General features: G+C 70.1%; 102 protein-coding genes and 1 riboswitch (2 of these 103 only partly in view). Of the genes, 56 read left to right on the top strand and 46 right to left on the bottom strand.

The features are described from left to right. The 7 genes from MPPM_RS09005 to MPPM_RS08975 all read left to right on the top strand — a co-directional run. Window positions 1-932 carry the 3' portion of a protein-glutamate methylesterase/protein-glutamine glutaminase gene (locus MPPM_RS09005; RefSeq protein ID WP_096484765.1) on the top strand. Its footprint begins 217 nt before the window's first position, so the window shows 932 of its 1149 coding nt (coding positions 218-1149); its start codon lies beyond the left edge, outside the window; it ends in the stop codon at window positions 930-932. Continuing rightward, entirely contained in the window at window positions 932-1789 is an 858-nt protein-coding gene (locus MPPM_RS09000) for a CheR family methyltransferase (protein WP_096484764.1), read from the top strand. The genes MPPM_RS09005 and MPPM_RS09000 overlap by 1 nt, the downstream gene beginning before the upstream one ends. 136 nt (window positions 1790-1925) lie before the next feature. Further along, a complete protein-coding gene (gene pxpB, locus MPPM_RS08995) occupies window positions 1926-2651 on the top strand; it encodes a 5-oxoprolinase subunit PxpB (protein WP_096484763.1) in 726 nt (241 codons plus the stop codon). Next, the gene (locus tag MPPM_RS08990) at window positions 2648-3667 is read left to right on the top strand and encodes a 5-oxoprolinase subunit C family protein (RefSeq protein ID WP_096484762.1); all 1020 of its coding nucleotides are present in this window, start codon (window positions 2648-2650) and stop codon (window positions 3665-3667) included. Before pxpB ends, MPPM_RS08990 begins: the two co-directional genes overlap by 4 nt. A 46-nt stretch (window positions 3668-3713) precedes the next feature. Next, window positions 3714-4793: an apurinic/apyrimidinic endonuclease family protein gene (locus tag MPPM_RS08985; RefSeq protein ID WP_096484761.1), complete on the top strand. Its 1080-nt coding sequence runs from the start codon at window positions 3714-3716 to the stop codon at window positions 4791-4793. Window positions 4794-4994: 201 nt separating this feature from the next. Further along, window positions 4995-7706 (top strand): TIGR02302 family protein, encoded by a 2712-nt coding sequence (locus MPPM_RS08980; protein WP_096484760.1) that lies wholly within the window; start codon window positions 4995-4997, stop codon window positions 7704-7706. 66 nt (window positions 7707-7772) lie between these two features. After that, window positions 7773-7958, top strand: a complete 186-nt coding sequence (locus MPPM_RS08975; RefSeq protein WP_017485169.1) for a twin transmembrane helix small protein — start codon at window positions 7773-7775, stop codon at window positions 7956-7958. Between the two features lie 14 nt (window positions 7959-7972). Here the strand turns inward: MPPM_RS08975 and MPPM_RS08970 are convergent, their stop codons facing one another. Next, the gene (locus MPPM_RS08970) at window positions 7973-8473 is read right to left on the bottom strand and encodes a lipocalin-like domain-containing protein (protein ID WP_173807898.1); all 501 of its coding nucleotides are present in this window, start codon (window positions 8471-8473) and stop codon (window positions 7973-7975) included. A 267-nt stretch (window positions 8474-8740) separates the two neighbouring features. On the opposite strand from MPPM_RS08970, the gene MPPM_RS08965 reads away from it, so the two are divergent. From MPPM_RS08965 to MPPM_RS08945, 5 genes are all read left to right on the top strand, one after another. Then, window positions 8741-9379: an acyloxyacyl hydrolase gene (locus MPPM_RS08965; RefSeq protein ID WP_096484759.1), complete on the top strand. Its 639-nt coding sequence runs from the start codon at window positions 8741-8743 to the stop codon at window positions 9377-9379. Between the two features lie 124 nt (window positions 9380-9503). Next, window positions 9504-10076 carry a cob(I)yrinic acid a,c-diamide adenosyltransferase gene (locus MPPM_RS08960; protein ID WP_096484758.1) on the top strand — a complete coding sequence of 191 codons (573 nt, stop codon included), beginning with the start codon at window positions 9504-9506 and terminating at the stop codon, window positions 10074-10076. A gap of 161 nt (window positions 10077-10237) precedes the next feature. After that, window positions 10238-10987: an electron transfer flavoprotein subunit beta/FixA family protein gene (locus MPPM_RS08955; protein WP_096484757.1), complete on the top strand. Its 750-nt coding sequence runs from the start codon at window positions 10238-10240 to the stop codon at window positions 10985-10987. Window positions 10988-11057: 70 nt separating this feature from the next. Then, window positions 11058-12011, top strand: coding sequence for an electron transfer flavoprotein subunit alpha/FixB family protein (locus tag MPPM_RS08950; protein ID WP_096484756.1), 954 nt, complete (start codon window positions 11058-11060; stop codon window positions 12009-12011). A gap of 141 nt (window positions 12012-12152) precedes the next feature. Then, entirely contained in the window at window positions 12153-13034 is an 882-nt protein-coding gene (locus tag MPPM_RS08945) for a 3-hydroxybutyryl-CoA dehydrogenase (protein ID WP_096484755.1), read from the top strand. Between the two features lie 84 nt (window positions 13035-13118). Here MPPM_RS08945 and MPPM_RS08940 read toward each other — a convergent pair whose 3' ends face one another. The 5 genes from MPPM_RS08940 to MPPM_RS08920 form a co-directional block, all read right to left on the bottom strand. Next, the gene (locus tag MPPM_RS08940) at window positions 13119-13397 is read right to left on the bottom strand and encodes a hypothetical protein (protein ID WP_096484754.1); all 279 of its coding nucleotides are present in this window, start codon (window positions 13395-13397) and stop codon (window positions 13119-13121) included. Between the two features lie 104 nt (window positions 13398-13501). Further along, window positions 13502-14512 carry an NAD(P)H-quinone oxidoreductase gene (locus MPPM_RS08935; RefSeq protein WP_096484753.1) on the bottom strand — a complete coding sequence of 337 codons (1011 nt, stop codon included), beginning with the start codon at window positions 14510-14512 and terminating at the stop codon, window positions 13502-13504. 156 nt (window positions 14513-14668) lie between these two features. Further along, window positions 14669-15319: a uracil phosphoribosyltransferase gene (gene upp / locus MPPM_RS08930; RefSeq protein ID WP_096484752.1), complete on the bottom strand. Its 651-nt coding sequence runs from the start codon at window positions 15317-15319 to the stop codon at window positions 14669-14671. Window positions 15320-15414: 95 nt separating this feature from the next. Then, the gene (glgX, locus tag MPPM_RS08925) at window positions 15415-17508 is read right to left on the bottom strand and encodes a glycogen debranching protein GlgX (RefSeq protein WP_096484751.1); all 2094 of its coding nucleotides are present in this window, start codon (window positions 17506-17508) and stop codon (window positions 15415-15417) included. 76 nt (window positions 17509-17584) lie between these two features. After that, entirely contained in the window at window positions 17585-19006 is a 1422-nt protein-coding gene (locus MPPM_RS08920) for an alpha,alpha-trehalose-phosphate synthase (UDP-forming) (RefSeq protein WP_096484750.1), read from the bottom strand. A gap of 527 nt (window positions 19007-19533) precedes the next feature. Here MPPM_RS08920 and MPPM_RS08915 point away from each other — a divergent pair. From MPPM_RS08915 to MPPM_RS08900, 4 genes are read left to right on the top strand one after another with little or no spacing between them, the layout of a single operon-like run. Further along, window positions 19534-20040: a hypothetical protein gene (locus MPPM_RS08915; RefSeq protein ID WP_096484749.1), complete on the top strand. Its 507-nt coding sequence runs from the start codon at window positions 19534-19536 to the stop codon at window positions 20038-20040. 12 nt (window positions 20041-20052) lie between these two features. Beyond that, a complete protein-coding gene (locus tag MPPM_RS08910) occupies window positions 20053-20466 on the top strand; it encodes a phage holin family protein (RefSeq protein WP_096484748.1) in 414 nt (137 codons plus the stop codon). Next, entirely contained in the window at window positions 20463-20846 is a 384-nt protein-coding gene (locus tag MPPM_RS08905; protein WP_096484747.1) for a DUF3618 domain-containing protein, read from the top strand. The genes MPPM_RS08910 and MPPM_RS08905 overlap by 4 nt, the downstream gene beginning before the upstream one ends. 58 nt (window positions 20847-20904) lie before the next feature. After that, window positions 20905-21690 (top strand): hypothetical protein, encoded by a 786-nt coding sequence (locus MPPM_RS08900; RefSeq protein WP_096484746.1) that lies wholly within the window; start codon window positions 20905-20907, stop codon window positions 21688-21690. A gap of 73 nt (window positions 21691-21763) precedes the next feature. Here MPPM_RS08900 and hisS read toward each other — a convergent pair whose 3' ends face one another. The 6 genes from hisS to secB form a co-directional block, all read right to left on the bottom strand. Next, window positions 21764-23275 carry a histidine--tRNA ligase gene (gene hisS / locus MPPM_RS08895; protein ID WP_096484745.1) on the bottom strand — a complete coding sequence of 504 codons (1512 nt, stop codon included), beginning with the start codon at window positions 23273-23275 and terminating at the stop codon, window positions 21764-21766. An 80-nt stretch (window positions 23276-23355) separates the two neighbouring features. Then, the gene (locus MPPM_RS08890; protein ID WP_096484744.1) at window positions 23356-23727 is read right to left on the bottom strand and encodes a tRNA-binding protein; all 372 of its coding nucleotides are present in this window, start codon (window positions 23725-23727) and stop codon (window positions 23356-23358) included. A 109-nt stretch (window positions 23728-23836) separates the two neighbouring features. Beyond that, window positions 23837-24340 carry a DUF3429 domain-containing protein gene (locus MPPM_RS08885; RefSeq protein ID WP_096484743.1) on the bottom strand — a complete coding sequence of 168 codons (504 nt, stop codon included), beginning with the start codon at window positions 24338-24340 and terminating at the stop codon, window positions 23837-23839. An 87-nt stretch (window positions 24341-24427) separates the two neighbouring features. Beyond that, on the bottom strand, window positions 24428-25681 hold the full coding sequence (locus MPPM_RS08880) for an MFS transporter (protein WP_096484742.1): 1254 nt from the start codon (window positions 25679-25681) through the stop codon (window positions 24428-24430). Between the two features lie 112 nt (window positions 25682-25793). Beyond that, window positions 25794-26432 carry a hypothetical protein gene (locus tag MPPM_RS08875; protein ID WP_096484741.1) on the bottom strand — a complete coding sequence of 213 codons (639 nt, stop codon included), beginning with the start codon at window positions 26430-26432 and terminating at the stop codon, window positions 25794-25796. Between the two features lie 206 nt (window positions 26433-26638). Continuing rightward, complete coding sequence (gene secB, locus MPPM_RS08870; RefSeq protein ID WP_096484740.1) at window positions 26639-27145, bottom strand: protein-export chaperone SecB; 507 nt, start codon at window positions 27143-27145, stop codon at window positions 26639-26641. A gap of 507 nt (window positions 27146-27652) precedes the next feature. Here secB and MPPM_RS08865 point away from each other — a divergent pair. The 7 genes from MPPM_RS08865 to fhuF all read left to right on the top strand — a co-directional run bounded on the left by MPPM_RS08865 (window position 27653) and on the right by fhuF (window position 37383). Then, the gene (locus MPPM_RS08865; protein ID WP_096484739.1) at window positions 27653-28372 is read left to right on the top strand and encodes a Tim44/TimA family putative adaptor protein; all 720 of its coding nucleotides are present in this window, start codon (window positions 27653-27655) and stop codon (window positions 28370-28372) included. A gap of 11 nt (window positions 28373-28383) precedes the next feature. Beyond that, the gene (mltA, locus tag MPPM_RS08860; RefSeq protein WP_173807897.1) at window positions 28384-29676 is read left to right on the top strand and encodes a murein transglycosylase A; all 1293 of its coding nucleotides are present in this window, start codon (window positions 28384-28386) and stop codon (window positions 29674-29676) included. Beyond that, complete coding sequence (locus MPPM_RS08855) at window positions 29673-30458, top strand: Smr/MutS family protein (protein WP_096484738.1); 786 nt, start codon at window positions 29673-29675, stop codon at window positions 30456-30458. Before mltA ends, MPPM_RS08855 begins: the two co-directional genes overlap by 4 nt. Before the next feature lie 272 nt (window positions 30459-30730). Continuing rightward, window positions 30731-32077: a transcription termination factor Rho gene (gene rho, locus MPPM_RS08850; protein ID WP_096484737.1), complete on the top strand. Its 1347-nt coding sequence runs from the start codon at window positions 30731-30733 to the stop codon at window positions 32075-32077. 240 nt (window positions 32078-32317) lie between these two features. Further along, window positions 32318-34051, top strand: a complete 1734-nt coding sequence (gene poxB / locus MPPM_RS08845; protein ID WP_096484736.1) for a ubiquinone-dependent pyruvate dehydrogenase — start codon at window positions 32318-32320, stop codon at window positions 34049-34051. Window positions 34052-34334: 283 nt separating this feature from the next. Then, the gene (locus tag MPPM_RS08840) at window positions 34335-36608 is read left to right on the top strand and encodes a TonB-dependent siderophore receptor (protein ID WP_244573524.1); all 2274 of its coding nucleotides are present in this window, start codon (window positions 34335-34337) and stop codon (window positions 36606-36608) included. Between the two features lie 199 nt (window positions 36609-36807). Continuing rightward, a complete protein-coding gene (gene fhuF, locus MPPM_RS08835) occupies window positions 36808-37383 on the top strand; it encodes a siderophore-iron reductase FhuF (RefSeq protein WP_157914147.1) in 576 nt (191 codons plus the stop codon). 86 nt (window positions 37384-37469) lie between these two features. Here fhuF and MPPM_RS08830 read toward each other — a convergent pair whose 3' ends face one another. From MPPM_RS08830 to MPPM_RS08820, 3 genes are all read right to left on the bottom strand, one after another. Further along, window positions 37470-38438 carry a hypothetical protein gene (locus tag MPPM_RS08830; RefSeq protein WP_096484733.1) on the bottom strand — a complete coding sequence of 323 codons (969 nt, stop codon included), beginning with the start codon at window positions 38436-38438 and terminating at the stop codon, window positions 37470-37472. A gap of 241 nt (window positions 38439-38679) precedes the next feature. After that, window positions 38680-39426, bottom strand: coding sequence for a TerC family protein (locus MPPM_RS08825; protein ID WP_096484732.1), 747 nt, complete (start codon window positions 39424-39426; stop codon window positions 38680-38682). 27 nt (window positions 39427-39453) lie between these two features. After that, the gene (locus MPPM_RS08820) at window positions 39454-40383 is read right to left on the bottom strand and encodes a lipid kinase (RefSeq protein ID WP_096484731.1); all 930 of its coding nucleotides are present in this window, start codon (window positions 40381-40383) and stop codon (window positions 39454-39456) included. 589 nt (window positions 40384-40972) lie between these two features. Here MPPM_RS08820 and MPPM_RS08815 point away from each other — a divergent pair. Both MPPM_RS08815 and MPPM_RS08810 read left to right on the top strand, forming a co-directional pair. Further along, entirely contained in the window at window positions 40973-41779 is an 807-nt protein-coding gene (locus MPPM_RS08815) for a hypothetical protein (protein ID WP_096484730.1), read from the top strand. A 115-nt stretch (window positions 41780-41894) separates the two neighbouring features. Continuing rightward, entirely contained in the window at window positions 41895-43214 is a 1320-nt protein-coding gene (locus MPPM_RS08810; protein ID WP_096484729.1) for a thermonuclease family protein, read from the top strand. A 121-nt stretch (window positions 43215-43335) separates the two neighbouring features. Here MPPM_RS08810 and MPPM_RS08805 read toward each other — a convergent pair whose 3' ends face one another. From MPPM_RS08805 to MPPM_RS08785, 5 genes are all read right to left on the bottom strand, one after another. Next, complete coding sequence (locus MPPM_RS08805; RefSeq protein ID WP_096484728.1) at window positions 43336-44214, bottom strand: acid phosphatase; 879 nt, start codon at window positions 44212-44214, stop codon at window positions 43336-43338. Between the two features lie 171 nt (window positions 44215-44385). Further along, complete coding sequence (locus tag MPPM_RS08800) at window positions 44386-45264, bottom strand: alpha/beta fold hydrolase (protein WP_096484727.1); 879 nt, start codon at window positions 45262-45264, stop codon at window positions 44386-44388. Beyond that, entirely contained in the window at window positions 45264-46106 is an 843-nt protein-coding gene (gene dapD, locus MPPM_RS08795; protein WP_096484726.1) for a 2,3,4,5-tetrahydropyridine-2,6-dicarboxylate N-succinyltransferase, read from the bottom strand. The genes MPPM_RS08800 and dapD overlap by 1 nt, the downstream gene beginning before the upstream one ends. Before the next feature lie 162 nt (window positions 46107-46268). Beyond that, the gene (locus MPPM_RS08790) at window positions 46269-46736 is read right to left on the bottom strand and encodes a Crp/Fnr family transcriptional regulator (RefSeq protein WP_096484725.1); all 468 of its coding nucleotides are present in this window, start codon (window positions 46734-46736) and stop codon (window positions 46269-46271) included. 221 nt (window positions 46737-46957) lie between these two features. Then, window positions 46958-47644 carry a response regulator transcription factor gene (locus MPPM_RS08785; protein ID WP_017485130.1) on the bottom strand — a complete coding sequence of 229 codons (687 nt, stop codon included), beginning with the start codon at window positions 47642-47644 and terminating at the stop codon, window positions 46958-46960. A gap of 300 nt (window positions 47645-47944) precedes the next feature. Here MPPM_RS08785 and MPPM_RS08780 point away from each other — a divergent pair, with 300 nt between their 5' ends. Continuing rightward, the gene (locus tag MPPM_RS08780) at window positions 47945-48532 is read left to right on the top strand and encodes a L,D-transpeptidase family protein (protein ID WP_096484724.1); all 588 of its coding nucleotides are present in this window, start codon (window positions 47945-47947) and stop codon (window positions 48530-48532) included. Between the two features lie 30 nt (window positions 48533-48562). Here the strand turns inward: MPPM_RS08780 and MPPM_RS08775 are convergent, their stop codons facing one another. Further along, the gene (locus MPPM_RS08775) at window positions 48563-49327 is read right to left on the bottom strand and encodes a YggS family pyridoxal phosphate-dependent enzyme (RefSeq protein ID WP_096484723.1); all 765 of its coding nucleotides are present in this window, start codon (window positions 49325-49327) and stop codon (window positions 48563-48565) included. 111 nt (window positions 49328-49438) lie between these two features. On the opposite strand from MPPM_RS08775, the gene MPPM_RS08770 reads away from it, so the two are divergent. From MPPM_RS08770 to mnmE, 3 genes are all read left to right on the top strand, one after another. Then, complete coding sequence (locus MPPM_RS08770) at window positions 49439-50506, top strand: DUF1963 domain-containing protein (protein WP_244573523.1); 1068 nt, start codon at window positions 49439-49441, stop codon at window positions 50504-50506. Between the two features lie 122 nt (window positions 50507-50628). Then, window positions 50629-53268: a leucine--tRNA ligase gene (gene leuS / locus MPPM_RS08765; RefSeq protein WP_096484721.1), complete on the top strand. Its 2640-nt coding sequence runs from the start codon at window positions 50629-50631 to the stop codon at window positions 53266-53268. A 76-nt stretch (window positions 53269-53344) separates the two neighbouring features. Beyond that, window positions 53345-54679 (top strand): tRNA uridine-5-carboxymethylaminomethyl(34) synthesis GTPase MnmE, encoded by a 1335-nt coding sequence (mnmE, locus tag MPPM_RS08760; protein WP_096484720.1) that lies wholly within the window; start codon window positions 53345-53347, stop codon window positions 54677-54679. A gap of 12 nt (window positions 54680-54691) precedes the next feature. Here the strand turns inward: mnmE and MPPM_RS08755 are convergent, their stop codons facing one another. Beyond that, window positions 54692-55714: a PAS domain-containing protein gene (locus MPPM_RS08755; protein WP_096484719.1), complete on the bottom strand. Its 1023-nt coding sequence runs from the start codon at window positions 55712-55714 to the stop codon at window positions 54692-54694. A 376-nt stretch (window positions 55715-56090) separates the two neighbouring features. On the opposite strand from MPPM_RS08755, the gene MPPM_RS08750 reads away from it, so the two are divergent. The 5 genes from MPPM_RS08750 to MPPM_RS08730 all read left to right on the top strand — a co-directional run bounded on the left by MPPM_RS08750 (window position 56091) and on the right by MPPM_RS08730 (window position 61108). Beyond that, window positions 56091-56357, top strand: coding sequence for a DUF6894 family protein (locus MPPM_RS08750; protein WP_096484718.1), 267 nt, complete (start codon window positions 56091-56093; stop codon window positions 56355-56357). Between the two features lie 218 nt (window positions 56358-56575). Further along, window positions 56576-58450, top strand: a complete 1875-nt coding sequence (mnmG, locus tag MPPM_RS08745; protein WP_096484717.1) for a tRNA uridine-5-carboxymethylaminomethyl(34) synthesis enzyme MnmG — start codon at window positions 56576-56578, stop codon at window positions 58448-58450. Window positions 58451-58601: 151 nt separating this feature from the next. Beyond that, window positions 58602-59237, top strand: coding sequence for a 16S rRNA (guanine(527)-N(7))-methyltransferase RsmG (gene rsmG, locus MPPM_RS08740; RefSeq protein ID WP_096484716.1), 636 nt, complete (start codon window positions 58602-58604; stop codon window positions 59235-59237). Next, entirely contained in the window at window positions 59234-60094 is an 861-nt protein-coding gene (locus MPPM_RS08735) for a ParA family protein (RefSeq protein ID WP_096484715.1), read from the top strand. The genes rsmG and MPPM_RS08735 overlap by 4 nt, the downstream gene beginning before the upstream one ends. Before the next feature lie 114 nt (window positions 60095-60208). Beyond that, window positions 60209-61108: a ParB/RepB/Spo0J family partition protein gene (locus MPPM_RS08730; RefSeq protein ID WP_096484714.1), complete on the top strand. Its 900-nt coding sequence runs from the start codon at window positions 60209-60211 to the stop codon at window positions 61106-61108. A 179-nt stretch (window positions 61109-61287) separates the two neighbouring features. On the opposite strand, the gene holA is transcribed toward MPPM_RS08730, so the two are convergent. Beyond that, on the bottom strand, window positions 61288-62319 hold the full coding sequence (holA, locus tag MPPM_RS08725) for a DNA polymerase III subunit delta (protein ID WP_096484713.1): 1032 nt from the start codon (window positions 62317-62319) through the stop codon (window positions 61288-61290). Window positions 62320-62329: 10 nt separating this feature from the next. Beyond that, on the bottom strand, window positions 62330-62884 hold the full coding sequence (lptE, locus tag MPPM_RS08720; RefSeq protein ID WP_096484712.1) for an LPS assembly lipoprotein LptE: 555 nt from the start codon (window positions 62882-62884) through the stop codon (window positions 62330-62332). A gap of 308 nt (window positions 62885-63192) precedes the next feature. Here lptE and MPPM_RS08715 point away from each other — a divergent pair, with 308 nt between their 5' ends. From MPPM_RS08715 to MPPM_RS08705, 3 genes are all read left to right on the top strand, one after another. Continuing rightward, on the top strand, window positions 63193-63633 hold the full coding sequence (locus MPPM_RS08715) for a hypothetical protein (protein ID WP_244573522.1): 441 nt from the start codon (window positions 63193-63195) through the stop codon (window positions 63631-63633). A 168-nt stretch (window positions 63634-63801) separates the two neighbouring features. Beyond that, a complete protein-coding gene (locus tag MPPM_RS08710; protein WP_096484711.1) occupies window positions 63802-64908 on the top strand; it encodes a DUF2125 domain-containing protein in 1107 nt (368 codons plus the stop codon). 529 nt (window positions 64909-65437) lie between these two features. After that, the gene (locus tag MPPM_RS08705) at window positions 65438-67378 is read left to right on the top strand and encodes a tetratricopeptide repeat protein (protein ID WP_162296261.1); all 1941 of its coding nucleotides are present in this window, start codon (window positions 65438-65440) and stop codon (window positions 67376-67378) included. 140 nt (window positions 67379-67518) lie between these two features. On the opposite strand, the gene MPPM_RS08700 is transcribed toward MPPM_RS08705, so the two are convergent. The 7 genes from MPPM_RS08700 to ispG all read right to left on the bottom strand — a co-directional run bounded on the left by MPPM_RS08700 (window position 67519) and on the right by ispG (window position 77575). Beyond that, window positions 67519-68463 carry a glycosyltransferase family 2 protein gene (locus MPPM_RS08700; RefSeq protein ID WP_096484709.1) on the bottom strand — a complete coding sequence of 315 codons (945 nt, stop codon included), beginning with the start codon at window positions 68461-68463 and terminating at the stop codon, window positions 67519-67521. Between the two features lie 17 nt (window positions 68464-68480). Next, complete coding sequence (locus MPPM_RS08695; RefSeq protein ID WP_096484708.1) at window positions 68481-69431, bottom strand: prephenate/arogenate dehydrogenase family protein; 951 nt, start codon at window positions 69429-69431, stop codon at window positions 68481-68483. Then, complete coding sequence (gene hisC, locus MPPM_RS08690; RefSeq protein WP_096484707.1) at window positions 69428-70558, bottom strand: histidinol-phosphate transaminase; 1131 nt, start codon at window positions 70556-70558, stop codon at window positions 69428-69430. Before hisC ends, MPPM_RS08695 begins: the two co-directional genes overlap by 4 nt. A 211-nt stretch (window positions 70559-70769) precedes the next feature. After that, entirely contained in the window at window positions 70770-71243 is a 474-nt protein-coding gene (locus tag MPPM_RS08685) for a hypothetical protein (protein ID WP_096484706.1), read from the bottom strand. 119 nt (window positions 71244-71362) lie between these two features. Next, the gene (locus MPPM_RS08680) at window positions 71363-73600 is read right to left on the bottom strand and encodes a TonB-dependent siderophore receptor (protein ID WP_096484705.1); all 2238 of its coding nucleotides are present in this window, start codon (window positions 73598-73600) and stop codon (window positions 71363-71365) included. A 329-nt stretch (window positions 73601-73929) separates the two neighbouring features. Then, complete coding sequence (locus MPPM_RS08675; protein ID WP_096484704.1) at window positions 73930-75957, bottom strand: potassium transporter Kup; 2028 nt, start codon at window positions 75955-75957, stop codon at window positions 73930-73932. A 289-nt stretch (window positions 75958-76246) separates the two neighbouring features. Next, window positions 76247-77575, bottom strand: coding sequence for a flavodoxin-dependent (E)-4-hydroxy-3-methylbut-2-enyl-diphosphate synthase (gene ispG, locus MPPM_RS08670; protein WP_096487787.1), 1329 nt, complete (start codon window positions 77573-77575; stop codon window positions 76247-76249). 349 nt (window positions 77576-77924) lie between these two features. Here ispG and MPPM_RS08665 point away from each other — a divergent pair, with 349 nt between their 5' ends. From MPPM_RS08665 to MPPM_RS08645, 5 genes are all read left to right on the top strand, one after another. Then, entirely contained in the window at window positions 77925-79130 is a 1206-nt protein-coding gene (locus MPPM_RS08665; protein ID WP_244573520.1) for a patatin-like phospholipase family protein, read from the top strand. A 105-nt stretch (window positions 79131-79235) separates the two neighbouring features. Continuing rightward, window positions 79236-80252 (top strand): ArsR/SmtB family transcription factor, encoded by a 1017-nt coding sequence (locus MPPM_RS08660; RefSeq protein WP_096484703.1) that lies wholly within the window; start codon window positions 79236-79238, stop codon window positions 80250-80252. Between the two features lie 45 nt (window positions 80253-80297). Beyond that, window positions 80298-81221 (top strand): methylenetetrahydrofolate reductase [NAD(P)H], encoded by a 924-nt coding sequence (gene metF, locus MPPM_RS08655; protein WP_096484702.1) that lies wholly within the window; start codon window positions 80298-80300, stop codon window positions 81219-81221. 222 nt (window positions 81222-81443) lie between these two features. After that, the gene (gene metH / locus MPPM_RS08650) at window positions 81444-85196 is read left to right on the top strand and encodes a methionine synthase (protein ID WP_096484701.1); all 3753 of its coding nucleotides are present in this window, start codon (window positions 81444-81446) and stop codon (window positions 85194-85196) included. 132 nt (window positions 85197-85328) lie between these two features. After that, the gene (locus MPPM_RS08645) at window positions 85329-85544 is read left to right on the top strand and encodes a hypothetical protein (protein ID WP_096484700.1); all 216 of its coding nucleotides are present in this window, start codon (window positions 85329-85331) and stop codon (window positions 85542-85544) included. A 12-nt stretch (window positions 85545-85556) separates the two neighbouring features. Here the strand turns inward: MPPM_RS08645 and MPPM_RS08640 are convergent, their stop codons facing one another. After that, window positions 85557-86759: a GNAT family N-acetyltransferase gene (locus tag MPPM_RS08640; RefSeq protein ID WP_096484699.1), complete on the bottom strand. Its 1203-nt coding sequence runs from the start codon at window positions 86757-86759 to the stop codon at window positions 85557-85559. A gap of 201 nt (window positions 86760-86960) precedes the next feature. On the opposite strand from MPPM_RS08640, the gene MPPM_RS08635 reads away from it, so the two are divergent. Further along, window positions 86961-88013, top strand: coding sequence for a polysaccharide deacetylase family protein (locus MPPM_RS08635; protein WP_096484698.1), 1053 nt, complete (start codon window positions 86961-86963; stop codon window positions 88011-88013). Window positions 88014-88174: 161 nt separating this feature from the next. Here the strand turns inward: MPPM_RS08635 and MPPM_RS08630 are convergent, their stop codons facing one another. Together MPPM_RS08630 and MPPM_RS08625 are read right to left on the bottom strand one after the other, a co-directional pair. After that, the gene (locus MPPM_RS08630) at window positions 88175-88621 is read right to left on the bottom strand and encodes a hypothetical protein (RefSeq protein ID WP_096484697.1); all 447 of its coding nucleotides are present in this window, start codon (window positions 88619-88621) and stop codon (window positions 88175-88177) included. A gap of 110 nt (window positions 88622-88731) precedes the next feature. Continuing rightward, the gene (locus MPPM_RS08625; protein ID WP_096484696.1) at window positions 88732-88938 is read right to left on the bottom strand and encodes a DUF2842 domain-containing protein; all 207 of its coding nucleotides are present in this window, start codon (window positions 88936-88938) and stop codon (window positions 88732-88734) included. A 183-nt stretch (window positions 88939-89121) separates the two neighbouring features. Between MPPM_RS08625 and MPPM_RS08620 the strand changes: the two genes are divergently transcribed. Further along, a complete protein-coding gene (locus tag MPPM_RS08620) occupies window positions 89122-90267 on the top strand; it encodes a COX15/CtaA family protein (RefSeq protein WP_096487785.1) in 1146 nt (381 codons plus the stop codon). A gap of 378 nt (window positions 90268-90645) precedes the next feature. Then, the gene (trhA, locus tag MPPM_RS08615; RefSeq protein WP_096484695.1) at window positions 90646-91323 is read left to right on the top strand and encodes a PAQR family membrane homeostasis protein TrhA; all 678 of its coding nucleotides are present in this window, start codon (window positions 90646-90648) and stop codon (window positions 91321-91323) included. Window positions 91324-91332: 9 nt separating this feature from the next. Here the strand turns inward: trhA and MPPM_RS08610 are convergent, their stop codons facing one another. After that, window positions 91333-91593 carry a hypothetical protein gene (locus tag MPPM_RS08610; protein WP_096487784.1) on the bottom strand — a complete coding sequence of 87 codons (261 nt, stop codon included), beginning with the start codon at window positions 91591-91593 and terminating at the stop codon, window positions 91333-91335. 268 nt (window positions 91594-91861) lie between these two features. Then, a riboswitch (TPP riboswitch) is annotated at window positions 91862-91967 on the top strand. A gap of 73 nt (window positions 91968-92040) precedes the next feature. Between MPPM_RS08610 and thiC the strand changes: the two genes are divergently transcribed. After that, window positions 92041-93933, top strand: coding sequence for a phosphomethylpyrimidine synthase ThiC (gene thiC, locus MPPM_RS08605; protein ID WP_096484694.1), 1893 nt, complete (start codon window positions 92041-92043; stop codon window positions 93931-93933). Window positions 93934-94164: 231 nt separating this feature from the next. Continuing rightward, entirely contained in the window at window positions 94165-94512 is a 348-nt protein-coding gene (locus MPPM_RS08600; protein ID WP_096484693.1) for a flagellar protein FlaG, read from the top strand. Between the two features lie 319 nt (window positions 94513-94831). On the opposite strand, the gene flaF is transcribed toward MPPM_RS08600, so the two are convergent. After that, a complete protein-coding gene (flaF, locus tag MPPM_RS08595) occupies window positions 94832-95206 on the bottom strand; it encodes a flagellar biosynthesis regulator FlaF (RefSeq protein WP_096484692.1) in 375 nt (124 codons plus the stop codon). A 176-nt stretch (window positions 95207-95382) separates the two neighbouring features. Between flaF and MPPM_RS08590 the strand changes: the two genes are divergently transcribed. Beyond that, window positions 95383-95625, top strand: coding sequence for a hypothetical protein (locus MPPM_RS08590; protein WP_096484691.1), 243 nt, complete (start codon window positions 95383-95385; stop codon window positions 95623-95625). 55 nt (window positions 95626-95680) lie between these two features. Here MPPM_RS08590 and MPPM_RS28520 read toward each other — a convergent pair whose 3' ends face one another. From MPPM_RS28520 to MPPM_RS08560, 7 genes are all read right to left on the bottom strand, one after another. Beyond that, window positions 95681-95821 (bottom strand): hypothetical protein, encoded by a 141-nt coding sequence (locus MPPM_RS28520; RefSeq protein ID WP_173807896.1) that lies wholly within the window; start codon window positions 95819-95821, stop codon window positions 95681-95683. Window positions 95822-96000: 179 nt separating this feature from the next. Beyond that, complete coding sequence (locus MPPM_RS08585; protein ID WP_096484690.1) at window positions 96001-96327, bottom strand: hypothetical protein; 327 nt, start codon at window positions 96325-96327, stop codon at window positions 96001-96003. Between the two features lie 130 nt (window positions 96328-96457). Beyond that, window positions 96458-97099, bottom strand: coding sequence for a metallophosphoesterase family protein (locus MPPM_RS08580; RefSeq protein ID WP_096484689.1), 642 nt, complete (start codon window positions 97097-97099; stop codon window positions 96458-96460). A 97-nt stretch (window positions 97100-97196) separates the two neighbouring features. Further along, window positions 97197-98282: an energy transducer TonB family protein gene (locus MPPM_RS08575; RefSeq protein ID WP_096484688.1), complete on the bottom strand. Its 1086-nt coding sequence runs from the start codon at window positions 98280-98282 to the stop codon at window positions 97197-97199. Between the two features lie 55 nt (window positions 98283-98337). Continuing rightward, entirely contained in the window at window positions 98338-98799 is a 462-nt protein-coding gene (gene tolR / locus MPPM_RS08570; protein WP_096484687.1) for a protein TolR, read from the bottom strand. Between the two features lie 85 nt (window positions 98800-98884). After that, window positions 98885-99586, bottom strand: a complete 702-nt coding sequence (locus MPPM_RS08565; protein ID WP_096484686.1) for a MotA/TolQ/ExbB proton channel family protein — start codon at window positions 99584-99586, stop codon at window positions 98885-98887. 70 nt (window positions 99587-99656) lie between these two features. Then, window positions 99657-100175 carry a Tat pathway signal protein gene (locus MPPM_RS08560; protein ID WP_096484685.1) on the bottom strand — a complete coding sequence of 173 codons (519 nt, stop codon included), beginning with the start codon at window positions 100173-100175 and terminating at the stop codon, window positions 99657-99659. Between the two features lie 589 nt (window positions 100176-100764). Here MPPM_RS08560 and MPPM_RS08555 point away from each other — a divergent pair. Both MPPM_RS08555 and MPPM_RS08550 read left to right on the top strand, forming a co-directional pair. Beyond that, window positions 100765-101196, top strand: a complete 432-nt coding sequence (locus MPPM_RS08555; RefSeq protein ID WP_096484684.1) for an Hsp20 family protein — start codon at window positions 100765-100767, stop codon at window positions 101194-101196. Window positions 101197-101390: 194 nt separating this feature from the next. Further along, window positions 101391-101675, top strand: a complete 285-nt coding sequence (locus MPPM_RS08550) for a BQ00720 family protein (RefSeq protein ID WP_017485085.1) — start codon at window positions 101391-101393, stop codon at window positions 101673-101675. A gap of 55 nt (window positions 101676-101730) precedes the next feature. On the opposite strand, the gene MPPM_RS08545 is transcribed toward MPPM_RS08550, so the two are convergent. Further along, window positions 101731-102522 carry an alpha/beta hydrolase gene (locus MPPM_RS08545; protein WP_096484683.1) on the bottom strand — a complete coding sequence of 264 codons (792 nt, stop codon included), beginning with the start codon at window positions 102520-102522 and terminating at the stop codon, window positions 101731-101733. A 125-nt stretch (window positions 102523-102647) separates the two neighbouring features. Here MPPM_RS08545 and MPPM_RS08540 point away from each other — a divergent pair, with 125 nt between their 5' ends. Together MPPM_RS08540 and infC are read left to right on the top strand one after the other, a co-directional pair. Further along, the gene (locus MPPM_RS08540; protein WP_096484682.1) at window positions 102648-103877 is read left to right on the top strand and encodes a glycosyltransferase family 4 protein; all 1230 of its coding nucleotides are present in this window, start codon (window positions 102648-102650) and stop codon (window positions 103875-103877) included. Between the two features lie 177 nt (window positions 103878-104054). After that, on the top strand, window positions 104055-104576 hold the full coding sequence (gene infC, locus MPPM_RS08535) for a translation initiation factor IF-3 (protein WP_231346348.1): 522 nt from the start codon (window positions 104055-104057) through the stop codon (window positions 104574-104576). Window positions 104577-104724: 148 nt separating this feature from the next. On the opposite strand, the gene MPPM_RS08530 is transcribed toward infC, so the two are convergent. Together MPPM_RS08530 and MPPM_RS08525 are read right to left on the bottom strand one after the other, a co-directional pair. After that, window positions 104725-107061 (bottom strand): amylo-alpha-1,6-glucosidase, encoded by a 2337-nt coding sequence (locus MPPM_RS08530; protein WP_096484680.1) that lies wholly within the window; start codon window positions 107059-107061, stop codon window positions 104725-104727. Between the two features lie 161 nt (window positions 107062-107222). After that, a complete protein-coding gene (locus tag MPPM_RS08525; RefSeq protein WP_096484679.1) occupies window positions 107223-108356 on the bottom strand; it encodes a glycosyltransferase family 4 protein in 1134 nt (377 codons plus the stop codon). A gap of 411 nt (window positions 108357-108767) precedes the next feature. Between MPPM_RS08525 and rpmI the strand changes: the two genes are divergently transcribed. From rpmI to pheT, 4 genes are all read left to right on the top strand, one after another. Then, complete coding sequence (gene rpmI / locus MPPM_RS08520) at window positions 108768-108971, top strand: 50S ribosomal protein L35 (protein ID WP_009863555.1); 204 nt, start codon at window positions 108768-108770, stop codon at window positions 108969-108971. Window positions 108972-109024: 53 nt separating this feature from the next. Beyond that, complete coding sequence (rplT, locus tag MPPM_RS08515) at window positions 109025-109390, top strand: 50S ribosomal protein L20 (protein ID WP_012453520.1); 366 nt, start codon at window positions 109025-109027, stop codon at window positions 109388-109390. Window positions 109391-109536: 146 nt separating this feature from the next. After that, window positions 109537-110619, top strand: a complete 1083-nt coding sequence (gene pheS, locus MPPM_RS08510) for a phenylalanine--tRNA ligase subunit alpha (RefSeq protein WP_096484678.1) — start codon at window positions 109537-109539, stop codon at window positions 110617-110619. A gap of 64 nt (window positions 110620-110683) precedes the next feature. Then, on the top strand, window positions 110684-112147 hold the 5' portion of the coding sequence (pheT, locus tag MPPM_RS08505) for a phenylalanine--tRNA ligase subunit beta (RefSeq protein ID WP_096484677.1). Its footprint extends 960 nt past the window's final position; only the first 1464 of its 2424 coding nucleotides appear in the window; it begins with the start codon at window positions 110684-110686; the stop codon falls past the right edge of the window.

The raw sequence follows: 112147 nt of genomic DNA, 5'->3' as shown, positions 1-112147 counted from the left end.
AACTCGACGGCATCCAGGCCCTGCCCCTGATGCTGGCCAAGCAGCCGGGCATCCAGGTCGTGATGATGTCGACGCTGACCCAGCGCAACGCCGACATCTCCCTGCGCTGCCTGTCCCTCGGCGCGGTCGATTACATTCCCAAGCCAGAGAGCAACCGCGGCGTCACCACCTCGGACGGCTTCCGCAACGATCTGCTCGAGCGCATCCGGGTGTTCGGTGCGGCCCGCGCCCGGCGCCGGCCGGCCCCGACCGCGGTCGAGGCGGCCACCTCCGCCGCGCCCGCCGCCCCGGCGGTCTCGCGCCTGTCCGGCACGGTGACGCTGCGCCCGAAGCCCCGCACCGTGGTCCCGCCCCGCGCCCTGCTGATCGGCTCCTCCACCGGCGGCCCGCGGGCGGTCGGCGAGGTGCTGGAAAAGATCGGCGCGGCCACGCTCCGGCGCCTGCCGGTGCTGATCGTGCAGCACATGCCGCCGGTCTTCACCGCCGTGTTCGCCGAGCATCTCGGTGCCCGGGTCGGCCTGCCGGCGGCCGAGGGCAAGGCCGACGAGCGGGTGCAGCCCGGCCGCATCTACGTCGCCCCCGGCGGGCGTCACATGCGGCTGTCCGGCTCGGCCACCGACACCGTGATCCGACTCGACGACGGGCCGCCGGTGAATTTCTGCCGCCCGGCCGTAGACGTGATGTTCCTCGACGCCGCCGCCCTCTACGGCGGAGCGACGCTCAGCGTCATCCTCACCGGCATGGGCTCGGACGGCACGGCGGGCGCCCGCGCGCTGGTGGAGGCCGGCGGCACCCTGCTCGCCCAGGACGAGGCGACGAGCACCGTCTGGGGCATGCCCGGCAGCGTCGCCAAGGCGGGCCTGTGCCACGCCGTCCTGCCGCTCCCCGAGATCGGGCCGGCCCTGCGCAGCGCGATTGCGGAGCGGGTCTGATGACCGAGGCGGATTTCGCATTCCTGCGCGACTATCTCAGGAAGCGCTCCGGGCTGAGCCTCGGCGCTGAGAAGCGTTATCTGGTGGAGAGCCGGCTCACCCCCGTCTGCCGCCGCTTCAACATCGCGACCCTGACCGACCTCGTCGGCACCCTGCGCCTTTCGCGGGAGGGGCCGCTGGAGAAGGCGGTGGTCGAGGCGATGACCACCAACGAGACGTTCTTCTTCCGCGACCGGGCTCCGTTCGACCTGTTCCGCGACGTGCTGCTGCCCAAGGCGATCGCCGCCCGAGCCCCCCAGCGCCGCCTGCGGATCTGGTCGGCGGCGGCCTCCACCGGGCAGGAGCCGTACTCGCTCGCGATGATGATCCATGAGGCCGGGGCGCAGCTCGCCGGCTGGCAGGTCGAGATCGTCGGCACCGATCTCTCGACGGAGGTGCTGGAGAAGGCCCGGCTCGGCCTCTACAGCCATTTCGAGGTGCAGCGCGGTCTGCCGGTGCAGCTTCTCGTGAAGCACTTCACCCAGGTCGGCGAGCAGTGGCGGATCAGCCCGGCGCTGGCCGGAATGGTGAGCTTCCGGCCGCTCAACCTGCTGAGCCCGTTCGAGCATCTCGGCCAGTTCGACATCATCTACTGCCGCAACGTGCTGATCTACTTCGACGCGCCGACCAAGACCGACGTCCTGGAGCGGATGGCCAAGGCCCTCGCCCCCGACGGCGCGCTGTTGCTGGGCGCAGCCGAGACCGTGATCGGCCTGACCGAGGCGCTGGTGCCCGATCCGCAGAACCGCGGCCTCTACCGCCAGGCCGCTGTCGCCGGGCGCGCGGCGACGCCCCACCGCCTCGCGGCGGGTTTCTAGGCATTCTCCGCCGAAAAGGTCGCCGGGTCGGCGATGCAAGCGATGCGACAGCGGGAGCCTCGGCAGAATCGCACCATGCCTTTCTGCCGAGAGCCTCATCTCGCAGCCGCCGACCGGATCGGCTAGCCTGCCGGCCATGACGTACGACGCGCCCCGGCTTCTCGCCTGCGGGGACACGGCCTTCACCATCGAGTTCGGCGAGCGGATCGACGCGGATTTCAGCGCCCGCGTGCTCGCCCTCGACGCGGCGCTCGCCGCGCGCGCGCCGCCCGGCCTGCGCGAGACGGTGCCGACCTACCGCTCGCTGACCGTCCATCTCGATCCGCTGCTCGCCGACCCGGCCGAACTCGGCCGCATCGTCCTAGCGCTCGCGGGCGAGCCGCTCGCGGAAGTCCCCGCCTCGCGCCTGTGGCGTATCCCCGTCGTCTATGGCGGCGCATTCGGGATCGATCTGGAGGCGGTCGCCGCGCATCACGGGATCGCGCCGGAGGCGGTGATCGAGCGCCACAGCGCCCCCGAATACCGGGTCGCGATGATCGGCTTCCTGCCGGGCTACGCCTATCTCGAAGGGCTCGACCCCGGCCTCGCGCTGTCGCGCCGGCCCGCCCCGCGCCCGGTCACGCCGGCCGGCACCATCTCCATCGGCGGCGCCCAGGCGCTGGTGGCGAGCATCGCCGCCCCGAGCGGCTGGCACCTTCTGGGGCGAACCCCCGAAAGGACCTTCGTGCCGGAGCGCGATCCCGTCTTCCTGCTTCACCCCGGCGACCGGGTACGGTTCGTCCCGACGCCCCCGGACCGGTGGGACGCGCTGGCCGCCGCGGCGGAGGCCGGCGAGCCGGTAGCCGAGCTGTGCCAGCGATGAGCGCTCGTCTCCACCTCATTCGCCTCGCCGGCGCGGCCTCGGTCCAGGATGGCGGCCGGCCCGGTTATCTCCGCTACGGCCTCTCGGCCTCCGGGCCGATGGACCCGCTCGCCTTCGCCGCCGCGAACCGCCTCGTTGGCAACCCGGCCGATGCGGCGGCGCTCGAACTCGGGCTCGCCGGGGCCCGCCTGCGGGCGGAGGGCGGGGCGGTGCGGCTCGCGCTGGCGGGCGCCCCGAGCGGCCTGCGCCTCGACGGCGAGCCGGTGGCCGCGCACCGCTCCCTCGTCCTGCCGGAAGGCGCCGAGCTGACGATCGAGCGGCCGCGCGAGGGGGTGTTCGCCTATCTCGCGGTGTCCGGCGGGTTTTCGGTCCCCCGCGTGATGGGCAGCCGCGCCCTGCATCAGCGCGCGGCGCTCGGGGGCCTCGACGGACGCGCCCTGCGCGAGGGCGACCGCCTGCCGCTGACCGCCTCGCCGTCGAGCGAGGCGGATGCCGGCCTCGACGCAATCCCGATGCAGCGGACCGCACCGATCCGCGTCGTCCTCGGCCCCCAGGACGATCTCTTTTCGGACGCCGGCCGCGCGACCTTCCTGCACGAAACCTTCACCGTCTCGAACCGGGCCGACCGGATGGGCTACCAGCTCGACGGCCCGGCGATCGCCCACGGCCCGGGCGGCTTCAACATCGTCTCCGACGCCACCGTGGCGGGCTCGGTGCAGGTGCCGGGCTCCGGGCGCCCCATCGTCCTGCTCGCCGACCGCCAGACGACCGGCGGCTACCCGAAGATCGCCACCGTGATCTCCGCCGACCTGCGGCTGATCGCCCAGCGGCGGCCCGGGGAACCGGTCCGGTTCGAGGCGGTCGGTCTCGCCACCGCGACCCGCCTCGCCCGCGAGGCGGCGGCGCGGATCGCGGAACTGGGCACGCGCCTCCGGCTCGTCGAGAGCGAGGCCGAGCGGCTGATGGGCGCCAACCTCGCGGGGGTGGCGGTGGACGCCCTGCGAACGGAGGATTGATGTTTTTCGCCGGGGGCCGAAGCCGGGCCTGACGCGTTATCGGGCCATGTCGCGCACACCGAACCCCTCCGAGCCGCCCCGCCTCGGCTTCTGCTGCACCTTCATCCCCGATCCCGATCCGGCCCACAAAACCCTGAAGGCCGCGAAGGACGCGGCCAAGCTGATGAATCTCGGTACGGTGACCATGGCGCATCTGGAGCGCCTCGGACCGGCCGCGCGATACGAGAAGCTGGAGGGCGTGGTGCGCCACAACCTCGCGGCCCTGGAGCGCCAGATCGCCTGGGTCTCGGACAGGCCGCCACTGGAGCGGCTCCTGCGCATGGCGAGCTCGGTCCTGCCGGGCTACACCCATCCGGTGGCCCGGCCGCTCTATGCCGAGCCGGCGATGCGCGCCCTGATCGAGGCCGGCCTCGCCCGGATCGGCGAGCGGGCGCGGGCGGGCGGCGTGCGCCTCAGCATGCATCCCGGCCCGTTCTGCATCATCGCCTCGCGCAACCCGAATGCGCAGGTCAACGGCATCGCCGAACTCGAGTACCACGCCGAGGTGATGGCGATGTTGGGCTACGGCAGCGGCTGGCACCCGTTCGGCGCCCACGTCAACATCCATATCGGCGGTCGCGAGCCCGGCATCGAAGGGTTTCGCGAGAACCTGTCCCTGATCTCGGAGACGGCGCGCAACCTGCTCACCGTCGAGAACGACGAGTCTCTGTTCGGCCTCGACGCGGTGCTGCGGCTCGGGGACCGGGTGCCGGTGGTGCTCGACCTCCATCATCACTGGGTCGAGAGCCGCGGCGAGTACATCGAGCCGGATGATCCCCGCATCCAGGCGGTGATCGCCTCCTGGCGCGGCGTGCGGCCGGTGAGCCACATCAGCGTTTCACGGGAAACACTGCTGCCCGAGCACGATCCGGTCGCCCTGCCGGATTTCGAAGCGCTCTCGAGCCAGGGCCATTCCTGGCGCGACCTCGCGGCCCATTCCGACCTGATGTGGAACGAGGCGGTCAATGCCCTGGTCGCCCGCCACCTCGTCTGGAGCGATTTCGAGATCGAGGCTAAGGGCAAGAACCAGGCGAGCGTGCCGCTCGCCGCAGGGATCGGGCGCAACCTCGCCCTCGCCGCCGCCTGACTCCCCGGCCGGATCCCACGGCGACTCTCCGTCACCGCTTCGACCCCGCCTCGCGACGGCGGCGAAAGGAGGAGCGGGATCGCGGCCGAAGCGCGGCTGGGCGGATTTGACCCGGCGGAGCGCGCCCGTCACCATGCTAGCTTGCGTGATCGTGCGCGGGGCTCGGGAGCCCGGCGCCCGTGGGAGCCGCGACCGGACACGATGAGCCAGGCCGAACGGACGATCTCCGCGAGCGAGGGCCGGCAAGGCGAGGCGCGCCATCGCCTCGATCGGCTGGTGGCGCGGGCGCGGGCGGCGGGCCTTTGGGAGCGGGCCTGGCCGGTGCTGTGGCGCGGCCTCGGTGTCGCCCTCGCCTTCCTCGCCGTGTCGTGGCTCGGCCTTTGGCTCGACCTCTCGCCGCTCGGGCGCATGGTCGGGCTCGGCCTCTTCGCACTCCTGTTCGTCGCGGCGCTGCTTCCCGCCCTTCGCCTGCGTCCCTTGAGCCGCCGCGAGGCGCTCGCCCGTATCGACCGGGAGGCGGCTCGCCAGGGGGACAGCGCCCACGATCCGGCCTCCTCCATCGAGGACACGCTGGCCGTCGGCCAGAGCGACCCGGTCACCCGCGCCCTCTGGGCCCTGCACCAGTCGCGGGCCGCTGCGGCGGTCGCACGGCTGAAGGCCGGCCGGCCGCGCCCGCACATGGCGGGCCACGATCCCCTGGCTCTGCGCGCCGGCGTCCTCGTCGCGGCGCTCGCCGCCCTGTTCGTCGCCGGCCCCGAATGGCGCGGGCGCGTTGCCGCCGCCTTCGACTGGCGTGAGGCGCAGGCCGCCGCGCCGAGCTTCCGCGTCGACGGCTGGATCGATCCGCCGATCTACACCCGCGTGCCGCCGCTGATCGTGACGATGTCGGGCGCCCAGAAGGATGCGGTGCAGCGCCTGCGCGCGCCGGTCAATTCGACCCTGATCGTGCGCATCGCCGGCCAGGGAGAGGCGGAGCTGACCCCGAACGCCGCCCTGGTGCCGATCCCCCGGGACGAGAAGGCCGCGCCGAACCGGCCCGCGCCGCAGGGTGCCGCGCAGAATGGCGGGAAGGGCGGCGAGGCCCGCACCAGCCTGCGGGAGGAGCGCTTCCGGCTCGCCGGCGGTACCGCCGAACTCGGCATCGCCACCTCGGGGTCTGAGTCGCAGCGCCTCGTGATCGAGACGATTCCGGACCGGCCGCCGGAAGTGACCCGGGTCGGCGACCTGGAGGTCAACGGCCGCGGCACGTTCAACATCACCTATCGCGCCAAGGACGATTACGGCATCGCCTCCGCCGAGGGCGTAGTCGAGCCGCTGAAGGTCGGCCGCTCGCTCGTGCCCGTCCCCAAAATCGCGCTCGCGCTTCCCACCGACGCCACCGGCGAGACCGAGACCAAGACGCTGGTCGATCTCACCGACAATCCCTGGTCCGGGGCGCGGGTGAAGCTCACTCTCGTGGTGCGCGACGAGGCCGGACAGGAGGGCCGCACCGAGACCGCCGAGATCGTGCTGCCGGCCAGGCCTTTCAGCCAGCCGCTCGCCCGGGCGCTGGCCGAAGAGCGCCGCCGCCTCGTGACCGCGCCGGATGCGGACCGCGCCCGCGTCCAGACGGCCCTCGACGCTCTGCGGATCGCCCCGGAGCGCTTCACGCCGCAGCCGGGGATCTTCCTCGGGCTCACCACCGCCGCCAACCGCCTGCGTGCGGCCAAGTCCGACGAGGATCTCACCAATGTCGCCGATCTCCTGTGGGAGATGGCCCTCAAGATCGAGGACGGCGACCTCTCGGATGCCGAGAAGGCCCTGCGCGCCGCCCAGGACCGCCTCAAGGAGGCGATCGACCGCAACGCGCCGGACGAGGAGATCAAGAAGCTCACCGAGGATCTGAAACAGGCCCTCGACAAGTTCATGAAGGAGTTCGCCCAGCGCGCAAAGCCGCAGCGCCAGCAGCAGGCGGAGCGCCGACAACAGCAGCAAGGCGGCCAGACCGTCACGCCCGGCGATCTGGAGAAGATGGTCAAGGACATGCAGGAGGCGATGCAGCGCGGCGACACGGCGGAAGCCCAGCGCCTGCTCGACCAGCTCCGCAACGTGCTGGAGAATCTCCAGAACGCCGAGGGCGGCCAGAAGTCCGACGGCGGCATGGCCGAGATGAACCGTCAGCTCGACGAGCTCGACAAGATGTCCCGCGACCAGCAGGATCTGCGCGACGAGACCTACAAGGAAGGGCAGCAGGGCCAGCAGCGCCCCGGTCAGCGCCAGCGGCCGCAGCCGGGCCAGCAGCAGGGCCAACGCGGGCAACAGCCCGGCCAGCAGGGCGAGGGCCAGGAGGGTCAGCAAGGCCAACAGGGCCGCGGTCAGCAGGGGCAGCGGGGCCAGGGTCAGCAGGGCCAGGGTGGCGGGCAGCAGGGCCAGAGCATGGGCCAGCGCCAGCAGGGCCTGCGCGAGCAGCTCGAGGATCTCAAGAACCGGATGAAGCAGCAGGGGCTTCAGGGCGAGGAGGGCTTGGCGGATGCCGAGGAGGCCATGCGCGAGGCCGAGGAGGCGCTGAGCCGCGGCCGCAACGGCGACGCGGTGGACGCCCAGGGCCGCGCGCTCGACGGGCTGAAGCGCGGCGCCGAGGGCATGCAGAAACAGATGCAGCAGATGGCCGAGGGCGAAGGCCAGGGCGAGGGCCAGCAGGACGGGCAGTCGCAGGGCCGGCAGGGCCGCTCCGGCTCCGCCGACGATGATCCGCTCGGGCGCCCGACCCGCGGGCGTGACCTCTCGAACGGCAATGTCCGGGTGCCCAACGCCGACGAATCCGCGGTGCAGCGCGCCCGCCGGATCATGGAGGAGCTGCGGCGCAAGCTCGGCGACCCCTCGCGCCCGCAGGAGGAACTCGATTATTTCGAGCGCCTGCTCCGGCGGAACTGACGCCCCGAACACCCACCGCCCGGGCCGCGCTCGCGTGAGCGCGGTCCTTCACGAGATCAACGACCCATGTCCGCCAACCAGCTCGTTCTCCTCGCCTGCCTCGCGGTCGCCGTGGTGCTGCTCCTCGGCCTCGTCAACATGATGCGCGGCGGCAGCGCCAACCTCTCGCAGAAGCTGATGCGCCTGCGCGTGCTCCTGCAATTCGTGGCCATCATCGTCATCATGGGTGTGGTCTGGTGGCGTGCGGCCTGAGGGGCCGCCTCTCCTCACTCCTTGCCGCGCTCGAAGGTCACGATGCTGCGGGTCTCGCCCCGGTCGGCCCAGTTCGGCATCACCCGCCAGGGCGTCAGCACCCGCAGCCGGTCGCCGTCGAGGGTGAACATCCGGGTCTGTTTCGTGCCGACCCATTTCGGATCCCAGGCGACGTCGAGATCGGCGGTCCAGCTGTCACCGTCGAGGCGGAATGTCCCGGAATAGGAGACGAGAGTGCCCATCAGGGCGGCGCGCTGCGCCTCGGTCTCGGCGGGCTTGCGGCCCTCCCCGGTCAGGACGAAGAAGACGCGCTTCTCCGGCGTGAAATAGGCGTAGCCGGTCGGGTGCGCCCCCATCACCGGCAGCTTCTCGCCGCTCTCGCGCACCTCGACCTCGTAGGAGACGAGCTTCCAAAGCCCGGTCAGACGGGCCTCGTCCGCCGCCCGGACCGGCTGCGGGCCGGCGGCCAGAACCGCCGCGCCGACCATCCCCATCGCCACCATCGTCGTCCGCATTGCTTCCCCCGGCTCCGGCGCGCCCCTCACCGGGATCGCCCAGTCCAACGCGAGAGGAGCGCAGCGGATGCATGATCGCGACTGACTCACCCTGTGCGGGCACCGCCCCCGACGGATGCGTCCGCGATCGGCGATGCCGGGTCCGACCGGAGTGTGGCGTCGGCGCCCCACCGGATGGGCAAAAGCGCCGAAGGCGGATGAATCCGCGGGCTGTGCTCAAGGCGTCGTGATATTCGAGGCGGGTTGAAACGGACGGATCGACCGCCGATGAAGTCACCTCTTGCCCGGATTTTCGTCGGCGTTCTTGCCGGCTCGGCCATCACGGCCACGCAGGCCGCCGATCTCGGCGCCGCCCGGGCCCCCGCCGCACCGCCCTACTTCGCCCCCGTCCAGCCCTACTCGATCGTCTCCGAGATCCGCATCGGCGGCTCGGTCCAGGATCCGGGCAGCGCCGAGGGCAAGCTTCCGGGCTTCAGCACCGCGAACGTCAACGGCGAAATCCTGTTCGCCAAGCCGCTCGTGACCACCGACCCGTTCTGGCAGGCCTTCGTGCCGCGGCCCACCGTGGGCGGCAGCTACAACACCGGCGGCCGCACCAGCTACGCCTATATCGGCGCCACCTGGACCGTGGATCTCTTCCCCGAGACCCTCGGCCGACGCGTCTTCCTCGAAGGCTTCTTCGGCGGCGCCGCGCATAACGGCTATACCGGCTTGAAGGCGAACGCCCCCTACGGCTTCAACGCCCTGGGCTGCAACCCGCTGTTCCGCGAGGCGGCGGCGCTCGGCTTCCGCATCGACGAGCACTGGAGCGTGATGGCCACCGTCGAGCACATGTCGAATGCCGGCCTGTGCGGCGATAACCGCGGCCTGACCAATTTCGGCGGCAAGCTCGGCTACACCTTCTGACGGCAGCACCGGCCGCGTTCGCGGCCTGCCAGACGTTTGCCGCTTGCAAAGACCCGCCCGGCGCGAGACATCGCCCGGCGGGTCTTTTCTCTTCGAAGAACATCAAGCCCGCGGGAGGGACGCCGTGGTCAAGCTCAACCGCATCTACACCCGCACCGGCGACAAGGGCACGACTGGGCTCGCTAACGGCGAGCGCCGCTCCAAGGCGGATCTGCGGGTAGAAGCCTACGGCACCGTCGACGAGACCAATGCCTGCATCGGTCTCGCCCGCCTCACCGCCGAGCCCGCCCTCGACGCGATGCTGGCGCGCATCCAGAACGACCTGTTCGATCTCGGCGCCGACCTCGCCACGCCGCCGAGCGATAAGCCGCTGGGCTACGAGCCGCTTCGGGTCGTCGCCGCCCAGGTCCAGCGGCTGGAAGCGGAGATCGACGCGCTCAACGCCAATATCCCGCCGCTGAAGTCCTTCGTCCTGCCCGGCGGCTCGGCGACCGCCGCCGCGCTCCACCTCGCCCGCACCGTCTGCCGCCGCGCCGAGCGGCTGGTGGTCTCCCTGTCGGGCATCGAGAGCGAGGCGATCTCGGCCGAAGCCCTGCAGTACCTCAACCGACTGTCGGACTTCCTGTTCGTGGCCTCCCGCGCGGCCAACCGCGACGGCGCCGACGACGTGCTCTGGGTGCCCGGGCAAAACCGTTGAGCTTCCGTAAGTCGCGCTCCGGTCAGGCGCGTTGACAATTGGGAAATCGCCTCGCTACGGTCCCGCCGCCCCGACAATCCCATCAAGCGCGGTCAAGCGGGTCCGAGAGCCGTCCGTCAAGTGACGCCGGGACCTCGCAGGAGCGGAGGAAAGCGACAGCCATGAAGGTTCTGGTGCCCGTCAAGCGGGTCGTCGATTACAACGTGAAGATCCGCGTCAAGGCCGATGGGTCGGGCGTGGAGCTCGCGAACGTCAAGATGTCGATGAACCCCTTCGACGAGATCGCCGTCGAGGAGGCGATCCGTCTGAAGGAGAAGGGCAAGGTCAGCGAGATCGTCGCCGTCTCGATCGGCCCGCAGCAGGCGCAGGAGACGCTTCGCACCGCGCTCGCCATGGGGGCCGACCGGGCGATCCTCGTGAAGACCGATGTGAATTGCGAGCCGCTCGCCGTCGCCAAGGTGCTGAAGGCCGTCGTGGAAAAGGAGAGCCCGAACCTCGTCATCCTCGGCAAGCAGGCGATCGACGACGATTCGAACCAGACCGGCCAGATGCTCGCGGCGCTGCTTGGCTGGCCGCAGGGCACCTTCGCCTTCAAGCTCGACTTCGGCGATGGAAGCATCGACGTGACCCGTGAGGTCGATGGCGGCCTCCAGACCGTCTCGCTGAAGCTGCCGGCGATCGTCACGACGGACCTGCGCCTCAATGAGCCGCGCTACGCATCGCTGCCCAACATCATGAAGGCGAAGAAGAAGCCGTTGGAGGAGCTGTCTCCGGAGAGCCTCGGGGTCGACGTCACGCCGAAGCTGACCGTGCTCAAGGTCGCCGAACCGCCGGGCCGGCAGGCGGGCGTCAAGGTCGGCTCCGCGGCCGAGCTGGTGCAGAAGCTCAAGGTCGAAGCCGGCGTGCTCTGACGTCTTTTAGGCCGCGCCGCTCCCGGTCCCGGTCGAGCGGCGCCCCCTCCCCTCTTCGAAAGTTTCGCCGATGACCACGCTCCTCTACGTCGAGCACGCCAACGGACAGATCAAGGATGGCAGCCTCAAGGCCCTGACCGCGGCCAAGGAACTGGGCGCGCCCATCCACGCCCTGGTGCTCGGTTCCGGCTCGCGGGCGGCGGCCGACGCCGCAGCCAAACTCGACGGCGTCGAGAAGGTGCTGAACACCGAGGACGCCGCCTACGACCACGACCTCGCCGAGCCGAGTGCCGCGCTGATCGCCGCGATCGCCGAGCCCTACGACGCGATCGTCGCCGCCGCCACGACCACGGGCAAGAACACCCTGCCGCGGGTGGCCGCCCTGCTCGACGTCGCGCAGATCTCCGACATCATCAAGGTCGTCGCGCCCGACACCTTCGAGCGGCCGATCTACGCCGGCAACGCGATCCAGACCGTGAAGGCGGGTGCCGGCAAGCGCGTCATCACCGTGCGCACGGCGGCCTTCAAGCCGGCGGAAGAGGGCGGCGCCGCCGCCCCGGTCGAGGCGCTCTCGACTGCTGCGCCCGACGCGCTCGGCGCCACCTACAAGTCGGAGGAGATCGCCAAGTCCGACCGGCCGGAGCTGGCCTCGGCCAAGTTCATCGTCTCCGGCGGCCGCTCGCTCGGCTCGGCGGAGAAGTTCAAGGAGCTGATCGAGCCGCTGGCCGACGCGCTCGGTGCCGCGGTCGGCGCCTCCCGCGCGGCGGTCGATGCCGGCTACGCCCCGAACGACTGGCAGGTCGGCCAGACCGGCAAGGTGGTGGCGCCCGACCTCTACGTGGCGGTCGGTATCTCCGGCGCGATCCAGCATCTCGCCGGCATGAAGGACTCGAAGGTGATCGTGGCGGTCAACAAGGACGAGGACGCCCCGATCTTCCAAGTCGCGGATTACGGCCTCGTCGGCGACCTGTTCCAAGTCGTTCCGGATCTGCAGGCCGAGATCGCCAAGGCCAAGGACCGGTAACGAGCCGACGACCAGCGACACCCTGTCGAATCGGTCCGGCGACCCTGCGGCTTGTGACCGGTTTGACGCATTTGTTGCAGTGCCGCATTCTAGGGGTGCGGATTGAGGACGATGCCGCAGCAGGCAGGACGCGATACGGGTATGGGCATCGAGATCAAGACGGTCGGCATCATCGGTGCCGGCCAGATGGGCAGCGGGATCGCGCATGTCTGCGCGGCATCGGGCCTGGACGTTCGGCTGAACGACCGCGATCCGGAGCGGATCAACGCCGCTCTCGGCCTGATCGACGCGAATCTGACGCGCCAGGTTCAGAAGGGTACGTTCAGCGACGAGCAGCGTCGCGGCGCCCTGGAGCGGATCGGCGTCGCGCCGACCTTCGACGATCTCGGCGCGTGCGACCTCGTCATCGAGGCGGCCACCGAGGACGAGGCGACCAAGCGCAAGATCTTCCAGACGCTCTGCCCCTCGCTCAAGCCCGACGCCCTGGTCGCGACCAACACCTCGTCGATCTCGATCACCCGGCTGGCGGCCTCGACCGACCGGCCCGACCGGTTCATCGGCATCCACTTCATGAACCCGGTGCCGGTGATGCAGCTCGTCGAGCTGATACGCGGCATCGCCACCGAGGATCCGACCTACGAATCGGCCAAGGTCTTCATCGCCCGGCTCGGCAAGACCTCGACCATGTCGGAGGACTTCCCGGCCTTCATCGTCAACCGCATCCTGCTGCCGATGATCAACGAGGCGATCTACACCCTCTACGAGGGCGTGGGCTCGGTGGAATCGATCGACACGGCGATGCGGCTCGGCGCGAACCATCCGATGGGGCCGCTGCAGCTCGCCGACTTCATCGGCCTGGATACCTGCCTGTCGGTGATGCAGGTGCTCTACGAGGGGCTGGCCGATTCGAAGTACCGGCCCTGCCCGCTCCTGGTGAAGTACGTCGAGGCGGGCTGGCTTGGCCGCAAGACCAAGCGCGGCTTCTACGATTATCGCGGCGAGACGCCGATCCCGACGCGCTGATGCGCCGGACGCCCACCTCCACAAACAAAAGGCCGCCCGGGACGCTGTCCCGGGCGGCCTTTTCGTGGGTCCGGGCGCCGGACCTTACTGGGCCGACTTCTGCGCCGGCTGCGGATAGGCCGGGTTCTCGGCCGGAACGTTGCCGCTGTTGGAGGACGGGGCCTTGTTGACGGAACCCGTCGTCATCTCGCGGGAGGATTCCTGGCTCTTGCCGGCGTAGTCGGAGGTGGTCTCCGCCCGGTTCCAGCTCAGGAGGCCGACGGTGGCCACCGCCAGCAGCACGAGGCTCGCCACCAGCACGTAGAGGACGGGCTTGCCCTTCGCGCCCTGGCGGGCATCGGTTTGGTTCTCGATCTGCGCCATGAAGTGTCTCTCCTTCGCCCTCGTGAGAGCGGCGTGGTTTCGCATCGGGATATGCGTCGCCAACGCCGGTCAGGCTTGGAGAGTTCCTAGCGGAACCTGTACCGTCAGCGCCCCGTGACGAGCAGGATCTTGCCCGTGTGGCTGCTCGTCTCCATCAGTTCGTGGGCCTTGCGCGCCTCCTCCAGGGGGAAGGTGGCATGGACGATCGGCCGGATCTTGCCCGCTTCAACCAGCGGCCAGACATCCCGCTTCAGCCCCTCGGCGATGGCGGCCTTGGCCTCCTTGGCCTGGGCCCGCAGGGTCGCGCCGGTGATCGTCAGGCGCTTGAGCATGATCGGGGTCAGCGTCAGGCTCTCGGCCTTGTAGCCCTGCATGAAGGCGATCTGGACGAGGCGCCCCTCCACCGCCAGAGAAGCGATGTTCTTCTGAAGATAGGCCGCGCCCACCATGTCGAGGATGACGTCGACGCCCTTCCCGTCGGTGAGGCGCTTCACCTCCTCGGCGAAATCAGCCTCGCGGTAGTTGATCGCCGCATCCGCACCCAGTTCCTCGCAGAAGCGGCACTTCTCGGCGGAGCCGGCGGTGGTGAGGACGCGGGCGCCGTGCTGCTTGGCGATCTGGATCGCGGTGGTGCCGATCCCGCTCGACCCGCCATGGACGAGGAAGGTTTCGCCCTTCTGCAGCCGCCCGCGCTGGATCACCGTGGAATAGACGGTGAAGACCGTCTCCGGCAGGCCGGCGGCTTCAACCAGCGAGAGCGATCCCGGCCGCTTCAGCACCTGCCCCGCCTCGGCCACCGCGAACTCGGCATAGCCGCCGCTGATGACGAGGGCGCAGACCTCGTCGCCTTCCGCAAACCCCGTCACGCCCTCGCCCAGCGCCGCGATCCGGCCGGCGATCTCGAGACCGGGGATCTCGGTGGCGCCCTTGGGGGGCGGGTAGCTGCCCTGGCGCTGCATGATGTCGGGCCGGTTGACCCCCGCCGCGACGACTTCGACCAGAACCTGCCCGGCCGCGGGCTTGGGCAGCGGCACGGTCTCGACCGCCATGACCTCCGGGCCGCCCGCGCCGGTGAAGCGGATCTGGCGCATGGTCTCGGGCAGATTTCTTGGCATGGGGTCTCCTCGGACTCACGCGGCGGGTTGGTCGCTCGCAGTTTGGGTCACATGGCGCATGGGACGGGGCACGTCGAGCCGGAACCGCCATCGTCACCGCGAGGTCAAGACGGCAGCCTCGCCACCAACAGAGTTCTGGATCGAAAAGCGAAAAGATCAGCGCGTGCCGTACATCCGGTCGCCGGCGTCACCCAGGCCCGGCACGATGTAGCCGTGGTCGTTGAGGTGGCTGTCGATCGCCGCGGTCCAGACCGGCACGTCGGGATGCGCCTCTTGGAAGCGGGCGATGCCCTCGGGCGCGGCGAGCAGGCAGACGAAGCGGAGATCCTTCGCGCCCCGGCTCTTGAGCCGCTCCACCGCTGCCACCGCGGAATTGGCGGTGGCGAGCATGGGATCGAGCACCAGAACCGTACGGTCGGCGAGATCCGACGGGCTCTTGAAGTAGTATTCCACCGCCTGGAGTGTGTCGGGATCGCGGTAGAGCCCGACATGGGCGACGCGGGCCGAGGGCATCAGCGACAGCATGCCGTCGAGGAAGCCGACGCCAGCCCGCAGGATCGGGGCGAGCACCAGCTTCTTGCCGGCGATCCGGCGCCCTTCCATGGGCTGGAGCGGCGTCTGGATGGTGACCGGTTCGAGCGGCAGGTCGCGGGTCACCTCGTAGGCGAGCAGCATGCCGATCTCGTTGAGGAGTTCGCGGAACCCCTTGGTCGAACGCTCGCCGTCGCGCATCATCGTGAGCTTGTGCTGGACGAGGGGGTGATCGACCACCGTCACCCGCGCCGCGCCGCCGCTCTCCACCTGCATCGAACCTGTCCTCATCCCTGTCGGAACCGCGGTGCACGATGCCACGGGGCGGTCGGGAAGCCGAGACGCACGCGTCGTTTCCCCGGTTGAGCGGCTCAATCGAGGATAGGGGGCGACTTCAGCACCAGCACCGCTCGCTCGGGCAGATCGACGGTGCCGCCGGTCCGGATCGGAGCGCGGGTTCCGTCGGGCACCGCGCCGGTGGCGAGGGTGGTGTCGAAAACCGGGCGCCAGGGACCGCCGAGGGCCGGCGGCAGGGCGAAGGGACAAGGTTCGGGCGCCGCATTCATGAGGATGAGGACGCGCTCCGAGCCCTCGATGTCGTTGCTCATCTGCATGCCGAAGGCGCGGCGCTCGCCGTCGCCCCAGGCGGCCTCGTCCATCTCGGTGCCGTCCGGGGAGAGCCAGTGGACGTCCTTGAGCTCGGTCTCGCCGACGCGGCTGCCGACGAGGAAGTGGCGCCGCCGCAGGGAGCGGCAGGCACGGCGCAGGGCGGCGAGGTTCGCCACGAATTCGGTGAGCGTCGGATCGGGATCGTTCGCCCAGTCCATCCAGCTCAGGGCGTTGTCCTGGCAATAGGCGTTGTTGTTGCCGCCTTGAGAGCGCGAGCGCTCGTCGCCCATCAGCAGCATCGGCACGCCCTGGGCGAAGAACACGCAGGCCAGCATGTTGCGCTTCTGGCGGGCGCGGACCGCCAGGATGCCGGGATCGTCGGTCGGGCCCTCGACGCCGTAATTGGCCGAGAGGTTGTGGCCGTGGCCGTCGCGGTTCGCCTCGCCGTTGGCCTCGTTGTGCTTCTCCTCGTAGGCGACCACGTCGGCGAGGGTGTAGCCGTCATGCGAGGCGACGAAGTTGATGCTGGCGAGCGGCGAGCGGCCGGAGGGCAGGAAGATCTCGCGGGAGCCCGAGAGGCCCTGCGTCAGCTTGGCGAGCGTGCCGGCGTCGCCGCGCCAGAACCCGCGCAGGTTGTCGCGGAACTGGTCGTTCCACTCGCTCCAGCCGTAGGGATAGCCGCCGAGCTGGTAGCCGCCCATGCCGATATCCCAGGGCTCGGCGATGAGCTTGACCCGTGAGAGGACGGGATCCTGCTGCACCGCCTGGAAGAAGGCGGCCTGGGGGGAGAAGTCGCTCGGAGCGCGGCCGAGGCTGGTGGCGAGATCGAAGCGGAAGCCCGCGACCCCGTAGGCGGTCACCCAGTGGCGCAGGCTGTCGAGCACCATCCGCATCACCCGCGGATGGGCGACGTTCAGGGTGTTGCCGCAGCCGGTGCAGTCGATGTTGCGGCGCGGGTTTTCCGGGTCGAGCTTGTAGTAGCTCGCATTGTCGATGCCGCGGAAGGCGAGCGTCGGCCCGAGATGGTCGCCCTCGGCGGTGTGGTTGTAGACCACGTCGATCAGGGTCTCGATGCCGGCCGAGGCGAGTTCGCGGATGGCGAAGCGCAGCCCGCTCGTCCCGCCCTCGCCGAGATAGCGCGGCTCGGGGGCGAAGTAGTTGTAGGGCTGGTAGCCCCAGAAATTGACGAGCCCCTTGTCGACGAGGAAGCGGTCGTCGGCGAAGGCCTGGATCGGCAGGAGTTCGAGGGCGGTGACGCCGAGCTTCAACAGGTGCTCGATGATCGCCGGATGGGCGAGCCCGAGATACGTGCCGCGCTCGGCCTCCGAGAGGGCCGGATGCGTCCGGGTCAGCGCCCGGACATGGGCCTCGTAGATCACCGTCTCGTGGAGCGGGCGCGGCGCCGGCGAGCCGACGGGGTCGGGCGTGTCGGGGCGGGTGACGACGCCGCGGGGCAGGAAGGGCGCGCTGTCGCGGCGGTCGATCTGATCCTCGCGGGCGCCGCCGTGGCGGTGGCTGTAGAGCGCGTCGTGCCAGCGGATGCGGCCGGCGATCTCGCGGGCATAGGGGTCGAGGACGAGCTTGGCCGGATTGAAGCGGTGGCCGGCGGCCGGATCCCAGGGGCCGAATACCCGGAAGGCGTAGAGCTGGCCCGGCAGCAGGCCGTGCAGGTAGCCGTGGAAGACGTCGTCGGTCCGGCAGGGCAGGCGGATCGTGCGCGATTCGTGCCGCGCGCCGGGCTCGAACAGGCAGAGATCGACCCGGGTCGCGTTCTGCGAGAAGAGGGCGAAGTTGACGCCGCGGCCGTCGAAATGCGCGCCGAGCGGTGTCGGCAGGCCCTCCTCGATGACGATCATTCCGGTCCTTCGTGAAGCGGAGCCTTGAAAACGAGGCCACGCTTCGACTTAGGCCGATTCGTCGCCCGGGCGAAGACTACTCCGCCGCCGCCGCCGCGGTCGGCGGCTCGCGCTCGACGGTGCGGAAGGTCTCCAGCTCCGCCATGAAGTTGCGCGCCCACCAATCCACGTCCTCGCGCAGCATGCGCTCGACCATCGGCTTCCAGCGCTCCAGGCGCTCGCCCCGGGGCATGTAGAGCGCCTGCCGGATCGCCTCGGCGACCTCGAAACGGTCGTAGGGGTTCACCAGCAGCGCCTCGGGCAATTGCCGCGCGGCACCGGCGAACTTCGAGAGCACGAGGACGCCGGGATCCTCCTCGCTCTGGGCGACGACGTATTCCTTGGCGACCAGATTCATGCCGTCGCGCATCGGCGTGACGAGGCCGACTCGGGCCGCCCGGTAGAGGCCGGCGAGGACCGGCCGCGGATAGGCCTTGGTGACGTACTGGATCGGCGTCCAGGCGGGCTCGCCGAGCATGCCGTTGATGTCGCCGACCTTCTCGTTCACCTCGCGGGCGAGCTGCTCGTATTCCGGCACCTCGCTGCGGGATTTCGGGGTGATCTGGATGTAGACGACGTTGCCGCGCTGGTCCGGGTTCGAGGCGAAGAAGCGGTCCACCGCCTCCATGCGCTCAGGGACACCCTTCGAGTAGTCGAGCCGGTCGACGCCGATCAGCAGCTTGCGGGTGCGCAGGCCCGCCATGGTCTCGCGCACCACCTTGTTGGAGCCGGCCTTGTCGGCGGCGTCCTTGAAGCTGGCGACATCGATGCCGATGGGGAAGGCGCGGATCCGGGTCCGGCGCCCGTCGACCATCATTGAGCCGCCGCCGAGGGGAATCGCCCGCATCGTGTCGATGAAGTTGCGCGACAGATTCTGCACGTCCGAATCGGTCTGCAGGCCGATCAGGTCGTAATCGGCCATGGCGCGCAGCAGCTCGCTGCTGGCGGGCAGGGTGTTGAACACGTCGGCCGCCGGCCACGGGATGTGGTGGAAGTAGCCGATCGGGTTGGCGATGCCCTGGCCACGCAGCTCGCTCGCCAGCGGCAGCAGGTGATAGTCGTGCACCCAGATCAGGTCGTCGGGCTCGACCAGCTTGGCGAGCGCCTGGGCGAAGGTCTGGTTGACGCGCTGGTAGCCGGCATAGTCCGAGCGGGAAAAGGTCCCCAGCCCGATCCGGTAGTGCATGATCGGCCAGAGCGCCCGGTTGGCGAAGCCGGCATAGTACTCGCGGTGATCCTGCGGCGAGAGGTCGAGGACGGCGTACTGGATCGGCCCGCGGTCGATCAGCTCCGGCTCAAGGCTCGGATTGTCGCAGATGTTTCCGCTCCAGCCGAACCACAACCCCTCGTAGGAGGAGAAGGCTTCCTTGACCGCGACGGCGAGCCCCCCTGCGGAGACCGCATCCTTGCCCTCGGCGGGCACGGCGACACGGTTGGAGACAATGATCAGACGTGCCACGAACCCGGCTCCGGTCCTCGCTGGGGCCGGCACGCGGGGCGCGCCGGCCTAAGGGTCTTGCGTCTGGGGGAAAACGCGCGGAAGCCTGGCGCGATCCGTCGGGCGGCAGCCAAGCGCATCGCCACCTGTGGGTCAAGCACGCGGCTCGACGATGTCACCGCTGTTCCACCCCGCATCCGCCCGCCCGGCCCCCACGCCCGCCCGCGTTCGTCCACGCGGTCGTCGCAGTGCAGCAGAGCCGTCGCCACCATGCAAGAGCCAAGCTGAACAGGCGCTGACATCCGGATCGAGAGCAGATCCCGTCCGGGGCGCGCGATCGCCGGGGCGTTCGACAGGCTCGACATGGGAGCGCCGGTGCTTCCTCGCGTTTTCTCGTTGCGCCCGAACCCTCTCCGTCCGGCGAAGGCCGCGCGGAAGGGGTTCTGAGAGCGGAACCCCACGAGGCGGCAAACGGTTCTCCGGCCGAGTTCATCGCAGATCGAAGCGCAATCCGCGCCGATCCGGCGAGCCTACCCGGAGACACGCCCATGACATCGTCCGCGTCCCCAGATCCCGTCGGCGGCCCCAAGCCGGCCAACACCAAGCCGGCCGACACCAAGGCCGACCTGGAGGATCTGCGCCACGACGTGGAGGACACCGCCAGCCTCGCGGCCGAGCGGAGCAAGGGGCTCGCCGCCGCCGCGCGCCAGCAGGCCCTCTCCTACGTCGACGACCGCAAGGGCGAGGCCGCCCGCTCCGTCTCGGACCTCGCCAAGTCCCTGCGCGATTCGGGAAAGACCTTCGACGACCGCCCCAATATCCGCGCCTTCTTCGACAGCGCGGCGGAGGGGCTCGACGACCTCGCCGGCTCGATCGAGCGCCGCAGCCTCGACGACTTCTACCGCGAGGCCGAGGCCTATGCGCGCCGCTCGCCGGTGACCGTCGCGGTGGGGGCCTTCGCGGCCGGGTTCCTGCTGTCGCGCTTCGTCAAGGCGTCGGGCGAGGCGGAGGCGGACCGCTCCTACGACCGCTCCCGCAGCGGTTATCGGGCCTGAGGGGACGCAACCATGGCAAGCCCCAACCCCTCCCCCCCTCCTCCCCCCTCCTCGATCCAATCCCTCGTGGCCGATGCCCTGCGCGAGGCGAGCGAGCTTGCCAGCAAGGAGATCGCTCTCTTCCGTACGGAGATGACGAACAACGTCCGCTCGTTGTTCGTCGGGCTGGCGATGATGGTGCTGGCCGCCGTCTTCGCGGTAACGGCGATGCTGGTGCTGATCGGCGCGCTGGTGAAGTTCGTCGCGACGCTCGTGGGCTCCGAATGGCTCGCAGCACTGCTCGTGGGCGGCGGCATGCTGCTCGTGGCGGTGGTGCTCGGCGTCATCGGCGCCCGGGCGATGTCGCTGTCGAATCTCGCGCCGACCCGGACCACGCGGCAGGTCCGGCAGGATGCCCGCGCGCTGACGGAGAGGGTTTCGGGATGAGCGAATCGATCTCGGACCTGGAGAAGGACATCGAGCAGAGCCGCGCCCGGCTCGACGAGACGATCGACCGGATCCAGGGGCGCCTCAACGCCTCGAGCCTGGTCGATGAGATGCTCGGCTCGGCCCGGCAGACGCCCTACAGCGGCTTCTACGACGACGCCCTGCTGGCCGTGCGGCGCAACCCCCTGCCGGTGCTGCTGATCGCGGCGGGCGTCGGCATGCTGCTCAACGGCATGCGGACCGCTCGGCGCCCGGCCAGCCGCGCCCTCGTGCCGGTGGATTCCAAGCCCGTCACCGTCACGGGCGCCGACCGAACCTACGACCCCGACGCCCCCGGCGGTCGACCCACCCACGACCTGCCGCCCGAGCGTCAGGTCTGATCCCTCACGGGCCGCGCGCGAATCCCCGCGCCGACGGCCGCAAGACGTGGAGCCCATCATGAGCCAAGGTCCCAACCATCAAGGCCCCACCACGCCGCCCGTCGGCGCACCCGTGGAGACTCTGCCGGAGAACATCGCCGGCCGGTCCGGCATGCCCCGCGAGAGCGGCGTCGATCACAATTTGCACGACATTTCCGACCGGGCGACCGCGCAGGGCCGGGACGCCAATGCCCGCCTCCAGGCGGGATTGGAGGACACCGCCGAGCAGGCCCGGGAAGGTGCGCGCAACCTGAGGGATCAGGCGGCGGATCAGGCCTCCCAGATCAAGAACCGGGTGGGCGAGGCCGCCGAATCGGCCCGCGCTCAGGCCGGCGACACGGTCCGCGCGGCCCGGGAGCGGGCGAGCGAGACCTACGAGGATGCCCGCTCCTGGGCGGAGGACCGCTACGACACGCATCGCCGGCGCGCCGCCGACCTCGCGGATCGCGGCACCCGACGCCTGCACGAGGGCCGCACCGCCACGGAGGCGTTCATCTCCGAGAACCCGCTCCTCGTCGGCGTGGTCGGCCTCGCCGCCGGCCTGCTGCTCGGCGCACTCCTGCCGCGCACCCGCCAGGAGGACCGGGCGCTCGGCCCCTACGCCGACGACCTGCGCGACCAGGGCATCCGCTACGCCCGCGACCTGACCCATCGCGGCCGCGCCTTCGTCGAGACCGCGCTCGACCCCGAGAATCTCGATGCGGCGGTCAAGCGGGCGAGCGCGGAAGGGAGCCCACAGGGCGGTCCGGCGACCGGCTCCGCGCCGGGCTTCGACGAGTCCGAGCGGACGGCCCACCGCCTTTAAGGAAAAGACACGCCCCTCTCCCCGCCTGTGGGGAGAGGGGATGCGCGTAAGAGGGCAAACTCCCTGATACGCCTCACCCGAAATGCCGGGCCAGCGTCTCGCGGACGGCCTCGACCAACCGCTCCAACGGCACCGAGACCTGAGCGGGGCGCGCCGCCTTCCACTCGGCGTTGCTGGCGATCGCCTCGGCCGCGCGGGCCCCCTCGATCAGATCCTTGATCTGGACCTCGCCGGCCTCGCGCTCGTTCGAGCCCTGGATCACCACCGCGGGCGCGCGGCGGCGGTCGGCATATTTCATCTGCGCCTTCATCCCGGCAGCACCCAGGTAGAGTTCGGCCCGGATGTTTTCCGCACGCAGCCGGGCGACCAGCGCCTGATACTCGGCGATGTTTTCGCGATCCAAGACCAGCACCACGACAGGGCCGGGCTTGGCCGCGCCCTCCACCAGCGGGCTCTTGGTCAGCCGCAGGGCCGAGAACAGCCGCGAAACGCCGATGGAGAATCCGGTCGCCGGCACCGGCTCGCTGCGGAAGCGCCCGACAAGGCCGTCGTAGCGCCCGCCGCCCGCCACCGAACCGAAGCGCACGGTCTGGCCGTCCTCGTTGGTGACGGGGAAGGTCAGCTCCGCCTCGTAGACGGGGCCGGTATAGTATTCGAGCCCGCGCACCACGCTCGGATCGGCCCGCACCCGGTCGTGACCGTAGCCGGCCGCCTCACACAGCCGCATGATCGCGTGGAGTTCGGCGATGCCCTCGCGGCCGGTCTCCGAATCGCCGACCACCGCGTGCCAGGATCCGAAGAACTTCTCCCAGAATGCCATCCGGTCGGCGCCCTCGTGCGGGCTGGCCTCGAAACCGACATAGGCCAGGATGCGCTCGATGGCGTCGTCGCCGAGCCCGGCGCCCTTGGTGAAGTCGCCGCTCTCGTCCTTGCGGCCGGGGCCGAGCAGCAGGCGCACGCCGTCGGCGCCGAGACGGTCGAGCTTGTCGATGGCGCGCAGCACGGTGAGGCGCTGGCCGGCCTTGTCGGGACCGGCGAGGCCGATCGCCTCCATCACGCCGTCGAGCACCTTGCGGTTGTTGACCTTCACCACGTACTGGCCGGCGAGGCCGAGCCGCTCCAGCGTGTCGGCCATCAGCATGCAGGTCTCGGCATCGGCCGCGACGGAGCCCGCGCCGACGATGTCGGCATCGAACTGCATGAACTGGCGGAAGCGGCCCGGCCCCGGCTTCTCGTTGCGGAAGACGTAGCCCGCCCGGTAGCTGCGATAGGGTTTGGGGATCGCGTCGAAGTTCTCGGCCACGTGCCGGGCCAGCGGCGCCGTCAGGTCGTAGCGCAGCGAGAGCCATTGCTCGTCGTCGTCCTGGAACGAGAACACGCCCTCGTTCGGCCGGTCGAGATCGGGCAGGAACTTGCCGAGCGCCTCGGTATACTCGACGAAGGGCGTCTCCAGCGCCTCGAAGCCGTAGAGCTCGAAGGTCTGCCGGATCGTGTCCAGCATGCGCCCCTGGGCCAGGAGGTCGGCCTCGGTGCGGTCGGGGAAGCCGCGCGGCAGGCGGGGTTTCAGGGTGTCGGCCTTGGCCATGTCGTCGCCGATCGGAGCGGTTCTGGAAGGGAAGCCCGGCTCTATCGCAGGCGGCCGTGAGGCGGCAACCCGAGGGTGCCTCAGAACAGACGGCTGCCGTCCGGCACCGGTCGGTCGGGGGCGAACAGCACGACGGCGCCGGCCGCGTCGGCGAAGCCGAGCGTCAGCACCTCCGACAGGAACTTGCCGATCTGGCGCGGCGGGAAGTTCACCACCGCCGCGACCTGCCGGCCGACCAGGGTCTCGGGGGTGTAGTGCTCGGTGATCTGCGCGCTGGAGCGCTTGAGGCCGATCACCGGCCCGAAATCGATGACGAGCTTGATCGCGGGCTTGCGCGCCTCGGGGAAGGGCTCGGCCGCGACGACGGTCCCGACGCGGATATCGACGGCGAGGAAGGTGTCGAACCCGATTTTCTTCGATTCCGGAGCGGCGGGATCGTGGCTGACATGCATGGGCCGGTCTGAGCGCTTGGAGGCGGTGCGGCCTTCTACGAAAGCCGAGGGCGGTCTCCAAGCCGGACCACATGGTCGAGCAAGGGGGATGTTTCCGCCGAACGGCGTCTCAGAGCGTGAGGCGATAGGCCAGCAGCGCGGCGAGGCTGAGGACCGCGAGCGGGATCTGCGCCGGCCGCAGGCGCTCGAAGAACAGGGGTGCCTCGCCCCGCCGCGCGGCGACCGGATCGAGGATCGTGATCGCGGTGAAGCCGACGATCAGCAGGCCCAGCGCGATGGCGGGCTTGCCCAGGGCGAAGGCGACGAGGGCGCCGAAGCCCAGCAGGAACAGGCTCAGCATCGTGGCGATCTGCGCCCCGGTCGCCCCGCCCTCGGTGCGGAAGCTGACGCCGCGGCGCACGCCGGAGAGGAACAGCAGGATCGCGCAGGCCCAGAGCAGCGTCAGGTTGAAGACCGCCTCGGCCAGCGCGCCGCGCAGCAGCCACACCAGCACCGCCCCGGCGACGAAGGGCAGCATCGGCCCGTAGCCGAACACGACGCTGAGCCAGGGCACGGCGCGCGGCTCGTAGGCGCGGATCGTGCGGCCCTTCTCGTCGTCCAGGGTTCGGGCCATGCGCGCCTCGTGACCGGTGGGAAGCGCCCGGTGAACGGCCGGCGCGCCGACCTGTTCCGTGCCGGACAGGTGCGCAGCAGCCGCGGATCAGGCCGGCTTCTCGGCGGAACGGACGGCGCGGCGGCGCTCCTCGCGGCGGGTGCGGCGGCGCTGGGAGCGGCTGTTCTCGGTGGTGGCGGCGAGCCACCAGACCAGGGCGAGCGCCAGGACACCGGCCGCCCCGAGCGCGAGGAAGGATCCGCTCCAGCCGAACCATTCCTGGGCGAGGCCGCCGTACCATGCCGAGAGCGCGCCGCCCGCGCCCTGCACCGCGTTGACGGTGCCGAGCGCCGTCTGGGTGCGGCCGGAGCCCCAGGTGAGGTCGGCCACCACCACCGGCACCGCCACGCCGATGATGCCTGAGGCCACGCCGTCGAGGATCTCGGCCGAGATGAGCCAGACGGGGTCGTCGATGAAGGCCGAGAGCGCCGCCCGGACGGGCAGGGCGAGGCAGGCGGCGATGAGGAGCTGACGCCGGCCGCGCCGGTCGGCCAGCGTTCCGGCGGCGAGCGCCACCGGCACCATCACGAGCTGGGCCACCATGACGTAGCGGGCGGTCCAGGCGGTGGGGTTGTCCGCCGTGTGCACCAGCTTCTGCCCGAGCAGGGTCAGCATGCCGCCGTTGCCGAGCTGGAACAGGGCGAGCGCCACCGCGAGCACCAGCAGACGCTTGTTGGTGAAGACCTGTGCGTAGGTGGAGCGGGCCGGCTCCGACTCGTCCTCCTCCTTCCAGCCGGCCGCCCGGCGCCGGTTGAAGGCGCGGCCCGGCATCGCCAGCGCGGCGGCGATGGCCGCCGCCGCCATGCCGCCCAGCACCCAGAAGGCGATCTCGGGCCCGAAATGGGACGTGCCGAAGGTGATGAGCCCGGCGGCGATCAGGATGCCGACATGGTTGAAGGCCTGGTTGCGCCCCTGCTGGCGCGGGAACGCCTCCTTGCCGACGACGCCCAGCGTCAGCGCGGTGACGGCGAGCAGCAGCAGCGTGCCACCTGCGGCGGCCAGGAACTGCGCCGCCAGCACCGGCACGAAGGCGTGGGCCGGCATCAGGAGCAGCGTGCCGGCGAGGATGGCGGCGCAGGAGATCACGATGAGCAGGCGCGGCCGTCCGAGGCGATCGACCAGGGCGCCGAAGGGACCGCTGAGCAGCAACGTGCCTGCGCCCACCAGCGTGGTGACGAGCCCGATCTGCGACGGGCTCCACTGCCGCATCTGCGCGAGCCACGTGCCGAGGAAAGGCCCGAGCCCGCCCTGGATGTCGCCGATGAAGACGTTGATCAGGGCGAGGTGGGTGGTGGGCGCCATGTTGTCCTTGGGGCTGGGCCGGCCGCAGGACCGGGGGCGGGCCCCCTAACGCAGCGCCGGGGCACGGGCAATGCGGGAGGCGAAGCGCGGGGCTGAGACGCCCCGCCCCGCTTCAACCCGCAAGGCCGCCCTCGCGTCGCCGCGACCGCTCAGCGCGGGGCGAGCCAGCCGTCGAAGCCCTTGGCGTAATCGTTGGCTGCCCGGTCGAACAGGTCGTCGGCGCCCCGGAGACGGCGACCGAATCCGCCAGCGCCATGATCCCCTGCCCGGCGGGCCGGCGCCCAACCGCGCCGCGATAAGTGGTGAGCACCGCGCCCGAGCGCGCATCGATCACCTCGATATCGGCCTGGACCGCGGGATGGCCGCCGACGATGACCCGCTGCGCCACTGAGGGGATGTCGACCCGCGTCACGGTTGCGACGAGCCGGACCGGGCGCGCGCCCTGCGTCCGACGGGCCATCACCCGCTCCAGGGCCCGCTTGAGGCGGCTCGCGGCCAGATCGCGCAGGTGGGCGCGGGCCTCCGGCGTGGCGGTCAGCGCCGGATCGGTCTGCGAGAGGCCGCGCGCGCGCAGGTAATCGTCCTCGGCCGCGCTCCAGGCGATCGGCGTCTGCGGCGGGACACGAACCTCCAGGCTGCTGAAATTCAGGTTCGCCGTTTCCTGCGGGGAGAGCGTGTTGGGCGCAACGGTGACACAGGCGGAGAGGCCGAGCGCCAGGAGAAGCGCGGCGGGGATCGAGCGGCGGAACATCGGGACGGCTCTGGTCGACGGCCGGAATCGGCACCCCCGGCGGCAACACAGCCGTTGCGCGAGCCCTGCAACCGGAAGGTCACAGCACCCGCTAAATCAAACAAATGACATAAAAAATCCCGGCGCCGGCGGCACCGGGATCCTGCTGAAAAAAGCCTCGGGGACCCCGAAGGGTCCCGCGGCTCAGGGCGTGCCAGAACCTCGCCTCAGGAGGCGAGCGGCGCACCCGCGCCCTGGCCGGCGGCCTGCGCTTCCATCATCTTCTGCTGATAGAGGCCGACGAAATCGATCGGGTCGATGTAGAGCGGGGGGAAGCCGCCGTTGCGCACGGCCTCGGCCACGATCTGGCGCGCGAACGGGAAGAGCAGGCGCGGGCACTCGATCATCACCGCCGGGTGGATCTGTTCCTGCGGGATGTTGCGCATGCGGAAGATGCCGGCGTACTTCAGCTCGAAGGCGAACAGCACTTCGTTCTGGATCTTGGCATCGCCCTCGAGCGTCAGCTCGACTTCGAAATCGGCCTCGGCGATCTGCTGGGCGTTGACGTTGACCTGAATGTTGATCTGGGGCCCGCCCTCCTGCGGCTGCAGGGAGCGAGGCGCGTTCGGGTTCTCGAAGGAGAGATCCTTGGCGTACTGCGCCAGCGCGTTGATCGCGGGCGCGAGATCCTGGCCCTGTGCGCCGTTGCCGTTCGGTGCCGCGGTGTCGGCCATGGCGTCTCTCCTTGACTAGCGTCGTCTTTGCGCGCTCGAGGTTGCGCGCAAGAGCGCCCCTCCGGCGCGGGCTGCGGCTACCATGCCCGTTTCCGGCGAACAAGCGGAACCGAACCAATCGGCCGCCCCCGGCTCACGGCTCCGAACAACGACGTCGCGGCCGGTTCACCGGTGCCGCGGAGACGCGCGCGAAAGGGACGCGGACGCTCGTCTCAACCGTTTGCCTGGAATACCTCGCAGGTGCGCCCATATCACGGTAAGGTCACGGACTTCGAACAGTCGGAGACACTCAGACCCAAGCGCCTTTCGAGGCAACCGTTTCCGGCTCGATCCCCGCGCCGCCCTCGGCTAAGAGCCGGTTTCACGAACCCTTCTCCGGCAACGGGAGGGCCTCGCGAAGTCATCCGCCCGGGTGTGGCGGAGGGGGTTCACGGAACGGCCCTTCCCGTCCGGGCGGCCTTGCGGGCGCCGGACTCACGTGTGCGACGGTCACGATTCGGATCGGTGATGCAGGATTCCTTCGACGCAACCACTCTGATTTTCCTGGCGCTGGCCGTCTTCGTGATCTGGCGGCTGCGCTCGGTCCTCGGCCAGAAGACCGGCACCGAGCGCTCGCCCTTCCGGCCGGTCGAGCGCAACCGCACCGAGCCGCCGGCCGCCGGCCGCGGCGAGGGCGACAACGTGGTGCGCCTGCCCGGCGCCGACCGGGGACAGGCGGGAGCCGCCGTCCAGACCGCGACCCGCGACTGGCGCGGCATCGCAGAGCCGGGCTCGGCGGTCGCCCGCGGCCTGGAGCAGGTGGTTCAGGCCGAGCCGGCCTTCGAGCCGCGCGCCTTCCTGGAGGGCGCCAAGGGGGCCTACGAGGCCATCGTCATCGCCTTCGCCAAGGGAGACCGCAAGACCCTGCGCGCGCTCCTCTCGCGGGAGGTCTGCGAGGGTTTCGAGCGGGCGATCTCGGAGCGCGAGAAGCGCCGTGAGACCGTCGAGACCACCTTCATCTCCATCGACAAGGCGGAGATGGTCGCCGTCGAGGTGAAGAACCGCGTCGCGCAGATCACCGTGCGCTTCCTCTCGAACCTCATCACCGCCACCCGCGACGCGGACGGCAAGGTGATCGACGGCAATGCCGAGACCGGCGTCGAGGTGCCCGACGTGTGGACCTTCGCCCGCACGCTCGGCTCGCGCGATCCGAACTGGCAGCTCGTCGCCACCGACGCGGGCGGCTGATCGAGCGCACCATGCCGCGTTCGCGTGTTTCCCTTCCGGCCGCAGCGGTCCTCGCCGCTGCGGCCGTTTCCGTTCCCGCGGTGCGGGCCGGCGCGGCCGGGCCTGCGCGCGTACCTCCGCAGGTGCCGGGCGCGGTGCTGGAGCCGGTCGCGCTCAAGACGCTACCCGGCTGGCGCGAGGACGACGGCGCAGCGGCCCTCGATGCCTTCCGCCGCACCTGCGCCGGGCCCGGTCCCAACCCGCCCCAGGCCGAGGCTGTCACGGGCTCGCCGGCCGACCTCGCGGCGGCCTGCGCCGCGGCCGCCGAGGTCACGCCGGAGGGAGCCAAGACATTCTTCGAGGCGCGGTTCTCCGCCTACCGCATCGTGCGCCCGGCCTCCGAAAAGGAGCCGGAGCGCCGGGTCGGCTTCCTCACCGGCTATTTCGAGCCGGAACTGACGGGATCCCTGGAGCCCGGCCCCGGCTACACCGCCCCGGTGCTCGCCCGGCCCGACGACCTTGTCAGCCTCGCCCCAGGTGAGACCGCGCCGGGGCTCGATCCGATCTACCGGGCGGGCCGGCACACCGAGGCCGGGCTCGTGCCCTATCCCGACCGGGCGGCGATCGAGGACGGGGCGCTCGGCGAGCGCACCCGGCCGCTGCTGTGGCTGCGCGATGCCGTCGATCTCTTCGTGCTGCAGGTGCAGGGCTCCGGGCGCGTGCGCCTGCCGGACGGGCGCGGGATGCGGGTGCTCTACGACGGCAAGAACGGCCAGCCCTACACCTCGATCGGCAAGCTGCTCGTCAACGAGGGCCACCTGCCGATCAACGGCCTGAGCCTGGAGCGCTGGACCTCGTGGCTGCGGGCGAACCCGGACCATGCCCGCCGGCTGATGCGGATGAACGCATCCTACATCTTCTTCCGGACCGAGCCGGTGACGGACCCGGCGCTCGGCCCGCCCGGCGCCGCCGGCGTGCCCCTCAGCCCGGGGCGCAGCATGGCGGTCGACGGCAATCTGTGGCGGTACGGCCTGCCGTTCTGGCTGGAGGGCAAGCTTCCGGGCCAGCCCGGACGCGGCCACCTCGTCGTCGCGGCCGATACCGGCTCGGCGATCGTCGGCCCGGCGCGGGGCGATCTCTATGTCGGCACCGGCGCCGCCGCCGGCCGGGCGGCGGGCGACCTGCACGACCGCATGGGCTTCGTCGTGCTGATCCCCAAGCCGGCGTCGGACCAGACGGAGGCCGTACAGGGCCCGGCGAAGGCCCCGGCCTCCGCCCGTGACTCGGCCGTGCCGGAGGCCGGCGCCGGGGAGCCCCGGCCGTGAGGGAGCGACCGCCGCGGCGGCCCCGCCTGCTCTCGCGCGAGGAGGCTCATCTCTGGGGCGAGATCGCCAAGCTGATCACGCCGCTGCGGGGCCGGACGCGGCCGAGGAAGGCACCGGCAGAGGCGCCCCCAGCCGAGGTGGAGCGATCCGCCGCACCGGACCGGCCGAGCGGGGTCGCGTCGTCATCGGCCGCGCCGCCATCGGTCGCGCGACCTGCCCTGAGGACGGTGGCAAAGCCGGCGGCCAAGGCCGTCCTGAAATCCGCGCCGAAGCTCGCCTCCCCTCCCCCGCACCGGTCCGCGCCGGCCGCCTCGATGCCGCGCTCGTCTTCGAAGCCGCTCAAGCTCGGCGACCTCGCCCCCGAAATCGCCCGCGTCTCCACCGCGCCGGTGCAGGCCGCTCCGCCGCCTCCGCCGCCTCCGCCGGGCGCGCCGGGGCTGGAACGGCGCGAGCGGCGCGGCCTGGAGCGCGGCACGCTGGCGATCGAGGCCCGCATCGACCTTCACGGCCTCTATCAGGCGGAGGCGCACGCGGCTCTGGTCGGCTTCCTGCTGCGCGCCCGCGCGGCCGGGCATGCCAGGGTGCTCGTGGTGACCGGCAAGGGCGGCGAGGGCTTCGGTGGCCACGACCGCGGCGGCTTCTCCGAGCGCGGCGTGCTTCGGCGCAGCGTGCCCCACTGGCTGAGGGGCCCGGAGCTGCGCGGCCTCGTGCTCGGCTTCGAGGAGGCGGGCCGCCAGCACGGCGGGGCCGGCGCCCTCTACGTGCGGCTGCGGCGCCGATAGCCCGCCGGGGGCCGGCCTTCGTGCGGGCCCGAAGGAACCTGAGGTCAAATCGGCGAAGGGGTCTTGAGCCAGGGGGCGAAACGCGCTACTGAGCCATGCTCTCCCATTGCAGCCGTGTCGCATTCCTCGGTCTCTTCGGCCCAGCGGAACCGATGCGTGGGCCGGGCCGCGCGCCCGCGACGGCTACGGACCCCGGGGCGCTTCCCCGGCGCCTGGCCCTGCTCCCGAACCGGCCGACTTCTTCCCGCCCTTCGTTGGTTGCATCTCCCCACATGACGTCACAGAACGACGCTCTCGCCCCCGTCGAAGCTCCGGCCGAAGCCGCCGCCGCCGCGCCGGCCGATCTCGCCGCCCGACGCGAGGTGAAGCTCCAGGACCTCAAGTCCAAATCGCCGACCGAACTCATCGCCTTCGCCGAGGAGGTCGAGGTCGAGAACGCCTCGACCATGCGCAAGCAGGAGTTGATGTTCGCGATCCTCAAGCAGCTCGCGGCCAACGAGACCGAGATCATCGGTGCCGGCACGGTCGAGGTGCTGCAGGACGGGTTCGGCTTCCTGCGCTCGAACGACTCGAACTACCTGCCGGGTCCGGACGACATCTACATCTCGCCCACGCAAATCCGCCGCTTCGGCCTGCGCACCGGCGACACGGTGGAGGGCCCGATCCGCGGCCCCAAGGACGGCGAGCGCTACTTCGCCTTGATCAAGGTCAACACGATCAACTTCGAGAACCCGGAGAAGATCAAGCACAAGGTCCACTTCGACAATCTGACGCCGCTGTTCCCGACGAAGCGGTTCAAGCTCGAACTGGACAATCCGACCAAGAAAGACTTCTCGCCCCGCATCATCGACATCGTCTCGCCGATCGGTAAGGGCCAGCGCGCGCTGATCGTCGCGCCGCCGCGCACGGGCAAGACCGTGCTGATGCAGAACATCGCGCAGTCGATCACCCTCAACCACCCGGAATGCTACCTCATCGTGCTGCTCATCGACGAGCGCCCGGAAGAGGTGACCGACATGATCCGCTCGGTGAAGGGCGAGGTCATCGCCTCGACCTTCGACGAGCCGGCCACCCGCCACGTGCAGGTCGCCGAGATGGTGATCGAGAAGGCCAAGCGCCTGGTCGAGCACGGCCGCGACGTGGTGATCCTGCTCGACTCCATCACCCGCCTCGGCCGCGCCTACAACACCGTGGTGCCCTCCTCCGGCAAGGTGCTGACCGGCGGCGTCGACGCCAACGCCCTGCAGCGGCCCAAGCGCTTCTTCGGCGCGGCCCGCAACATCGAGGAGGGCGGCTCGCTCACCATCATCGCCACCGCGCTGATCGATACCGGATCGCGCATGGACGAGGTGATCTTCGAGGAGTTCAAGGGCACCGGCAACTCCGAGATCATTCTCGACCGCAAGGTCTCCGACAAGCGCATCTTCCCGGCCATCGACATCACCCGCTCCGGCACCCGCAAGGAGGAGCTGCTGGTGCCGCCGGATTCGCTCAAGAAGACCTATGTGCTCCGCCGCATCCTCAACCCGATGGGCGTCACCGACGCGATCGAGTTCCTCATGGACAAGCTGCGCCAGACCAAGAGCAACAGCGACTTCTTCGACTCGATGAACACGTAAGGCGAGGCGCCTTATCGCGATGTCCTGCCGAGGGGTTGGCCGATGCGATCGGCCGGCCCCTCATTCGTTTCCGGCCGTGCCTCGGCGTTGCCGTCCGAGGGGCAATCCTGCCGGAACGCGTCGGCCCACCATGTGAGATTATGCAGCAATCACAAAATCTTCCGGCCACTCGAACCTTCGTTTTCGTGTGACGTTGGCCCGCCATGACCGCCCGCGGGCGGTTGGGCACGGAGACGGCGAATGGCAACCCGCAACGTATCGGATCTCGTGGTCGAGACGCTCCAGCAGGCGGGGGTACGCCGCGTCTACGGCCTCGTCGGCGACAGCCTGAACGGGATCACGGAAGCGATCCGCAGCCGCGGCGTGATCGACTGGGTCCATGTCCGCCACGAGGAGGTCGCCGCCTTCGCCGCCGCGGGCGAGGCGCAGGTGACCGGCGAACTCGCGGTCTGCGCCGGCTCCTGCGGACCGGGCAACCTCCACCTCATCAACGGCCTGTTCGACGCCCACCGCACCCGCACGCCGGTGCTGGCGATCGCCGCCCACATCCCGTCGAGCGAGATCGGCCTCAACTACTTCCAGGCGACGCGGCCCGAGGAGCTGTTCCGCGATTGCAGCCATTTCTGCGAACTGGTCTCGGACCCGGAGCAGCTGCCCAACGTCCTCGAATCCGCGATCCGCACGGCGGTGGGCAAGCGCGGCGTCGCCGTGGTGGTCATCCCCGGCACCGTGGCGCTGAAGGAGGCGCCCAAGCGCGCGCTCGCCGCCCCCGCGACCCTGCGCCCGCGCGCGCCCGCCGCCGTGCCGCCGGCCGACGAACTCGACCGCCTCGCCGGCCTCCTCAACGGCTCCAAGAAGATCACGCTGCTGTGCGGGCGCGGCTGCGCCGGGGCGCACGCGCCGCTGATGCGGCTGGCCGAGCGGCTCAAGAGCCCGATCGTCCACGCGCTCGGCGGCAAGGAGCATGTCGAGCACGACAATCCCTACGATGTCGGCATGACCGGCCTGATCGGGTTCTCCTCGGGCTACGCGGCGATGGAGGCCTGCGAGACCCTGCTGATGCTCGGCACCGACTTCCCCTACCGCCAGTTCTACCCCGAGCACGCCAAGATCGCGCAGGTCGATCTGCGCCCGGAGAATTTGGGCAAGCGCTGCCGGCTCGAACTCGGCCTCGTCGGCGATGTCGCCGCCACCATCGAGGCGCTGCTGCCGCGGCTGACCGGCAATGACAGCGCGCGCCATCTGGAGGCCAGCCTCAAGCACTACGCCAAGGCCCGGGAAGATCTCGACGACCTCGCCACCGGCAAGCCGGGGCGCAAGCCGATCCACCCGCAATATCTCACCCGGCTTCTCAGCGAGGCGACGCATGACGACGCGGTGTTCACGGCCGATGTCGGCACGCCCACGGTCTGGGCGGCGCGCTACCTCTCCATGACCGCCGGTCGGCGCCTGATCGGCTCCTGGGCGCACGGCTCGATGGCCAACGCCCTGCCCCACGCCATCGGCATTCAGGCGGCGAGCCCCGGCCGGCAGGTGATCTCGCTCTCGGGCGACGGCGGTTTCGCCATGCTGATGGGCGACATCCTCACCCTTCGCCAAGAGAAGCTGCCGGTGAAGGTCGTCATCTACAACAACGGCACGCTCGGCTTCGTCGAGCTGGAGATGAAGGCCGCGGGCTATCTCGAGACCGGGGTCACGCTGGAGAACCCGGACTTCGCCGCCATGGCCAACGCCATCGGCATCCATGCCCGCCGGGTCGAGGATCCGGGCGATCTGGAAGGCGCGATCCGGGACGTGCTGGCCCATCCCGGCCCCGCCCTGCTCGACGTGGTGACGAACCGCCAGGAACTGGCGATGCCGCCGAAGCTCCAGGCCGAGCAGGTGAAGGGCTTCAGCCTCTACGCGCTCCAGGCGGTGATGAACGGGCGCGGCGACGCCATCCTCGATCTGGCCAAGACCAACCTGCTCCGCTGAGCCAAGCGTCCGCCGCGCTCCGGAACCGGTCCGGGCGCGGCGGACGGCATCGTCAAACCGAGGCCAAGCCTGTAATCGCACGCCGTTGCCGGGCGGTCACACTGGGCTGCAACATCGCTCGCGCATCCAACCGCGCATCATCCGCAAGCGCCTGCCGACACAGCGCAATCAACGCCGTATCTCACTTTATAATAACTACAAGTAACTGATTTTACTCTGGTTTCCCTTGTCGATACAGGCTCGCGGCGACATTCATGGCTGTGGTCTGCCTCAAGGGTCTGCCATGTCCGCGTCCCGATACGCTCGCGCTACTTCCCCTCTCGCTGCATTCCTGCTGGTCGGCGCGGCTCCGGCCCTGGCCCAGCCGGCGAGCGCGACGCTCGATACGATCTCGGTGGAGGCCTCCCGCGCGCAGCAGCCGGCTCCGCGGCCGGCCAGCGGCGGGCCGCCCGCGTCCCCAGTCGTCGCGCCGCCCGGCCCGGCCGGCGCCGTCGGCGTGGGGTCGACCACGAGCGGCGGCGGCGGCGGCCCGACGGGGGTCGTCGGCTACACCGCCCGCGGCAGCGCGGCGGCGACCAAGACCAACACGCCGATCATCGAGACGCCGGCCTCGGTCTCCGTCGTCACCCGCGAGCAGCTCAACGACCGCAACGTCCAGACGCTGAACGAGGCGATCGCCTACACCCCGGGCGTCTCCTCCAACGTGTTCGGCTTCGACCCGCGCTTCGACGCCTTCTACATCCGCGGCTTCGAGGTCACGAATGTCGGCATCTACCGCGACGGCCTGCGCCAGCCCTCCGCGCCCTTCGCGATCCCCCGCGTCGAGCCCTACGGCCTCGACGCCCTGACGATCCTGCGCGGGCCGGCGGCGGGCCTCTACGGCCTCGGCGCACCCGGCGGCATCGTCGATGTCACCTCGAAGCGCCCGACCTCCGTACCCTTCGGCGAGATCTGGCTGCAGCGGGGCAAGTACGACCGCTATCAGGGCGCCTTCGATCTCGGCGGCCCGATCGAGCCGAGCGACGGGCAGCTCTCCTACCGCCTCACCGGCCTGTTCCGGCAGGCTGACAGCTTCCTGCCCGGAGGCCGGGAGGACCGCAACTTCATCGCTCCCGCAATCACGTGGCGGCCCGATGCCGATACCAGCCTGACGGTGCTCGCCGAGTATCTCGACAACACCGTGCCGGGCAACGCCTCGTTCTACTCGAACTTCGCCGATCCGCGCTTCCAGAAGACGAACCTGTTCTCGGGCGATCCCGCCTTCCAGGACTACACCACCCGGCAGTACCGCATCGGTTACGCCTTCGAGCACCGCTTCAGCCCGGACGTCGTGTTCCGGCAGAACTTCCGCTATTACAACGTCTTCGGTGACCTGAGATACACCCAGATCGACACGATCAGCCCGGATCTCCAGACCGCCGGCCGCTCGAACGGGCGCATCACCAACGCCCTCGACACGCTCTCGCTCGACAATCAACTCGAGACCCGCTTCACCACGGGCCCGGTCGCCCACACCCTGATCGCCGGGATCGACTACACCAATTCGCGCTACACCGACCGGCGCGGCTTCCTCGTCGTGCCCGATCTGCAGATCGGCGGTCTGATCCGGCCGAATTACGGCTCTCAGTTCATCCCGACCCCGGCGCTCACAGGCGCCTCGCGCCAGCGGATCGAACAGCTCGGCACCTACGTGCAGGATCAGGCGCGGATCGGATCGCTGATCCTCACCCTGACCGGGCGGCACGATCAGGTCTCGCAGCTCGCCGAGAGCTACAGCGCACCCTCGGCCACCGGTCCGACGACCGCGAACGACCGCGCCTTCTCCTACCGGGTCGGCGCCAACTACCTGCTGACGGACTTCATCGTCCCCTATGCGAGCTTCGCCACCACCTTCGCGCCGCAGCTCGGCTTCGACCGGAACGGCGCCGCCTTCCAGCCGACCACCGGCGAGCAGTTCGAGGCCGGCATCAAGACCCAGCTGCCCGGCCGCAACGTCTTCCTCAACATGGCGGTGTTCGACATCACCCAGTCGAACGTGCTGCGCCCCGATCCCGTCAACCCGATCCTGTTCCAGGCCGCGATCGGCGAGGTGCGCTCGAAGGGCGCCGAGCTGGAGCTGACCGCCAATCTCGGCCCCGGCATCAACGTGCTGGCCTCCTACAGCCACGTCGATATCCGCACGACCCGCAATCCCGGCGCGCCGGAGACCGTCGGCATCCCGCTCTCGGGGATTCCCGCCAACACCGTCACGGCCTTCGCCAACTACGCCTTCCAGCCCGATACCGAGCTGTTCGGCCTGAGCCTCGGCGGCGGCCTGCGCTACGCCGGCACCAGTCCGGCCAACGAGGTGCCGGACAGCTTCCGCAACTCCACCGTCACCCTGTTCGACGCGGTGGCGGCCTACGACTTTGCCAAGGCCGATCCGCGGCTGAAGGGCATGCGACTTCAGGTCAACGTGAACAACGCGTTCGACCGCCGCTATTTCAACTGCCAGGCCGGCGCCTGCTATCGCGGCCAGCCCCGGCAGTTCTTCGCGAGCCTGATCTATCGCTGGTGAGGCGGATTCCGCCCTGACCCTCATCCTCCAGACATCCCTCGACGGCGCCCTGACCGGCGCCTTCGCATCTTTTGCGGGCCGGCTCCGCCGCGACCCCGATCCGCGGGCCTGCGCGCTGTCCGCGCTCGCGCGCGGCGGTGCGATCGGCGATGGGATCGCCCTCTTCGCCGATGTCCATCCCGGGGCCGAGCGCAAGGCGGTGGCCTCGCTCTGGAGCAGCTATCTCTTCGCTGCGCTGATCGCTCCGACGCTCGCGGCGGGGGCGCGGCTCGGCTCGGCCGTGACCATCGGGGCGATCCGCTTCGCGCCGGATTCGGGGTTGCCGGAAACCCTCCATGTCACCCAGGCGCTCCCCTCCCCTCTCCCGGCCCAGGTCGACCGGCTGCTCGCCGAGGACGTCGCACCGGTGATCCAGGCGCTGCGGGCCGAGGCGGGACTGTCCCCCCGGCTGTTGTGGGAGAATGCCGGCGGCCACCTGTTCTGGACGCTCAAGACGATTGCGCAGGAAGATCCGGAGCGGGCCGGCGAGGCGGTCGAGGCGGTCGAGGCGCTGCAGGCCCTGCGCTGGCCGCGCGACGCCTGCGCCGCGCTGACGCTGATGCGCGCCGACGCGCTGGCAGGTCTCGAGGCACCCCGCCGCCGGATCTGCTGCCTGCGTCACGGCCTGCCTGGCTTTTCGAAATGCGAGGGGGTCTGCCCCCTGCTCAGGCAGGGCGCGGCCCTTCCGGCCGAGGCGAAAAGCGGAACGATCGCCCCTGATCCCGCCTCCGCCTGAACGCTCGGGGCGCCTTTCCGTGCCTGCGGGGTGAAGCCGAGGCGATCGACCGGGTTCGGCCTCACAGGCTCCGAGCGGCCTCGGGCTCAGCCGCCGCGCCCGGCTTCCGCGCCGAGGCCGCGCTGCGCCTTGGAGCGCAGGCGCTTGTTCTGGAAGACCAGCGTGAGCGTGGCACCGCTGCCGCGATCCGACCAGAGATAGGTCTCGAAGGTGCCGAGGCCCGAGATCGTCGCGGTCGCATCGATGGTGCCGCGGCAGCCGAGCAGGCCCTCGACCTCGGACAGCCGCATCTCGGCCTGGAGCAGATCGAAGGTACCGAGGCTGATCGGGCAGTGGATCCGCTCCGCCGGTGGCCGGTGCGCGGCGACCGGCGCCGGGCGGGTCGGCACCGCCGGCCCCGGATCGGCTACGGCCGGCCGCGCGGGCCAGGTTCGGGCGGGGGGCGCATCATCCGGCACGTCGGGGATGGCGGCCGGCATCGCAGCCGGCATCACGGCAACCGCGCGCGCTGCTCCCGCGGGCAGGGCGGCGTCAGGTGTCGCGACGGGTTGCGGATCCGCCGGTGCGCCGCCGCTCCGGAGGGCAGGGGTGAAGGCCGGGCCCTGCCGCAGCCGGGCGGCCCCGGCCGGGGCGCCACCGCGGCCGGCGCCGTGCGGCATCCGCTCCTCGCCCGCCTCGCGAGGACCGCGGGCGTGTCCGACGACGATGGCCCGGCGCAGGGCCGTGTCCAGACCGCTCAGTTCGCGGGCGAGGCGCTCGCTCCGTCCGGTGCCGGGCGATCCGGACCGGATCTCGCAATCGGCGAAGACGGCGAGGGCATCGCGGATCTCGTCCTCGGTCCATTGTTCGGCCGGCTTGCCGAACAGGTCGGCCTCGCCCTGCGGCACGGCCGTCGCGGCGGCGGCACCGAGTCGGCCGAGCCTCTCCTCCACGAGGGTGCGGTGCGCGCCGCAGCCGCCGACCGCCGCGAGGGACGTGCGGAACGGCGAGGGTGCGGCGGCCAGGGAGGCGCCGCACGCGGCGATGAGCAGGGCCGGTGCGAGAAGGAAGCGCATGGGGCGGTCGCCTGGGATCAGGTCAATCGTCCCAAGCGACCGATTTCGCGTGAACGGACCCTTAGCGCGCGGGTGGAACAGCCCGGCTTCGGCGGCGATGCCTTACCGTCGGTTGACGGTCCCGCTCAAATCGATCGCATCCGGCCCGACCCCGATCCACTCGACCATCTCGGGCCGACCCGCCATCCAAATGTCAGGTCGGCCCGCACCGCGGCGGTTTTCACGGGAAAACTGCCGCGCTTCAGGGCCTGCCCGCCTGCGACTTGCCCCGCTTGCGGCGGCGGGCCAGCATGTTGAGGGCCTCCACGCCCGCCGAGAAGGCCATGGCGGTGTAGATGTAGCCCTTCGGCACGTGCGCCCCGAAGCCTTCGGCGAGCAGCGTCATGCCGATCATGATCAGGAAGCCGAGCGCCAGCATCACCACCGTGGGGTTGGCGGCGATGAAGCGCGAGAGCGGGTCGGCGGCGAGCAGCATCACCGAGACCGCGGCCAGAACCGCGATGACCATGATCGCCACGTGCTCGGTCATGCCGACCGCGGTGATGATCGAGTCGATCGAGAAGACGAGATCGAGGATCAGGATCTGGACGATGGCGGAGCCGAAGGTGATCGCGGCCTGATTTCCCGCCTTCTCCTCCGGGTTCGGATCGACGCTGTGGTGGATCTCCTTGGTCGCCTTCCACAGCAGGAACAGGCCACCGGCGATCAGGATGAGGTCACGCCAGGAGAAACCCTTGCCGAACACCGAGAAGACCGGCTCGGTCAGGTGGACGATCCAGGCCACGGTGCCGAGCAGGGCGAGCCGCAGGATCAGGGCGAGGCCGATGCCGATGCGCCGGGCCCGGTTCTGCTGGTCGGCCGGCAGCTTGTTGGTGATGATCGAGATGAAGATCAGGTTGTCGATGCCGAGCACGACCTCCATCACCACGAGGGTTGCGAGCGCCGCCCAGGCGGTCGGATCGGCGGCGAGTTGCAGCAGGCTGTCCAAGGGGAAGTCCACCCGTCGTCCGTTAGTTCAGAAGGGAAGAGGAAAGCGGCTCGTGGTGCCCGGTGCGGCGTTCGGCGGCGCGAGCACGCGCACCGCCTTCGGCACGACCTTGAAATGGGCCGGGGTCCAGGTGGTGAGTTCACCGTCGGTGTTGACCGCCCTCGGCTTTCGGGTCGTCAGCACCAGTTCCGTGGTCTCGAAGGCGCGCACATCCGCGGCCTTGCCGTGGGTGCCCCGGCGCAGGGCCGGCAGCAGCGCGATCAGCCGCCACCAGTGGGCGACCTCGAGGCTGTAGAAATCGAGCCGTCCGTCATCGACGGTGGCGTCCTCCTGCACCGTCATTCCGCCGCCGTAATGGCGCCCGTTGCCGACCGAGGCCTGGATCGTCGTCACCTTCTCGGTGCGGCCGTCATGCTCGATCGTCACGGTGAAAGGGCGGGCGCGGCGCAGCAGGCGGATGGCGGCGATGGCGTAGCCCACCGTGCCCCAGGTCTTCTTGGCATTCGCCGTCAGTTCGCTGGCGAGATCCGCCGAGAAGCCGACGCTCGCCACGTTGAAGTAGTAGTGGCCGTTGACCCAGCCGAGATCGATCGCCTTTTCCGGCGCGGCCGGGATCAGCCGCGCGGCGGCCTCCGGATCGAGCGGCAGGCCGAGCGAGCGGGCGAGGTCGTTGGCGGTGCCGAGCGGCAGGATGCCGAAGGGCAGCTTCGTCTCGACCAGGGCCGACGCCGCCGCGTTCATGGTGCCGTCGCCGCCGCCGAGGATCACGAAATCGACCGCGCCGGCATGACGCTCGATCTCGTCCTTGCAATCGGTGCGGCCCTCCGGCTCGACGAGGTCGAGCCCCCCGTCGCGCAGGATCGTCCGGATCGCGTCCATCGGTCCGGATCCGCTCCGGGCCTTGCCGTTCACGAGAAGGAGCGCACGGCGCTTCTTCGGACTCGCGGTCGCGCTCAAGCGGCCGCTCCGCTCGTGACCGGACGGAACAGGGAGACCACCATGGCCGGCAAAAGCCTATCCTCGCACGCTTCCGCGCCGCGTTCGCGCCAGCGTCAACAGGGATCCGACATCACGGTCGACGCCTCGACCGTCAGAGGGGCCCGGACCCGTCCTCCGCAATCCCGCCCGACGTTCCCGCCGGGAGCGTTGGTCCATTCCGCCCTGAGGGCAGGGGGAGTCGGGACTGCCACGCTCAAGGTGGGGACTCTCCGCGGGTTGGCAAGAGGAGGATCATGAGGACGCCGGCGGCGAAATCGGGCGGCGAAGGGTTGTGCGGGAATCTTACCCGCCCCGGGATCGCTGCGGGGCGGGACAGCGGGGGTAACGGGCGCTCCGGCGCAGCGCCTGTCGCAAACGGGGCCGGACTCGGTATAGGTACGCGATCGGTGGCGGAACATGTGGAACCGTCGCGGTGCGGTCACGCGTTCCGTCCCACCGACCGCCTCCCGCGGAATGCCCGCCGCCGTCATCCGTCCGAGGTGAGAGCCGACGGTCGCCGGGCGCTTCGTGAGGCACCTTCAGGCCTGCTCGCCCGATCGGTCCCGTCATGCGCCCCGTCCTGCTCCTGACCCTTCTCCTCTCCTCGGCCTGCGCCACCGGAACCGCCCTGGCTCAGTCGGGCTCGAACTGGGTCGATCCACCGGCAAAATCCGAACCCTCGGCAGCCGGGGGCGAACGGGCGAAGCCCGCGGTCAAACCGGGCCCCCGCTTCGAGGCCGAGCCGGATGGACGCACCCACGCGCACCGGTCGGCCGCCGCGCCCTCCGCCCGGCGAGAAACGCGCCGTCAGGACCGCACCCGTGCCGCCGAGATGCGGCGCGCCCGCCGGGCCGCCATTCGCGAACGGGCGCGCGAGCAGGGCGCCGCCCACATCGCCCGGAGCGAGCGCCCCGTCGAGCGCCCTGCCCCGCCGCCCGCCCGGATGGCGCGGAGCGAGCCGGATCCGCGTTTCGGCGACTGGGCCGTGACCGCGCGGCGCCTGAGCCTGGACTATCTCGATAGCGTGTCCGCGCCCAACGGCGCGATGCTGGCCTCGGCCCCGCGCTTCTACGGTGGCACGGTCCGCTTCCACGGCCGCGTGATGTCGACCGGCGCCCTGCTCGCCGAGAAGCGGCGCTTCGCCCGGCGCTGGCCGGAGCGGCGCTACGAGCCGCAAGGGGAGCCACGGGTCGCCTGCGATGGGCCGAGCGCGACCTGCCAAGTGCGCATCGTCCACGACTTCACGGCGCTGAGCCCCTCCCGCGGCGCGCGCTCGCAGGGCGTCGCCGAACTCACGCTGACGGTGAGCTTCGCCGGCGGCGCGCCGGTCATCGTCTCGGAGTCGAGCCGGGTCCTCAGCCGGGCGGGGGCCTGACGCCGGATACGCCGCCGCATCGACCGGATACTCCGGCCGGTCCATGCTGTAAGAAGCAGCGAACGGGCGCCGCCGGGCGGCGCTCCGGAACGATCGAGAACAGGGCATTGCGCGCGTGAAGGGATCGGCAAAGGCCGCGGGCCGGAGCAAGGACGAGACGGCGACGCCACCCGAAGCGCCGGTCTCCGAGGATGACCGCCGCATCCGCGCGCTGATCCTGGCCGAACTCGACCGGCGCGGGGCGCGGCCGGTGGCCCGACGGACGCTGTCGCTGATCGCCGAAGGCTTCGTCGAGCCCGCCGACGGCGTGCCCGGCTACCGGATCGTCGACCGGACAGGTGCGGTGCGCCTGCGGGGCGAGGCCGGAACCGGCGTGCCGCTGACCCTGCACGACCTCGTCGAGGAGCTTCGCGAGCAGTACGCCCCGCTGTTCTTCCCCCCTGCCCCCGAGCCGGAGCCGGAGCCGGCCCGCGACACGATCGCCGACGTGCGGGCCGCGGGTGCCCGCTTCGTGGAGACGCAATCGGCGCTGGCCCGCTCCCTGGCCAGCAGCTCGGCCGAGCGCAGCCGGGCGCTCGCCAGCGCCGCGAGCGAGACCGTCGAGGGCTGGCGCAGCCGGCTCGCCGAGCGTCTGAAGGCGCGGCCCAGGCCCGCGCCGGTCGAAGCCGCCGTCGATCCGACGGAGCCCAGCCCGAACGCGGCGGAGCGCCTGGCCGAGGCGCGCACCCGCGTCGAGGAGAGCTGGCGGCGTGTGGCGAGCGGGATCCAGCCCCGTCAAACCGCCACGCGGCTGCGCGACCTGACGGAGGACGCGCTCGCCGCCGGCAGCCGTCGCCCGGTCGCGCTGATCACGCTCGGCGCCCTGGCCGGCGCGGGTCTCGTCGCTGCGCTCTCTCTGAGCGGGCACGATACGGGGGATTCGGGGCGTCCCGCTCGGCAGACCGCCGAGCCTCAGGCGCCGCAAACGGCGCCGGCAGGATCGCCGCCCGCGTCGACCTCCGCTTCGCCGCCCGCCTCGGATCGCGCTTCGGGCGAGGAACCGGCCCCCGACGCATCCGCGGAGATGCCGCCCGCGGAAACCGAGCGTCCGCCGGAACCGGAGCCGCCGCGCAAGGGGGCCAACGCCCTCGTCGGCGTGCCGGAGGTGATCGATACGGCGACGCTGCGGGTGGGCGGGAAGGTCGTGCGCCTGTTCGGCGTCGAGTGGGTCCGCGGCGGTCAAGCCGACGAGTTGAGCAAGTACCTGCGCAAGCGCTCGGTGACCTGCCAGCCGGCCCCCGGCAGCAGCGCCTATATCTGCACCGTCGAGGGTCGCGACCTCTCCGAAGTGGTGCTGTTCAACGGCGGCGGCCGCGCCTCGTCCGAGGCGACGCCGGATCTCGCCGCGGCCGAGGATCACGCCCGCACCGAACGGCTCGGCGTCTGGAAGCGGTGAGGCGCCGGTCTCTCCCCGCCGAATTCGGCTGATCCGTTCGGGGAGGACGGCTTCGGACTTCGCTCAGGCGGCGCGCGGGCGGGCCGATCGGTAGTTCCGTCCGATCGAGGCGGACACCGTATCAGAGCAGCGGCTGGCGGGCAGCGGCATCCTCGCGGGCGCAAATGGCGGGGTCGGGCTTGGCCCCCTCCCCGTTCAGGGCACGCTTCAGGTCGGTCCGGGCCCGCTCCAGATCGGCGCGGAAGTCGGGATCGGCCAGCAGCACCGACATCAGCGCCGAGGCGCCGGTGCGGGCGGCCTCCACGTCGCTGAGCCAGTGAACGCCGCACACGACCCGGCTCTCGCCGTAGAGCCGGCTACGCACCAGGAACTGCGTCGCCTTCTCCGGCATCAGGCTCGCCATGATCATTCCATAGGCCCAGCCCTGCCCGGCATGACCGGACGGGTAGCTGAAGCTGTCGGCGAGCTCGCGCGTGCGGGCGACACAGATCGGCGCCTCGTTGCCGACGAAGGGGCGCAGCCGGCGATAGCGCCGCTTGGCCACGCGAGTGGCGCGGGCGACGTCGATGCGGGCCCGATCGAGGAGGCGCATCAGGTCGGGCACGCGCGTCTGGTCGATGCGCTGGCCGAGGACGCAGGCGTAATCCTCCAGAAGCGCGGCACCGCCATCGGCGACGTCGTTGGTGGCGAGCGCCCAGCGCGCGCTGCCCTGGTAAGCCCGCGTGGCATTGTAGATCGCCCGGTCCGCCGCTTCCGCCGGCGAGTGCCCGGCGGGCGGCGGCGGCAGGATCGCCGCGAGGTTGGGCGTCGCCTCCTCGCTGAGGTAGCCCTTCGGAGTGGCAGACGTGAGCTTGTCCCTCTCCAGCGAGGGCGCCGCGACCGCCGGGCTGGACGATCCCGACGGCTGGGAGCGGGCGGTTACGGCTTGGAGCGGTCCGGTCGCGAGGATCAGCGTCAGCAGGGCGGCGAGGCGCACCGGCACGGGGGTCGGGCGGGACATCGGAAAGGCAGCTTTCAGGCGCCGCAGCGAAGGATCGGGACGGCGGGGAGGGGACCGGGCATCAGTCTCGAACCGACGCCTCGGACCTGTCTAGAAGGGACATGCGACAGATGCGTCACAGTCCGTTCACCCTGTCATACGAAGTCCATCCGATCCGTCCTCGTGTCCGGATCAGGCCGCCCGGATCGCGGCAGCGACGTCGCCTGGAAATTCCTCGTGGGCGCTCAGCGCCCCCGGCACGGGGACGGCCGTGACGCGGCCGGTGGCGATCAGGGCGTCCATCTCGGCGCCGGAGCGACGCGGCGCCCGGTCGGGGCGCAGCACCCGCACCGGCGGCAGGCCGTCGCCGAAGGGGGCTAGGAAATCTTCGCGCGAGGCGGCCGGATCGAGGCCGCCCGTCACGAAGGCCGCGGTGCCGAAGCGGCCCTGGCTCTGCCGGGTGATGCGGTGCTTGGCGGCGACAACGGCGGGCGTCACATGGGCCGGGTCGGCATAGACATGGGCGCGCATCATCCGCCCGATGATCGGGGGGCTGATGTTGATCCGGTAGAGCGCCTCGCCGAGGAGCGGCATCTCGACCGCCCGGCGGATCCGGCCGAACCACGCGGCGCGCTCCGGCCCCAGGGCGGTCGGCAGCGGCCCGCGCCAGGTCGGCGCCACGAGCACGAGCCGCGCGAAGGCGCTAGGATGGCGGCGCGCGGCGGCCACGAGATAGGGGGCGGCATGCCCCGCCGCGACGGCGAGCGCGTAGGGGCCGGGCGCGGCCGCGAGCAGCGCATCGAGGAAGGCGTGCAGGTTGGCCGGGTTCAGCGGCAGCCGCGCGCGGGGATGCGCACCGAAGCCCGGCCAGTCGGGCACGCGGCAGCGATAGGTCCCGCCAAGCTCCCGGGCCAGCGGCAGCATTTCCTCTCGGGCCGAGATCGAGGAGAGGGCGGGCAGGAGCAGGGCCGGCGCGCCCTCCCCGATCTCGGCGCAGGGCGTCGCGACCCGGTGCCCCACGACGGTGAGGTCGAGGGTCCGGGTCGCGACCGACGGGCTGGCCGATGCCATCAGGTCCGCAGCAATTCGTTGATGCCGGTCTTGGCACGGGTGCCGGCATCGACGCGCTTGACGATCACGGCGCAGTACAGGCCCGGGCCGGGGGTGCCGTCGGGCAGCGGCTTGCCGGGGGTGGTGCCCGACACCACCACCGAGTAGGGCGGTACGCGTCCGAAGAAGGTCTCGCCGGTGGTACGGTCGATGATGCGGGTCGAGGCGCCGATATAGACGCCCATCGACAGGACCGAGCCCTCGCCGATGATCACGCCCTCGGCGACCTCGGCGCGGGCGCCGACGAAGCAGTTATCCTCGATGATGACCGGGTTGGCCTGGAGCGGCTCCAGCACGCCGGCAATGCCGGCGCCGCCCGAGATGTGGCAGTTCTTGCCGACCTGGGCGCAGGAGCCGATCGTCACCCAGGTGTCGACCATGGTGCCCTCGCCGACATGGGCGCCGAGATTGATGAAGCTCGGCATCAGCACCGCGCCGGGCGCGATGTAGGAGCCGCGGCGCACGAAGCAGCCCGGCACGGCGCGGAAGCCCGCGGCACGGAACTCGGCATCCGTCCAGCCGGAGAACTTGGAGCGCACCTTGTCCCACCACGACGAGGAGCCGGGGCCGCCCTCGATCGGCACCATGTCGTTGAGGCGGAAGGAGAGCAGCACCGCCTTCTTGAGCCACTGGTTGACCTGCCAGGTGTCGCCCGCCTTCTCGGCGACGCGGGCCTGGCCGGAATCGAGCAGGTTCAAGGCCTCGTCCACCGCCTCGCGCACGGCGCCGGTGGTCGCGGTCGAGATGCCCGCACGCTCCTCCCAGGCGGCTTCGATGGTCTTTTCGAGATCGGCGTGTGACATCGGGACTTTCCGGACTTGAGTGCATTCCGACGAAGCGGCGACCGGTTCGCCCGGAGACTGCACGTTTACACAAGAACCTGGAGACGCCGACCCGATGCGACCGGGCCGGCGTCTCGAGACGGCACGAAAGGTGGTCGTGCTTACAAAAGCCGCCCGGTCCTGTCACCGTTTGCGTGGCGCGGGGCCCGCCAGCCGTTCCCGCACGACGGACAGGCCCTGGACAAGGCTCAAAAGTTCCTCGGCCATGCCGTCATGGATCGCCGCCGCCGCCTCGGGAAACTCGCGCAGGACGCGGCTCATCAGCGAGGGGGTCACGCGCATCACCTCCGTGGCCTCCCGCGCGCGGGCATCGGCCGGCCGCGCGACCTGCCGGAACAGGGCGTTGCGTCCGATCACACCGGAGCGGGCGACCGTGACCGGCGGCGCGTCGTGCCGTGTCGGAGTCAGCGCGATGGAGCCGGACATGACGATGTAGCCGCCATCGGACGGCTCGCCGCGGGCGAACAACAGCTCGCCCTCCTCCAGAAGGCGCCGCTCGCCGGCAAAGGACAGCAGGCGCAGGGCATCGCGTCCGAACAGTTCGAACACCGGCGCTGCGGCGAGGATCGCGATGTCGTCGTCGAGCCCCAAGCCTGTCCGCCCCTCGGCCGCGATACGCTACGCCGCTTGCATCGCCTTCAAACGGAGAGCCGGCAAGCACATTCAAATGCTTCCGAGACGCTGCCCGACGGTCCGGGCACAAGCTTAGCCGATGCGGAGGCGGCGCGATACGCCGTCCGGGCCGGGGCTGTGCGCAAGGGTGGATAGCGGGTGAAGGCCCGGTCCGGCGCCGATTGCCGGAGCCGCCGGAATCAGGGCAGCAGCTTGTAGCCGCCGCCTTCCGTGACGAGGATGGCTGCGACCGCCGGGTTCGGCTCGATCTTCTGGCGCAGCCGGTAGATATGCGTCTCCAGGGTGTGGGTGGTGACGTGGGCATTGTAGCCCCACACCTCGGCGAGCAGCGTGTCGCGCCCCACCACCTCGCGGCCGGCCCGGTAGAGGTAGCGCAGGATCGCCGTCTCCTTCTCCGTCAGCTTCAGCTTGGAACCGCGCTCGCCGACCAGCAGCTTGGCCCCGGGCCGGAAGGTGTAGGGGCCGATGCGGAACACCGCATCCTCGCTCGCCTCGTGCTGGCGCAGCTGCACCCGGATGCGGGCCAGCAGCACGGCGAACTTGAACGGCTTGACCACGTAGTCGTTGGCGCCCGCCTCCAGGCCCTCGACCATGTCGTCGTCGGATTCCTGCGCCGTCAGCATGATGATCGGACCGCGGTAGCCGTTGCGGCGCAGGGTCCGCACCGCCTCGCGCCCGTCCATGTCGGGCAGGGCGACATCCATCACGACGAGATCGACCGGCTCCTGCGCGACGCGGTTGAGCGCTCCGGTCGCGGTCGGCTCGCCGATGACGGAGAATTCCTCATAGGCGTCGATCTGCTCCGTCAGTGCCTCACGCAGGGCGTCGTCGTCGTCGCAGACGAGGAGGCAATAAGGGTTGGACATCGACGCAGCGGCTCTCGACAGGCTTTCGGCCACCTGGGCTTCGCGGAACGATCAGGCAGGCGGCCAAGACAATTTCATGGCGGCACGCTGATCCGAAGAGGCATCTCGCCCGATGGGTGGCCGCGGACGGAACCCGCACAGCCCCGCCTGGCGATCAACCTAGTTCGTTTTACGCGCCGGGAAATCCGGATTGCGCGCTTATGCAGAATTTTCGCCATGTTCCACCGTTCTCTGCCGCGACACGACGTCAGATCAGGCGAAGTGCAGGCAAACTTCGAGACAGGTTGGGACGAACCGGCAATGCGACGCCCTCAAGTTGCGAAGCGGAACGGCACCACCTGGGGGCCGGGGAAGGTCGGCGCTCTCGGCCTGGTACGGGTGCGCCCCCTGCCCGGCGATGCGACCCGCGGCACGCTGATCGCGGGGGGAAGCGTGATCCCCTGCGCCCTCGGGCGCTCCGGCATCACGAGCCGCAAGCGCGAGGGGGATGGGGCCTCGCCGCGGGGCGTGTTTCGCCTGCGGGGCGGCTTCTACCGGCCCGATCGGTTCACCGTCCGGCCCGTCAGCCCGCTGCCCCTGCGGGCGACGCGACGCGACGACGGCTGGTGCGACGCGCCGCAGGACCGCCGCTACAACCGGCCGATCCGGCTGCCCAGCACGGCGGCCAGCGCCGAGCAGCTCTGGCGCGACGACGGCCTCTACGATCTCGTGATCGACCTCGACTACAATCGCGGACCGATCCGCCCCGGCCGGGGATCGGCGATCTTCCTGCACATCGCCCGCAGCGGCTACCGGCCGACGGAGGGCTGCGTCGCCCTGAAACCCGCCGATCTGCTGCGCCTGCTCCGCCGCCTCGGGCCGCGGACGCGGATGAAGATCGGACGATGACGCGCTGACCGGCCAACCGATCGGAGCCGTTCAGTCGCGCTTCGCCCGCCGCCCGAAGATGGCGGTGCCGACGCGGACATGGGTCGCCCCCATCTGGATCGCGGCCGGGAAATCGGCGCTCATGCCCATCGACAGGATCGGCAGGCCGTGGCGCTCGGCCAAGCGGGCGAGAAGGGCGAAATGGGGGGAGGGCGGATCTTCGGCCGGCGGGATGCACATCAGCCCGTGGATCGCCAGGCCGTGGGTCTCGCGGCATTCCGAGAGCAGGACATCGACCCGATCGGGGGCGACACCCGCCTTCTGCGCCTCGTCGCCGGTATTGACCTGGATCAGGAGCTTCGGCGCCCGGCCGCTCCGCTCGATCTCCTTGGCCAAGGCCGCGGCGAGGGAGAGACGGTCGAGGGAGTGGATCACGTCGAACAGCTCGACCGCCTCGCGCGCCTTGTTCGACTGGAGCGGGCCGACGAGGTGCAGCTCGACGTCCGGATAGCGCTCGCGCAGGGCAGGCCACTTGGCCCGTGATTCCTGCACGTAGTTCTCGCCGAAGAGCCGCTGTCCCGCCTCCAGGGCCGGCAGGATGCCCTCGGCCGGCACCGTCTTGGAGATGGCGACAAGGTGGACGCTGCCGGGATCGCGTTCGCTGTCCTCGGCCGCCCGTCGGATGCTGGCGCGCACCTCCGAGAGGCCCGCGGCGACGTCGGCCTCGCCGACCGGCGGCTTGGTGTCGAGGGGCTCGATGTTCAGGGGCTGATCCGGGTTTTGGCTCTGATCGGGAGTCTGGCGCTGATCGGTCATGGGCCCTCCTTGCGGCGGCACCGCCGCGACTTCAAGGGTGGCGGCGCCTTTCCATCACCCCCGCCCGCGATATGCTGGCATCTCCCGAGACCAACGGAGATGCCCGGCCCGATGTTCGATACGCCCGCCGACGCCCAGACCCAGCTCGCGCAGCACTTCTCGCGCCCGCAGGTCGAGATGGTCGTCGAGGCGCTGGTGCCGGCGCTGGAGTTCCGGCCGCAACCGAAGGGCAGGGCCGAGCTCGGCGGCACGCGAATCGGCGGAACACCCGACCTCCCGCCGGGTCTTGCATGGCCGCGCCGCGCCAAGCCCGCCGACATCGAGGCGATCGCCGCGCGCGGGAACGCCGAGGCCGGGGAGGCGATGCGGCGGCACCTCCGCAAGGAACTGCCCTACGCCTTCTTCGCGCAGGTCGATCTCGGGGAGGCGCAAGCGCGGACGAGAGGGCAGGGCGCCCTCGCCGACGCCCTTCCGGGGCACGGCCGGCTTCTGTTCTTCTACGATCTCTCAGCCGGCCCCTGGGACAACGGATCCGAATCCGCCCGCGTGATCTGGGACGAGAGCCCGCGCGAGGGGCTCGCCGCTCAGGCCCTGCCGCCCGACCTCGCCGCGGCGGCCGAGGAACACAGGGCGGAGATTGCCCGGGTCAACCGGGAGTTCAAGCTGCCCCTGCCGAAGCCGGATTCCGGCACGCCCTACGGCGGCCCGGCCCGGCCGATGAGCCTGAACGCCACCCTGCGCCCGCGGGCGATCGAGAGTTTGGAGATGGGAGCGCGGCCGGCGCTCAAGTCGGCCCTGGGCCGGAACGCGAACGGCGAGAACCGCTTTCGCGACGGCTATCAGGCGCTCTTTTCGCGGGCCTTCGACCGCTATTACGGCGCGGCCAATCCGGGCCGGCGCCATCAGCTCCTCGGCTCGCCGCTGCCCGAGCAGAGCGACCCCCGTTTCGAGGCGGAGGTGGTCAGCCGTTTCGGCGTGCAGCATCTCAGCCAGGACGCGTGGAAGGCGAACAGGCCCGCGATCGAGGCGGGGGCGGGCGCTTGGCGCCTGATCCTGCAGATCGATGTCGGCGATTTCCTCCAAGAGAGCGGGGAGGGCACCGTCTATTTCCTGATCCGCGCCGCCGATCTCGCGGATCGCCGCTTCGATCGGGTGGTCGCGGTCTGTCAGCAGACCTGAACTGCCCTCAGCGCTGCCCCTCGATCGTTGACCCTTGACCGCACGGATATGCTACGTGCCGGGCTCCGGCCCCCGAGTCTGCCTCGCGCGGCCCGCCCCTTACGCTGATCCCGGCGCCCACGATGACCGATCCCGCACATTCCTCTCCGGCCGCGCAAGAGCGCCCTCAAGAGCGTCATCAGGAGCGCTACAACGCGAAGGATGCCGAGCCGCGCTGGCAGCAGGCCTGGGACGCGGCCAAGCTGTTCGAGACGAGGAACGACGACCCGCGCCCGAAATACTACGTGCTGGAGATGTTCCCCTACCCGTCGGGGCGCATCCATATCGGCCACGTGCGCAACTATGCCATGGGCGACGTCGTGGCGCGCTACAAGCGGGCCAAGGGCCACAACGTGCTGCACCCGATGGGCTGGGACGCGTTCGGCCTGCCCGCCGAGAACGCGGCGATGGAGCGCAAGGTCAACCCGCGGGACTGGACCTACGCCAATATCGCGACCATGCGCGGGCAGCTCCAGAGCATGGGCCTGTCGCTGGATTGGAGCCGGGAGATCGCGACCTGCGACCCCGACTACTACAAGCACCAGCAGCGCATGTTCCTCGACTTCCTGGCCAAGGGACTCGTGACGCGCCGTACGGCGAAGGTGAACTGGGATCCGGTCGATCACACCGTGCTCGCCAACGAGCAGGTGATCGACGGGCGCGGCTGGCGCTCGGGTGCGCTGGTGGAGCAGCGCGAGCTGACCCAGTGGTTCTTCAAGATCACCGATTTCGCGCAGGATCTGCACGACGCCCTCGACGGGCTGGAGCGCTGGCCGGAAAAGGTCAGGCTGATGCAGCGCAACTGGATCGGACGCTCGGAAGGGCTGGAGGTGCGCTTCGCGCTGGCCGCGCCGTTCGCCGGCACGCAGGAGCTGACGGTCTACACCACCCGTCCCGACACGCTGTTCGGCGCCCGGTTCCTGGCGATCTCGGTCGACCATCCGCTCGCCAAGGCTCTGGCCGAATCCGGCCCGCGGGCGGCGGAGCTGCAGGCCTTCGCCGAGGAGTGCCGCCGCATCGGCACGGCGCAGGAGGCGATCGACACGGCCGAGAAGCTCGGTTTCGACACCGGTCTCACCGTGCGCCACCCGCTCGACTCCGCCTGGGAGTTGCCGGTCTATGTCGCGAACTTCGTTCTGATGGAGTACGGCACCGGCGCCGTGTTCGGCTGTCCGGCGCACGACCAGCGCGACCTCGACTTCTCGAACAAGTACGGGCTCGGCAACACGCCGGTCGTCTGCCCAGAGGGGCAGGACCCGGAGAGCTTCATCATCACCGATACCGCCTATGACGGCGACGGGCGGATGATCCACTCGCGCTTCCTCGACGGCATGACGACGGACGACGCGTTCCGTGCGGTCGCGGACCGGCTGGAGGGTGAGAGCCTGAACGGCGCACCGGTGGCGCGTCGAAAAGTGCAGTTCCGCCTGCGCGATTGGGGCGTCTCGCGCCAGCGCTACTGGGGCTGCCCGATCCCGATCATCCACTGCGACGCCTGCGGCCCGGTGCCCGTGCCGGTGGAGGATCTGCCGGTCAAGCTGCCGGACGAAGTTTCGTTCGACCAACCCGGCAACCCGCTGGAGCGGGACCATGCGTGGCGGCAGGTGCCCTGCCCGCGCTGCGGGCAGGCGGCCCGGCGCGAGACCGATACCATGGACACCTTCGTCGATTCGTCCTGGTACTACGCCCGCTTCACCGCACCCTGGCTCGCGGACGCGCCAACCGACCGCAAGACCGTCGATCACTGGCTCGCGGTCGACCAATATATCGGCGGTGTCGAGCACGCGATCCTGCACCTGCTCTACTCGCGCTTCTTCATGCGGGCGATGCGGGCGACCGGCTGGTCGGGCGTCTCGGAGCCGTTCGCCGGCCTGTTCACCCAGGGAATGGTGGTCCACGAGACCTACAAGGACCCCTCCGGCGCCTGGGTCGCGCCGGCCGAGATCCGCTTCGAGACCGAGGGCGGAAACCGGAAGGCTTTTCACGTGAAAACCGGCGCGCCGATCGAGGTCGGCCCGACGGAGAAGATGTCGAAGTCGAAGAAGAACGTCGTCGATCCCGACGACATCATCGCGAGCTACGGCGCCGACACCGCCCGCTGGTTCATGCTGTCCGACTCGCCGCCCGAGCGCGACGTGATCTGGACCGAGGAGGGCGTGCAGGGCGCCGCCCGCTTCGTGCAGCGCGTCTGGCGCCTCGTTCACGGCGCGGCCGGCGCGACCGGATCCGGCGGCCCCGGCGACACGTCCCTGCGCAAGGCCGCCCATAAGGCGCTGGCCGCCGTCGGCGAGGATATCGAGCGCCTGCGCTTCAACCGCTGCGTCGCGCATATCTACACCCTGGCCAACGCTCTCGACGAGGGTCTGCGCGGCAGCGCCTCCGCGGCTGCGGCGGGCGAGGCGGCGCGCATCCTCGTGCAGCTCATCGCGCCGATGATGCCGCATTTAGCCGAGGAAAGCTGGCGCGTCCTGGGCGGGGAAGGCCTGGTCGCCGAAGCGTCCTGGCCGGAGGCCGATCAGTCGCTTCTGGTCGAGGACGAGATCACGCTGCCGGTGCAGATCAACGGCAAGAAGCGGGCGGACGTGACCGTACCGCGCGACGCCGACGCGAAGGCCGTCGAGGCGGCGACGCTGGCGCTGGAGCCGGTGCAGCGCGCCCTCGAAGGCCGTCCCCCGAGGAAGGTCATCGTCGTGCCGGGGCGGATCGTGAACCTGGTGGTGTGATCACCCGCCCGAAACGATCGTACTGAAGCGCCGGCCCCTGCTTCTCTGGAGGAGGGGCCGGACGGACCACGAGATCATGACCGACGCTCTGCCCGTCCGTGACGCGACCATCTTCGCCCCGGCGAGCGGCTTCGGCCGCGCGGCGGTGGCGGTGGTGCGGATCAGCGGACCGGCCTCGGGGCCTGCGCTCGATCTCCTGGCCGGCGGACGCCCGGAGCCGCGCCGGCTGTCCCTGCGCCGCCTGCGCGATCCTGCCTCCGGGGACACGCTCGACCAAGCCCTCGTCGCGTGGCTGCCCGGTCCCGCCACCGCGACCGGGGAGGACATGGCCGAACTGCACCTTCATGGCGGCCTCGCGGTTCGGGCCGCGGTGCTGCGGACCCTCGCGCGCGTGCCGGGCTGCCGGCCGGCGGAGGCCGGAGCCTTCAGCCGCCGCGCCTTCCTCAACGGCCGCATCGATCTCACCGAGGCGGAAGGCATCGCCGATCTCATCGACGCCGAGACCGAGGCGCAGCGCGTCCAGGCCCTGCGCCAGCTCGACGGTGCGCTCGGCCGCCAGGTCGCGGCGTGGCGCGAGGCCGGCATCGAATTGCTCGCCGCCGCCGAAGCCGCCCTCGACTTTGCCGACGAGGGCGACGTGGACGAGGCCGGTCTCGACGCCGCCCGCTCCGGCCATGCCGCCGCCTTGCGCGACGCGATCCGGGCGGCGCTGGCCGATGGGCGCCGGGGAGAGCGCCTGCGCGAGGGCTTCTGCGTCGTGCTGGCCGGCGCTCCCAATGCCGGGAAATCGACCCTGCTGAACGCACTCAGCGGACGTGACGCGGCCATCGTTTCGGACATTCCCGGCACGACCCGCGATGCGATCGAGGTGCGCTGCGACCTCGGCGGCCTGCCGGTCGTGTTGATCGATACCGCGGGCCTGCGCGAGACGGAGGATGCGATCGAGGCCGAGGGCGTGAAGCGCACCCATCGCCATATCCGGAATGCCGACCTCGTGCTCCACCTCGTGCCGACGGATGGCGAGGCCGTCGTGAACGGTTTTGCGGATGTTCCGGCTCTCCTCGTCCGCACCAAGAGCGATCTCGCGGCCGCGGCGACGGGGGAGGAGGGCCTCACCGTTTCGGCGGTGACGGGCGCCGGGCTCGACGCGCTCCTCGATACGCTCCGGGCCGCAGCCGCCGCCTCGCTCGGCCAGGGCGACGCCCTCGTCACCCGCGAGCGCCATCGCGAGGCCCTGTCCCGGGCGGCCGACCATCTCGACCGGGTCGCCACCGCGCCCGCCGATTTCCCGCCGGAACTGATCGCGGAGGATCTGCGATTGGCTGTTCGCGCGCTCGGTGAGGTCGGTGGTCATGTCGGAGTCGAAGAGATGCTGGACCGACTGTTTGCCGGCTTCTGCATCGGCAAATAGGGGTTCCGAGCGCTACCGCCTGAACACGGCGATCCGATTACCTTCGACGATCTGGAAACCGATCCCCGCCCGCTGAAGCGCCGCAACCGCCCTGTCATGGCTGTGGGCGCGGCGTCCGCCCTCGCTCTCCTCAAGACGCCGGACGGTGGCGAAGGACAGCCCGCCCGCCTGAGCCAGATCCTGCATCGACCAGCCGAGGAGCGCGCGCGCCGCCCGCAGGTGGCGGCCTTCGATGCCCTGAACCAGGCCCTTCCGCGCTTGATCGAGCACGGGGGCCTTCGGACCGCTCAGGCGCGCGGCGTGGGTCGCCCAGGTCTCGGTGCGGCCCTCCGCGTCCCGGACCGGCGTGTAGAGGAAGCGAAACTGGCCCTGATCGCCATCCGCCATGATCAGGCGCTTCGAGACCTCGAAGGACTTCCCGGCCGCGATCATCGCCTGAATATGGGCGCGCATGCGGGCACGGTCGTCGGGGGCGACGATCTGATCGCAATGGGCCTGGAACGCCTCCTGGGTGACGCCGGTCAGGCTGAGGATCTCGGGTGAAGCCACCCGCTGTCCGCCGACATAGAGCGCCGAGTTCGACCAGGATTGCAGCACTTCGAACAGCGCCCATTGCCGGCGGCGCTCCGTCCGCAGGGCAGACGCCATCTGCTCCCGGTCGGTCACGTCGAGCACGATGCCGGCCGCCGCCCGGGGCCGGCCGTCGGGCGTGTGATAGACGGTTCCCCGGAGATTCAAGACCCGCAGCATCCCGTCGGGACGCAGCACGCGGACGGTGTGCTCACCCAGCACCCCTTCATGCCTGACATCGTCCGCCCGTTCGAGCCGGTACCGATCCTCCGGGTGGACGAGTTGCGTGATCCGCTCATAGCTCGGCACCGTTGTGCCGGCCTCGAGGCCGAGCAGCCGGAACAGCCCCGGTGACCACACCTGCTCACCGGTGGCGAAGGTCCAGCCCCAGTTTCCGGTCAGGCCGAGACCTTCCAGAAGCTGCAGGAACTCGGACGATGAAAAACTGAGATCAGCCGCATTCATAGGGGGCCGGGCATAGGGGGCCGAGCAGGGATGACGGGCGACGGGGAAGGTTTGAGCGAATTTCGCTCATTCTCCCATCGTTGCGGCAAATCTGCGACGTGCGCTGCAACCCAACACGCAGAATAATGACAATGATCCCGCTGAAACCTCTTTCAACGGCGCTCTGTTTCCAGCAACGCGTCGTGCACGATTGGATCGCAGCGCATGATTATACATCCCGCGAATGGATGCGCCGCTGAGCAGTTTTTGCCAATCGATAGCCCGAAACATCGATGATTGAACACAAAGTGCTCAATAAATTTTCTAAACCATCCTTTATTCGAACGCAGAGTCGAGGCATCATTGCTTTAGCATACGCTCAACCAGCGAACGAACCATGCCAAAGTACTTTTTCAACGTGAGTGACGGCCTCAACATCACGGATGACGAGGGTCTGGACTGCCCGAGCCTGGACGTGGCTCTGCGCGAAGCCGTCCGCTACGCCGGGTCTCTCCTCAAGGAGTCGGGCCACCGTCTGCATCTCGGCGACACGTGGTCCCTGGAGGTGACGGAGGAGGCGACCGCCTCGGCCTTCTGCATCGATCTCCAGATCCGTTCATCCCTCGCCTCGACCGCCGAGAACGTCCGCTGGTCCGCCGCCTGAGCGGCTCTCACGGAACGCACGCTGCGCCGCTGGGGCCGGAAGCAACACGGCCGAGAATCGCGCGCTTCATGAGGCTGCAAGATTCGCGATGACGCGCCTTCCCGCCGCATCGGCGCAGAAACGGCGCAGCCTTTCCGCTCAGCACCTGTCCCGAGGTCGGTAAGCCGAGCGCGGGCTCTGCGTTGACCTTGTCGCCGGCCCGCGCGTAAGCACGGACCATGCACGCAGACTCCATCCGTTACGACGTCATCGTCGTCGGCGGCGGTCATGCCGGCGTCGAGGCGGCCGCCGCGGCCGCGCGCGTCGGCGCCCGCACCGCCCTGGTCACCCATCGGGGCGCGACCATCGGCGCGATGTCCTGCAACCCGGCCATCGGCGGTCTGGGCAAGGGCCATCTCGTGCGCGAGGTCGATGCCCTCGACGGGCTGATGGGCCGCGTCGCCGACGCCGCCGGCATCCAGTTTCGCCTGCTCAACCGCCGCAAGGGGCCGGCCGTGCGCGGGCCCCGCACTCAGGCCGACCGGGCGCTCTACGCCCGCGCCATGCAGCGGGCGATCGCGGAGACACCGGGGCTCAGCGTGATTGAGGGCGAAGCCGACGACCTGATCGTCGAGGCGGGCCGCGTCGCGGGTGCGGTGCTTGCGGACGGGCGACGCCTCACGGCAGGGGCGGTGGTCATCACGACGGGGACCTTCCTGCGCGGACTGATCCATATCGGCGAGCGGCAGATCCCCGCCGGGCGCGTCGACGAGGCGCCGGCCGTAGGGCTGGCGCGGACGCTCGACCATCACGGTTTTCGCCTCGGCCGCCTGAAGACCGGCACGCCGCCCCGCCTCGACGGACGCACCATCGATTGGGCCGCGCTGGAAATGCAGCACGCGGACGCCGATCCCGTTCCGTTCTCGACCCTGACCGAGCGGATTACCACGCCGCAGATCGCCTGCGGCATCACCCGCACGACCCAGGCGGTCCATGATCTGATCCGGACCAACCTTCACCGCTCGCCGATGTATTCCGGCGGCATCGGCAGCCGTGGCCCCCGTTACTGCCCGTCGATCGAGGACAAGGTGGTGCGCTTCGGCGACCGCGAGGGCCACCAGATTTTCCTCGAACCGGAGGGCCTCGACGATCCGACGGTCTATCCGAACGGCATCTCGACGGCTTTGCCCGAAGAGGTCCAGGCCGGCATCATCGCCGCCATTCCGGGACTGGAGCGCACCCGCATCCTGCGGCCCGGCTACGCCATCGAGTACGATTACGTCGATCCGCGCGAGCTCGACGCGACGCTCCAGGCCAAGCGCCTGCCCGGCCTGTTCCTGGCAGGCCAGATCAACGGCACCACCGGCTACGAAGAGGCGGCGGGGCAGGGGCTGGTGGCCGGCCTCAACGCGGCCCGGCTGGCCGGCGGCTCGGACCTCGCGATCTTCGACCGGGCCGAGTCCTATCTCGGCGTGATGATCGACGACCTCGTCACCCACGGGGTCAGCGAGCCCTACCGGATGTTTACCTCGCGCTCGGAATATCGCCTGAGCCTGCGCGTGGACAATGCCGACGAGCGTCTGACCGCGCGCGGCGCCGCCCTCGGCTGCGTCGGCCCCGTCCGGGCCGGGCATTTCGCGGCCGCACAGGCGGCGCTCGCCGAGGCGCGCGCCCGGCTCGACGCCCTGAGCCTCACTCCGAACGAGGCCGCGCTCTACGGCCTCTCCCTCAACCGGGACGGGCTGCGTCGCAGCGCCTTCCAGCTCCTGTCTTATCCGGAGATCGGATGGGATCGGCTCGCTGCGGTCTGGCCGGAGCTGGCGGCGGTGCCGCCGCGGGTCGCCGAGCGGCTGCGCACGGATGCGACCTACGCCGTCTATCTCGACCGGCAGCAGGCCGACATCTCCGCCTTCCGCCGCGACGAGGCGGTGCGCCTGCCGGCCTCCCTCGACTACGGCGCGATTCCCGGCCTCTCCAACGAGATGCGGATCAAGCTCGACAGCGTGCGTCCGATCACCCTCGGCCAGGCGGCCCGCATTGAGGGCGTCACCCCGGCGGCCTTGACGCTGCTCGCGGCCCACGCCCGGCGTAGCCGGACCCAAGCGACGGCTTGAGGGTCATGAGGATTTTATTCCAAGACCATGATCTGACCGGCCATGGCTTCAGTGGCCTGTCGCGCGCGAGCTGTCGGGTTGCCGGGCTAAAGGAGAGTGCACCCTTGGAAATTGCAAGTCACTGCCGACAATTTTCGGACCGACGCCGCGGATGAGCACTGATTTGCGTCGTCGCGTGCTCGACGAGCACAATGTTTCACGTGAAACAGCCGCCGCCCTCGACCTCTACGTTACCCAGCTGACGCGCTGGCAGACTGTCAAGAACCTCGTCGGCCCGGCGACCCTGGCCGAGGTTTGGCAGCGTCACATCGCCGACGCGCTGCAACTGCTCGCTCTCGCGCCGGAGGCCAGACGCTGGCTCGACCTCGGCTCGGGAGCCGGCATTCCCGGTCTCATTCTTGCCATCGCCGGCCGGGGACGAGCGGATTTCCACGTCAGCCTTGTCGAAAGCAATGCGCGCAAATGCGCCTTCCTCTCGGAAACGGCTCGCCTCACCGGAGCGCCCGTCACCGTCCACAATGCGCGCATCGAGGCCATTATCGGCACGCTTACCGGCATTGAGATCGTCTGCGCCCGAGCCCTGGCGCCGCTCACGCAGCTCCTGACCTGGACCGAACCCTTGTTGACAAGCGGTACGGTCGGGCTTTTTCCGAAGGGACGTGATGCAGCCGCGGAATTGACCGAGGCCGAGGATGCGTGGACATTCACCCGCGACCTGATTCCGAGCCGCACCGACTCGCAGGCACGGATCGTGCGCGTCACGTCGCTTTCCCGCGTGGACCCATGACCGACTTATCGACGGCCTCACCGGCTCAGGCTGCTCCGGCGCAAGCCAAACCGCTCCGCGTGCTCGCGCTCGCCAACCAGAAGGGCGGCGTCGGCAAGACCACCACGGCGATCAATCTCGGCACGGCTCTGGCCGCCATCGGCGAGCAGGTGCTGGTGATTGATCTCGATCCGCAGGGCAACGCCTCGACCGGCCTCGGCATCGACCGTCGCCGCCGCAAGATTTCGACCTACCACGTGATGGCGGGCGAGGCGCCGCTGGCGGATGCGATTACGCCGACGGCGGTGCCGCGGCTCTCCGTCGCCCCGTCGACCATGGACCTGCTCGGCCTCGAACTCGAGCTGGCGAGCGCACAGGACCGGGCCCACCGCCTGCGCAACATCCTGCGCGATCTCACGACCCCGGAGGGGATCGAGCCCATCAGCTACGTGCTGATCGATTGCCCCCCCTCCCTCAACCTGCTCACCATCAACGCACTCGCCGCCGCCGATGCGGTGATGGTGCCGCTGCAATGCGAGTTCTTCGCCCTCGAAGGCCTGAGCCAGTTGCTGCGCACCGTCGAGCAGGTGCGCGGGGCGCTGAACCCCAAGCTGCAGATCCAGGGTGTCGTGCTCACGATGTACGACCCGCGCAACAACCTCTCGACCCAGGTCGTGGCCGACGTGCGCGGGTTCATGGGCGACAAGGTCTACGAGACCATGATCCCGCGCAATGTGCGGGTCTCGGAGGCGCCTTCGCACGGCAAGCCGGTGCTGCTCTACGACCTCAAATGCGCCGGCTCACAGGCCTACCTGCGACTCGCTTCGGAAGTGATCCAGCGCGAGGGTCGGGCGCCCCCGCCCGCGGCCGCCGCCTAGTGTCTTGCACGAGGCGCCCGCCACGCCGTCACGCGCGGATAGGCCGCGGTCAGCGACCGGGCGTTGTGCCAGACACTCTTCGTCATTCAAGGTTTTGGAGTTTCGAGCGTGGCAATGGCGGATGATACGGCACGGCCGCGGCTTGGCCGCGGTCTCGCGGCGCTGATCGGCGACTTTTCCGACGACGCGCCCGAGGAGGCGGCCCGCACCGCCGGCCATCCGCAGCGCAAGGTCGCGGTCGAGTTCCTGCGCCCGAATCCCCGCAACCCGCGCCGCCGCTTCTCGGAGCCGGAACTCGACGAGTTGGCCGCTTCGATCCGCCAGCGCGGCGTGATCCAGCCGATCGTCGTGCGGGCGCTCTCCGGCGTGCCCGGAACGTTCGAGATCGTGGCCGGTGAGCGGCGCTGGCGCGCGGCCCAGCGGGCGGGCCTCAACGAGGTGCCGGTGGTAGTCGTCGAGATCGACGATCGCACCTCGCTCGAATACGCGATCCTCGAGAACGTCCAGCGTGCCGACCTGAACGCCATCGAGGAGGCGGCGGGCTACGAGCGGCTGATGGGCGAGTTCAAGTACACCCAGGCCGAACTGGCCGACCTGCTCGGCAAGAGCCGCAGCCACCTCGCCAACACGCTGCGCCTGCTGCAGCTTTCGCCGGCGATCCAGGATCGGGTGATCGCCAGCGAGATCACTGCCGGCCATGCCCGGGCGCTGCTCTCCGTGCGCGACCCGGAGGCCGTGGCCCGTCGTATCGTGGCCGAAGGGCTGTCGGTGCGCGAGGTCGAGGCCCTGGCCGCGGCGGAGGCGCCGCAGGACGACGCGCCCCGTCCGGGCCGTCCGCGCCGTTCCGCCGAGGGGGACGCCGCCCTGCGCTCCCTGGAGGACCTGCTCGGCCGGGCCCTGGGCTACCGCGTGGCGGTGAAGTCCAAGGCGAGCGGGGAGGGCGAGATCCGCATCCGCTACGCCAGCGCCGAGGAGCGCGACGCGCTCTGCCGCAAGCTCGGCGGCGACGCATGAGGGCCTGAACCGGCGCTGTCACGAGGCCATTGGTGGCTTTCTCATCAGCTCACGCGCTCCACCGGCCAGACCGGCTCCCGTGACGCGTGCCTCGTGATCCCCGGGGAAATCGCCTGCGACAGCGTCACGAGCGCGATCGCATCGCCCCGCGATGAAAGGGCAAGGGGCGAAGCGGTTCGTCAGCCGCGCCGCCGCGCCGCCTCGACGGCGATGCGCAGAAACACGCCCTGCGCCTGCGCATGGGCCAGGTCCGGCTCGGAGCGGCGGCAGGCGAGAACCGCGTCCTGGAGCCAGGACACCGCCTGTTGCAGGGCCGGTGCCGACCAGCGGGCGAGCTGAGTCTCGGCCGAGGCCTTGCGCCGGAAATGAAGGCCGCGCCAGTTGGCGACGAGCTGGCTCGCGCTGCCCCGCGGATTGTCGAGGCGCAGGGACAGCAGGGTGAGGGCGTGCCGCAGGCCGGCACCGAGCATCGCCGACGGGTCCATGCCCTCGTGGCGGAAGCGGCGATACTCGCGCTCGGCGGCGCTCGCGCGTCCGGCGAAGGCCGCATCGATCAGCGCGTTGAGAACGCTCGCGCCGACATCGCTGACGATCGCCTCCACATCGTCGACGCCGACGCTGCCCCGTCCGCGGGCGTAGAGCGCGAGCTTGGCGATTTCCGACAGACTGGCGCGGCGGTCGCTGCCGAGGCTGCCCGCCAGAAGGTCGCGAGCATCGCGGTCGATGCGCAGGCCATCCTCCTGCAGCGTGCGCTCGATGAGGTCGGCAAGCGTGCGCTCGTCGTCGGGGAAGCAGGGCAGGGCAAGCGCTCTGGGCGAACCCTCGCAGAGGGTGCGCAGGGGCGCGGAGCGGGCGAGGTCTCCCGCCTCCACCACGATCCGGGCGCCCTCACCCGGAGCCTTCAGCACCGCATCGACCGCCGGCGCGTAGTTGCGGCTGCCGGAACGCACCCAGATCGTGCGGCTGCCGCCGAACAGGCCGACGGTGCCGGCCTCGTCCACGAGCCGTCCCGGATCGGAGGCGAGAGTGTCGCCATCGATCTTGATCAGCGCGAAGGGATCGTCGGGATCCGCCACCATGCCACGAACCAGCCGCGCCGCGCGGTCGGCGACGAGGCCGGTATCGGGCCCGTAGACCAGGGTCACCGCGATGCGCGGATCGGGGCCGCGCCGGACCAGCCCCTCGACGTCGCCGGCCTTGACCGCCGTCATGCCGCGGCCGTCAGGGGTTCGGCTTGACGGCGAGGACGGAGGCGATCCGGGTCTTGATCTGGTCGGCCAGCAGCTTGGCGAGACGGATCTCGGCGTCACGCGCGGCGCGCAGCGAGGCGAAGCGTTGGATCGAACGATCGTAGGTCGCGGTGCCCGTGGCGACGCCCTCGGTGAGGATGCGGCGCCCGTCCAGGCTCTCCAGCGAAAACTTCACGGTGCCGACGATGGTGCCGGCTTCCGCCCGCGCCGTGGTCGAGGAGACGATCGGCGTCTGCACCTGCTCGCTGCCCTGCATCTTCAGCCGGTAGCGCTTCGGCACGGCGGGCTGGCCGGAACCGTCGAGATCGAAGATCAGCTCGCTGCGTAGGTAGTGCCCGAGGCGCTCCTGATCCTGCGCCATGTTGACGTCGTCGACCTGAATCGCGGCGAGCAGCCCCTGCATCGACTCACCCGAGGCGGTCGGTCCGTAGAGTGGGCGGAAGCAGGCGCCGAGATTCAGCGCGAGGCCGGCGGCGAGCGCGAGCCGCGCGATTCGAACCCCCAGCCTGTTCGTCGCCACACCCATCACCCGCCCCAAGGCTGTTCCCCGCCGCGTCACGCCGCTCCGCCCGAGACCTGGATCTCCGAAAACGGGACGGCACACGGCTCCGCTTGTACGGCAGGCACCGCGCCCGGTCACCCTGCCAGACCCATGCTTTACGAAGGCTGTGCGGCGAGACGATGATCGGTCGATCGAATCGGGACATCACAGGAGCCTGAGACGCCGTCGTCGCTTGTGGAACCGGGCGACAATTCCCACCTTAATCCGATCTCGAAACCTGATCCGAACCAGCGCCTTGACGGCGATCGGACGAGCGTCGTAGAACAGAACAAATGGCGAACAAACGAGCCCTGTCCTGGTCGGTCGCGCTCCGCGATCTGAAGGACGATCGATCCCGGAGAGCGGATGTGCGCGAGGAGCGTCTCCGAACCATGGCGGGCCTGCGGGGTGCCGCTCCTGCCTTGAGCGCGTGGCGCGGGCGTTCCGGCCGCCGCTACGTCGTCGGCGTCCACGAACTGGCCGAGCCCGACTTCGCCGAGGTCGACGAGGCGGTGGTGATCGCCGTCCGGCGCGACGATGCCGGCATCGCCCAGGCCGTCTCGATCGCCGCGTCCGGCAAGGGACCGCGCGAGCGCCTGCACCGAAACTGGCTCGCCCGCGCCCGCCAGCAGGGAGCGACGGAGATGCATGTCCACCGCCTCGCCGAGGGGGAGGACGAGCGCCGCGCCGTCGTGGCCGATCTCGCCGTCGATGGGGAACAGGCGAGCGCCTGACGTCCCTACGGGCTGCCTCGCCGGCTCACCTTCAGGTCGCGTCTTCAAGTCTCGCCTGCTCTCAGGCCCGTGATGGCCGGGCCAGGGCAGGCTCTTGCCTTGCGCCGCCCCTCTCTCCAAACACGGGGCGTCCGGCCGGTCCTGCCGGACCGCGCAGGAACGAGGCCGATGGCGCAGACACCCGAACCGATCCCTGGCGGACCGCTGCCGCGGCGGCGCAGGCGGATCGGCCTGTTTCTCCCCTACATCCTGCTCGCCACCGTCGCCGTCGCCTGGGCCACCGCGTGGTTCTTCATCCGCGGCAAGGCCGAGAGCGAGATGGATGCCTGGCTCGCCCGCGAAGCCCAGGCGGGGCGTCAGTGGACCTGCGCCGACCGCTCGATCACCGGCTTTCCCTTCCGCCTCGAACTGCGCTGCGCCTCCCTGCGCTTCGCCCGCTCCGACGGCAGCTTCACCCTCGGGCCGACCACCGCTGTGGTGCAGGTCTACGATCCGCGCCACGTCGTGCTCGAGGTCGACGGCCCCTTCCATGTCGAGCAGGGCGACCTGACCGGCAACGTGACCTGGAAGTCCCTGGAAGCGAGCTTCCACGCCGCCTCGAACGGCTTCAGCCGCGCCTCCCTCGTCGTCGACGCTCCGCAGGGCACGGTCCAATCGCCCGATCCGGGCCCGGTGGATTTCGCCGCCGAGCACCTCGAACTCCACGCCCGGCCGACGCCCGGCCGCTTCGAGAGTGACGGCGCCGTCGATGTCAGCCTGCGCCTCGCCAAGGCCGCCGTTCCGCGCCTCGACGCGCTCGCCGGCAGCAGCGACCCCGCCGATATCGATCTCGACACGACCATCGAGCGGGCGACGGTGCTTCGCACCGGCACGGTGGCGCGGGAACTGGAGAAGTGGCGGCAGGCCGACGGCCGCCTCGACGTGACGCGGCTGTCGATTGCCAAGGGTGAGCGCCGCCTCCAGGCCAAGGGCGAGGTCGGCCTCGACGAGGCGCACCGCCCCGAAGGACGCTTCGACATCCGCGCGATCGGGCTCGAGGCTCTGGTCGGGCAGGTGATGGGTCAGCGTTTCGGCTCGGACAAGGGCGCGCTGATCGGCAACCTCGTCGGCCAGTTCCTCGGCGGCCTGCGCAAGCGCGAGGATGTCTCCGGCGAGGCGCAGGCGGCGAGCGGAGCCAACGGCCTCAAGCCCCTGCCGACCCTTCGCCTCGGCGACGGGCGCCTGATGCTCGGCCCGCTCGCCGTGCCGAACGTGGTGCTGCCGGCCTTGTACTGAGGCTCGGCACCGCGGTTCGGATCCACGCCGCGGGGCCAGCCCGGAAGCGCTGACGCTTGGGCGTCGTCATCAACCTTCCGCCGATGACAACGCAGGCGTGCGCGCCATCTCTGCGCACGAACGGCAGACCTCCCCACCTCATGACGCACCGGCCGGGAGGATGCACCCGCGATCGGTATCGTCCGAGGAGCCCGCCATGTCGTCGAAGTCCGCAGCGTTCTCGGCTTCGGATTCGAGGCGCGTCGGGACGCGGGGGCAGCGATGCGGGCGCTCCGAGAGCCCGCAAGAGCCGGACCGGGCGCCCGCAGTTCCATCCGGCGGCATGCCCCAAGAGATGCCCGGCAACGGTGCTCCGGGCCGTCGCCCCGGGCCAGGCCGCGAGAGGCCGGCGCGTGCCTCCCTCGCCATCCTTCTCGTCGGCCTCGCGCTCGCGGCGCCGAACACCATCCGGGCCGAGGAGAAGCCGAGTCCGGCGCCGCCCCCATCCGCGCCTTTATCGGTATCGTCATCCGAGAAGGCCTCGCCCGAGATGCAGGGTGAGGCCTGCGACCGCGCCGTCGCTCTCCCGAAGGAGATCGAGGCCGTAACCCCCGACCGGTCGATCCTCGACGGCGTGACCGAGGGACGGACCGCGGCCCTGGAAGCCGCTGCAACCCTCTGCGCCGCCGCGGCGGCCGCGGAGCCGGCGGCGGCAGGCTCCTCCTACCGGCTCGGCCTCGTCCTCAAGGCGCTCGAGCGCAAGGACGCGGCGATTGCGGCCCTCACACAGGCGAAGGAACACGGCTATCCCGGCGGCTACGACGCGATCGCGGAAGGGCGCTTCGCCGGCTCCTACGGGGACGCGCTGTCGAGCGATCCCGCCGCCGGTCTTGCCGTGCTGAGCGAGGGCGTCGCACGGACCGGTCATCCCGAACTCAAGCGCTATCTGGCACGGAACCTCGCGAGCGCCGAGCCGCCGCAGCGCGACCGCGCCCGGGCGCTCGCCCTTCTGGAGGAGGCCGCCCGTGCCGGCCACGCGCCCGCCAAGGCGGATCTGGCGCGGATGCTCGCCGAGGCGGCCGACGGGAAGCCCGCGGACGAGGCGCGCATCCGCTCCCTCTTGGAGGAGGCCATCGCGAACGGAAGCCGCCACGCCGCCTTCGTCTACGGACAGTTGCACGACAGGGGGACCGGGCTGGCGCGGGATCTCGCTGCGGCACGGCGCTTCTACCTCCTGGCCGCGGAGCGGGACTCGACCGTGGCCATGCTGGAACTCGCCGGGATGATGCGGGACGGCGAGGGCGGCGGCGTGGACATCGCGGGCCAGCGGCGCTGGCTCGTGCGGGCGAGCGGCCTCGGCAAAGCCACGGCGACCTTCGCGCTCGCCAATTCCTACATCGACAAGGCACCACAGAACGTGACGCTCGGCCTCGTGCTGCTCGAACGGATGGCCGAGGGCGGCTCGGTCGAGGCCGCGCACGGGCTCGGCGTCCGCTATCAGGACGCCGGAGGCGTGGTGCGCGACTACGCCCTGGCGATGAAGTGGTTCCGACGGGCGGCGGAGGCCGGTGACGGCCGGGCGATGAACCAGATCGGCACGATCTACGATTACGGCCAGGGCGTGCCGGTCGACCACGCGGAGGCGCGGCGCTGGTACGACCGGGCAGCCGCGAAGGGGGTGGCCGCCGCCTACACCGCCATCGGGATGCAGTACGACCACGCCCGCGGCGTGCCGCGCGATCTCGCCGAGGCCCTGGCCTGGTATCGCAAGGGCGCCGAGCGCGGCTCGGCCGCCTCCATGAACAATATCGGCTACGCCTACATGGCGGGTCGCGGAGTGAAGCGGGACGACCGGGAAGCCGTCCGCTGGCTCGAACAGGCGGTCGCGAAGAACGACCGGACCGCCAAGCTCAACCTTGCCAACCTCCATTTCGGAGGCCGCGGCGTGCCGAAGGATCCGATCCGCGGTCTCACCCTGCTGCAGGTTGCGGCCGAGCAGGGGCTGCCGCAGGCGCTCAACGACCTCGCCTTGATGGAGATGGAGCGGCCGCAGGCCAACGGGGCGCGGGCCGTGCGGATGCTGCGACAGGCCGCCGTCGACGGTGCGGCGGTCGCCTACCACAATCTCGGCATGGCCCTGATCGAGGGCTGGGACGGCGCGCCGGACTACGCGGAAGCGAACTACTGGTTCCGTCAGTCGATCGACAACCGCTCGGACATCGACGCCAAGGCGTATTCGGAATCGCAGTTCCAGCTTGGCCTCAATCTCGTCGCCGGTCGCGGCATCGATCGCGACGTCGAGGACGGCATGCGGCTGATCCGGGCCTCGGCCGCAGCCCGCAATCCCCGTGCGATGACCTTCCTCCGGACCGCCGGCAAGGCACGGGCGACGAAATCCAGGGTCGGAGACGGCCCGTCGGGGCGAACGCTCGCGACAGCCAAGGGCAAGAAGCCGGCCACCGCGCGGAAGAGACAGCGCCCCGAAAGGTGACCAATCGGCTTTCGAAAAAAGACGATGCAACAACAGGAAGCGGGAGCATCGTCGCGAACGTCACCGAAGCGGTCCGGCCGCGCGGCACCGCCGGGGCGATGGAGGGCGGGATCGCGTGCGCCGAACCCCGACGCGCCGTCCTACCAGGGGCGCGGCGCCCCGAAGAGCTTGCGCTGGACGAAGCGCCCGGCGGCCTCGACGCGCGGCCGATGCAGGTGGCGCAGCCGCCAGAGACGATGCTCCTGCGGTGCGACGGGCCGCGCCAGCTCCGGCACGGCGGCGGCCCGCGCCCGCAGCCGCAGGGCCTCGGCCGGCGCGACGCCTTCCAGGTGGGCCAGGAGGTGGCGCATCTCGTCGAGGGTCGGCCCGATCCAGCTCTGCGTCCGGAAGCACGGCTCGGATTCCACGTCCTGACCCTTTGCAGGAGTGGCCGGGGCGGGGCGGAGATAGTGGTTGAGCCGGATCTCGCCCTGCCGCACGCCGAGCACGGCGTCGGGCCGGGTCGGATCCGGCTCGGCGGGGCTGAAATCGCTCATCAGCCGCTCGCCCTGCACCGGGGCCGCCAGATTCCCGTCGGCGATCGCCGCGACGGCGCCCTGCCGGTAGATCGCCGTGACGACGCGGCTCTCCGCCCGCTCCGGGTTCGCGAGGGCGCGGGGGAAACGGCGCAGCACGAGCCCGGCCCGCGTCCCCTCCGGCGCCGAGGTGTCGAAGCTGCGCCGGTTGACCATCACCGCGCCGGCATGTGCCGGGATGCGGGCGATCCAGTCCTGGATCGAGCGACCGGGCGCCGGCACCAGGAATTCGTCGAGCCCGAGGAAGGCGGCGAAGCGGAACAGCCGCGCCCGCGAGGCGAGGAAATGGTTATAGGCGGCGAAGCGCGGCGCGAGGTCGATACGCGTCGGGCAGGGCAGGGTAGTGACGCCGATCGTCTCGTGCGCCCTCAGGAGCGCGGCGGCCTCGCTGTCGAGGCCGTTGTCGTAGATCACGAAGTGGCGCACGCCGACCGCCCGGTGGAAGGCGAGCCACTCGAACAGATCGGGCGCGGCGCCCTCGACGACGGCAACGATGGCGAATGTCCGCATCTCGGGCGCTCTCTCCTTCAGCTCGGCTTGCAGCTCTGCGGGTCCGCCGGCGCCGCCGCGTTGCGGGCGCGGCCGAAATCCGGTTCGGCCGTTTCCTGGCCCATGGCGACGATGCCGCGGCGGATCGCGCGGGTGCGGGTGAACAGGTCGTGCAGGGCCTCGCCGTCGCCCCAGCGGATCGCCCGCGACAGGGCCGACAGATCCTCGTTGAAGCGCCCGAGCATCTCCAGCACCGCGTCGCGGTTGGTCAGGAAGATGTCGCGCCACATGGTCGGGTCGGAGGCGGCGATGCGGGTGAAGTCGCGAAAGCCGCCGGCGGAGAACTTGATGACCTCCGACTGCGTGACCTCCTCAAGGTCGGCAGCCGTGCCGACGATGTTGTAGGCGATCAGGTGCGGCACGTGGCTGGTGATGGCGAGCACGAGATCGTGGTGCTCGGGCGTCATGGTCTCGACGATGGCCCCCAGCCCCTGCCACAGGGCCTGCACCCGCTCGACCGCCGCCGGGTCGGTCCCGTCCGGCGGCGTCAGGATGCACCAGCGGTTCGAGAACAGGGTGGCGAAGCCCGAATCCGGACCCGAATACTCGGTGCCGGCCACCGGATGCGCCGGCACGAACGGATTCGCTGCGGACAGATGCGGGGCGACGGCCGTCACCACGGCGGCCTTCACCGAGCCCACGTCGGAAACGACGGCGCCAGGCTTCAGGTGCGGCGCGATCCGCGCCGCCACGTCGCCGATCGCGCCCACCGGCACGCAGAGGACGACGAGGTCGGCCCCGGCAACGGCCGACACCTCGGTGCTCGCCGTCTCGGCCAGGCCCAGAGCCCTGACCCGCTCGATCACGCCCGCGTCGCGGTCGATCGCCACGATCTCGCGGGCGAGGCCGTAGGTGCGGGCGCCGCGGGCGATCGAGGAGCCGATCAGGCCCAGGCCGACGATGGCGAGGCGATCCACGCCCTGCGTCACGACCGCGGCACCCCGAGGAAGTCGGTCAGCGCATCCACGAAGGCACGGTTGGCCTCCGCGCTGCCGACGGTCACCCGCAAGGCGTTGGGCAGGCCGTAGGACGACACTCGGCGCACGATCACGCCGGCGCGCGTCAGATGCGCATCGGCCTCCGCCGCCGTGCGGCCGGGCTCGTCCGAGAAGTGGACGAGCAGGAAGTTGCCGACGCTCGGCGTCACGGCGAGGCCCAGCGCCTCGACCGCGCGGGTAAGCCAGGCGAGCCATTCGTCGTTATGGGCGACCGCCGCCGCGACATGGCCCTCGTCGGCGATCGCCGCCGCCCCCGCCGCGATGGCGCCGGCCGAGACGTTGAACGGCCCGCGGATGCGGTTGACCGCATCGACCACGGCCTCGGATCCCACCATCCAGCCGATGCGCTGCGCCGCCAGCCCGTGGATCTTCGAGAAGGTGCGCGTCATGACGACGTTGGGTGCGTCGAGCGCCAGTTCGAGTCCAGCGGTGTAGTCGTTGGCGCGCACGTACTCGGCATAGGCCCCGTCGAGCACGAGCAGCACGTTGCCGGGCAGGCCGGCATGCAGGCGGCGGACCTCCTCGAACGGCAGGTAGGTGCCGGTCGGGTTGTTGGGGTTGGCGAGGTAGACGATCCGGGTGCGCGGCGTGACGGCGGCGAGAATCGCGTCGACATCCGCCGTGAGGTTCGTCTCCGGAGCCACCACCGGCGTGCCGCCCGCCGTCAGGATCGCGATGCGGTAGACGAGGAAGCCGTGCTCGCAGAAGATGCCCTCATCCCCTGGGCCGACGAAGGCCAGCGCCAGCAGGGTCAGCAGCTCGTCCGAGCCCGCGCCGCAGACGATGCGGGCGGGGTCGAGCCCGTAGCGGGCGCCGATCGCCGCGCGCAGACGGGTCGCGCTGCCGTCGGGGTAGAGGGCGAGCGTCGCGGCCTCCGCGCGCACGGCCTCGATCGCCCGCGGGCTCGGGCCGAGCGGCGTCTCGTTCGACGAGAGCTTGTGGATCTTCGCCACGCCCGGCGCGGCGCTCTTGCCGGGCACGTAGGCCTCGATGTCGAGGACGCCGGGACGCGGCTGGGGGCGCAGGGAGGATCGGGGCGCGGGGTCGGTTGCGGACATGGGGCCAGGGCCAGCGGAAGGGTCGGATGCGGGTCTCGCCCGTCCCTCTACAGCATTTCGCGCGAACGGGGAGCCGCCGACTTCGCGGTGGGCCGATCCGGCGCTGTCAGGCCGGCGACGGGGCGGGCCGAGGTGCCCGGCCGGATGATCCGGACCTCCTCCCGCGCGGCGCCCCGCCCATCGCGACCTGTCCTGCCGCGATCGAGGACCGCTAAGGCTGTGCCGGCTTGCCCGCGGGCGCGGCGGGCGTGTCGTCGGAGCCCGGCGGCAGCAGGACGTTCTTCACCACGTTCCCCTCGGGCCCGTACTCGCCGGCCACCGCGAGGCAGGCCTGCTCGCGGTTGAGGTTCATCTGGTTGGACATCAGCGTGAAGATGCCCATCACCCGGTTGCCGAAGGGCCCGCGCGGGCTGACATCCTCGGGCCGTGTGTTCTGCTTGGCGAGCAGCGCCTCGAACTCCGCGGTGTTGAGCCGGTAGCCGCAGACATTGACCGCCGAGAAGATGTAGGCGGCGAATTCCAGCGCCCGCGGGCTCGGCGCGTTGCGGATCGGCCGCGGCGGCGCGGCTTCCTTTGCGGGCTCCTGCGGAGCGGCCTGTGCGGGCGGAGAGGCGGTTTCCTGCGCGGATGCAGGACAGGCGAGGCCGCCGATCAGCAGGGCGGCGATGAGAGAGCGGGCGATCATGGCGCGTGGACGTTCCTCGAGACGCGGATTCTCACGATCCGCTTAGAGAGCCCCGAAATAGCCCGGCCGCCCGCCGCCTCCAAGGTGGCGCAGGGCCCGCGGACGGGCCCTGCGGCAGTTCACCACTTGTAGCTGATGCTGCCCAGCACCCGGCGGGCCTCGCCGTAGAAGCACTCGTTGGCCGAGATGCACGAGGAGACGAAGCGGCGGTCGCCGATATTGGTGGCGTTGATCGCCGCGCGCCAGTTGTCCCAGGTGTAGTGGATCTGCGCGTCGAACAGCACGTAGTCCGGCACGGTCAGGGTGTTGGCGACATCCGCGAAGGAGCGCCCCACGTAGCGGACGCCGCCGCCGAAGCCGAAGCCGCGCCAGTCGCCGGTGGGGATGGTGTAGTCGGCGAAGACCGAGGCCAGCACCTCCGGGATGCGGGTCGGCGTGCGGCCGACCTGATCGGCGTTGCCCTTGATGGTTTGCAGATCGTAGGCGGTGAAGGCGCCGACGAGGTTCAGCCCCTCGGCGAGGTTGGCCACGGCCTGCACCTCGACACCGCGGGAGCGGACCTCGCCGAGCGGCGCGCTGAAGAACGTGCCCGGAATCGGCTGCAGCACGTTCTGGCGCACGAGATCGAAGGCCGCCGCCGTCAGGAAGAAGCCGTACCCGACGGGCTCGAACTTGACGCCGACCTCGACCTGCTCGCCGTATTCGGGCGCGTAGCTCCGGCCGTTGGCGTCCGAGCCGATCTGCGGCTGGAACGAGGTCGAGTAGCTGACATAGGGCGCGAGCCCTTCGGGGAAGTTGTAGATCAGGGCGGCACGGCCGCTGAAGGCCTCGTCGCTGCGGCTGCTGCTGTTGGCCGGGCTGAGACGGTCGCGCACGACGTTGTCGGCGAAGTCCTGGCGCCCGCCGAGGACGAGGGTCAGGCGGTCGGTGAGCTTGATCTGGTCCTGCACATAGATGCCGAGCTGCTGGAAGGTGTCGGCGTTGACGAGGTAGGGGGCCGGGCGGCCGCGGATCTGGCCGTAGATCGGGTTGAGAAGGCTGAGCCCCGGCACGGTGTAGCCGGCCGCGAAGTTGGTGCCCTGGTTGTCGTGCAGGTCGTAGCGCTTGTAGTCGAGGCCGATCAGCAGATCGTGGGCGAAGAAGCCGTCGAAGAAGCGCGCCTCGGCCTGGTTGTCGACCTGGAAGATCCCGACCTTCGAGCTGGTCAGGAACTGGTAGCGGTTGAGGGTCGTCTCGGTCGCGGCGTCGACGTAGCCGGTCTGGTTCAGGTACGAATTCTGGAACGCGTCGCTGAACGAGTAGCGGAGGTTCTGGCGGAAGGTCCAGGTCTCGTCGAAGGCGTGCTCGAACTCGTAGCCCGCGAAGGCCTGCTCGCGCTGGAAGGTGTTGATCGCCGGATCGCCGACATTCAGCGAGCGCGGGATGCGCAGCCCGCTGAGATTGCGCCGCACGGTGCCGGAATAGGGCAGGAAGTTCGCGGTGACGGCGGTCGAGTCGCGCTGGTAGCTGGTCAGGATGGTGAGCGAGGTGCCGGCATCGGGGCGATAGGTCAGGGCGGGCGCGATGTAGGCGCGGTCGTCGGGGGCCCCGTCGACCTGCGTGCCGCCCTGCCGGCCGAAGCCGGTGAGGCGATAGAACCAGTGGCCCGAATCGTCGACCGGGCCGCCGATATCGAAGGCGCCGTAGACCTGCCCGAACGATCCGCCGCCGACCTCGACATAGCCGAAGGGCTGGGTCGTCGGCCGCTTGGTGATCTGGTTGATGATGCCGCCGGGATTGCCGGCGCCGAACAGCACCGCGGCCGGTCCGCGCAGCACCTCGATCCGCTCCAGGCCGAAGGTCTCGACCTTGAAGGTGCCGAAGCCGTAGTTCAGCACCTGAAGGCCGTCGCGGTAGATGCCGTAATCGCTGGCGATGAAGCCGCGCAGGGTGAAGTAATCCACGCGGGTATCGGCGCCGAACGTGCCCGAATAGACGCCGGCCGTGTACTGCGTCGCCTGCGTCAGCGTCTGCGCCTTCTGCGCGTCGATCTGCTCGCGACCGACGACAGTGATCGACTGCGGCGTCTCGATCAGCGGCGTATTGGTCTTGGTCGCGGTGGCCGAACGGGTGGCGACGTAGCCCCGGACGGGGCCGCGCGGATCCTCGGGCGCGGCACGGCCGTCCGGACCGCGCTGGGCGGCTTGGCCCACGCCGATGGCGCCGGCGCCACGGCCGCTGCCTTCGACCGACAGTTCTTCGAGCCGCGCCGTTGCCTGCTGCGCGGCGGCGCCCGCCGTGAGGGCGACGAGCGAGGCGCCGGCCAGTGCCAGGGTCCGCAAGGCGCGGATGCCGACGAACGTGTGAACCGACCCCATCACCTTGGTCCTTCCGTCCGGCGCAGCCGGCAGCCTCCGCAGCACACACGCGGAACCCGGCAGGTCGGTTGTTTGGAATTATGCTAAACTGTTGTTCTTGCTTGCTTTTCGCAAGCCAAGCCGTACGAGGCCGTGATCGGGGGCGCAAGTCGGTCGCGCGCAAATGAGCGTCCTGTCGCCGACAAGCCACAGAATTGCGCGCAACTCTTTGTCAGTACTCCCGAAGTGCCCGCATCCAGAACGGGAGTTTTCGCCGTGCAGTCTCGCCACCGGCTGCGCCAGCCGCGCCCCCCGCCCGGACGGCCGGCAGCCTCCTCCGGAACGATGCCCTACACCGTCACCTGCGTGCCGACCTCGACGACGCGGCCGGTCGGGATCTGGAAGAAGTCCGTGGCGTCGTTGGCGTTCTTGGCCAGCGTGATGAAGATCCGGTCCTGCCACAGCGGCATGCCGGAATGCGCGGCCGGACGGATCGAGCGGCGCGACAGGAAGAACGAGGTCGACATGATGTCGAACTTGAAGCCCTCGCGCTTGAGGAGTGTCAGGGTGCGCGGGATGTTGGGGGTCTCCATGAAGCCGAAGCGCATCACCACGCGGTAGAAGCCGAAGCCGACCGGCTCGATGCGGACCCGCTCCGCTTGCGTCGCCCGGGGTCGGTCCATGGTCTCGACGGTGAGCACCACGTTCTTCTCGTGGATCACCTTGTTGTGCTTCATGTTGTGCAGGAGCGCGGCGGGCGCGATCTCGGGATCGCTGGTGAGGAAGACAGCGGTGCCCTTCACCCGCTGGTAGGAGGTGCTCTTCTCCAGCATGCCGACGAGTTCGATCAGCGGCACGTCGGTCTTGCGGGTCTTGTTGAACAGGATCGTGACGCCTCGCACCCAGGTCCACATCATCAGCATCAGGCCGCCGGCGAGCATCAAGGGCACGTAGCCGCCCTCGTGCAGCTTCAGCAGGTTCGAGAGCAGGAACAGGAATTCCAGCACGATGAACGGCATGATGATCGCCGCCGAGACGAGCGGCGAGAGCCGCACCACCTTCCACAGCACCACGTAGGCCATGGAGGCGGTGAGCAGCATCGTGCCCGTCACCGCGATGCCGTAGGCCGAGGCCAAAGCCGAGGAGGAGCGGAAGGTCACCGCCAGGATCACCACGCCGAGGCCGAGCAGGGTGTTGATCTGCGGCAGGTAGATCTGGCCGGAATGCGCCTCCGAGGTGTGGCGGATCTCCATGCGCGGCAGCATGCCGAGCTGGATCGCCTGCCGCGACAGGGAGAAGGCGCCGGTGATCACCGCCTGGCTCGCGGTCACGGTGGCGAGAGTGGCCAGCAGCACCATGGGGATCAGGCCCCATTCCGGCACGAGCTGGTAGAACGGGTCCGTGGTCTCGGGCTTGGCCAGCACGAGGGCGGTCTGGCCGAGATAGTTCAGGACGAGGCAGGGGGCGACGAGGCCGAGCCACGCCACCTGGATCGGGCGGCGCCCGAAATGGCCGAGATCGGCGAACAGGGCTTCCGCCCCCGTCACCGCCAGGAACACCGCGCCGAGGGCCACCAGCGCCCCGGTGCCGTGGCCGAGGAGGTAATGCACCGCGTACCAGGGATTGAAGGCGGCCAGCACGCCGGGATTGCCGGCGATGTGGGGCAGGGCGGCGGCGGCCATCGCCAGGAACCACACCACCATGGCCGGTCCGAAGAAGGTCGCGACGCGGGCCGTGCCGTGGCTCTGGACCGCGAACAGGCCGAGGATGATCGCCACCGTGATCGGCAGCACGTAGTCGTCGAAGGCCGGCGTGACGAGCTTCAGGCCCTCCACCGCCGAGAGCACGGAGATCGCGGGCGTGATGACGGAGTCGCCGTAGAACAGCGAGGCGCCGAGGAGCCCCAGCATGAACACGATTTTGGAGCCGCCGAGCGCGTGCCGGGCCTGGGCCATCAGCGAGAGGATGCCACCCTCGCCGTTGTTGTCCATGCGCAGCAGGATCGCGACGTACTTGATCGTCACGATGAGGAGCAGCGCCCAGATGATCAGCGAGGCGGTGCCGATCACCTCCTCGGCGAGCAGGATGCCGTCGGCGCGCGAGGGCGCCAGGGCCTCGCGGAAGGCGTAGAGCGGGCTCGTGCCGATATCGCCGTAGACGACGCCGACGGAGCCGATGGTGAGCGCCCAGAAACCGGTCTTGGCATGGCCGTGCGCCTCCTCCTGGCTCGCATCGACGGCGCCCGCCGACGTCGCGACCGGGCCGCCCTCACCGGGCGCCGGCCCGCCCATGACGGGGGCGGCCGACGGGCTCGGACGGGACGCGTCCGGACTCGCCGCGTCTGGGCTCGCCGAATTTGGGCTGGCAGGCTGGGTCATCGGGCAGGAACGCCTGAGTTCGCGCGTCGTCCGGCCGGGTGTGCCGGGTTCGCATGAAGGGAATGCGTCGGTGGTGCGGATCGATCGGGCCGGAGCGGGCGCCGGGTCGCGACGGAACGGCGCGCCGGAGGCGGCGCGGGGCAGGTTCGGATCGCGGGGCGCGGACCGGACATCGCGGCGGCCGGAAAGAAGAGAGGCGCGTCGGAGCGGGCGACCCGTCCCGAAACGGAAAGACGGCCGCCCCATCCCCCCGTGCGGGCGATGAAGGCGGCCGTCTCACCGAACAAACTCACTCGGCGGCGTCGCGCTTGCCCTGGCCGAAGCGGCGCTCGATGTAGTCGATCACGATCGCCTCGAAGTCCTTGGCGAGGGTCGCGCCGCGCAGGGTCATCGCCTTCTTGCCGTCGATGAAGACCGGGGCGCTCGGGCTCTCGCCGGTGCCGGGCAGCGAGATGCCGATATCGGCGTGCTTCGACTCGCCCGGCCCGTTGACGATGCAGCCCATCACCGCGACGTTGAGCCCCTCGACGCCGGGATAGGTCTTCTTCCACTCCGGCATGGAGGTGGAGATCCAGTTCTGGATGTCGCGGGCGAGTTCCTGGAACGTCGTCGAGGTGGTGCGGCCGCAGCCGGGGCAGGCCGCGACCAGGGGCACGAAGGTGCGGAAGCCCATGGTCTGCAGGAGTTCCTGCGCCGCCTTCACCTCGACCGTGCGGTCGCCGCCGGGCTCAGGGGTGAGCGAGTAGCGGATCGTGTCGCCGATGCCCTCCTGCAGCAGCACGCCGATGGCGGCGGAGGCGGCGACGATGCCCTTCGAGCCCATGCCGGCCTCGGTCAGGCCGAGATGGATCGCGTAGTCGGAGCGGCGCGCCACCTCGCGGTAGACCGCGATGAGGTCCTGCACCGCCGAGACCTTGGCCGAGAGGATGATGCGGTCCTTCGGCAGGCCGAGCGAGACCGCCCGGTCGGCCGAAGTCAGGGCCGACTGCACCATCGCCTCGCGCATCACCGCGCGGGCGTCGATCGGGTTCGGCGAGCGGGCGTTCTCGTCCATCAGGTGTGTCAGCAGCTCGCCGTCGAGCGAGCCCCAATTGGCACCGATGCGCACGGTCTTGCCGTACTTGATCGCCTGCTCGACGATGGTCGAGAACTGAGTATCCTTCTTCTCCTTGAAGCCGACATTGCCCGGGTTGATCCGGTACTTGGCGAGCGCCTCGGCGCAGGCCGGATGGTCGGACAGGAGCTTGTGGCCGATATAGTGGAAGTCACCCACCAACGGCACGTGCACGCCGATGCGGTCGAGCCGCTCGCGGATCTTCGGCACGGCCGCCGCCGCCTCGTCGCGGTCGACGGTGATGCGCACCAGCTCCGAGCCGGCGCGGGCGAGCTGGGCCACCTGGGCCACCGTGCCGTCGATGTCGGCCGTGTCGGTGTTGGTCATCGACTGGACGACGATCGGCGCACCGCCGCCGACGGTGACGGCGCCCTCGCCCTCGCCGATCTGCACGCCGACGGTGCGGTGGCGCGGTGCCGGCCCGGCGATCTCCGGCCCCTTCATATTGGGGCTCTGAGCGTCGATCGGGTTTGCCAGGGCGTCGGGAGCTTCCATGACTTCCATCGTGCCTTCGCGGGTCAAGAGTCGTCCGCGCGTGCCGGTCTTCGGCGTCCCGCAGGCGCGGGCGCGATCTTATCCGAATCCGGTGCGATCCGCGACCTGGAGATCATCTCAGCGCCGCGCCCGCGCGAACGGATGCGCAGCATGCCTCGATACAAGGCCGCTTCCATGTCGCATCCCGAGCCGGATGTCGAGCGTGTGCCTCAGGGATGCAAGGTGACCGGCGGGAATGCCGGCCCGTGCACGCGCGTCGTCCCATATGGCATTGCCTGCGCGCGAGGCAAAGAACCGCACAGATTTTTTATCGCAATGCACCATCTATGGATGCATCGCAACAACAGAGCGAGGCACGATGGACAGCCCCTCTCCCGATCAGCCCGCCGAGACACGGCACTCCGAGACTCGGCACTCCGCGACTCGGCACCCTGAGGCGCCCCGCATCGAGACGCTGCACGACGACGCGCACAATCCTGCGACCGCCGTCCCCAGGCCGATCACCGATTCGATCGCGGACTCGACGCGGGTCGGAAGCGGCTTCCGGGGCCTTGCCGGTCCGCGGGCTGAGAAGGCGGTCTCCCTTGCCCTCCAGGGCGGCGGCTCGCACGGCGCCTTCACCTGGGGCGTGCTCGACGCGCTGATCGAGGACGGACGCATCGCCTTCGAGGCGGTGACGGGCGCGAGCGCGGGGGCGATGAACGCCGTCGTCCTCGTGGACGGCTGGCTCGCGGGCGGTCCGGACGGGGCGCGGGCGGCGCTCGCGAAGTTCTGGCGCGAGGCGAGCCTGGATGCCGACCTGAAGCCCGCGCAGCAGAGCTGGATCGACGGCCTGTTCCATGTCTGGAAGGGCAATCCCTTCATCGAGGCGTGGCTGAAGGTGCTCAATCCCGGCCCCTACACGGCCAATCCGCTCAACATCAATCCGCTGCGCGAAGCGCTGGAGCGCACGGTCGATTTCGATCGCCTGCGCGCGGCCGAGACCGCCAACGTGTTCGTCTCCGCCACCAATGTCTGGACCGGCAAGCTCGCCGTATTCGAGCGCGAGCGCCTCACCGCCGATCACCTCATGGCCTCGGCCTGCCTGCCCACCGTGTTCCAGGCGGTCGAGATCGAGGGCGTGCCCTACTGGGACGGCGGCTATCTCGGCAACCCGGCGCTCTACCCTCTGCACGGGGCGAGCACGCGCGACATCCTGCTCGTGCAGATCAACCCGGTCGAGCGCCGCGAGACGCCGCGCTCGCCGCGCGACATCCAGGACCGGCTCAACGAAATCACCTTCAACGCCAACCTGATGCGGGAACTGCGCGCCATCGACTTCGTGCACGGCCTGATCGAAGAGGGCGGACACGAGGTTCCGGGCCTGGAACGGGTCTTCCTCCACCGCATCGACGGCACCGACGAGCTCGACGACTACGCCGCCTCCACGCGCCTCGACGCCCGCTGGCGCGTCATCGAGCGCCTGCGCGACCGGGGCCGCAGCGCGGCGAAGGCGTGGCTCGACACGGGTTACGCCGAGGTCGGCCTGCGCTGCTCGCTCGACCTGAAGAAGGCCTATCAGTAGCGGCGGCCGCCGGATTCGCGGACGGGGTCATGGCTGAGCGCCGCCTCTGCCGGAAGCCGTAGAATTCTCTTGCGCCGATCTCGCTACGCACATAAAGATATCTTTATGTCTAGCGAGAGCCGCCCCAGGACGATCCCGGTGCCCTTCGCCGAAGCGCTCGCCGTGCTGCGGGCGACGGCGGAGGAGACGCGCCTGCGTATCCTCGCGCTGCTCGCCGAGGGCGAACTGTCGGTCTCCGACCTCACCGACATCCTCGGCCAGTCGCAGCCGCGCATCTCGCGCCACCTCAAGCTTCTCGTGGAGTCCGGTCTGATCGAGCGCCATCGCGAGGGGGCCTGGGCCTTCTTCCGCCTGCGCGAGGCCGCGACCGGTTTCGTCGAGCCCCTGATCGCGGCGCTCGACCACGCCGCCCCGCCGCTCTCCGAGGATCGTGCCCGGCTCGATTCGGTGCGGGCCCAGCGCGCCGAGGCCGCGCAGGCCTTCTTCGCCCGGCTCGCGCCCAAGTGGGACGGGCTGCGCTCCCTGCACGTGCCCGAGGCCACGGTCGAGGCGGCGGTGCTCGATGCCCTGGGCGACCGGCCGATCCGCCACGTGGTCGATCTCGGTACCGGCACCGGCAAGATGCTCGGCCTGCTGGCGCCGCTGGCAGGCCGCGCCACCGGGCTCGATTCGAGCCACGCCATGCTCTCGGTCGCCCGCGCGAACCTCGAACGGCTCGGCCTGTCGCGGGTCGATCTGCGCCAGGGCGACCTGCACGCGCCGCCTTTCGGCCGCGGCGGCTTTGACCTCGTGGTGCTGCACCAGGTGCTGCACTATCTCGACGACCCGGCCCGGGCGCTCCGGGAGGCGGCACGCCTCGTCGCCCCGGGCGGACGCCTTCTCGTCGTCGATTTTGCGCCGCACAATCTCGAACAATTGCGCGAGAGCCAAGCCCACCGCCGCCTCGGCTTCGCCGCGGATCAGGTCGCGGGCTGGCTCGTCCAGGCCGGCCTCTCCGACGTCGAGAGCCGCGATCTGGCGCCCGAGGACGGCACCGAACTGCCTCTCACCGTCACGCTCTGGCTGGCGCACGACGCCTCCGCCGGCTTCGGGACGGCGGAATCCGAACGCGCCGTGGCCTGAGCCGCGACACCGCACGACGAAATGACTTCAAGAAGGGGACGACAGATGCCCAGCGCTTCCCGGCACCGCGCCAGCCGCGACGGCTTCCGCCCGATCCGCGTCTCGATCGAGTTCTTCCCGCCCAAGACCGAGGAGATGGAAAAGATCCTCTGGTCGTCGATCGAGCGCCTCGCGCCGCTGCAGCCGAAATTCGTCTCCGTGACCTACGGCGCGGGCGGATCCACCCGCGAGCGCACCCACAACACCGTGGCGCGCATGGTGCGCGAGACCAGCCTCAAGCCCGCCGCCCACCTCACCTGCGTGAACGCGACGCGCGAGGAGATCGACGCGGTGGTGCAGTCCTACTGGGATGCGGGCGTGCGCCACATTGTGGCCCTGCGCGGCGATCCGGCGGAGGGCGTCGGCCACACCTACCGGCCCCATCCCGGCGGCTACGCCCAGACCTGCGACCTCGTGGCCGGCATCAAGCGGATCGGCGACTTCAAGGTCTCGGTCTCGGCCTACCCCGAGAAGCATCCGGAGGCTGCCTCGCTCGATGCCGACATCGACGCGCTGAAGGCCAAAGTCGATGCCGGCGCCGATCAGGCGATCACTCAGTTCTTCTTCGATAACGAGATCTATCTGCGCTACCTCGACAAGGTGCGCGCGGCCGGCATCGACATCCCGATCATCCCGGGCATCCTGCCGGTGCAGAACTTCAAGCAGGCGGCCAGCTTCGCCCGCCGCACCGGCGCCTCGGTGCCCTACTGGCTTGCCGCCCGCTTCGAGGGCCTCGACAACGACATCGAGACCCGCCGCCTCGTCGCCGCGGCGGTGGCCGCCGAGCAGGTGCTCGACCTCGTCGACGAGGGCGTGGAGGACTTCCACTTCTACTCGATGAACCGCTCGGATCTCGTCTACGCGATCTGCCATCTGCTCGGCCTGCGCTCGCAGGCGCCGGCCAAGGTGGCGGCGGCGAAGGCGGCGTAAGGCACCTCGCGCTGCGTGGCGAAGCGAAGGCCATCCGAGGCAATCCGGCCACAGGCTGCGCCAACCAGGCGGGCTGGATGGCTTCGCCCACGCCCGCGATGACGGCACGAGGCCAAAAGAGGTATCGAGGCGTCGCCTCGAATCGCACACCCGACAGACAGAGCCCAAACCGCCTCCGGTCATCGGCATCGCGGCTTCTGGGATCACTGCGAGATAGCAAGAATGACCGCTTTCCCCCCCGTCGACGGCACCGAGATCGAGCGCGCGCTGCGCCAGCGCGCCTCGGAAAAGATCCTCGTCCTCGACGGGGCGATGGGTACGGTGATCCAGCGCCTCAAGTTCACGGAAGAGGATTTCCGGGGTGAGCGCTTCAAGGATCACGGCCACGATCAGAAGGGCAACAACGACCTCCTGATCCTGACGCAGCCCGACGCGATCCGGCAGATCCACCTCGACTACTTCCTCGCCGGCGCCGATGTCTGCGAGACGAACACGTTCTCCGGCACCACGATCGCCCAGGCCGATTACGGCATGGAATCGATCATCCACGAGTTGAACGCGGAAGGTGCACGCCTCGCCCGCGAGGCGGCGAAGCTCGCGGAAGAGCGGGACGGCCGCCGCCGGTTCGTCGCCGGCGCCATCGGCCCGACCAACCGCACGCTCTCGATCTCGCCGGACGTCAACAATCCCGGCTACCGCGCCGTCACCTTCGATCAGGTCAAACAGGCCTATGTCGAGCAGGTGCGCGGCCTGATCGACGGCGGCGCCGAGCTGATCCTGATCGAGACGATCTTCGACACGCTCAACGCCAAGGCGGCCATCGCCGCCGCGTGGCAGGTGTTCGACGAGACCGGCATCCGCCTGCCGATCCAGATCTCGGGCACGATCACCGATCTCTCCGGCCGCACGCTGTCGGGCCAGACGCCGGCCGCGTTCTGGAACTCGCTGCGCCACTCCGATCCGCTGACCTTCGGCCTCAACTGCGCGCTCGGCGCCAAGGAGATGCGCGGCCACATCGCCGAGCTGTCGCGCATCTGCGACACGCTGGTCTGCGCCTATCCGAATGCGGGTCTCCCCAACGAATTCGGCCTCTACGACGAGAGCCCGGAGGCGATGGGCAAGCTCGTCGGCGAGTTCGCGGCAAGCGGCCTCGTCAACATGGTCGGCGGCTGCTGCGGCACCACGCCGGACCACATCCGCGCCATCGCGGAAGCCGTTGCCGACAAGACGCCGCGCAAGATCCCGGAAATCCCGCGTCTGATGCGGCTGTCGGGCCTCGAACCTTTCGTTCTGACGAAGGAGATTCCCTTCGTGAACGTCGGCGAGCGCACCAATGTCACGGGCTCGGCGAAATTCAGAAAACTCATCACCAACGGCGATTACGCCGCCGCCCTCGACGTCGCCCGCGATCAGGTCGCGGCCGGCGCCCAGGTCATCGACGTCAACATGGACGAGGGCCTGCTCGACTCGCAGAAGGCGATGGTCGAGTTCCTCAATCTGGTGGCCGCCGAGCCCGACATCGCCCGCGTGCCGGTGATGGTCGATTCCTCGAAGTTCGAGGTGATCGAGGCCGGCCTGAAATGCCTGCAGGGCAAGCCGATCGTGAACTCGATCTCCATGAAGGAGGGCGAGGAGAAGTTCATCGAGACCGCGAAGGTGTGCCGCTCCTACGGCGCGGCGGTGGTCGTGATGGCCTTCGACGAGCAGGGGCAGGCCGATTCCTACGAGCGCAAGGTCGAGATCTGCACCAAGGCCTACAAGATCCTGACCGAGCAGGTCGGCTTCCCGCCGGAAGACATCATCTTCGACCCGAACATCTTCGCGGTCGCCACCGGCATCGAGGAGCACAACCCCTACGGCGTCGCCTTCATCGAGGCGACCCGCACCATCCGCGAGACCCTGCCTCATGCCCACGTCTCGGGCGGCGTTTCGAACCTGTCGTTTGCCTTCCGCGGCAACGAGCCGGTGCGCGAGGCGATGCACGCGGTGTTCCTGTTCCACTGCATCAAGGCCGGCATGGACATGGGCATCGTCAATGCCGGCCAGCTCGCCGTCTACGACGAGATCCCGGCCGAACTCCGCGAACTCTGCGAGGACGTGGTCCTCAACCGGCGCGAGGATTCCACCGAGCGCCTGCTGGAGGCCGCCGAGCGGTTCAAGACCGGCGCCTCGGCCCAGGCCAAGACCGCCGACCTCTCCTGGCGCGAGGCTCCGGTCGCCAAGCGCATCGAGCACGCGCTGGTCAACGGCATCACCGAGTACATCGTCGCCGACACCGAGGAGGCGCGCAAAGAGGCCGAGCGTCCGCTCCACGTCATCGAGGGCCCGCTGATGGCCGGCATGAACGTGGTCGGCGACCTGTTCGGGTCGGGCAAGATGTTCCTGCCCCAGGTCGTGAAGTCCGCCCGCGTGATGAAGCAGGCGGTGGCCTATCTCGAACCCTTCATGGAGGAGGAGAAGCGGGCCAATGGCGGCGACGGCAAGCGCCAGGCCGCCGGCAAGGTGCTGATGGCGACCGTGAAGGGCGACGTCCACGACATCGGCAAGAACATCGTCGGCGTGGTTCTGGCCTGCAACAACTACGAGATCATCGATCTCGGCGTGATGGTGCCGGCCGCCAAGATCCTCGAGACGGCGAAAAAAGAAAATGTCGACATCATCGGCCTCTCGGGTCTGATCACGCCCTCCCTCGACGAGATGGTGCATGTGGCCGCCGAGATGGAGCGCGAGGGCATGGAGATGCCGCTGCTGATCGGCGGCGCCACCACCAGCCGCGTCCACACGGCGGTGAAGATCCACCCGGCCTACGAGCGGGGCCAAGCGGTCTACGTGACCGATGCGAGCCGCGCCGTCGGCGTGGTGTCGAGCCTGATCTCGAAGGAGACCCGCGGAACGACCATCGAGCGGGTGCGGGCCGAGTACGCCAAGGTGGCGGATGCCCATCGCCGCTCCGAGGCCGACAAGCAGCGCCTGCCGCTCGCCAAGGCGCGCGCGAACGCCTTCAAGATCGACTGGTCGGGCTACGCGCCGAAGCGCCCAAGCTTCACCGGCACCCGCGTTTACGGCTCCTACGAGGTGGCCGACCTCGTCCCCTATATCGATTGGACGCCGTTCCTGCAGACCTACGAGTTCAAGGGCCGTTACCCCGCGATCCTCGACGATCCCGAGCAGGGCCCGGCGGCGCGTGCGCTGTTCGAGGATGCGCAGGCGATGCTCAAGCAGATCGTGGAGGAGCGCTGGTTCAATCCGAAGGCGGTGATCGGCTTCTGGCCGGCCAACAGCGTCGGCGACGACATCCGCCTCTTCACCGGTGAGAGCCGGCAGGAGACGCTCGCGACCTTCCACGGCCTGCGTCAGCAGCTGTCGAAGCGCGACGGGCGTCCCAACACCTGCATCAGCGACTTCGTGGCGCCCGCCGAGACCGGCATCGCCGATTATGTCGGCGCCTTCGTGGTGACGGCGGGCTTGGAGGAGGTGCGCATCGCCGAGCGCTTCGAGCGGGCGAACGACGATTACCGCTCGATTCTCGTCAAGGCGCTCGCCGACCGCATCGCCGAGGCCTTCGCCGAGCGGATGCACGAGCGCGTCCGCCGGGAGTTCTGGGGCTACGCCCCGGATGAAAGCTTCACGGCGGACGACCTCGTCCACGAGAAGTATGACGGCATCCGGCCGGCGCCGGGCTACCCGGCCCAGCCCGACCACACCGAGAAGGTCACGCTGTTCGATCTGCTCAAGGCGGAGAGCCGCATCGGCGTGCGGCTCACCGAGTCCTACGCCATGTGGCCGGGCTCCTCGGTCTCGGGCCTCTATCTCGCCCATCCGGAGGCGCACTATTTCGGCGTCGCCAAGGTCGAGCGCGATCAGGTCGAGGACTATGCCCTGCGCAAGGGCATGGACATCGCCGCGGTCGAGCGTTGGCTCGGGCCGATCCTCAACTACGACCCGGCCCGCTACCTCAAGGCCGCGGCCGAGTAGTCACGCCGAATAGGTCACACTCGGCGCGGGAACGCTCCCGCGCCGCCACTTTTCCCTTGCCGAGGGGTGGCGGGGCGCGGCACGCCTTCCGCCCGACCCGCGGGGCTGCCCCGCCTTCGACAGGAAGTCCCGATGCGTCCCACGCTCCTCGTCCTCGCCGCCGCTCTCCTCACGGGCGGGCTGTCGGCCTGCAACAGCGCCGATTCCGGCGGCCGCAGCCTGTCTTCGACCTTCGAGCCCAGCAACTTCCGTCAGTCTTCCGATACCAACGGAACCCAGACCCGCCGGGACGTGAACCGCGCCTACACGCAGCCCTCGCTGCCCTCCATCGTCAACCGCGGCAACTGAGTTCCGGAGGCGTCAACGACGCCGCAGCCGCCGCAGGTTCTGGGCCGCCGCCCAGAGCCGCGGCGAGCGCTTGATCCGGTGCTTGAGCCGCACCGCGAGCCGCGAGGCGAGGGCGAGCGCATGGCTTGCCGGGCTCACCGGCAGGGTCTGCTCGACGAGTTCGATGGTCTCGTCGCAGGTCTTGGCCTTGTAGCCCGCCTCGCCGACGCCGAGGTCGAGGGCGCGCCGCCCCTGCGCCGCCTGATGGCCGACGAGTCGGTGCAGCAGAATCTCGCCGGGGCTGAACCGGCCGAGATCCGGATCGGTGTCGAACGACGTCCACATCCCGCAGAAGCGGGCGCCGTCCACCGCGCCGCCGAAGGTCGCCAGGATGCACCCGGTCTCGCTCGCCACCAGGGCGTGGACCTCGATCGCCGGGGTTCCGCCCGCCGCGCCGTCGGCGGTCGCGGCGGCGATGAAGCGGCGGACCGCCGCGTCGGCGTAAGGGTCGGCGACGCCGAGACTGGCGAAGCGCGCCGCCTTCTGCGCGTAGAACGCCGCCTGGATCTCGGCCGCCGCCTTCGGCGTCCCGGCGACGCGGTGCTCGACCGGTCCGAGGAACTCCACGAGCTTGCGCTCCTTGGCCCGCAGCTTCTTGCGGGTGTCGCCGCTGAACACCCGGCGCAGGGTGGCCTCGGCGTCGGGGCCGAGCAGCATGCCGTAGGCGTCGCTCGGCGCCGGCAGGCCGCCCACGGCCAGAGGGTTCGGAGTTCCGTCCCAGAAACGCGGCTGGTTGCGGAAGGCGAAGGCGTCGATGCCCGCCGCGCGGCCGGCCCGGACCAGGGCCGCGGCCAGATCCTCGGCCGGCATCGCCGCCGCCTCGCGGGAGGCGAAGAGCGGCATGTGGAAGTTGGCGTGCCGGTCGCCGACCATCCGCGCCACCCGCAAGGGGCCGCGGCGCCCGATCGTGAGCGGGAGCAGCATCCGCGCCCGTCCGTGCGCGTCGCGCAGCACGAGGATTCGGGGCACCTCGCCCGCATCGATCCCGGCGCCGAGATAGGCCGCCACCCAGTCGAAGCGCTGGTAGGGCGTCATCAGCACGCCCGGATCGGCCTCCAAGCCGCGCCACAGAGCCTCGACTGCGGCAGGCTCCGAAAACACCTCCGCGGTGAGGCCGTCGCGGCCCCGCGAAGCCGCCTGCGCGGCGCGTCCCAGATCCTCGGCGAGAACCGCCATGCCCGTCTCCCCCGGCGCGGGCGCCCGTCCCGGACGGGCCGGCCGCGTGAAAATCGCTGCCGGCGATCCTCGCCGCCCCGCCCTCAAGCTCCGGTTGACGCGTCGGGCCGACCTTCGGGGATGGGTAACGAAAGCTTTTCGCGTCCGCCGCTAGTCTGCGCTCCGGCCGGGGCCGCCCGGTGTTTCGAGCCGAGACGGGTCATGCTCTCGCCCCGCACCCGACACCGCCTGTTCCGCGCCGGCTTCGGGGCGATCGCCGCCACCGGCGCCGACCGCTGGCTCGCCCCCGCCGCCCGCGGGCGCGGGGTGATCCTCACCTTCCACCACGTGCGCCCCGAGCCGGTGCCGGGCTTCGCCCCGAACGCCCTCTTGTCGATCACCCCGGCCTTCCTCGACCGGACGCTGGCGGGGCTCGCCGCCCGCGGCTTCGAACTCATCGCCCTCGACCGCCTACCCGAGCGGCTCGCGGTCCCGGAGAGCGGAAAACCCTTCGCGGTGCTGACCTTCGACGACGGCTACCGCGACAATGCCGAGCATGCCCGGCCGGTCCTGGCCCGGCACGGCGCGCCCTGGACGCTGTTCGTGACGAGCGACTTCGCCGACGGGCGCGGGCGGCTGTGGTGGCTCGAACTGGAGCGGGCGGTCGCCCGGCTCGACGCGGTGCGGCTCGGCTCAGGGCTGGTCCTGCCGGCCCGCACCGACGCGGAGAAGACAGCCGCCTTCGAGACGGCCTACCGCACCCTGCGCGCCGGCCCGGAGGCGGTGCTGCTGGACGACATCGCCCTTCTGTGCCGCGAGGCCGGGTTCGAGCCGGGCGCGATCGCCCGCGAACTCTGCCTGACCTGGGACGGCCTGCGCGATCTCGCCCGCGACCCGGCCGTGACCATCGGCGCGCACACGCTCTCGCACCCGATGCTCGCCAAGCACGACTTCGCCGTCGCGGAGCGGGAGATCGCCGAGAGTCGCGCGCGGATCGAGGCGGAGTTGGGCCGGCCGGTGCGCCACCTGTCCTACCCGGTCGGAGACCCGACCTCGGCGGGACCGCGCGAGTTCGAACTTGCGAAAAGACTCGGCTTCGCCACCGCGGTGACGACCCGGCCGGGCCACCTCTTCGCGGAGCATGCCGCGCATCCCCACGCCCTGCCGCGGGTCTCGGTGAACGGGCTGCACCAGACCGAGGCGGCGCTGGCGAGCCTTCTCTCCGGCGTGCCGTTCCTGGCCTGGAACCGCGGGCGCCGTCTCAACGTGGCGTGAGCGGCGACGATCGTCTCAGAGCATTTCCAGTTAATCAGATTAGTTGCAGCGGCTTCCCCTCTCCCTGCGCGCGGGGAGAGGAGGGGACGGCGGCCGTCCTCAAGTCATCACCCGGAAACGATACGAAAGTGTCGCTCCGGATTCGTTACACGGAAGACGCGTTAGCGGCGCCGACGGCGCGAGCGCGACGAGCCGCCCTCCGATTCCCCCGTCCCGACATCGGCGCTGCCGACATCGAAGCTGGCGCTGGCCCGCCCGCGGCGGCCGGAGCGCCGTCCGCGGCGCCGCACCGGCTCGACATCGGGCTCCTCGATCGAGGGAATGCCGGGAATCGTCGCGGTCGAGGCGACGGAGGAGGTGCTGGCGGGGGCGTCGTTCCCGCTGACATAGCCGCCGCCGCTGGCGACGTTGCGGGCGGGTGGGCCGAACATCGCGAGGCACTGGTTGTAGGCGAGGTCGTTCTTCAGCCGCTCGCACTCGGCCATCGAGCGCGGTGTTCCCTGGGCGGCGGCGCTGAGGACGGCGAGCGGCGCGGCGAGGATCACGAGCGAGGCGACGAGGAGATGCGGCCGGAACGAAAGCGCGGGACGGCGCGGGGAGGGGCGCATGGGTGGCGGGCGACCTTCGGAAGACGAACCTTGAGCGTAGGACGTCCCGCCTTTTCGCCAGCGAGTGCGGCGAAAAAAGGGGCCCGCCGTGTCCGTCTGCGTTCGAAGGCCTAATCGTCCGGACGGTCCATCCAGCGGATCAGCGGCATCAGCGGGAAGATCCAGGCGATGCCGAGGATCGAGTAGATCACCGTCTGCACCGCCGGATGGGTTTGCGAGATGCGGCTGTCGGCGAGCGCCATGGCGAGCGGCGCGTAGACGATCACGAAGGCCAGGATCCCGAAGGTTCCGAGCAGGGTGCGCGTGCGGCGGCGCATGGGGGCCTTCGTTCTCTCGCGTCGGGACGGCGCGCCGGTCCGCGCGCCGAGACGGGTCGTACCGGTCCCGCCCGGGCGCCGCAATGCAGGGGGCCTGCGTCATAGGCCGCGTTGCGCGCGGGGGGGCGCTTCCCGTAAGCCACACCCGAACGATCCCGGCCGCCGGACTTGACGCGCGAGACCATGAAACTGTCGACAAACCCGCCCCTTGACCGCTTCGATGCCGTCCCGGCGGCCGCGTACCGCCCCGGACAGAGTGCGGTGCGCGCGTGGCTCTACCTGCTCGCCGTGCTCGTGGTGGCGATGGTCGCCGTCGGCGGCGCGACGCGGCTCACCGGCTCGGGGCTCTCGATCACCGAGTGGCGGCCGGTGACCGGCGTGGTCCCGCCGCTCAGCGCCGGCGACTGGGCGGTGGAGTTCGACAAGTACCGCGACACCCCGCAATACCGCATCCTCAACCAGGGCATCGGCCTCGACGGATTCAAGACGCTCTACTGGTGGGAATGGGGCCACCGCCTGCTCGGGCGGATCGTCGGCCTCCTGTTCTTCCTGCCCTTCGCGTGGTTCTGGATCCGCGGCATGCTCGGGCGGCGCCTGCTGCTCGGCCTGCTCGGGCTGGGCCTGCTCGGCGGGCTCCAGGGCGCGATCGGCTGGATCATGGTCGCCTCGGGCCTCCAGCCCGGCATGACGGCGGTGGCGCCGCTCAAGCTCGCGCTCCACCTCACCACCGCGAGCCTGATCCTGGCCGGCCTCGTCTGGCTCGCCGCCGGCACCCGCCCCCGGGCGCTCGCCCCCGCACCCGAGCCGGTGCGGTTCTTCGCCGGCCTGCTGCCGGTGCTGGTGCTGGTCCAGATCTGGCTCGGCGGGCTCGTCGCCGGCTCGAAGGCGGGCCTTCTCTACAACACCTGGCCCGACATGGACGGCACCCTCGTGCCGCCGGCCCGGGTGCTGTTCGACAAGGTCCCGCTGATCGAGAACTTCGTCGACAACCTTGCCCTGGTGCAGTTCAACCACCGCCTCTTCGCCTATCTCCTGGTGCTGGCGGCGATCGCCCACGCGGTCCAGGCCAGCCGGGCGGCGCCCGGCAGCGCGGCCGGCCGGGCGATCGGGGTGGCGGTGCTGGCGCTGGCGCAGATGGGCCTCGGCATCGTGACCCTGCTCCTGCAGGTGCCGCTCTGGGCCGGGCTCGCGCATCAGGTCTTCGCCATGGCGGTGCTGATCATGGCGACCGTCCATGCCCGCCTCAGTCTGGGCGTTCCCGCCGCCGCCGCGCCCGAGGCGGAGGACGTGCCGATCGGCCTCGAAACGCTCGCCGGCCGCGGCGCATGAGCCGGGCCGGCGCGCGCGGCGTCCGAGGAGGCCCGTCGCGCGAGGCATGACGGGATCTGACCGAAGCGCAAATCCATCGCCCGAACGGGGCGACCGGATTTGGTAACGGACGCGCCCGCATCATCCCGCCCGTCTGGCGTGAAATCTGCCTCGGCAGCCGGGCAGGGTCACGAAACCGTCGCCGTCGGTCCCGATGCTGGAAACAGCGGCCTGGCTGACTGCGATGCAGCATAAAATTCGCCTTATCCTGCGGCGCAATGGTTGGCGGCCAGTCGTCGCACAGGCAATTTCGGTGGAAGACGGCTTTCTCGGTAGTTGGAGGATGGAACGACTCGCCCTTCTATAGAATTGAATACCTCGCCAACACGGGAGCAGAGGATGTTTCTGGCCGAGGACGGACGCCCGCTTGCGCTGACCTGGAACTACACGCCGCGCGAATTGCGCGCCGACGGTGCGGTTCACATCGCCGGCCTCGCCCTCGGTCTTCTCGGCGCGATCTGCTTGATCATCACGGCGACTTTGACGCATCTCGGCTGGATCGAGCGCGCCTCTCTGCTGGTCTACGGTACCGCGATGCTGGCGATGCTCGGTGCATCCGCCGCCTACAACATGTGGCCGGTGAGCCCGCGCAAGTGGATCCTGCGACGGCTCGACCATGCCTTCATCTATCTGATGATCGCCGGCACCTACACGCCGGTGGTGGCGCTGGTGGGATCCGGCCCCGTCGCCTGGACCCTGCTCGCCCTGATCTGGACGGTGGCGCTCGCCGGCATCGCCATCAAGATCCTGATGCCCGGCCGCTGGGACCGGGTCTCGATCGTGCTCTACCTGATGCTCGGCTGGAGCGGCGTGCTCGCCTACGAATCAGTGATCTCGGGGCTCAGCCCGTCGGCGCTTAGCTTCCTCGCGGTCGGCGGCCTGCTCTACTCCGTGGGCGTGGTGTTTCACGTCTGGCGGAGCCTGCCGTTCCAGAACGCGATCTGGCACGCCTTCGTGCTCGCCGCGACCGCGTGCCACTACGGAACGATCATCACGAGCGTTCTGAACGCCGCTTGAGCCTGTCGATCAGGCCGGCTCGGAGATGCTGCCGCCCTCGCCCAGCGTGTCCGAGGCCCGCTCGACCGCGCTGATCGCGTCGAGCAGGTGCTGCACGCTGCGCTCCACCTCGATCCGCGGCCGGTCCATGTGGGCCGCCCGCGCCACCAGCCCCTCGAGCTGATCCAGCACGACCAGAAGGTCGCCCGCGACGGCCGCCACGTCGCAGCCGGTGCGGACCGGCGTCGCGGGGGCAGGGCGGCGGAAAGGGATGATCGTGCTCATCGCCATCGTGTGTCGCGAAAAGGCGGGCGCATGGCCACCCGCCGAGCGGACGTCATCCACACCCATGCCGCATCAGGCGGCCGCAAAACGGGAGTTGCCGCCGCAATTGGTGAGTTTTTCGTCGAAAGCGTGGCTCGGATCCGCGGCAACCGATCAAGCTTCGCGCTGTGCTCCTGCCGTGACAGGGGACGCCCTCCGAAGCGGAAAAATGTTTCCTCCGAATCGGCCTGCTTCGGCGATGCATTGACAAGGATCGCGGCAGGGAAGAGGTTGGAACCGTTCCGAGGGGGGCCCCGTGAGGGGGCTGAGAGTGGGCTGGCGCCCTGACCCTTGAACCTGATCCGGCTCGTACCGGCGGAGGGACGGGAACCACTGGCCGCTGCTCGAAACAGCATCGGCCATCCGCACCATCGTCGGGACCACGGGTCGCCTCCCCTATCAGGAGCGACAGCGATGAACGCACCCGTCCGTCCCAAAGATCTCCCCAACGGCAACCCTGCCAGCGTCACCACCGGCCCGGTCCAGGGCTCGCGAAAAGTCTACGCCGAGGCCCCCGGCCGCCCCGATATCCGCGTGCCCTACCGCGAGATCGCCCTGTCCGATCCGAAAGAGGAGCCGGTGCGGGTCTACGACCCGTCGGGCCCCTACACCGAGACGGACGCGGCGATCGACCTTGAGAAGGGTCTGGTCCCGGTGCGCGAGCCCTGGATCGTCGGGCGCGGCTACGCGGCGGTGAAGCCCCGCGATGTGAAGCCCGAGGACAACGGGTTCGCCTCCGCCGATAAGCTCGTCGCGCCCTGCCCGGCCGAGCGCACGATCCGCCGGGCCGAACCCGGCCAGATGGTGACGCAGTACGAGTTCGCCCGCGCCGGGGTCATCACCGAGGAGATGATCTACGTCGCGCACCGCGAGAACGCCTGCCGCGAGCAGATGCTGGAGCGCGCCGAGGCGGCGCTGGCCGATGGCCAGAGCTTCGGCGCGGCGGTGCCGCCCTTCATCACCCCGGAATTCGTGCGCGAGGAGGTGGCGAGGGGCCGCGCCATCATCCCGGCCAATATCAACCACCTCGAACTCGAGCCGATGGCGATCGGCCGCAACTTCCTGGTCAAGATCAACGCCAATATTGGCAACTCCGCCGTCACCTCCTCGGCGGCGGAAGAGGTCGAGAAGCTGGTCTGGTCGATCCGCTGGGGCGCGGACACGGTCATGGACCTCTCCACGGGCCGCAACATCCACAACATCCGCTCGTGGATCGTGCGCAACTCGCCCGTGCCGATCGGCACCGTGCCGATCTACCAGGCGCTGGAGAAGGTCGGCGGCGACCCGCTCAAGCTCGACTGGGAGGTCTTCAAGGACACGCTGATCGAGCAGGCCGAGCAGGGCATCGACTACTTCACGATCCATGCCGGCGTGCGGCTGGCCCACGTGCCGCTCACCGCGCGCCGCACCACCGGCATCGTCTCGCGCGGCGGCTCGATCATGGCGCGCTGGTGCCTCGCCGGGCACCGCGAATCGTTCCTCTACGAGCGATTCGACGAGATCTGCGACATCATGCGGGCCTACGACGTGTCGTTCTCGCTGGGCGACGGCCTGCGCCCCGGCTCGATCGCCGACGCCAACGACGCGGCCCAATTCGCCGAGCTGGAGACGCTCGGCGAACTCACCAAGATCGCCTGGGACAAGGGCTGCCAAGTGATGATCGAGGGCCCCGGCCACGTGCCGATGCACAAGATCAAGGTCAACATGGAGAAGCAGCTGCGGGAATGCGGCGAGGCGCCGTTCTACACCCTCGGCCCGCTGACCACCGACATCGCGCCCGGCTACGACCATATCACCTCGGGCATCGGTGCGGCGATGATCGGCTGGTTCGGCACGGCGATGCTCTGCTACGTCACCCCGAAGGAGCATCTCGGCCTGCCGAACCGCGACGACGTGAAGACCGGCGTCATCACCTACAAGATCGCCGCCCACGCCGCCGACCTCGCCAAGGGCCACCCCGCCGCGCAGCTGCGCGACGACGCCCTCTCCCGCGCCCGGTTCGACTTCCGCTGGGAGGACCAGTTCAACCTCTCGCTGGACCCCGACACGGCGCGCAGTTTCCATGACGAGACCCTGCCGAAGGACGCGCACAAGGTCGCCCATTTCTGCTCGATGTGCGGCCCGAAATTCTGCTCGATGAAGATCACGCAGGATCTGCGCGCCGACGTGCTCGCTATGGAGGAGGCCGGGGTGGTGCTCGGGCAGGCCAAGCCCCTCTCCGAGGAGGAGCGCGAGGCCGGCATGGCGGCGAAGTCGCAGGAGTTTTTGGCGGAGGGCGGCAAGCTCTACGTCGACGCGGCGGAGTAGACGGCGCCACGCACGAAGGATGACGAACGGAGGATGGCTGCCCGGAAAGGGCAGCCATCCCAGGTGAGGCGTCCGCCGACGCGTTTCATGAAAAATCTTCAGGCAATCTTTACGGTTCAGTCAGGCTGGCGGCCGTTGTCGGGGGACAAGCCGCCGGCCTTAAGACTCCGGTAGCGACGGACGCAATTTCCTGAGGACCGGCCCTGTGCCGGAACTCGAAGGAATGCAGCCATGGACACGATCAGGGCCGCGGCCACGACGCCGCCTCTCTCCACCACACCGGTCACCCCCATTCGCCCCGTCGCCGAGACCGTCCGCGACCAAGCTCCAGCCTCCCGCCTGCTCGATCCGGCCGTCACCATCGCGGTGAGCCCGGAGAGCACCGAGACGAAGCCCACCGAACCGGAACGGCGCGCCTATATCCGCGATGCGGAGAGCGAGAGCCTCGTCTTCCGGGTCACCGATCCGCAGACCGGGGACGTGGTGATGCAGATCCCCGACGAGGTGATCCTCAAGGCGCGCGCCTACGCGCGGGAAACAACGCCCTATCCGGGCGAGCGCGTCGCCAAGACCGCCTGAGCGCATTCGGTCGCGCCGGCACCGTGAAGGGTTCGCCGAGGGCGGGGCGAGCGCTGCCGGGACGTGTCCGGAGATCAGGTGAGGTCCGCGGGCGGACCGCGCGCAGCGTCCGGCCGCGTCAATGCGTTCGGCGAGGCCGCCCTCCGATCAGAGAGATGCTCGCTTCGGTCACAGGCCGGGCGCGTCGGAGCATCGGCTTGGAGAGATCAGCCTAGAGACACCGACTCGGTGCGGTCGGCCCGGACGCGGGGCGCGGCGATCGCCTCGCGCGCCTCGACTCAGATCCGGCCGAGGGCTTCGGCCGGTTGGGCGGGCCGGGTCAGGCCCCCGGTCCGGCATCGCCCTGGAGACCTGCCGCGATGTGATTGTTGAGCGAAACCAGCGCCTCGATCTTCGCCGTCGTCGGCTCGATCATCGTGTCCATGATCGTGTGGAACACGTAGGTCGAGAGCTGGGCCATGCCGTTGCGCACCTCGACCGGCAGCGGGCTGCTCGGCTCGGTCGCGGCGGAAGCCAGAATCGTCCAGACCCGCTGATTGAAGTTGAGGGCCTCGTTGAGGGCCGGCCCCGTCTCGACCTGCGATCCGAGGGCTTGGAGACGTCCGGCGGCCTTCAGCAGAACGGCGGCTTCGGCTTCCCGAGGCGAGAGCGCCACGCGGGCGACTTTCGCGTAGGCATTGGCCGCGTACTGCATGATCGGAGTTCTCCCTGCGCCGCCCTCGGCCGGTCGCAGACGAATCATGCATCCGGTTTGTTAAAAGCCCGTATGCAACGGTTCTGCCCCATTGGCGCCCCGAAAGGGGGAGAGTGCTTCGCCGTGGCCGGCCTCGTCGCCCAACCGCGCCGCACCGGGTTCGGAACCCGCTTCAGATGACGAACTTCTTCCTCGGATTGATGGCCGGCTGCATCATCGCCGGCGTCGTCACCATCACCGCCGCGCGGCATCCGACGGTGCAGTTGCGGCTGGGTCTCGTGCCGGCCGCTCAGGCGGCGGTCACGCCAGCGCCGCGCCCCGAGACGCCCCCGCGCTGCCCGGCGCCGAAGGCGGCCATGCCGGTCGGCAATCCGGATATGCTGTTCTCTCGCAGCCGCCTGTGGTCGGTCGCGCCGTGACAATCGTGCCTTGAGGGTCGGGTCCTGACACCGGACCTGCGCCTGTTGCGGCGGATCAGACGCTGCTGCTGAGCAGGAACATCACCATCGTCGTCGCAACCGTGCTGCCGAGGAACCCGCAGAGGGCCGCGGTGAAGGACGGGCCGGTCCGCATCTCGGCGGAGGGCTGGCGCAGGGTGCTGTCGGTGGTGATCATGGCAAAATCCTGAGGGAGATGAGAGGTTTCGTCCGGCGCGAAGCGAGTCGTTTCGATGGGATGAACCTGCGCCTTAAGGCAGCGCTTCGCGGTGCGGGACCACACCCGTCCCCGGGGCGATTCCGGCTTTCGCAACACCGCGTTGCGTCCAGTCCTGTCGAGGGCGGAGGTGCCCTCGCTCAGTCGCAGCGATTCACGTGCTTGGCGACGCGCAGGGAGCGAAGTTCGCTGCGCAGGTCGATCGAGACGATGTCGGCCCCGCAATCCTCGAAGGCGTCCTGGGCCTCGTGATAGCGGTCACCGATCTCGTCGAGGGTCTCGCAGACCCGGTCGTGATTGCCGAGCCGCGCCTCCTGACGGGCCTGATAGCGCAGGGCGCTGGCTTCCTGGATCTTGCGGCGGCCGTCGATGCAGCCGGGCGCCGCGAGCGCGGAGGAGACGAGGGAGACACCGACGAGGGAGGCCACGAGGCCGGTGAGAGCGGTGTGTCGCATGAGGTGACGCATGGGCAGACCGACGCTGGGTTCAACAAAAGTCGTGAGAAGATCAGGGATCGATCGACGCTTCGGGACTCACAGTGTCGTCACTGCCGCAGCCCCTGCATCGCCGTCCGTATCGGTCTTTTGAACGGCGACGCTAAGCGGATGGTTCCGAAAGTCTTCGATCGGATCTGCGTCGTTTCTTGGCGGAACCTTCGCTCGGCTCGGACTTGATCGATCGCCCTGTCGATAGGCCCTGCCTCTCGACGGCGCCGTCGCGGCCGAGACCTTGCCCGCCGTGGCCGCGCCGGGAGACGAGAATCTGGTCGAGGGTGACCGGATGCAGGCCCTGCGCATCGACGCCGGCATCGTATTGGCGCGGAATCGGCTTCAGCCGGCCGTGGGAATGGCCATGCAGGTTGATCGCGCCCCGGCCGAGGCCGTTCCAGGTCCGGAACGCGTAGTGGCACAGCACGAGCCGGCGGCCCTCGACCTCGGTCTCGGCGTAATGCGCCACCGAGGTCCAGCCGGGCGCCGACAGGGTGGCGGGACCGTCGTTGTTGCCGATGATGAGATGCTTGCGGCCGTGGAGCGCGGCGAGCAGGGCCGTGATGCGCTCCGGCGGAGGCCCAAGGGCGAAATCGCCGAGATGCCAGACGGTGTCGTCGGGGCCGACGACGGCGTTCCAGGCCGCGACCAGGGCCGCGTCGTGCGTCGGCAGGTCCGGGAAAGGGCGGCGGTCGATCCGCAATATCCGGGGATCCCCGAAATGCGTGTCGCTCGTGAAGAAGACCGTCATCCGCCGCTCATCCGCCGCACCGCCCGCTTGTGAGCGGGACAACGCGGCGGAGGGGCGAACGATGCGGGCTTCAGCGCCCGCATCCGGCGCTCGGGGCTCAGCGGCCCGGGCTGAAGCGCAGCGGCACGGTGACCGCGAGGCTCGGCTGGGTCACACCGGCGGGTGCGGGCGGAAGGCCGCCGCGCACCGCCGCGAGCGCGGCGCTATCGATGACGCTGATCCCGCTGCTGCCGACCACGGCCGCGCCGCTCACCGCGCCGGAGCGGCTCACGGTGAACCGCACCGTGGCCACGCCGCCGCTGGTCCCGGCCGCGGCCTCGCGGTTCATCCGGCCACGGATCGTCGCGGCGATGGAGCCCTTCCAGGCCGCCATGGCGTTGGGGTCGCTGGCCGAGGCGGACGATCCCGTCGCGCTCTGACGCGAGGTCGCGGCGGAGTTGCGCTGCGCATTGCCGGCCTGCGCGGCCTGGGCGCGCCGGGCGGCGTCGCGCTCGGCCTTGGCCTTGGCCGCCTTGATCCGCGCCTCCTTCTGGGCCTCCTCGCGCTTCTTCTCCAGGATCTCCTTGCGGCGCGCCTCGCGCTCGGCCTCGCGCTTCTTCTCCAGCGCGGCCTTGCGGCGCTCCTCGATTTTGGGATCCGGCTTGGGCGGCTCGGTCTTCGCGACCACGGGCGGGGGCGGCGCCAGCGGCTCCGCTTCCGGCGCCTCGGAGGCGATGATCTGCTCCTCCGGCGGCGGGGGCGGCGTGTCGGGCGGAACCTCGGCAACGGCCTCCGGCGGCGGAGGCGGCGGCTCCGCCTCCTCCGGCATCACCTGCGTCATCTCGGTGGGCGGGGGCGGCTGCACCGCCTCCGGCGTCTCGACCGGCTCGACCGTCTCCGGCTCGCCCTCGGGCTTCGCCTCCTCGGGGATGGCTTCCGAGCGCTGGGTTTCGGCGGGTGCCTGGGTCTCGGCCTCCATCATCTGCGGCGCGAGATCGATCGTGATCTCCTGGTCCCCCGGCGGCGAGGGCGGCGTCAGGCGCAGGTAGGCGATGCCGAGCAGTCCCGCGGCGTGCAGGGCCAGGGCCAGGGCGAAGGCGGCCGCGAGGCGGCCCTGGCCGCCTCCCTCGGACGGTCCCGAGGGAAGCCCGTGACCCGTCGGACCGGGCAGGGGAGCGGGCATCGAAGCCGGCATCGTCGGCATGGCAGCGGCCCTCGGGGCAGGCTTGCTCGGGGCGGGCTTGGGAGCGGCCATCGGCTTAACGGGCGGTTCCTGCGGCCGGCGCGCCGCCGCCCGACTGGGCGATCAGCGAGACCTTGGTGAAGCCCGCCTGGCCGACGAGGCCCATCACCTCCATGATCTTGCCGTAGGGCACGTCCCGGTCGCCGCGCACGAGCACGACCTGATCCGGGTTCTCCGCCTTGAGCTGCTTCAGCCGCGGCAGGATCGTCTCCGGCGTGAAGCCGTCCTTGGCGATGAACGGATTGCCGTCCTTGTCGATGGAGACTTCGAGCGGCTTCTGCGACTGCGCCACCTTGGCGGCGGTCGTCTTCGGCAGCTGCACCGGCACGCCCGTCGTCATCAGCGGCGCCGCGACCATGAAGATGATCAGCAGCACCAGCATCACGTCGACCATCGGCGTGACGTTGATCTCGGACATCGGCGTCGCGTCGAGGCCGTCCTCGTCGTCGCTCGCCGAACGAGCGGTTCCCATGGCCATGGCTTCGCCCTCCCGGGTGTCGGCGGCGGCCTGCCGGGCTTTCAGCAGGCGCCGCGAAGGTTTCTGGGTTCAGCGAAGGATGGAGCTACTCGGCCGCCGCGGCCCGGGCGTGGGGACCGCGGTCGCGGGCGAGGCGGTTGCCGAGCACCGCGATGCAGGAGACGAAGCCCGACTGGATGCGGGCGACGTCACCGGAGAGCTTGTTGTAGGCCATCACCGCCGGGATCGCGACGACGAGGCCGATGGCGGTGGCGAACAGCGCCTCGGCGATGCCGGGGGCCACCACCGCGAGGCTGGTGTCCTGGCTCTTCGCGATCGAGGAGAACGAGTTCATGATGCCCCAGACCGTGCCGAACAGGCCGACGAAGGGGGCGGTGGAGCCCGAGGTCGCCAGGAGCGATAGGCCGGCCTGGAGACGCTTCACCTCGACGCCGAGCGCGCCCTTCATCGCCCGCTCGATGCGCTCGCGGCGCTCGGCCCGGCTCTCGCTGGAATCCTGGTCGCGCCACGCGTCGAGGCCCGCCTTGACCACGTGGCCGGCAATGCCCTTCTGCCCCGTATCGATGGTGCCCTCGGAGCGGACCATCGCCTCGAAGGCCTTGGCCTGCCGTTTGGCGGCCGAGAGGCGCACGAGCTTCTCGAACACGACGGTCCAGCAGGCGAGCGAGGCCACCACGAGCAGGATCATCACGCTCTTGACGATCGGGTCGGCCTGAAGAAACAGGCCGATGAACGACATGTCGTGGGCTGTAGCGACCGCCTCGGCGGGCACGGACGTCGGATCCATGTGTGACTCCTCGTGGCTCCTGTGATCGTCCGCCGCACCGGCCGGGCCGGCGGGACGGACGTGGCCGGCTTCAGCGATCGAAGGCGGCCGATGTCTTGCTGGTGGGCTCGATCCGCTCCAGGCAGGTCTCGCGGGTGGCGTCGCCGCCCTCGCAGGCGAGCACGTCGTTGAGCAGCAGGCGGCCGACCTTCGGGCAGGCGAGGCCGGCAAAGTCGAAGAGCCGGACCACGGTCTTCTTCTCCTGAACCGGGCCCAGCTCCACGGCGAGGCGCTTCTGGGCGACGCCCTCGGTATCGAAGGCGAACAGGTCGACCTTGAGCGACTTCAGCGCGGGGCCGCGGCTGTTGTCGACGAGCATGTAGGTGCGGCAGGCCTCGCCTGCGGGCTCGAGCCGGTTCAGTTCGATCTTCAGGGGCGGGGCATCCGACTTGACCGCCGGACTGGCCGCCGATCGGGCCTCCGGTGCCGCGTCCTGCGCCATCGCGGCCGGGATCGCGGAAGGGAAGGCGGCCGTCAGGGCCGCAACGAGGGCGAGGCCTGCCAAGAGGCGCCCCCCGATTCCACCGCATTCCGGCATTTCACGCCCCATTCCCCAGCCTCCCTGAATCACGACGATCTCATCTCCTTCACTCTCGCACCGGTCCGGACCTCCGGCGCGGATCGCTGCCCGAAGACCCGAACGGGGGCTCACGGACGGCGCTATCCCGCGACAATGTCTGCCGTCGGAACTTCCGCGGCGCCGATAAGCGCCGTCCGCGGGCACCGGGTCACCGCGAGGCGGTGTCCGGCCGCGTAGCGATATGCGGATACAGCAAAGGTGACGCCCGGTGCTCCCCACAGCACCGTGTACGTTTCCGGTACGTTTGTGGGCGTGCCTATCCGACAAGCAGGGTGTTGATCAAGGTTTGCAAAGAATTTCAGAGCAATTCCAAACTATTGGAGAAAGCGGCTCCGGTCGGACGTCGTTTCCTATCAGTCCCGTGGCAGATTGCCGATTTGTCCCGCCCCCTCTGCGCCGGCGGTGGGTCGGACGCGCCACCGCGCTCTTGATCGGCGCTGTTGCGCTTTCCATATCCCGTCTCAAGAGCGCTGCCGCGAGGCGGGCTCGAAACCGCAAGGTGCCGCCAAGGGATCGATGCCGATTGATCCCCAGGGCCTTGCCGGAGGTTTGAGTGACGATGACGCGGCCGTCCCCGTTCGGGTATCCGTTCCTGCTCGGCTTCGACGAGATCGAGCAGGCACTCGATCGTGTCTCCAAGGCCGCGAGCGACGGTTACCCGCCCTACAACATCGAACGCATCACCCGCAGCGAGCGCGAGCCGGAACGCTTGCGCATTACGCTGGCGGTGGCCGGGTTTACGCAGGACCAGCTCGACGTTTCCCTCGAGGAGAATCAACTGGTCGTGCGCGGCCGGCAGGTCGACGACAAGGCACGCCAATTCCTGCATCGCGGCATCGCCGCGCGGCAGTTCCAGCGGGCCTTCCTCCTTGCCGACGGCATGGAGGTGCTGGGGGCGGAATTGTCGAACGGCCTGCTGTCGATCGATCTCGCGCGCCCGGAGCCGGAGCGCATCGTGCGCAAGATCGCGATCGCCGCCAAGGACCCGTGATGCCAAGGACCCATGATCAGGACTCTTGAACGGGTCCCAGCGGCCGTCGGGCGGGCGCTGCGTGCCCATCGCCGCGTCGATGCATCGCAGGCCGCGCCCGGCCGTCACCCGAACCTCGCCCCCAACCGGATTTGTCGCCGCCGATCCGCGGGACCATATCCGACTCAACGCTCTGCCTCGGAAGGAGGGCCTTCATGACCGACGTCACCACGACCGACCTGACTATCGACACGACCGCCACGCCCGCCATCGACCCGGCGGAGTTCGCAGCGCTCGGTGAAGGACATATCGCCTATGTCCGGCCGATCCGCTCGGACGAGGTGCGCAGCCTGTTCCCGCAGGCGCCCGAGATGGGCCCCGGCCTCGACCTGTTCGCCCTGCTCTCGGCGAGCGGCGCGCCGATCCTGCTCACCGATTCCCGCGAGGTCGCCGTGGCGAACGCCATGGCCCACCAGCTCTACCCGGTGAGCCTGCACTGAGCCTGCTCGGCACCTGCACTTGAGACGCGTCCCCGCCGCAGGGCGGGGAGGCGCTTCAGGCCATCGCCGCGACCGTGCGCACGAGGAGGTCGATATCCTCGGGCCGCGACAGGCGGTGGTCGCCGTCCTTGATCAGCGTCAGCCTCGCGCCCTGCGCCGGCAGGCGATCCAGAATGCGCAGGGCGTGGGCGTAGGGCACGTCCGGATCGGCCATGCCCTGAAGGATGTGGACCGGACAGCCGGGCTCCAGCGGCGCATCGAGCAGCAGGTGGCGCCGCCCGTCCTCGATCAACGCCATGCGGATCGGGTCGGGCTCGGGGGCGTAGGGCGTCGCGCGATACCACACGCCGTCGCGCTCCAGGGTCCGCCGGACCTCCGGCGGGAAGGCCTCCCACATCAGCGCCTCGGTGAAATCGAGGGCGGGCGCGATCAGCACCATCCCGCCGACCCGTGCCCCGCGCCGCGCCCGCTCGCGGGCAACGAGGCAGGCGATCCAGCCGCCCATGGAGGAGCCGACGAGGATCGGCGCTTCGTCCGCGTAGCGGTCGATGACGGCGCAAGCATCCGCGAGCCAGTCGGAGATCGTGCCGTCCTCGAAGCGCCCCTGCGACTCGCCGTGCCCGGAATAGTCGAACCGCACCATCCGCCGGCCGCTCTGCGCCGCCCAGTCATCGAGGGCGGCGGCCTTCGTGGCCCGCATGTCGGAGCGAAAGCCGCCGAGCCAGACCACGGGCGGTCCCTCGCCCTCCCGCACCCGCACCGCCAGCCGGCGCGGGGAGGGTCCTCCGACATCGAGCGTCGCGGCGGGCCCTTCGCCCTGTGAGGTTTCCGGAAAGGGTTGGGTCACGGGTGCGGAAAATCCTGTGATTCCGAAACAAGTCGACGACGCTTCGTTTACCGAACCGTAAAGCCGCGGGACGATCCTTATCCCATGACCCAGTTTCAAGCGACCGTCCCGCCTCGGGTGACGCGATGAACGGAGGCAGCCTGTCGGGCGGCCCGGTGCAACTCTCCGAGACCTCGCCGCTGGCGGGCGTCACGGTGCTGCAGATCATCCCGGCCCTGGAGGCGGGGGGTGCCGAGCGCACCACCGTCGATGTGGCGGCGGCGCTGGCCGAGGCCGGTGCGCGGCCGCTGGTGGCGACGGAGGGCGGCCGGCTCGTCGGCGAATTGCAGGCCAAGGGCGGGATCTGGGTGCCGTTCCCGGCCAACACCAAGAACCCCTTCGCCATGGCGCTCAACGTCGAGCGCCTCGCCCGGCTCTGCCGCCGGGAGGGCGTGCAGATCCTGCACGCCCGTTCCCGCGCTCCGGCCTGGGTCGCGCTCGGCGCGGCGCGCCGGCTGAAGCTGCCCTTCGTGACGACCTATCACGGCAGCTATTCGGGCCGGACCAGCGTCAAGGTGCTCTACAATTCGGTGATGGCGCGGGGCGACGTCGTGATCGCCAACTCGCACTACACCGCCGACCTGATCCGCCGGACCCATCCCGACCAGGCCGGCGGCCGGATCACGGTGATCCACCGCGGGACGGATCTGGCGGCGTTCACGCCCTCTGCGGTCTCGGCCGCCCGGGTCGAGAGCCTGCGCCGGGCCTGGAACGTGGCGCCGCACGAGCGGGTCGTGCTGCTCGCCGCCCGGCTCACCGCCTGGAAGGGCCAGCGCGTCCTGATCGAGGCCGCCGCCCGCCTGCGCGACCTCGGCGTGACGGATATCGCCGTGGTGCTCGCGGGCGATCCGCAGGGGCGCAGCGCCTACGAGCGCGAACTCGACGCGCTGGTCGAGGCGCGCAACCTGACGGGCATCGTGCGCCGGGTGGGGCACTGCGCCGACATGCCGGCGGCCTTCCGCGCGGCCTCGGTCGTCGCCGTGCCCTCGGTGGAGCCGGAGGCGTTCGGGCGCTCGGCGGTGGAGGCGCAGGCGCTCGGCATTCCGGTCGTCGTCTCCGATCTCGGCGCCGTGCCGGAGACGGTGCTGGCGCCCCCCGATGTCGAGCCCGGCCAGCGCACCGGCTGGCGGGTGCCGCCGGGCGACGCGGCGGCGCTCGCCGAGGCGGTGAAGGAGGCGTTGTCGCTGGGCGCCAGCGCCCGCGACGCCCTGGCGCGGCGGGCGCAGGCCCATGTCGAGGCGAATTTTTCCCTCGACCGCATGATCGAGAGCACCCTGAGCGTCTACGCGGATCTTCTGAACCGGGCGAAAACGTGACAGGGGTGAACCGAAATCAGTCCCACGAGTTGACTCGGCAAGAAGATTTGCCAAGTTAGTGCCGTCCGGCCGAGCCGGATCAATCGGTGGCCGGGGCTCGCCAGACGCGGTGGCTCTCAGGCTGCCGTTTTGTCGTTGATACAGGAGAACTGAGCCATTCGCAGACCAATGAGAGCCATGCCGGCCCCGCAGAAGGACGGGCCGCGCGCAAACCGGGACATCCGCGGCGTCCGCGACGTCCAGCTCATCGACCAGGACGGACAGAACCGGGGTGTCGTGCCCTTCTTCGACGCGCTGGCCATGGCTGAAGAGGTTGGCCTCGACCTCGTCGAGATCGCGCCGAACTCGGTCCCTCCCGTCTGCAAGTTCCTCGATTACGGGCGCTTCCGCTTCAACGAACAGAAGAAGCAGAACGAGGCCCGCAAGAGGCAGAAGACGGTCGAGGTGAAGGAGATCAAGCTCCGCCCCGGCATCGACAAGCACGATTACGACGTGAAGATGAAGGCCGTGCAGCGGTTCTTCGAGGAAGGCGACAAGGTCAAGGTCACCCTCCGCTTCCGCGGCCGCGAGATCGCGCACCAGGATATCGGGCTGCGCCTCCTGGAGCGCGTGAAGCAGGAGACCCAGGAGATCGCCAAGGTCGAGAGCGAACCGATGCTCGAAGGCCGCCAGATGATCATGATCCTGGCGCCGCGCTAAACACGTTCCGACATTTCCGCGGTCCCGCGGAAAAAGGCTCGTCTGCGAATGCGCTGCTCCCTCGCGGGGGCGGCGCATTTTTCGTTTGCGACGGGAAATCCCTGTCGGCAGCCCTGGAGGAGGGGCCGGCCGGCAGGGATCGAAAACTCTACTTCAGCATCGAGATCTGCACGTCGCCGGTGCGCCGTGTCACCGCGACCGTCACGTCGCTTCCGTGGCGGTGCAGGCGGATGTCGACCCGCGAGGGGCCGAGCTTGAGGTTGAACAGCTCCACCGCTTCGAGGAAGCGCGGCAGGATCGGGTTGCGGAAGCGGATCCGGTTGCGGGCATGGTCGATCTCGAGCCCGAGGCAGGCCGCCAGGAAGGCGAAGGGGGCCGCCGCCGCCCAGGCCTGCGGCGAGCAGGCCACGGGGTAGCTCACGGGACCGCGCTGGCGCCGCCGCATGAAGCCGCAGAACAGCTCCGGCAGCCGCTTCTGGTCGTAGTACAGGCTCGTCTCGAACATCCCCTGGAACACCTGCGCCGCCTCCTCCTTGAGGCCGTAGCGGGCGAGCCCGAGGGCGCAGATCGCGTTGTCGTGCGGCCAGATCGAGCCGTTGTGGTAGGACATCGGGTTGTAGCGCGCCTCGCCCTTGGCGATGGTGCGGATGCCCCAGCCGTTGAAGCCGTCGTTGGACAGGAGCTGCGCCGCGACCCGCGGGGCCCGCTCCGGCAAGGCGATGTCGGTGAACAGGGCGTGGCCGGTATTGGAGGAGCGCACGGCGCATTGCCGCTTGGCGCCGTCGAGGGCGAGCGCGTAGGTGCCGATGGCCTCGCACCAGAACGCCCGGTCGAAGTTTTCGCGAAGGGTGTTGGCCTGGCCGGTCAGGCGGACCGAGAGGTCGTCCTCGCCGAGGAGGCTCGCGAGCCGGGCGGCGCCGCGCTTGGCGGCGTAGACGTAGCCCTGAACCTCGCACAGGGCGATCGGCCCCTTGGCCATGGCGCCGTCGGCGTGGAAGATCGAGTCGTGGCTGTCCTTCCAGCCCTGGTTGGCCAGACCCTGCTCGGTCTCGCGGGCATATTCGACGAACCCGTCGCCGTCGCGGTCGCCGTAGGTGTCGATCCAGTCGAGCGCCAGCTTGAGCTGCGGCCAGATCGCGCGGATCGTATCGAGATCGCCGGTGACCTCGTAATACTGCGACGCCAGCATCACGAAGAGCGGCGTGCCGTCGATGGTGCCGTAATAGTGGCGGAAGGGCACCTCGCCGAGCATCGCCATCTCGCCGCGGCGGGTCTCGTGGAGCACCTTGCCGGGCTGGGCGTCGGCGGCCGGGTCGACCTCCTTGGCCTGGGTCGCGGCGAGGAAGCGCAGCACGCCCTTGCCGAAATTCGGATCGATCCAGAGCGCCATCATCGCGGTGATGATGCCGTCGCGGCCGAACACCGTGGAGTACCAGGGGATGCCGGCGAAGGGGTAGATGCCCTCCTGCGTCCGGGTCGCCAGCATGTAGAGGTCGGCGGTGGCCCGGCAGAGCCCCTCGTTGAACTGGTCGTTCGAGGAGATGATCGTGGTGATGCCCGCCGTGATCTGGCGCTGGTCGCGGCGGTTGTCGCGGTAGGCGCGGGCGAAGATGCGGCCCTCGCTCAGGTGCCGGTCCGGCTGCTCGGCGAGGCTGCCGGCGGCGCGCGACAGGGCGAGCGCGGCGGCCTCGCCCGCCCGCTCGGGCCCCGGCGCGCTGGTATAGGCGCGGTGCGACTGGCACACGACGCGGATGAACAGCGAGGTGTTGGCCCCGGGCTCGAGCTCGACCACGAACTCGGCCTTGCCCGGCTCCAGCGTCCGCGGCGTCGGCCCGAAATGCACCGAGGTGGTGCGCACGATCTCGTCGAGGCCGGCGTAGCGGAACTGCACCTCGGTCTCGCTGCGGCGCTCTACCGTGCGCCTGCCGCGGTTCGTCCGGTCGGAGCCGCGGACCTCGAACAGGTCACGGTAATCGGCGTCGAAGGTGACGCCGATGCGCAGGCGGCGGCGGCGGGTGTCGTAGTTGCGCAGGCCGATACGGTCGTAGCAGGCGCCCTTGAACAGGAACTTGGTGCGCTCGATGGCGATCAGCTCGCGGGGAATCGCCGTCTCGTCGCCCGCATCGAGCCGGATGTCGGGGGTGGTGAGATCGACGCTGAGCGCCCCATTATCGTCCTGAATGGACGAGGACAGCATCATCGGCCGCTCGTCCTCGATCGTCAGCGCGAGGCGCGAGAGGTAGCGGGTGTCCTGGAAGTAGAGGCCCTCCGGCCCGGGATACCAGCCGATGTCGCCGTAGCTGTCGAGGACGGCGAAGGCCTCGCCGTATTTGAGGGCGCGCAAGGGGCGCTCCACCAGGGACGCCTGCGCCTCGATATGGTATTGCGGCAGGTTCTCGTCGGCGTCGAGCAGGCCGAGTTTCGAGGCCGTCCGCTCCTCGGACGTGTCGGCGTGGAGATGGGCTGCGTCGTCCTGTGCCGCCATGCGAAGCGCCTTTTTGCCGTTGATCCGATGCGGGCGAGGTCACCCTCGCAAATCGAAGGCCGCCGGCTGCCCCGAGGCAACCGGCGGCCCTGTCGGACCCGTTCAGTTAGGCGCTCTCCCCGCCCCGGCGAGGGGCCGGGAAAGAGTTTCCGTTAACCCTCTCAGGCCGGCATCGCGGCGACGTGGATCGGGCCGTGGGCCGAACCGTTCAGCTCACCGTACTGGGGCGAGAAGGCGCCGGCGGCAGGCATCTTGATCACGTTTCCCTGGCCGGCCAGGAGCTGCTCGTAGGCCGAGACATACTTGCGGACCATGACCTCGGCGGTGAAGCGGCCCTCGAAATGGGCGCGGACGCCGGCGCGCGGCAGATCCTTGACCCGGCGGCAGGCCTCGACCGCCTCATCCATCGAGTTGACGATGAAGCCCGAGACGCCGTCCTTGATGACTTCCGGCACCGAGCCGTTGCCGAAGGCGATCACCGGCGTCCCCGCCGACATCGCCTCGATCATCACGAGGCCGAAGGGCTCCGGCCAATCGATCGGGAAGGCGAGCGCCAGGGCGTTGCCGAGGAAGTCCTTCTTCTGCTCCTCGTTGATCTCGCCGATATACTCCACCAGCGGGTGGTGGATCATCGGCTCGATCGTCTCGTCCCAGTACTCCTGGTCCGCCTTGTCGACCTTGGCGGCGATCTTCAGCGGGATGCCGGAGCGGATCGCCATCTCGATCGCGCGGTCGGGGCGCTTCTCGGGCGAGATGCGGCCGAGGAAGGCGAGGTAGCCGCCCTTGGCATCCGGATAGTACGGGCAGTTCTCCTTCGGCAGGCCGTGATGGATCGTGGCCAGCCAGTTGGAGCTTTCCGGCATCGGCTCGCGCTGGTTGTCCGAGATCGAGACCAGCGGCATGCCCGTGAACGTGTTGTAGACCGGCATGAAGTCCGGCACGTCCAGGCGACCGTGCATGGTCGTCAGGCACTTGTGGTACAGGTCCTCGAACATCGGGTACTGCAGAAGATCGATGTGGAAGTGGATCACATCGAACTCGTGCGCCCGGCGATGCACGTGGTGCAGCATGGCGAGGTGGCCCGCGGTGTGATCGCGGTAGCCGAGAAGGCGCAGGCCCTCCGGATGGCAGGCGGCGAGCTTCGCCGAAGTCTGGGAATCACCGCTCGCGAACAGGGTCACGTCGTGACCCTGGCGGACGAGTTCTTCCGTAATCCACGAAACGACACGCTCGGTGCCGCCATAGAACTTCGGCGGCACGGCTTCCGCGAGCGGGGCAACCTGGGCAATGCGCACGAAGACGTCTCCTGTGACAGGAAATAGGAATGTTGGAGAGACTAATGGGGGACGCGGCCTGAGCGGGACATGAACGAAACAGACAGCCAAGGTTTATGGTTCCGCCGCGGGACTGGGGCGAGCGGCAATCTTTGCAACCCCACCGAATGCCGGCTTTCCACAGGGGCGAATCCATAGAGCTGCCGGGGGGACGAGGGTTCACCGGACACCGCCGGCCCCATGCAAGAACCTGTCCGCGGACCGGTCGCGCGGATCGGTTGATTGAAACCGCGAAAAGTTTCTGCCATAAGCCGCCCGCGTTGAACCGCCCGGCCGATCAGGGCTGCCGTGGCGGTTCCCGTTGCTCCAGCAGCATTCAAGCGCGAAGTGCCGGCCGCCGGTCGGATCGCTGTCGCGTTTCAGGAGAGCCAAATGCCCAAGCTGAAGACGAAGTCGGGCGCCAAGAAGCGCTTCAAGGTTACCGGCACCGGCAAGGTGGTCTACGCCCAGGCCGGCAAGCGCCACGGGATGATCAAGCGGACCAACAAGCAGATCCGCAACCTGCGCGGCACCACGACCCTGTTCGAGGGCGATGCCGCCAACGTGAAGAAGTACTTCCTGCCGAACCAGCGGTAAGTCCTTCCACCCCTCGCGATCTGTTTTTGTCTTAAAGTTCCAGGAGATCTCCCATGGCCCGCGTCAAGCGCGGCGTGACCAGTCACGCGAAGCACAAGAAGGTTCTGAAGGCCGCCAAGGGCTATTACGGCCGGCGCAAGAATACGATCCGCATCGCCAAGCAGGCGGTGGAGAAGGGTCTGCAGTACGCCTACCGCGACCGCAAGAACAAGAAGCGCACCTTCCGCGCCCTCTGGATCCAGCGGCTCAACGCGGCGGTGCGCGAGCACGGCCTGACCTATTCCCGCTTCATCAATGCCCTCGCCAAGTCGGGCATCGAGGTGGACCGCAAGGCCCTCTCCGAGCTCGCCATCCACGAGCCGGCCGCCTTCGCGGCGGTGGTCGAGAAGGCGAAGTCGGCCCTGCCGAAGGCCGCCTGATCGCTCCGCCACCCGGCGGACCGACGTTTTGACAAGGCGCGGCGCGGCAAGCGCCGCGCCTTCTTGTTTTCCGGGTGCTTGCGCGCTGCGCGGCGACGCGCAAAAGCAGCCCCGAAGCAGTACTCCGGCGACCTTCAAGGACAGCGGTGATGGATCTCGACGCTCTCGAACGCGATCTTCTCGGACAGGTCGAGCGGGCCGGGGACGAGACGGGGCTCGAGGCCCTGCGCGTGTCGGCGCTGGGCAAGAAGGGCAGCGTCTCGGAGCTGCTCAAGACGCTCGGCACGATGACGCCCGAGGAGCGCAAGGAGCGCGGCCCCCTCATCAACGGCCTGCGCGACCGGGTGCAGGGCGCCATCGCCGAGAAGCGCGAGGCGCTGGCCCAGGCCGCCCTCGATGCGCGGCTCGCCGCCGAGCGGATCGACGTGACGCTCCCCTTGCGCGAGGCGCCGGAGATCCGCGGCCGCATCCACCCGATCAGCCAAGTGATCGAGGAGATCACCGCGATCTTCGCCGATCTCGGCTTCTCGGTGGCGGAAGGGCCCGACATCGAGACCGACGAGCTGAACTTCACCGCGCTCAACTTCCCCGAAGGCCATCCGGCGCGGGAGATGCACGACACCTTCTTCCTCGCCCCCGACCATCTCGGGCGGAGGAAGCTCCTGCGCACCCACACCTCGCCGGTTCAGGTCCGCACCATGCGGGCCAAGCAGCCGCCGATCCGCGTGATCATGCCCGGCCGCACCTACCGGCACGATTCCGACCAGACCCACACCCCGATGTTCCATCAGGTCGAGGGCCTCGTCATCGACCGCTCGGCCAACATCGCCAATCTCAAATGGGTGCTGGAATCGTTCTGCCGCGCCTTCTTCGAGGTCGAGGCGGTGACCATGCGCTTCCGCCCCTCGTTCTTCCCCTTCACCGAGCCCTCGGCCGAGGTCGATATCCAGTGCTCGCGAAAGGGCGGCGAGCTGCGCTTCGGCGAGGGCACCGACTGGCTGGAGATCCTCGGCTGCGGCATGGTCCATCCGAACGTGCTGCGCAGCGGCGGGCTCGATCCGGATCAGGTCCAGGGCTTCGCCTTCGGCATGGGCATCGACCGCCTCGCCATGCTGAAATACGGCATGCCGGACCTTCGCCCCTTCTTCGAGGCCGACGTGCGCTGGCTGGAGCATTACGGCTTCCGGCCGATCGACGTGCCGAGCCTCGTCGGCGGGCTGACCGCCTGAGCCCTGCCGCCCCGACCTTCGATCCCGGCCCGGCCCGCTCCGGCGGCCGCGAGGATGTTCTGAGATGAAATTCACCCTCTCCTGGCTCAAGGACCACCTCGACACCGAGGCCTCGCTCGACGCGATCAGCGAGACGCTGACGCGGATCGGCCTCGAGGTCGAAGGCGTCGAGGACAAGGCCGCCGCGCTCCGTCCCTACGTCATCGCCCGGGTGATCTCGGCCGAGCAGCACCCCAATGCCGACCGCCTTCGGGTCTGCCAGGTCGATGCCGGCGACGGCCAGCCGCTCCAGGTTGTGTGCGGCGCGCCGAACGCGCGCACCGGTATGCTCTCGGTCTTCGCGCCCCCCGGCACCTACGTGCCGGGCAAGGACATCACCCTCTCGGTCGGCACGATCCGGGGCGTCGAGAGCCGCGGCATGCTCTGCTCCGGGGCGGAGCTGGGCCTCAGCGAGAACCATGACGGCATCCTCGACCTGCCTGCCGACGCGCCGGTCGGCACGCCCTACGCCGTCTGGGCCGGGCTCGACGACCCGGTGATCGAGATCAACCTGACGCCGAACCGCTCGGACTGCGCCTCGATCCACGGCATCGCCCGCGATCTCGCCGCCACCGGCATCGGCACTCTCAAGCGCGAGCCGATGCCGCCGGTGCGTGGCGAAGGCGCCTGCCCGACCTCCGTCACGCTGCAGTTCGACGCGCATGACCGCGGCCTCTGCCCGCTCTTCGCCCTCCGCCTCGTGCGTGGCGTCAAGAACGGTCCCTCGCCCGAATGGATGCAGAAGCGCCTGCGGGCGATCGGCCTGCGCCCGATCAACGCGCTGGTCGACATCACCAACTACATGACCTTCGACCGCGGCCGGCCACTGCACGTGTTCGACGCGAAGAAGGTCGCGGGCGGACTCACCGTGCGCCGGGCCGAGGAGGGCGAGAGCCTCGTGGCGCTCGACGGCAAGACCTACCGGCTCGATTCGGACACGGTGGTCATCGCCGACGCCAACGGTGTCGAGTCGATCGGCGGCATCATGGGCGGCGAGGCCTCGGGCTGCGACGAGACCACCACCGACGTGCTGATCGAATCGGCGCTCTGGGATCCGCGCAACATCGCCCGCACCGGCCGGCGCCTCGGCATCATCACCGATGCCCGCTACCGCTTCGAGCGCGGCGTCGATCCGGCCTTCGCCCTGCCGGGGCTCGACCTCGCCACGCGCCTCATGGTCGATCTCTGCGGCGGCTCGCCGAGCCAGGCCACCATCGCCGGCGAGGTGCCGGAACTCTCCCACGTCATCGACTTCCCCTGGACCGAGGTGCGGCGCCTCGCCGGCATCGAGCTGTCGCGGGCCGAGATGAAGGTGACGCTGGAATCCCTCGGCTTCCACATCTCCGGCTCGGGTGATCGCGTAAAAGTGCTGCCGCCGTCCTGGCGACCGGACGTGGAGGGCAAGGCCGACCTCGTCGAGGAGATCGTGCGCATCGCCGGCCTCGACCGGATCGAGCCGAAGCCGCTGCCGCGGATCGAGACCGTCGCG

The sequence above is a fragment of the Methylorubrum populi genome (assembly GCF_002355515.1).
GTDB lineage: Bacteria > Pseudomonadota > Alphaproteobacteria > Rhizobiales > Beijerinckiaceae > Methylobacterium > Methylobacterium populi_A.
This window is presented reverse-complemented; position numbering and strand designations above follow the sequence as displayed.

Excerpts from the sequence above, each read along its gene's own strand:
- MPPM_RS08730 (WP_096484714.1), top strand. The coding sequence starts at position 60,209 with ATGGCGGATGATACGGCACGGCCGCGGCTTGGCCGCGGTCTCGCGGCG.
- MPPM_RS08600 (WP_096484693.1), top strand. The coding sequence starts at position 94,165 with ATGGACACGATCAGGGCCGCGGCCACGACGCCGCCTCTCTCCACCACA.
- MPPM_RS08630 (WP_096484697.1), bottom strand. The coding sequence starts at position 88,621 with ATGCGCCCCTCCCCGCGCCGTCCCGCGCTTTCGTTCCGGCCGCATCTC.
- MPPM_RS28520 (WP_173807896.1), bottom strand. The coding sequence starts at position 95,821 with ATGATCACCACCGACAGCACCCTGCGCCAGCCCTCCGCCGAGATGCGG.
- MPPM_RS08885 (WP_096484743.1), bottom strand. The coding sequence starts at position 24,340 with ATGGCCCGAACCCTGGACGACGAGAAGGGCCGCACGATCCGCGCCTAC.
- MPPM_RS08700 (WP_096484709.1), bottom strand. The coding sequence starts at position 68,463 with ATGCGGACATTCGCCATCGTTGCCGTCGTCGAGGGCGCCGCGCCCGAT.
- MPPM_RS08530 (WP_096484680.1), bottom strand. The coding sequence starts at position 107,061 with ATGGCGGCACAGGACGACGCAGCCCATCTCCACGCCGACACGTCCGAG.
- rsmG (WP_096484716.1), top strand. The coding sequence starts at position 58,602 with ATGAGCACTGATTTGCGTCGTCGCGTGCTCGACGAGCACAATGTTTCA.
- MPPM_RS08900 (WP_096484746.1), top strand. The coding sequence starts at position 20,905 with ATGAGCCAAGGTCCCAACCATCAAGGCCCCACCACGCCGCCCGTCGGC.
- MPPM_RS08550 (WP_017485085.1), top strand. The coding sequence starts at position 101,391 with ATGACCGACGTCACCACGACCGACCTGACTATCGACACGACCGCCACG.
- MPPM_RS08665 (WP_244573520.1), top strand. The coding sequence starts at position 77,925 with ATGGACAGCCCCTCTCCCGATCAGCCCGCCGAGACACGGCACTCCGAG.
- MPPM_RS08970 (WP_173807898.1), bottom strand. The coding sequence starts at position 8,473 with ATGCGGACGACGATGGTGGCGATGGGGATGGTCGGCGCGGCGGTTCTG.
- mltA (WP_173807897.1), top strand. The coding sequence starts at position 28,384 with ATGCCGCGTTCGCGTGTTTCCCTTCCGGCCGCAGCGGTCCTCGCCGCT.
- MPPM_RS08840 (WP_244573524.1), top strand. The coding sequence starts at position 34,335 with ATGTCCGCGTCCCGATACGCTCGCGCTACTTCCCCTCTCGCTGCATTC.
- MPPM_RS08710 (WP_096484711.1), top strand. The coding sequence starts at position 63,802 with ATGGCGCAGACACCCGAACCGATCCCTGGCGGACCGCTGCCGCGGCGG.
- MPPM_RS08540 (WP_096484682.1), top strand. The coding sequence starts at position 102,648 with ATGAACGGAGGCAGCCTGTCGGGCGGCCCGGTGCAACTCTCCGAGACC.
- tolR (WP_096484687.1), bottom strand. The coding sequence starts at position 98,799 with ATGGCCATGGGAACCGCTCGTTCGGCGAGCGACGACGAGGACGGCCTC.
- hisC (WP_096484707.1), bottom strand. The coding sequence starts at position 70,558 with ATGTCCGCAACCGACCCCGCGCCCCGATCCTCCCTGCGCCCCCAGCCG.
- rho (WP_096484737.1), top strand. The coding sequence starts at position 30,731 with ATGACGTCACAGAACGACGCTCTCGCCCCCGTCGAAGCTCCGGCCGAA.
- MPPM_RS08975 (WP_017485169.1), top strand. The coding sequence starts at position 7,773 with ATGTCCGCCAACCAGCTCGTTCTCCTCGCCTGCCTCGCGGTCGCCGTG.
- MPPM_RS08775 (WP_096484723.1), bottom strand. The coding sequence starts at position 49,327 with ATGACCGATCAGCGCCAGACTCCCGATCAGAGCCAAAACCCGGATCAG.
- infC (WP_231346348.1), top strand. The coding sequence starts at position 104,055 with ATGCCGGCCCCGCAGAAGGACGGGCCGCGCGCAAACCGGGACATCCGC.
- dapD (WP_096484726.1), bottom strand. The coding sequence starts at position 46,106 with ATGTCACACGCCGATCTCGAAAAGACCATCGAAGCCGCCTGGGAGGAG.
- MPPM_RS08770 (WP_244573523.1), top strand. The coding sequence starts at position 49,439 with ATGTTCGATACGCCCGCCGACGCCCAGACCCAGCTCGCGCAGCACTTC.
- MPPM_RS08980 (WP_096484760.1), top strand. The coding sequence starts at position 4,995 with ATGAGCCAGGCCGAACGGACGATCTCCGCGAGCGAGGGCCGGCAAGGC.
- MPPM_RS08940 (WP_096484754.1), bottom strand. The coding sequence starts at position 13,397 with ATGGCGCAGATCGAGAACCAAACCGATGCCCGCCAGGGCGCGAAGGGC.
- MPPM_RS08660 (WP_096484703.1), top strand. The coding sequence starts at position 79,236 with ATGTCTAGCGAGAGCCGCCCCAGGACGATCCCGGTGCCCTTCGCCGAA.
- MPPM_RS08955 (WP_096484757.1), top strand. The coding sequence starts at position 10,238 with ATGAAGGTTCTGGTGCCCGTCAAGCGGGTCGTCGATTACAACGTGAAG.
- MPPM_RS08585 (WP_096484690.1), bottom strand. The coding sequence starts at position 96,327 with ATGCGTCACCTCATGCGACACACCGCTCTCACCGGCCTCGTGGCCTCC.
- MPPM_RS08865 (WP_096484739.1), top strand. The coding sequence starts at position 27,653 with ATGCAGGATTCCTTCGACGCAACCACTCTGATTTTCCTGGCGCTGGCC.
- upp (WP_096484752.1), bottom strand. The coding sequence starts at position 15,319 with ATGCAGGTGGAGAGCGGCGGCGCGGCGCGGGTGACGGTGGTCGATCAC.
- MPPM_RS08805 (WP_096484728.1), bottom strand. The coding sequence starts at position 44,214 with ATGTCCCGCCCGACCCCCGTGCCGGTGCGCCTCGCCGCCCTGCTGACG.
- MPPM_RS08555 (WP_096484684.1), top strand. The coding sequence starts at position 100,765 with ATGACGCGGCCGTCCCCGTTCGGGTATCCGTTCCTGCTCGGCTTCGAC.
- MPPM_RS08950 (WP_096484756.1), top strand. The coding sequence starts at position 11,058 with ATGACCACGCTCCTCTACGTCGAGCACGCCAACGGACAGATCAAGGAT.
- MPPM_RS08640 (WP_096484699.1), bottom strand. The coding sequence starts at position 86,759 with ATGGCGGTTCTCGCCGAGGATCTGGGACGCGCCGCGCAGGCGGCTTCG.
- MPPM_RS08880 (WP_096484742.1), bottom strand. The coding sequence starts at position 25,681 with ATGGCGCCCACCACCCACCTCGCCCTGATCAACGTCTTCATCGGCGAC.
- pxpB (WP_096484763.1), top strand. The coding sequence starts at position 1,926 with ATGACGTACGACGCGCCCCGGCTTCTCGCCTGCGGGGACACGGCCTTC.
- MPPM_RS08590 (WP_096484691.1), top strand. The coding sequence starts at position 95,383 with ATGACGAACTTCTTCCTCGGATTGATGGCCGGCTGCATCATCGCCGGC.
- rpmI (WP_009863555.1), top strand. The coding sequence starts at position 108,768 with ATGCCCAAGCTGAAGACGAAGTCGGGCGCCAAGAAGCGCTTCAAGGTT.
- metH (WP_096484701.1), top strand. The coding sequence starts at position 81,444 with ATGACCGCTTTCCCCCCCGTCGACGGCACCGAGATCGAGCGCGCGCTG.
- hisS (WP_096484745.1), bottom strand. The coding sequence starts at position 23,275 with ATGGCCAAGGCCGACACCCTGAAACCCCGCCTGCCGCGCGGCTTCCCC.
- lptE (WP_096484712.1), bottom strand. The coding sequence starts at position 62,884 with ATGGGTGTGGCGACGAACAGGCTGGGGGTTCGAATCGCGCGGCTCGCG.
- MPPM_RS08580 (WP_096484689.1), bottom strand. The coding sequence starts at position 97,099 with ATGACGGTCTTCTTCACGAGCGACACGCATTTCGGGGATCCCCGGATA.
- MPPM_RS08830 (WP_096484733.1), bottom strand. The coding sequence starts at position 38,438 with ATGCGCTTCCTTCTCGCACCGGCCCTGCTCATCGCCGCGTGCGGCGCC.
- secB (WP_096484740.1), bottom strand. The coding sequence starts at position 27,145 with ATGGCCGACACCGCGGCACCGAACGGCAACGGCGCACAGGGCCAGGAT.
- MPPM_RS08985 (WP_096484761.1), top strand. The coding sequence starts at position 3,714 with ATGTCGCGCACACCGAACCCCTCCGAGCCGCCCCGCCTCGGCTTCTGC.
- rplT (WP_012453520.1), top strand. The coding sequence starts at position 109,025 with ATGGCCCGCGTCAAGCGCGGCGTGACCAGTCACGCGAAGCACAAGAAG.
- MPPM_RS08560 (WP_096484685.1), bottom strand. The coding sequence starts at position 100,175 with ATGGGGCGTGAAATGCCGGAATGCGGTGGAATCGGGGGGCGCCTCTTG.
- glgX (WP_096484751.1), bottom strand. The coding sequence starts at position 17,508 with ATGATCGTCATCGAGGAGGGCCTGCCGACACCGCTCGGCGCGCATTTC.
- MPPM_RS08815 (WP_096484730.1), top strand. The coding sequence starts at position 40,973 with ATGCGCCCCGTCCTGCTCCTGACCCTTCTCCTCTCCTCGGCCTGCGCC.
- MPPM_RS08750 (WP_096484718.1), top strand. The coding sequence starts at position 56,091 with ATGCCAAAGTACTTTTTCAACGTGAGTGACGGCCTCAACATCACGGAT.
- MPPM_RS08705 (WP_162296261.1), top strand. The coding sequence starts at position 65,438 with ATGCAGGGTGAGGCCTGCGACCGCGCCGTCGCTCTCCCGAAGGAGATC.
- MPPM_RS08575 (WP_096484688.1), bottom strand. The coding sequence starts at position 98,282 with ATGCCGACGATGCCGGCTTCGATGCCCGCTCCCCTGCCCGGTCCGACG.
- MPPM_RS08935 (WP_096484753.1), bottom strand. The coding sequence starts at position 14,512 with ATGCCAAGAAATCTGCCCGAGACCATGCGCCAGATCCGCTTCACCGGC.
- MPPM_RS08755 (WP_096484719.1), bottom strand. The coding sequence starts at position 55,714 with ATGAATGCGGCTGATCTCAGTTTTTCATCGTCCGAGTTCCTGCAGCTT.
- MPPM_RS08715 (WP_244573522.1), top strand. The coding sequence starts at position 63,193 with ATGGCGAACAAACGAGCCCTGTCCTGGTCGGTCGCGCTCCGCGATCTG.
- MPPM_RS08890 (WP_096484744.1), bottom strand. The coding sequence starts at position 23,727 with ATGCATGTCAGCCACGATCCCGCCGCTCCGGAATCGAAGAAAATCGGG.
- MPPM_RS08610 (WP_096487784.1), bottom strand. The coding sequence starts at position 91,593 with ATGGCGATGAGCACGATCATCCCTTTCCGCCGCCCTGCCCCCGCGACG.
- MPPM_RS08565 (WP_096484686.1), bottom strand. The coding sequence starts at position 99,586 with ATGGATCCGACGTCCGTGCCCGCCGAGGCGGTCGCTACAGCCCACGAC.
- MPPM_RS09000 (WP_096484764.1), top strand. The coding sequence starts at position 932 with ATGACCGAGGCGGATTTCGCATTCCTGCGCGACTATCTCAGGAAGCGC.
- MPPM_RS08915 (WP_096484749.1), top strand. The coding sequence starts at position 19,534 with ATGACATCGTCCGCGTCCCCAGATCCCGTCGGCGGCCCCAAGCCGGCC.
- MPPM_RS08620 (WP_096487785.1), top strand. The coding sequence starts at position 89,122 with ATGAAACTGTCGACAAACCCGCCCCTTGACCGCTTCGATGCCGTCCCG.
- MPPM_RS08680 (WP_096484705.1), bottom strand. The coding sequence starts at position 73,600 with ATGGGGTCGGTTCACACGTTCGTCGGCATCCGCGCCTTGCGGACCCTG.
- ispG (WP_096487787.1), bottom strand. The coding sequence starts at position 77,575 with ATGGAAGTCATGGAAGCTCCCGACGCCCTGGCAAACCCGATCGACGCT.
- MPPM_RS08910 (WP_096484748.1), top strand. The coding sequence starts at position 20,053 with ATGGCAAGCCCCAACCCCTCCCCCCCTCCTCCCCCCTCCTCGATCCAA.
- MPPM_RS08965 (WP_096484759.1), top strand. The coding sequence starts at position 8,741 with ATGAAGTCACCTCTTGCCCGGATTTTCGTCGGCGTTCTTGCCGGCTCG.
- MPPM_RS08685 (WP_096484706.1), bottom strand. The coding sequence starts at position 71,243 with ATGATCGCCCGCTCTCTCATCGCCGCCCTGCTGATCGGCGGCCTCGCC.
- MPPM_RS08800 (WP_096484727.1), bottom strand. The coding sequence starts at position 45,264 with ATGGCATCGGCCAGCCCGTCGGTCGCGACCCGGACCCTCGACCTCACC.
- MPPM_RS08675 (WP_096484704.1), bottom strand. The coding sequence starts at position 75,957 with ATGACCCAGCCTGCCAGCCCAAATTCGGCGAGCCCAGACGCGGCGAGT.
- metF (WP_096484702.1), top strand. The coding sequence starts at position 80,298 with ATGCCCAGCGCTTCCCGGCACCGCGCCAGCCGCGACGGCTTCCGCCCG.
- MPPM_RS08905 (WP_096484747.1), top strand. The coding sequence starts at position 20,463 with ATGAGCGAATCGATCTCGGACCTGGAGAAGGACATCGAGCAGAGCCGC.
- MPPM_RS08645 (WP_096484700.1), top strand. The coding sequence starts at position 85,329 with ATGCGTCCCACGCTCCTCGTCCTCGCCGCCGCTCTCCTCACGGGCGGG.
- mnmE (WP_096484720.1), top strand. The coding sequence starts at position 53,345 with ATGACCGACGCTCTGCCCGTCCGTGACGCGACCATCTTCGCCCCGGCG.
- MPPM_RS08625 (WP_096484696.1), bottom strand. The coding sequence starts at position 88,938 with ATGCGCCGCCGCACGCGCACCCTGCTCGGAACCTTCGGGATCCTGGCC.
- MPPM_RS08785 (WP_017485130.1), bottom strand. The coding sequence starts at position 47,644 with ATGTCCAACCCTTATTGCCTCCTCGTCTGCGACGACGACGACGCCCTG.
- MPPM_RS08945 (WP_096484755.1), top strand. The coding sequence starts at position 12,153 with ATGGGCATCGAGATCAAGACGGTCGGCATCATCGGTGCCGGCCAGATG.
- leuS (WP_096484721.1), top strand. The coding sequence starts at position 50,629 with ATGACCGATCCCGCACATTCCTCTCCGGCCGCGCAAGAGCGCCCTCAA.
- MPPM_RS08735 (WP_096484715.1), top strand. The coding sequence starts at position 59,234 with ATGACCGACTTATCGACGGCCTCACCGGCTCAGGCTGCTCCGGCGCAA.
- MPPM_RS08875 (WP_096484741.1), bottom strand. The coding sequence starts at position 26,432 with ATGTTCCGCCGCTCGATCCCCGCCGCGCTTCTCCTGGCGCTCGGCCTC.
- mnmG (WP_096484717.1), top strand. The coding sequence starts at position 56,576 with ATGCACGCAGACTCCATCCGTTACGACGTCATCGTCGTCGGCGGCGGT.
- MPPM_RS08635 (WP_096484698.1), top strand. The coding sequence starts at position 86,961 with ATGCTCTCGCCCCGCACCCGACACCGCCTGTTCCGCGCCGGCTTCGGG.
- trhA (WP_096484695.1), top strand. The coding sequence starts at position 90,646 with ATGTTTCTGGCCGAGGACGGACGCCCGCTTGCGCTGACCTGGAACTAC.
- flaF (WP_096484692.1), bottom strand. The coding sequence starts at position 95,206 with ATGCAGTACGCGGCCAATGCCTACGCGAAAGTCGCCCGCGTGGCGCTC.
- thiC (WP_096484694.1), top strand. The coding sequence starts at position 92,041 with ATGAACGCACCCGTCCGTCCCAAAGATCTCCCCAACGGCAACCCTGCC.
- MPPM_RS08990 (WP_096484762.1), top strand. The coding sequence starts at position 2,648 with ATGAGCGCTCGTCTCCACCTCATTCGCCTCGCCGGCGCGGCCTCGGTC.
- holA (WP_096484713.1), bottom strand. The coding sequence starts at position 62,319 with ATGACGGCGGTCAAGGCCGGCGACGTCGAGGGGCTGGTCCGGCGCGGC.
- poxB (WP_096484736.1), top strand. The coding sequence starts at position 32,318 with ATGGCAACCCGCAACGTATCGGATCTCGTGGTCGAGACGCTCCAGCAG.
- MPPM_RS08780 (WP_096484724.1), top strand. The coding sequence starts at position 47,945 with ATGCGACGCCCTCAAGTTGCGAAGCGGAACGGCACCACCTGGGGGCCG.